The organism is Microbacterium wangyouchuni, assembly GCF_051546305.1.
Lineage (GTDB): Bacteria > Actinomycetota > Actinomycetes > Actinomycetales > Microbacteriaceae > Microbacterium.
In genome coordinates, this window is sequence record NZ_JBPTMA010000004.1 from 284,902 (window position 1) to 395,725 (window position 110,824).

Annotated in this window: 113 protein-coding genes and 3 tRNA genes (2 of these 116 running past the window's edge); 41 read left to right on the forward strand and 75 right to left on the reverse strand. The window is 63.9% G+C overall.

The genetic code is table 11. The features are described from left to right. Together ACSS7Z_RS10525 and ACSS7Z_RS10530 are read right to left on the reverse strand one after the other, a co-directional pair. On the reverse strand, positions 1-223 hold the 5' end (the start) of the coding sequence (locus ACSS7Z_RS10525; RefSeq protein WP_438254625.1) for an undecaprenyl-diphosphate phosphatase. It extends 605 nt beyond the left edge of the window; the window shows 223 of its 828 coding nt (coding positions 1-223); the start codon lies at positions 221-223; the stop codon falls past the left edge of the window. A gap of 29 nt (positions 224-252) precedes the next feature. Continuing rightward, positions 253-1,548, reverse strand: coding sequence for a M20/M25/M40 family metallo-hydrolase (locus ACSS7Z_RS10530; RefSeq protein ID WP_438254626.1), 1,296 nt, complete (start codon positions 1,546-1,548; stop codon positions 253-255). Positions 1,549-1,658: 110 nt separating this feature from the next. Between ACSS7Z_RS10530 and ACSS7Z_RS10535 the strand changes: the two genes are divergently transcribed. Beyond that, a tRNA-Leu gene (locus tag ACSS7Z_RS10535) sits at positions 1,659-1,741 on the forward strand. 55 nt (positions 1,742-1,796) lie between these two features. Here ACSS7Z_RS10535 and ACSS7Z_RS10540 read toward each other — a convergent pair. From ACSS7Z_RS10540 to ACSS7Z_RS10550, 3 genes are all read right to left on the reverse strand, one after another. After that, on the reverse strand, positions 1,797-2,456 hold the full coding sequence (locus ACSS7Z_RS10540) for a hypothetical protein (RefSeq protein ID WP_438254627.1): 660 nt from the start codon (positions 2,454-2,456) through the stop codon (positions 1,797-1,799). Positions 2,457-2,535: 79 nt separating this feature from the next. Continuing rightward, complete coding sequence (locus tag ACSS7Z_RS10545) at positions 2,536-3,630, reverse strand: VIT1/CCC1 transporter family protein (RefSeq protein WP_438254628.1); 1,095 nt, start codon at positions 3,628-3,630, stop codon at positions 2,536-2,538. A 109-nt stretch (positions 3,631-3,739) separates the two neighbouring features. Next, positions 3,740-5,482, reverse strand: coding sequence for a DEAD/DEAH box helicase (locus ACSS7Z_RS10550; protein ID WP_438254629.1), 1,743 nt, complete (start codon positions 5,480-5,482; stop codon positions 3,740-3,742). A 118-nt stretch (positions 5,483-5,600) separates the two neighbouring features. Here ACSS7Z_RS10550 and ACSS7Z_RS10555 point away from each other — a divergent pair, with 118 nt between their 5' ends. From ACSS7Z_RS10555 to ACSS7Z_RS10570, 4 genes are all read left to right on the forward strand, one after another. Then, positions 5,601-6,428, forward strand: coding sequence for an SGNH/GDSL hydrolase family protein (locus ACSS7Z_RS10555; RefSeq protein WP_438254630.1), 828 nt, complete (start codon positions 5,601-5,603; stop codon positions 6,426-6,428). A 112-nt stretch (positions 6,429-6,540) separates the two neighbouring features. Then, complete coding sequence (locus ACSS7Z_RS10560; protein WP_438254631.1) at positions 6,541-7,134, forward strand: hypothetical protein; 594 nt, start codon at positions 6,541-6,543, stop codon at positions 7,132-7,134. After that, on the forward strand, positions 7,131-7,691 hold the full coding sequence (locus tag ACSS7Z_RS10565; RefSeq protein WP_438254633.1) for an RNA polymerase sigma factor: 561 nt from the start codon (positions 7,131-7,133) through the stop codon (positions 7,689-7,691). The genes ACSS7Z_RS10560 and ACSS7Z_RS10565 overlap by 4 nt, the downstream gene beginning before the upstream one ends. After that, complete coding sequence (locus ACSS7Z_RS10570) at positions 7,688-8,707, forward strand: acyltransferase family protein (protein ID WP_438254634.1); 1,020 nt, start codon at positions 7,688-7,690, stop codon at positions 8,705-8,707. The genes ACSS7Z_RS10565 and ACSS7Z_RS10570 overlap by 4 nt, the downstream gene beginning before the upstream one ends. On the opposite strand, the gene ACSS7Z_RS10575 is transcribed toward ACSS7Z_RS10570, so the two are convergent. Continuing rightward, positions 8,661-9,485, reverse strand: a complete 825-nt coding sequence (locus ACSS7Z_RS10575) for a TrmH family RNA methyltransferase (protein ID WP_438254635.1) — start codon at positions 9,483-9,485, stop codon at positions 8,661-8,663. The genes ACSS7Z_RS10570 and ACSS7Z_RS10575 overlap by 47 nt on opposite strands. 33 nt (positions 9,486-9,518) lie before the next feature. Between ACSS7Z_RS10575 and ACSS7Z_RS10580 the strand changes: the two genes are divergently transcribed. Both ACSS7Z_RS10580 and ACSS7Z_RS10585 read left to right on the forward strand, forming a co-directional pair. Beyond that, positions 9,519-10,358, forward strand: coding sequence for a Sir2 family NAD-dependent protein deacetylase (locus ACSS7Z_RS10580; RefSeq protein WP_438254636.1), 840 nt, complete (start codon positions 9,519-9,521; stop codon positions 10,356-10,358). Beyond that, a complete protein-coding gene (locus ACSS7Z_RS10585) occupies positions 10,355-10,939 on the forward strand; it encodes a histidine phosphatase family protein (protein ID WP_438254638.1) in 585 nt (194 codons plus the stop codon). The genes ACSS7Z_RS10580 and ACSS7Z_RS10585 overlap by 4 nt, the downstream gene beginning before the upstream one ends. Positions 10,940-10,943: 4 nt before the next feature. Here ACSS7Z_RS10585 and ACSS7Z_RS10590 read toward each other — a convergent pair whose 3' ends face one another. The 5 genes from ACSS7Z_RS10590 to ACSS7Z_RS10610 are packed head-to-tail and all read right to left on the reverse strand — an operon-like array spanning position 10,944 to position 16,933. Continuing rightward, entirely contained in the window at positions 10,944-11,756 is an 813-nt protein-coding gene (locus tag ACSS7Z_RS10590) for an HpcH/HpaI aldolase/citrate lyase family protein (protein WP_438254639.1), read from the reverse strand. Continuing rightward, the gene (locus ACSS7Z_RS10595) at positions 11,753-12,226 is read right to left on the reverse strand and encodes a MaoC family dehydratase (protein WP_438254641.1); all 474 of its coding nucleotides are present in this window, start codon (positions 12,224-12,226) and stop codon (positions 11,753-11,755) included. Before ACSS7Z_RS10595 ends, ACSS7Z_RS10590 begins: the two co-directional genes overlap by 4 nt. Next, positions 12,226-13,389, reverse strand: a complete 1,164-nt coding sequence (locus ACSS7Z_RS10600; RefSeq protein WP_438254642.1) for an acyl-CoA dehydrogenase family protein — start codon at positions 13,387-13,389, stop codon at positions 12,226-12,228. Before ACSS7Z_RS10600 ends, ACSS7Z_RS10595 begins: the two co-directional genes overlap by 1 nt. Then, a complete protein-coding gene (locus tag ACSS7Z_RS10605; RefSeq protein ID WP_438254644.1) occupies positions 13,386-15,374 on the reverse strand; it encodes an acetyl/propionyl/methylcrotonyl-CoA carboxylase subunit alpha in 1,989 nt (662 codons plus the stop codon). The genes ACSS7Z_RS10600 and ACSS7Z_RS10605 overlap by 4 nt, the downstream gene beginning before the upstream one ends. Before the next feature lie 5 nt (positions 15,375-15,379). Continuing rightward, entirely contained in the window at positions 15,380-16,933 is a 1,554-nt protein-coding gene (locus ACSS7Z_RS10610) for a carboxyl transferase domain-containing protein (RefSeq protein ID WP_438254645.1), read from the reverse strand. Positions 16,934-17,029: 96 nt separating this feature from the next. Between ACSS7Z_RS10610 and ACSS7Z_RS10615 the strand changes: the two genes are divergently transcribed. Next, the gene (locus ACSS7Z_RS10615; protein WP_438254646.1) at positions 17,030-17,623 is read left to right on the forward strand and encodes a TetR/AcrR family transcriptional regulator; all 594 of its coding nucleotides are present in this window, start codon (positions 17,030-17,032) and stop codon (positions 17,621-17,623) included. Between the two features lie 21 nt (positions 17,624-17,644). Here the strand turns inward: ACSS7Z_RS10615 and ACSS7Z_RS10620 are convergent, their stop codons facing one another. From ACSS7Z_RS10620 to pdhA, 3 genes are read right to left on the reverse strand one after another with little or no spacing between them, the layout of a single operon-like run. Then, positions 17,645-19,024: a dihydrolipoamide acetyltransferase family protein gene (locus tag ACSS7Z_RS10620; protein ID WP_438254647.1), complete on the reverse strand. Its 1,380-nt coding sequence runs from the start codon at positions 19,022-19,024 to the stop codon at positions 17,645-17,647. Further along, entirely contained in the window at positions 19,021-20,031 is a 1,011-nt protein-coding gene (locus tag ACSS7Z_RS10625) for an alpha-ketoacid dehydrogenase subunit beta (protein WP_438254648.1), read from the reverse strand. The genes ACSS7Z_RS10620 and ACSS7Z_RS10625 overlap by 4 nt, the downstream gene beginning before the upstream one ends. A gap of 1 nt (position 20,032) precedes the next feature. Further along, on the reverse strand, positions 20,033-21,145 hold the full coding sequence (pdhA, locus tag ACSS7Z_RS10630; protein WP_438254864.1) for a pyruvate dehydrogenase (acetyl-transferring) E1 component subunit alpha: 1,113 nt from the start codon (positions 21,143-21,145) through the stop codon (positions 20,033-20,035). Positions 21,146-21,313: 168 nt separating this feature from the next. Between pdhA and ACSS7Z_RS10635 the strand changes: the two genes are divergently transcribed. Further along, a complete protein-coding gene (locus ACSS7Z_RS10635) occupies positions 21,314-21,787 on the forward strand; it encodes an Lrp/AsnC family transcriptional regulator (protein ID WP_438254650.1) in 474 nt (157 codons plus the stop codon). Here ACSS7Z_RS10635 and ACSS7Z_RS10640 read toward each other — a convergent pair. Next, complete coding sequence (locus tag ACSS7Z_RS10640; protein WP_438254652.1) at positions 21,759-22,706, reverse strand: alpha/beta fold hydrolase; 948 nt, start codon at positions 22,704-22,706, stop codon at positions 21,759-21,761. The genes ACSS7Z_RS10635 and ACSS7Z_RS10640 overlap by 29 nt on opposite strands. A gap of 60 nt (positions 22,707-22,766) precedes the next feature. On the opposite strand from ACSS7Z_RS10640, the gene ACSS7Z_RS10645 reads away from it, so the two are divergent. Then, on the forward strand, positions 22,767-23,486 hold the full coding sequence (locus ACSS7Z_RS10645) for a 3'-5' exonuclease (RefSeq protein ID WP_438254653.1): 720 nt from the start codon (positions 22,767-22,769) through the stop codon (positions 23,484-23,486). A 62-nt stretch (positions 23,487-23,548) separates the two neighbouring features. Here the strand turns inward: ACSS7Z_RS10645 and ACSS7Z_RS10650 are convergent, their stop codons facing one another. From ACSS7Z_RS10650 to glgA, 3 genes are all read right to left on the reverse strand, one after another. Then, positions 23,549-23,803: a type B 50S ribosomal protein L31 gene (locus ACSS7Z_RS10650; RefSeq protein WP_438254655.1), complete on the reverse strand. Its 255-nt coding sequence runs from the start codon at positions 23,801-23,803 to the stop codon at positions 23,549-23,551. An 84-nt stretch (positions 23,804-23,887) separates the two neighbouring features. Next, positions 23,888-24,673: an ABC transporter ATP-binding protein gene (locus ACSS7Z_RS10655; RefSeq protein ID WP_438254656.1), complete on the reverse strand. Its 786-nt coding sequence runs from the start codon at positions 24,671-24,673 to the stop codon at positions 23,888-23,890. Between the two features lie 17 nt (positions 24,674-24,690). Then, entirely contained in the window at positions 24,691-25,875 is a 1,185-nt protein-coding gene (gene glgA, locus ACSS7Z_RS10660; protein WP_438254657.1) for a glycogen synthase, read from the reverse strand. A 46-nt stretch (positions 25,876-25,921) separates the two neighbouring features. Between glgA and ACSS7Z_RS10665 the strand changes: the two genes are divergently transcribed. Further along, positions 25,922-27,166 carry a glucose-1-phosphate adenylyltransferase gene (locus ACSS7Z_RS10665; RefSeq protein WP_438254658.1) on the forward strand — a complete coding sequence of 415 codons (1,245 nt, stop codon included), beginning with the start codon at positions 25,922-25,924 and terminating at the stop codon, positions 27,164-27,166. Positions 27,167-27,188: 22 nt separating this feature from the next. Next, complete coding sequence (serB, locus tag ACSS7Z_RS10670; RefSeq protein ID WP_438254659.1) at positions 27,189-27,824, forward strand: phosphoserine phosphatase SerB; 636 nt, start codon at positions 27,189-27,191, stop codon at positions 27,822-27,824. Positions 27,825-27,919: 95 nt separating this feature from the next. Here the strand turns inward: serB and ACSS7Z_RS10675 are convergent, their stop codons facing one another. Then, positions 27,920-28,630, reverse strand: a complete 711-nt coding sequence (locus ACSS7Z_RS10675) for a beta-ketoacyl-ACP reductase (protein ID WP_438254660.1) — start codon at positions 28,628-28,630, stop codon at positions 27,920-27,922. A gap of 128 nt (positions 28,631-28,758) precedes the next feature. On the opposite strand from ACSS7Z_RS10675, the gene ACSS7Z_RS10680 reads away from it, so the two are divergent. From ACSS7Z_RS10680 to ACSS7Z_RS10695, 4 genes are all read left to right on the forward strand, one after another. Continuing rightward, positions 28,759-29,424 (forward strand): DUF4190 domain-containing protein, encoded by a 666-nt coding sequence (locus tag ACSS7Z_RS10680; protein ID WP_438254661.1) that lies wholly within the window; start codon positions 28,759-28,761, stop codon positions 29,422-29,424. Between the two features lie 63 nt (positions 29,425-29,487). After that, the gene (locus ACSS7Z_RS10685) at positions 29,488-29,841 is read left to right on the forward strand and encodes a DUF3099 domain-containing protein (RefSeq protein WP_438254662.1); all 354 of its coding nucleotides are present in this window, start codon (positions 29,488-29,490) and stop codon (positions 29,839-29,841) included. Beyond that, a complete protein-coding gene (locus ACSS7Z_RS10690) occupies positions 29,838-30,029 on the forward strand; it encodes a hypothetical protein (protein WP_438254664.1) in 192 nt (63 codons plus the stop codon). Before ACSS7Z_RS10685 ends, ACSS7Z_RS10690 begins: the two co-directional genes overlap by 4 nt. Next, the gene (locus ACSS7Z_RS10695) at positions 30,026-30,850 is read left to right on the forward strand and encodes an SURF1 family cytochrome oxidase biogenesis protein (protein WP_438254665.1); all 825 of its coding nucleotides are present in this window, start codon (positions 30,026-30,028) and stop codon (positions 30,848-30,850) included. Before ACSS7Z_RS10690 ends, ACSS7Z_RS10695 begins: the two co-directional genes overlap by 4 nt. Before the next feature lies 1 nt (position 30,851). Here the strand turns inward: ACSS7Z_RS10695 and trmD are convergent, their stop codons facing one another. Genes trmD through rpsP form a run of 4 tightly spaced genes read right to left on the reverse strand, consistent with a single transcriptional unit; the run spans position 30,852 to position 32,807 of the window. Next, the gene (trmD, locus tag ACSS7Z_RS10700) at positions 30,852-31,565 is read right to left on the reverse strand and encodes a tRNA (guanosine(37)-N1)-methyltransferase TrmD (RefSeq protein ID WP_438254667.1); all 714 of its coding nucleotides are present in this window, start codon (positions 31,563-31,565) and stop codon (positions 30,852-30,854) included. 20 nt (positions 31,566-31,585) lie between these two features. After that, positions 31,586-32,167 carry a ribosome maturation factor RimM gene (gene rimM / locus ACSS7Z_RS10705; protein WP_438254669.1) on the reverse strand — a complete coding sequence of 194 codons (582 nt, stop codon included), beginning with the start codon at positions 32,165-32,167 and terminating at the stop codon, positions 31,586-31,588. Continuing rightward, a complete protein-coding gene (locus ACSS7Z_RS10710; RefSeq protein ID WP_438254670.1) occupies positions 32,151-32,381 on the reverse strand; it encodes an RNA-binding protein in 231 nt (76 codons plus the stop codon). The genes rimM and ACSS7Z_RS10710 overlap by 17 nt, the downstream gene beginning before the upstream one ends. Before the next feature lie 6 nt (positions 32,382-32,387). Then, a complete protein-coding gene (rpsP, locus tag ACSS7Z_RS10715; protein ID WP_438254671.1) occupies positions 32,388-32,807 on the reverse strand; it encodes a 30S ribosomal protein S16 in 420 nt (139 codons plus the stop codon). 210 nt (positions 32,808-33,017) lie between these two features. Between rpsP and ACSS7Z_RS10720 the strand changes: the two genes are divergently transcribed. Further along, positions 33,018-34,163, forward strand: a complete 1,146-nt coding sequence (locus tag ACSS7Z_RS10720; protein WP_438254672.1) for a glutamate--cysteine ligase — start codon at positions 33,018-33,020, stop codon at positions 34,161-34,163. Here the strand turns inward: ACSS7Z_RS10720 and glpK are convergent, their stop codons facing one another. Together glpK and ACSS7Z_RS10730 are read right to left on the reverse strand one after the other, a co-directional pair. Beyond that, a complete protein-coding gene (gene glpK, locus ACSS7Z_RS10725) occupies positions 34,164-35,663 on the reverse strand; it encodes a glycerol kinase GlpK (RefSeq protein WP_438254673.1) in 1,500 nt (499 codons plus the stop codon). A 101-nt stretch (positions 35,664-35,764) separates the two neighbouring features. Next, on the reverse strand, positions 35,765-36,730 hold the full coding sequence (locus ACSS7Z_RS10730; RefSeq protein ID WP_438254674.1) for a sugar-binding transcriptional regulator: 966 nt from the start codon (positions 36,728-36,730) through the stop codon (positions 35,765-35,767). A gap of 90 nt (positions 36,731-36,820) precedes the next feature. On the opposite strand from ACSS7Z_RS10730, the gene ACSS7Z_RS10735 reads away from it, so the two are divergent. Then, entirely contained in the window at positions 36,821-38,548 is a 1,728-nt protein-coding gene (locus tag ACSS7Z_RS10735) for a glycerol-3-phosphate dehydrogenase/oxidase (RefSeq protein ID WP_438254675.1), read from the forward strand. A 59-nt stretch (positions 38,549-38,607) separates the two neighbouring features. Here the strand turns inward: ACSS7Z_RS10735 and ffh are convergent, their stop codons facing one another. Both ffh and ACSS7Z_RS10745 read right to left on the reverse strand, forming a co-directional pair. After that, complete coding sequence (gene ffh / locus ACSS7Z_RS10740; RefSeq protein WP_438254676.1) at positions 38,608-40,158, reverse strand: signal recognition particle protein; 1,551 nt, start codon at positions 40,156-40,158, stop codon at positions 38,608-38,610. A 78-nt stretch (positions 40,159-40,236) separates the two neighbouring features. Continuing rightward, positions 40,237-40,824, reverse strand: coding sequence for a TetR/AcrR family transcriptional regulator (locus tag ACSS7Z_RS10745; protein WP_438254678.1), 588 nt, complete (start codon positions 40,822-40,824; stop codon positions 40,237-40,239). An 80-nt stretch (positions 40,825-40,904) separates the two neighbouring features. Here ACSS7Z_RS10745 and lipB point away from each other — a divergent pair, with 80 nt between their 5' ends. Both lipB and lipA read left to right on the forward strand, forming a co-directional pair. After that, positions 40,905-41,543 carry a lipoyl(octanoyl) transferase LipB gene (lipB, locus tag ACSS7Z_RS10750; protein WP_438254679.1) on the forward strand — a complete coding sequence of 213 codons (639 nt, stop codon included), beginning with the start codon at positions 40,905-40,907 and terminating at the stop codon, positions 41,541-41,543. Then, complete coding sequence (gene lipA / locus ACSS7Z_RS10755; protein ID WP_438254681.1) at positions 41,540-42,526, forward strand: lipoyl synthase; 987 nt, start codon at positions 41,540-41,542, stop codon at positions 42,524-42,526. Before lipB ends, lipA begins: the two co-directional genes overlap by 4 nt. Positions 42,527-42,574: 48 nt before the next feature. On the opposite strand, the gene ACSS7Z_RS10760 is transcribed toward lipA, so the two are convergent. After that, complete coding sequence (locus ACSS7Z_RS10760; protein WP_438254683.1) at positions 42,575-43,075, reverse strand: DUF2004 domain-containing protein; 501 nt, start codon at positions 43,073-43,075, stop codon at positions 42,575-42,577. 21 nt (positions 43,076-43,096) lie between these two features. Then, positions 43,097-43,972, reverse strand: a complete 876-nt coding sequence (gene ftsY / locus ACSS7Z_RS10765; RefSeq protein WP_438254685.1) for a signal recognition particle-docking protein FtsY — start codon at positions 43,970-43,972, stop codon at positions 43,097-43,099. A 147-nt stretch (positions 43,973-44,119) separates the two neighbouring features. On the opposite strand from ftsY, the gene ACSS7Z_RS10770 reads away from it, so the two are divergent. Then, a complete protein-coding gene (locus ACSS7Z_RS10770) occupies positions 44,120-44,788 on the forward strand; it encodes a hypothetical protein (protein ID WP_438254686.1) in 669 nt (222 codons plus the stop codon). A 121-nt stretch (positions 44,789-44,909) separates the two neighbouring features. Here the strand turns inward: ACSS7Z_RS10770 and smc are convergent, their stop codons facing one another. Further along, positions 44,910-48,461 carry a chromosome segregation protein SMC gene (smc, locus tag ACSS7Z_RS10775; protein ID WP_438254688.1) on the reverse strand — a complete coding sequence of 1,184 codons (3,552 nt, stop codon included), beginning with the start codon at positions 48,459-48,461 and terminating at the stop codon, positions 44,910-44,912. 479 nt (positions 48,462-48,940) lie between these two features. Here smc and ACSS7Z_RS10780 point away from each other — a divergent pair, with 479 nt between their 5' ends. From ACSS7Z_RS10780 to ACSS7Z_RS10800, 5 genes are all read left to right on the forward strand, one after another. Beyond that, entirely contained in the window at positions 48,941-49,225 is a 285-nt protein-coding gene (locus ACSS7Z_RS10780) for a hypothetical protein (RefSeq protein ID WP_438254689.1), read from the forward strand. A 15-nt stretch (positions 49,226-49,240) separates the two neighbouring features. Then, a complete protein-coding gene (locus ACSS7Z_RS10785; protein ID WP_438254691.1) occupies positions 49,241-50,329 on the forward strand; it encodes a GNAT family N-acetyltransferase in 1,089 nt (362 codons plus the stop codon). Next, the gene (locus tag ACSS7Z_RS10790) at positions 50,326-51,402 is read left to right on the forward strand and encodes a GNAT family N-acetyltransferase (protein ID WP_438254693.1); all 1,077 of its coding nucleotides are present in this window, start codon (positions 50,326-50,328) and stop codon (positions 51,400-51,402) included. The genes ACSS7Z_RS10785 and ACSS7Z_RS10790 overlap by 4 nt, the downstream gene beginning before the upstream one ends. 114 nt (positions 51,403-51,516) lie before the next feature. Further along, complete coding sequence (locus ACSS7Z_RS10795; protein WP_438254694.1) at positions 51,517-52,212, forward strand: ABC transporter ATP-binding protein; 696 nt, start codon at positions 51,517-51,519, stop codon at positions 52,210-52,212. Then, positions 52,209-53,528, forward strand: a complete 1,320-nt coding sequence (locus ACSS7Z_RS10800) for an ABC transporter permease family protein (protein ID WP_438254696.1) — start codon at positions 52,209-52,211, stop codon at positions 53,526-53,528. The genes ACSS7Z_RS10795 and ACSS7Z_RS10800 overlap by 4 nt, the downstream gene beginning before the upstream one ends. A gap of 38 nt (positions 53,529-53,566) precedes the next feature. On the opposite strand, the gene ACSS7Z_RS10805 is transcribed toward ACSS7Z_RS10800, so the two are convergent. From ACSS7Z_RS10805 to ACSS7Z_RS10835, 7 genes are all read right to left on the reverse strand, one after another. After that, positions 53,567-54,703, reverse strand: a complete 1,137-nt coding sequence (locus ACSS7Z_RS10805) for a hypothetical protein (protein WP_438254697.1) — start codon at positions 54,701-54,703, stop codon at positions 53,567-53,569. A 4-nt stretch (positions 54,704-54,707) separates the two neighbouring features. Continuing rightward, entirely contained in the window at positions 54,708-55,583 is an 876-nt protein-coding gene (mutM, locus tag ACSS7Z_RS10810; RefSeq protein ID WP_438254698.1) for a bifunctional DNA-formamidopyrimidine glycosylase/DNA-(apurinic or apyrimidinic site) lyase, read from the reverse strand. Continuing rightward, positions 55,576-56,268 carry a ribonuclease III gene (gene rnc, locus ACSS7Z_RS10815; protein ID WP_438254700.1) on the reverse strand — a complete coding sequence of 231 codons (693 nt, stop codon included), beginning with the start codon at positions 56,266-56,268 and terminating at the stop codon, positions 55,576-55,578. Before rnc ends, mutM begins: the two co-directional genes overlap by 8 nt. 17 nt (positions 56,269-56,285) lie before the next feature. Further along, a complete protein-coding gene (gene rpmF / locus ACSS7Z_RS10820; protein ID WP_438254702.1) occupies positions 56,286-56,495 on the reverse strand; it encodes a 50S ribosomal protein L32 in 210 nt (69 codons plus the stop codon). Positions 56,496-56,497: 2 nt separating this feature from the next. Further along, on the reverse strand, positions 56,498-56,995 hold the full coding sequence (locus ACSS7Z_RS10825; RefSeq protein ID WP_438254865.1) for a YceD family protein: 498 nt from the start codon (positions 56,993-56,995) through the stop codon (positions 56,498-56,500). Between the two features lie 120 nt (positions 56,996-57,115). Then, on the reverse strand, positions 57,116-57,613 hold the full coding sequence (coaD, locus tag ACSS7Z_RS10830; RefSeq protein ID WP_438254703.1) for a pantetheine-phosphate adenylyltransferase: 498 nt from the start codon (positions 57,611-57,613) through the stop codon (positions 57,116-57,118). Positions 57,614-57,672: 59 nt separating this feature from the next. After that, positions 57,673-59,853: an ATP-dependent DNA helicase RecG gene (locus ACSS7Z_RS10835; RefSeq protein WP_438254705.1), complete on the reverse strand. Its 2,181-nt coding sequence runs from the start codon at positions 59,851-59,853 to the stop codon at positions 57,673-57,675. A 44-nt stretch (positions 59,854-59,897) separates the two neighbouring features. On the opposite strand from ACSS7Z_RS10835, the gene rsmD reads away from it, so the two are divergent. Then, on the forward strand, positions 59,898-60,476 hold the full coding sequence (gene rsmD, locus ACSS7Z_RS10840; protein ID WP_438254706.1) for a 16S rRNA (guanine(966)-N(2))-methyltransferase RsmD: 579 nt from the start codon (positions 59,898-59,900) through the stop codon (positions 60,474-60,476). On the opposite strand, the gene thiL is transcribed toward rsmD, so the two are convergent. Next, entirely contained in the window at positions 60,446-61,438 is a 993-nt protein-coding gene (thiL, locus tag ACSS7Z_RS10845; RefSeq protein ID WP_438254707.1) for a thiamine-phosphate kinase, read from the reverse strand. The genes rsmD and thiL overlap by 31 nt on opposite strands. A gap of 23 nt (positions 61,439-61,461) precedes the next feature. On the opposite strand from thiL, the gene ACSS7Z_RS10850 reads away from it, so the two are divergent. Further along, positions 61,462-61,977: a DUF3515 family protein gene (locus ACSS7Z_RS10850; RefSeq protein WP_438254709.1), complete on the forward strand. Its 516-nt coding sequence runs from the start codon at positions 61,462-61,464 to the stop codon at positions 61,975-61,977. A gap of 13 nt (positions 61,978-61,990) precedes the next feature. Here the strand turns inward: ACSS7Z_RS10850 and ACSS7Z_RS10855 are convergent, their stop codons facing one another. The 8 genes from ACSS7Z_RS10855 to ACSS7Z_RS10890 form a co-directional block, all read right to left on the reverse strand. Further along, positions 61,991-63,079, reverse strand: a complete 1,089-nt coding sequence (locus tag ACSS7Z_RS10855) for a D-alanine--D-alanine ligase family protein (RefSeq protein ID WP_438254710.1) — start codon at positions 63,077-63,079, stop codon at positions 61,991-61,993. After that, positions 62,985-64,118, reverse strand: a complete 1,134-nt coding sequence (locus ACSS7Z_RS10860; RefSeq protein WP_438254711.1) for an NAD(P)H-dependent glycerol-3-phosphate dehydrogenase — start codon at positions 64,116-64,118, stop codon at positions 62,985-62,987. Before ACSS7Z_RS10860 ends, ACSS7Z_RS10855 begins: the two co-directional genes overlap by 95 nt. Beyond that, complete coding sequence (locus ACSS7Z_RS10865) at positions 64,108-64,863, reverse strand: lysophospholipid acyltransferase family protein (RefSeq protein ID WP_438254712.1); 756 nt, start codon at positions 64,861-64,863, stop codon at positions 64,108-64,110. The genes ACSS7Z_RS10860 and ACSS7Z_RS10865 overlap by 11 nt, the downstream gene beginning before the upstream one ends. A gap of 5 nt (positions 64,864-64,868) precedes the next feature. Further along, on the reverse strand, positions 64,869-66,236 hold the full coding sequence (gene murA / locus ACSS7Z_RS10870; protein WP_438254714.1) for a UDP-N-acetylglucosamine 1-carboxyvinyltransferase: 1,368 nt from the start codon (positions 66,234-66,236) through the stop codon (positions 64,869-64,871). A gap of 77 nt (positions 66,237-66,313) precedes the next feature. Then, positions 66,314-66,934 (reverse strand): 3-isopropylmalate dehydratase small subunit, encoded by a 621-nt coding sequence (gene leuD / locus ACSS7Z_RS10875; protein ID WP_438254715.1) that lies wholly within the window; start codon positions 66,932-66,934, stop codon positions 66,314-66,316. Positions 66,935-66,936: 2 nt separating this feature from the next. Beyond that, on the reverse strand, positions 66,937-68,406 hold the full coding sequence (gene leuC / locus ACSS7Z_RS10880) for a 3-isopropylmalate dehydratase large subunit (protein ID WP_438254717.1): 1,470 nt from the start codon (positions 68,404-68,406) through the stop codon (positions 66,937-66,939). Positions 68,407-68,559: 153 nt separating this feature from the next. Further along, positions 68,560-69,576: a TerC family protein gene (locus tag ACSS7Z_RS10885; RefSeq protein WP_438254718.1), complete on the reverse strand. Its 1,017-nt coding sequence runs from the start codon at positions 69,574-69,576 to the stop codon at positions 68,560-68,562. Between the two features lie 187 nt (positions 69,577-69,763). Next, a complete protein-coding gene (locus ACSS7Z_RS10890) occupies positions 69,764-70,603 on the reverse strand; it encodes a hypothetical protein (protein ID WP_438254719.1) in 840 nt (279 codons plus the stop codon). 112 nt (positions 70,604-70,715) lie between these two features. Between ACSS7Z_RS10890 and ACSS7Z_RS10895 the strand changes: the two genes are divergently transcribed. The 4 genes from ACSS7Z_RS10895 to ACSS7Z_RS10910 are packed head-to-tail and all read left to right on the forward strand — an operon-like array spanning position 70,716 to position 74,142. Next, complete coding sequence (locus ACSS7Z_RS10895) at positions 70,716-71,273, forward strand: RNA polymerase sigma factor (RefSeq protein WP_438254720.1); 558 nt, start codon at positions 70,716-70,718, stop codon at positions 71,271-71,273. Next, positions 71,270-72,283, forward strand: a complete 1,014-nt coding sequence (locus tag ACSS7Z_RS10900; protein WP_438254721.1) for a DUF4349 domain-containing protein — start codon at positions 71,270-71,272, stop codon at positions 72,281-72,283. Before ACSS7Z_RS10895 ends, ACSS7Z_RS10900 begins: the two co-directional genes overlap by 4 nt. A gap of 60 nt (positions 72,284-72,343) precedes the next feature. Further along, positions 72,344-72,892 carry a helix-turn-helix domain-containing protein gene (locus ACSS7Z_RS10905; RefSeq protein ID WP_438254723.1) on the forward strand — a complete coding sequence of 183 codons (549 nt, stop codon included), beginning with the start codon at positions 72,344-72,346 and terminating at the stop codon, positions 72,890-72,892. Continuing rightward, positions 72,892-74,142: an MFS transporter gene (locus ACSS7Z_RS10910; RefSeq protein ID WP_438254724.1), complete on the forward strand. Its 1,251-nt coding sequence runs from the start codon at positions 72,892-72,894 to the stop codon at positions 74,140-74,142. The genes ACSS7Z_RS10905 and ACSS7Z_RS10910 overlap by 1 nt, the downstream gene beginning before the upstream one ends. Before the next feature lie 20 nt (positions 74,143-74,162). Here ACSS7Z_RS10910 and ACSS7Z_RS10915 read toward each other — a convergent pair whose 3' ends face one another. Together ACSS7Z_RS10915 and ACSS7Z_RS10920 are read right to left on the reverse strand one after the other, a co-directional pair. Continuing rightward, positions 74,163-74,597: a hypothetical protein gene (locus ACSS7Z_RS10915; protein WP_438254725.1), complete on the reverse strand. Its 435-nt coding sequence runs from the start codon at positions 74,595-74,597 to the stop codon at positions 74,163-74,165. A gap of 141 nt (positions 74,598-74,738) precedes the next feature. Next, positions 74,739-74,811: transfer RNA gene (locus tag ACSS7Z_RS10920), tRNA-Glu, on the reverse strand. 156 nt (positions 74,812-74,967) lie between these two features. Between ACSS7Z_RS10920 and ACSS7Z_RS10925 the strand changes: the two genes are divergently transcribed. Next, the gene (locus ACSS7Z_RS10925; protein WP_438254727.1) at positions 74,968-75,606 is read left to right on the forward strand and encodes an MBL fold metallo-hydrolase; all 639 of its coding nucleotides are present in this window, start codon (positions 74,968-74,970) and stop codon (positions 75,604-75,606) included. A 7-nt stretch (positions 75,607-75,613) separates the two neighbouring features. Here ACSS7Z_RS10925 and pepN read toward each other — a convergent pair whose 3' ends face one another. Then, positions 75,614-78,106, reverse strand: coding sequence for an aminopeptidase N (gene pepN / locus ACSS7Z_RS10930; RefSeq protein WP_438254728.1), 2,493 nt, complete (start codon positions 78,104-78,106; stop codon positions 75,614-75,616). 294 nt (positions 78,107-78,400) lie between these two features. Here pepN and ACSS7Z_RS10935 point away from each other — a divergent pair, with 294 nt between their 5' ends. The 4 genes from ACSS7Z_RS10935 to ACSS7Z_RS10950 all read left to right on the forward strand — a co-directional run bounded on the left by ACSS7Z_RS10935 (position 78,401) and on the right by ACSS7Z_RS10950 (position 82,025). Continuing rightward, positions 78,401-78,604 (forward strand): cold-shock protein, encoded by a 204-nt coding sequence (locus tag ACSS7Z_RS10935; RefSeq protein WP_036279545.1) that lies wholly within the window; start codon positions 78,401-78,403, stop codon positions 78,602-78,604. 164 nt (positions 78,605-78,768) lie between these two features. After that, complete coding sequence (locus tag ACSS7Z_RS10940; protein ID WP_438254730.1) at positions 78,769-79,875, forward strand: ABC transporter substrate-binding protein; 1,107 nt, start codon at positions 78,769-78,771, stop codon at positions 79,873-79,875. A 102-nt stretch (positions 79,876-79,977) separates the two neighbouring features. Further along, positions 79,978-80,775 (forward strand): ATP-binding cassette domain-containing protein, encoded by a 798-nt coding sequence (locus ACSS7Z_RS10945; RefSeq protein ID WP_438254731.1) that lies wholly within the window; start codon positions 79,978-79,980, stop codon positions 80,773-80,775. Continuing rightward, on the forward strand, positions 80,772-82,025 hold the full coding sequence (locus tag ACSS7Z_RS10950; RefSeq protein WP_438254733.1) for a sugar ABC transporter permease: 1,254 nt from the start codon (positions 80,772-80,774) through the stop codon (positions 82,023-82,025). The genes ACSS7Z_RS10945 and ACSS7Z_RS10950 overlap by 4 nt, the downstream gene beginning before the upstream one ends. Here ACSS7Z_RS10950 and ACSS7Z_RS10955 read toward each other — a convergent pair whose 3' ends face one another. The 9 genes from ACSS7Z_RS10955 to ACSS7Z_RS10995 all read right to left on the reverse strand — a co-directional run bounded on the left by ACSS7Z_RS10955 (position 82,026) and on the right by ACSS7Z_RS10995 (position 91,296). After that, entirely contained in the window at positions 82,026-82,988 is a 963-nt protein-coding gene (locus tag ACSS7Z_RS10955; protein WP_438254734.1) for a DNA topoisomerase IB, read from the reverse strand. Positions 82,989-83,086: 98 nt separating this feature from the next. After that, positions 83,087-83,158, reverse strand: a tRNA-Gln gene (locus ACSS7Z_RS10960). A 94-nt stretch (positions 83,159-83,252) separates the two neighbouring features. After that, positions 83,253-83,750: a lipocalin family protein gene (locus ACSS7Z_RS10965; RefSeq protein ID WP_438254735.1), complete on the reverse strand. Its 498-nt coding sequence runs from the start codon at positions 83,748-83,750 to the stop codon at positions 83,253-83,255. Positions 83,751-83,816: 66 nt separating this feature from the next. Further along, positions 83,817-85,319: a glutamate--tRNA ligase gene (gltX, locus tag ACSS7Z_RS10970; RefSeq protein WP_438254737.1), complete on the reverse strand. Its 1,503-nt coding sequence runs from the start codon at positions 85,317-85,319 to the stop codon at positions 83,817-83,819. A gap of 12 nt (positions 85,320-85,331) precedes the next feature. Continuing rightward, a complete protein-coding gene (locus ACSS7Z_RS10975; protein WP_438254738.1) occupies positions 85,332-86,591 on the reverse strand; it encodes an MFS transporter in 1,260 nt (419 codons plus the stop codon). Further along, positions 86,588-87,364, reverse strand: a complete 777-nt coding sequence (locus ACSS7Z_RS10980) for a fumarylacetoacetate hydrolase family protein (RefSeq protein WP_438254739.1) — start codon at positions 87,362-87,364, stop codon at positions 86,588-86,590. Before ACSS7Z_RS10980 ends, ACSS7Z_RS10975 begins: the two co-directional genes overlap by 4 nt. Before the next feature lie 140 nt (positions 87,365-87,504). After that, on the reverse strand, positions 87,505-88,599 hold the full coding sequence (locus tag ACSS7Z_RS10985) for a branched-chain amino acid aminotransferase (RefSeq protein WP_438254741.1): 1,095 nt from the start codon (positions 88,597-88,599) through the stop codon (positions 87,505-87,507). A gap of 45 nt (positions 88,600-88,644) precedes the next feature. Next, the gene (locus ACSS7Z_RS10990) at positions 88,645-89,694 is read right to left on the reverse strand and encodes a 3-isopropylmalate dehydrogenase (protein WP_438254743.1); all 1,050 of its coding nucleotides are present in this window, start codon (positions 89,692-89,694) and stop codon (positions 88,645-88,647) included. 66 nt (positions 89,695-89,760) lie between these two features. Beyond that, the gene (locus tag ACSS7Z_RS10995) at positions 89,761-91,296 is read right to left on the reverse strand and encodes an MFS transporter (protein ID WP_438254744.1); all 1,536 of its coding nucleotides are present in this window, start codon (positions 91,294-91,296) and stop codon (positions 89,761-89,763) included. Positions 91,297-91,361: 65 nt separating this feature from the next. Here ACSS7Z_RS10995 and ACSS7Z_RS11000 point away from each other — a divergent pair, with 65 nt between their 5' ends. Next, entirely contained in the window at positions 91,362-91,919 is a 558-nt protein-coding gene (locus ACSS7Z_RS11000; RefSeq protein WP_438254745.1) for a TetR/AcrR family transcriptional regulator, read from the forward strand. Between the two features lie 27 nt (positions 91,920-91,946). On the opposite strand, the gene serA is transcribed toward ACSS7Z_RS11000, so the two are convergent. From serA to ACSS7Z_RS11015, 3 genes are all read right to left on the reverse strand, one after another. Continuing rightward, a complete protein-coding gene (gene serA / locus ACSS7Z_RS11005; protein WP_438254747.1) occupies positions 91,947-93,551 on the reverse strand; it encodes a phosphoglycerate dehydrogenase in 1,605 nt (534 codons plus the stop codon). Between the two features lie 131 nt (positions 93,552-93,682). Beyond that, positions 93,683-94,018 (reverse strand): hypothetical protein, encoded by a 336-nt coding sequence (locus ACSS7Z_RS11010; protein ID WP_438254748.1) that lies wholly within the window; start codon positions 94,016-94,018, stop codon positions 93,683-93,685. After that, on the reverse strand, positions 94,015-94,485 hold the full coding sequence (locus ACSS7Z_RS11015; RefSeq protein WP_438254749.1) for a hypothetical protein: 471 nt from the start codon (positions 94,483-94,485) through the stop codon (positions 94,015-94,017). Before ACSS7Z_RS11015 ends, ACSS7Z_RS11010 begins: the two co-directional genes overlap by 4 nt. A 70-nt stretch (positions 94,486-94,555) precedes the next feature. On the opposite strand from ACSS7Z_RS11015, the gene ACSS7Z_RS11020 reads away from it, so the two are divergent. After that, on the forward strand, positions 94,556-95,494 hold the full coding sequence (locus ACSS7Z_RS11020) for a hypothetical protein (RefSeq protein ID WP_438254751.1): 939 nt from the start codon (positions 94,556-94,558) through the stop codon (positions 95,492-95,494). Between the two features lie 54 nt (positions 95,495-95,548). On the opposite strand, the gene ilvC is transcribed toward ACSS7Z_RS11020, so the two are convergent. From ilvC to ACSS7Z_RS11055, 7 genes are all read right to left on the reverse strand, one after another. After that, positions 95,549-96,577 (reverse strand): ketol-acid reductoisomerase, encoded by a 1,029-nt coding sequence (gene ilvC / locus ACSS7Z_RS11025; RefSeq protein WP_438254752.1) that lies wholly within the window; start codon positions 96,575-96,577, stop codon positions 95,549-95,551. 81 nt (positions 96,578-96,658) lie between these two features. After that, positions 96,659-97,168: an acetolactate synthase small subunit gene (ilvN, locus tag ACSS7Z_RS11030; RefSeq protein WP_438254753.1), complete on the reverse strand. Its 510-nt coding sequence runs from the start codon at positions 97,166-97,168 to the stop codon at positions 96,659-96,661. 3 nt (positions 97,169-97,171) lie between these two features. Further along, positions 97,172-98,974 carry an acetolactate synthase large subunit gene (locus ACSS7Z_RS11035; RefSeq protein WP_438254754.1) on the reverse strand — a complete coding sequence of 601 codons (1,803 nt, stop codon included), beginning with the start codon at positions 98,972-98,974 and terminating at the stop codon, positions 97,172-97,174. Positions 98,975-99,044: 70 nt separating this feature from the next. Next, on the reverse strand, positions 99,045-100,760 hold the full coding sequence (gene ilvD / locus ACSS7Z_RS11040) for a dihydroxy-acid dehydratase (RefSeq protein WP_438254756.1): 1,716 nt from the start codon (positions 100,758-100,760) through the stop codon (positions 99,045-99,047). 9 nt (positions 100,761-100,769) lie between these two features. After that, a complete protein-coding gene (otsB, locus tag ACSS7Z_RS11045) occupies positions 100,770-101,567 on the reverse strand; it encodes a trehalose-phosphatase (RefSeq protein ID WP_438254757.1) in 798 nt (265 codons plus the stop codon). A 35-nt stretch (positions 101,568-101,602) separates the two neighbouring features. Further along, positions 101,603-103,015, reverse strand: a complete 1,413-nt coding sequence (locus ACSS7Z_RS11050; RefSeq protein WP_438254759.1) for an alpha,alpha-trehalose-phosphate synthase (UDP-forming) — start codon at positions 103,013-103,015, stop codon at positions 101,603-101,605. Positions 103,016-103,055: 40 nt separating this feature from the next. Further along, positions 103,056-104,291 (reverse strand): MFS transporter, encoded by a 1,236-nt coding sequence (locus tag ACSS7Z_RS11055; protein WP_438254760.1) that lies wholly within the window; start codon positions 104,289-104,291, stop codon positions 103,056-103,058. 140 nt (positions 104,292-104,431) lie between these two features. On the opposite strand from ACSS7Z_RS11055, the gene ACSS7Z_RS11060 reads away from it, so the two are divergent. After that, a complete protein-coding gene (locus tag ACSS7Z_RS11060) occupies positions 104,432-104,728 on the forward strand; it encodes a hypothetical protein (protein ID WP_438254762.1) in 297 nt (98 codons plus the stop codon). Between the two features lie 13 nt (positions 104,729-104,741). Here ACSS7Z_RS11060 and ACSS7Z_RS11065 read toward each other — a convergent pair whose 3' ends face one another. Genes ACSS7Z_RS11065 through ACSS7Z_RS11075 form a run of 3 tightly spaced genes read right to left on the reverse strand, consistent with a single transcriptional unit; the run spans position 104,742 to position 107,360 of the window. Further along, positions 104,742-105,920: an acetyl-CoA C-acetyltransferase gene (locus tag ACSS7Z_RS11065; RefSeq protein WP_438254763.1), complete on the reverse strand. Its 1,179-nt coding sequence runs from the start codon at positions 105,918-105,920 to the stop codon at positions 104,742-104,744. Continuing rightward, positions 105,917-106,570 (reverse strand): CoA transferase subunit B, encoded by a 654-nt coding sequence (locus tag ACSS7Z_RS11070; protein ID WP_438254764.1) that lies wholly within the window; start codon positions 106,568-106,570, stop codon positions 105,917-105,919. Before ACSS7Z_RS11070 ends, ACSS7Z_RS11065 begins: the two co-directional genes overlap by 4 nt. Position 106,571: 1 nt before the next feature. After that, positions 106,572-107,360: a CoA transferase subunit A gene (locus ACSS7Z_RS11075; protein WP_438254765.1), complete on the reverse strand. Its 789-nt coding sequence runs from the start codon at positions 107,358-107,360 to the stop codon at positions 106,572-106,574. A 104-nt stretch (positions 107,361-107,464) separates the two neighbouring features. On the opposite strand from ACSS7Z_RS11075, the gene ACSS7Z_RS11080 reads away from it, so the two are divergent. Further along, the gene (locus tag ACSS7Z_RS11080) at positions 107,465-108,250 is read left to right on the forward strand and encodes an IclR family transcriptional regulator (RefSeq protein WP_438254766.1); all 786 of its coding nucleotides are present in this window, start codon (positions 107,465-107,467) and stop codon (positions 108,248-108,250) included. Positions 108,251-108,253: 3 nt separating this feature from the next. Here the strand turns inward: ACSS7Z_RS11080 and ACSS7Z_RS11085 are convergent, their stop codons facing one another. The 4 genes in view from ACSS7Z_RS11085 to ACSS7Z_RS11100 are tightly spaced (each overlapping or abutting the next) and all read right to left on the reverse strand, a layout consistent with a single transcriptional unit that may run on beyond the window. Beyond that, the gene (locus ACSS7Z_RS11085; RefSeq protein WP_438254768.1) at positions 108,254-109,174 is read right to left on the reverse strand and encodes an alpha/beta fold hydrolase; all 921 of its coding nucleotides are present in this window, start codon (positions 109,172-109,174) and stop codon (positions 108,254-108,256) included. Next, positions 109,159-109,911: a 3-hydroxybutyrate dehydrogenase gene (locus ACSS7Z_RS11090; protein WP_438254770.1), complete on the reverse strand. Its 753-nt coding sequence runs from the start codon at positions 109,909-109,911 to the stop codon at positions 109,159-109,161. Before ACSS7Z_RS11090 ends, ACSS7Z_RS11085 begins: the two co-directional genes overlap by 16 nt. Next, the gene (locus ACSS7Z_RS11095; RefSeq protein ID WP_438254771.1) at positions 109,904-110,635 is read right to left on the reverse strand and encodes a TetR/AcrR family transcriptional regulator; all 732 of its coding nucleotides are present in this window, start codon (positions 110,633-110,635) and stop codon (positions 109,904-109,906) included. Before ACSS7Z_RS11095 ends, ACSS7Z_RS11090 begins: the two co-directional genes overlap by 8 nt. Then, positions 110,628-110,824, reverse strand: the final stretch of a protein-coding gene (locus ACSS7Z_RS11100; RefSeq protein WP_438254772.1) for a class I adenylate-forming enzyme family protein. 1,354 nt of this gene lie beyond the right edge of the window; only the last 197 of its 1,551 coding nucleotides appear in the window; the start codon falls outside the window, past its right edge; the stop codon is at positions 110,628-110,630. Before ACSS7Z_RS11100 ends, ACSS7Z_RS11095 begins: the two co-directional genes overlap by 8 nt.

Genomic DNA, 110,824 nt, shown 5'->3' on the forward strand with positions numbered 1-110,824 from the left:
GTGAGCGGAACCAGCGGCCGATGATTCTCGTGATGTCGCGCCAGAAGAACACCACGACAGCTGCCTCTGTGCCGATCTGAGTGATCGCCGTGAAAGCCGCGCCCGGATCCTCGCCCGACCCGGTGAACGTACCGACGATGCGCAGATGCGCACTCGATGAGATCGGGAGGAACTCGGTCAGCCCCTGGATGATGCCGAGGAACAGCGCTTCGAGCAAATGCATGGAGAGACCTTCTGATGGTGCGGAGCGGGTTAGTAGGAGCGCAGCAGATCGGTGAGAACCTGCTTGCCGAAGACAAGCGATTCTACGGGTACGCGCTCGTCAACCCCGTGAAACATCCCTGTGAAATCCAGATCCGGCGGCAGCCGCAGCGGTGCGAACCCGTATCCGGTGATGCCGAGGGTTGCGAGAGCCTTGTTGTCAGTGCCGGCACCGAGAAGATAGGGAATCACCGGAACTCCGGGGTCGTACTTGCCGAGGCTGTGGACCATTGCCTCCACCAGCTCGCCGGAGAACGGGGTTTCCATCCCGATGTCGCGGACGACGGTCTCGATCGTGATGTCGTCACCGACGATGCGTTGCAGTTCGGTGAGGACCTCGTCTTCGGTACCGGGAAGTACTCGCACGTCGATAAGTGCTTCGGCGCGTTCCGGAATCACATTGTGCTTGTAGCCGGCGTTGAGCGCGGTGGCGTTCGCGGTCGTTCGAAACGTCGAGCGAAGAAACGCCGCGGCGGGACCGGATGCTCCCGCAAGTGCGTCGGGATCATCAACGGGACGACCCGTGAGCTCGCTGAGTCCGTGCAGCAGCGCGTGCGTGGTGGGAGTGAGCCGGATGGGCCAGCGCGTGTTCCCGATGGCAGTAACGGCCTGCGCGAGTTTCAGCACGGCGTTATCGTCGTGCAGGCGGCTGCCGTGGCCCGCGCGGCCATGCGCGACAAGTCTGATCCAGATGAGCGCCTTCTCCCCCACCTGCAGCAGATAGGCGCGACGATCATCGACGTTGATCGAATATCCGCCGACTTCGCTGATCGCTTCGGTGGCACCGCGGAACCATTCGGGGCGGTCTTTGACGACGAGGGCCGAGCCCTCGACGCCTCCGTTCTCCTCGTCGGCGAAGAACGCCAGAACAAGATCACGCTCGGGTTGCTCCCCTGCTCTGAGGATGTCTGCGACAGAAGTCAGAATCATCGCATCCATGTTCTTCATGTCGACAGCGCCGCGACCCCACAGCATCCCCTCCCGGATCTCGCCGGCGAAAGGGTCAACGCTCCAGTCTTCGGCTATCGCGGGAACGACGTCGAGGTGACCGTGGACGACAAGTGCAGGTTTGCTCGAATCGCGACCGGGCACGCGCGCCATGACATTCGTGCGGCGCGAGATCGGCTCGTAGTACTCAGCAGCCAGCCCCAGGCCCTCGAGATACGCACCGACGTACTCGGCGGCTTCCCGCTCGCCGTTGGCGCGTCCGCCACCAAAATTGGACGTGTCGAACCGGATCAGATCTTGCGCGATGCGCACGACTTCGGGATGCGAGGACGGAACCATATGGTCAGGCTACCGAAGTCCTCCGGCACGCCCGGGGTGCACTGTGGTTCGTCGAGCCTGCCGAGATCTGGTAATGTTTCTCTTCGGTCGGCAACGACTTTTCATCACCTGCGCGGGTGGCGGAATGGTAGACGCGCTACGTTGAGGTCGTAGTGCCCGCAAGGGCGTGGGGGTTCAAGTCCCCCTCCGCGCACAGAACGAAAAAGGCTCCCGAAAGGGAGCCTTTTTCATTCCATCAGGTCGAATTCTTATGTGCTCTCTGAGACCTGCGGATCGAATCTGAGTCGTTCTTGCAACTCATCGACGAGTGCACTGAACTTCGTATTGCATCCATCGATCTCTCGTACGAGCGGTTCCTTGTTTTGCGGTTGTGGCGATTCTTCCAGCTCGAGCGCGGCATCCCGAACGCGATCCAGCCGCAGCGCGATCGCTGCCACATGCCGGAGAATCTCTTCGTTGTCCCCGCTGGAGGCCAGGAACTCTGCCCAGCGGCTTAGCGCTTCGGAGAGTCTCCGCCGTTCATCGACGACGACTTCTCGCAGCACATGCAACTGCGCCGACAGTTCAGCGGGTGTGCTCGCATCCACTAACGTCGGGATGCTTCGGGGGTGTACCCGTCCCCGAGAGATCTCACTGCCTTCTTCATCAGCGAGGGCATGGAGGAATTCTGAGAGTGCCAGACGGTTGACGGGCGCCCACCTTCTCGCCGCCGACTTCTCCATGACGCGGCTCAGCACGAGCGCCGTCAGCAGGAAGGTGACCAGGCCGGCCGCCAACCCCGACAGAATCACCAACTCTTGCCAGATACCCGTAGCGATATCTATCCAGAGGATGATCCCAATAACGACGAACGCTCCCACGAGCACAGCGATCCGCTGGGTCTGCACGCGCGCTGCATCTCGACGCATGACTCCACCTCCTGATGACTTCCTTCGTCGTCACCATAGCGCGCCCGGTGTGGGCGGTGAGCATTCGCTCGGGACGCGCTCAGACCGCGCCGACGCCGAAGAACAGCCCCAGCGCGTAAGTGACTGCAGCGGCACCGAAGCCGATAGCGAGCTGTCGCAACGCGCGACGAAGCGGCGGGCCGCCCGAAAGCACACCGACCATCGCTCCGGTGCCGAGAAGCGCGATGCCCACCAGTGCAAGCGCCACCACGATCGCCGTGAGTCCGTGCAGGCCGAAGATCCACGGCAACACCGGGATGATCGCCCCGGAGGCGAAGAGCAAAAAGCTCGAAATCGCTGCCGTCCAGTCGCTTCCGATGATGTCGTGATCGTTCGATGCCGCGCGGATAGGGCCGGTAGCAGTGCGGCGTACCCCCTCTTGCGCAGCGGTGATGATCCGGCGTGAGCGGGCCAGTGCCTCGTCCTGATCGATACCGCGCGCACGGTAGACGAGCGCAAGCTCGTTCTCATCGATGTCGAGATCGCCGGCGGCCAACGCCGCATTCTCATTAGCCTCGGTGGAAGCCAGCAGCTCGCGCTGAGATCGCACCGACACAAACTCGCCTGCCCCCATCGACAAGGCCCCGGCGAGCAATCCGGCGATACCGCTGAACAGCACGAAACCCGAGCTGACGCCGGTAGCGCCGATGCCGAGCACGAGGGCGAGGTTGCTCACAAGACCATCGTTGGCACCGAATACGGCGGCGCGGAACGAGCCGGAGAGCCGGCGCCGCCCGCGCGCGGCAAGGCCGCGAACCACCTCGTGGTGGATCTTCTCGTCGGCGCGCATCGCCGGAGTCGCGTACTTCTCGGTGTCATACGGCGAGCGAGCTTCTGCGCTCTGAGCAAGTACCAGCACGAAGATCGATCCGAATCGGCCTGCCATCCAACTCAGCAAGCGCGAGCGAAAGCCCGCTCGCGGCAAGCGTGCGGGCTCCTGCCCCAGCAGATTAAGCCAGTGCTGTTCATGGCGCCGTTCCGCATCGGCGAGGCTCTGCAGGATCTCCTGCTCCTCACCCGTCTTCCGTGCGGCAAGCTGCTGATAAACGGAGCCCTCAGCGCGTTCCTCCACGAGGTAGCGCGCCCAGCGCCGCCGGTCAGCGGGGGTCGGCTCTGCGGCTGCAGGCGCAGTCATTGTTCCTCCGAGAAAAGTAGTGCATGTGCCCAGCTGGGGCTCATCAACCGTATCGATGCACGGACGCCCTCCCCGCCGAAACAGCGGGATTGCCAGCATTTCGGGGCTCCTAAGAGCGAACCCGCTTGCGCAGCAGCTCAATACGCGATTGCAGTTGTGTGACGGTCGCCTGGGCGACGGCAGGTCCCCCGCAGAGGCGACGCAGTTCGGCATGCACGGCGCCATGTGGCTCACCGGCTTGTCGAGCGTAAAGGCCCACCAGGCTGTTCAGCAGCTGCCGCTGCTCACGTAGCGTGCGATGCAACGGCGCCGGTAGCGTGGTGACGGTTTCTGGGCCTTCGACGGCCTCGCGCGCTTCGCGCAGCTTCGACTGCCGAGATTGGCGCTGCATCAGCAACTCATGAACGTGCTCAGGCTCCAGCAACCCCGGGATGCCGATGAACTCTTCTTCTTCGGGGGTGCCAGGCTCAGCCAGCTGACCGAAATCCTGTCCTTCAAAGACCACGCGGTCGAAGTGAGCGAGAGACGAGATCGCCTGGTAGCTGAATTCCTGTGTCAGCGCGTCGGATGCGTCTTCTTCACGATTCGCGCTCTCCAGCAACGAGTCATCAAGACCGTCTTCGTCTTTGCTCTGGCGATCAAGTGCGTGGTCGCGCTGCTTCTCAAGCTCGTTTGCGAGCCCCATGAGCACAGGAACATTCGGCAAGAACACGCTCGCTGCCTCGCCGCGGCGTCGTGCACGCACGAAACGTCCGATGGCTTGCGAGAAGAACAGGGGCGTTGACGATGACGTTGCGTAGACGCCCACCGCGAGGCGCGGAACGTCGACGCCCTCCGACACCATCCGCACTGCGACCATCCACCGGCTGGTGTTCGCGCTGAACTTCTCGATGCGCTCCGAAGCCGAGGCGTCATCGGAGAGCACGACCGTGGGCTGCTCGCCAGTGATGCTGTGCAAGATCTTCGCGTAGGCGCGCGCCACTGTCTGATCCGTCGCCAGCACCAAGCCACCGGCATCCGGCACATGAACGCGGACCTCGGTGAGCCGGCGGTCAGCGGCTGACAGCACCGCAGGCATCCACGCCCCCTCAGGATCCAGCGCCGTGCGCCAGGCCTGGGAGTTGACGTCCTTGGTGTTGTCTTGTCCGAGATGGGCTTCGAGCTCATCCCCCGCACTTGTGCGCCAGCGCATCTTGCCGGAGTACATGTGAAACAGCACGGGGCGCACCACACCGTCGGCAAGGGCACGGCCGTAACCGTAGGCGTAGTCCGTGCTTGAGATCCGGGCGCCGGACTCATCCGGGGCGTACGTGACGAACGGGATCGGAGCGGTGTCGCTGCGAAAGGGCGTCCCGGACAGCGATAGGCGTCGTTTGGCTGGACCATAGGCGTCACGGATCGCGTCGCCCCAGCTCAACGCGTCGCCACCATGATGGACCTCGTCGAGGATGACCAGGGTCTTGGCATCTTCGGTCAAGTGACGGTGAACAGAAGACTTGGCGGCCACCTGCGCGTATGTGACGACGACACCGTGATATTGCCTCGATGGTGCCCAGTGGCTGTTACGGAATCGAGGGTCCAGCCGGATATGTACCCGGGCCGCAGCATCCGCCCACTGTGTCTTGAGATGCTCCGTCGGAGCGACGACGATGACGCGGTTCACCTCGCCCATGCGAAGCAGTTCCACAGCCAGAGTCAGCGCGAAGGTCGTCTTACCAGCGCCCGGTGTTGCGGCGACCAGAAAGTCCCGTTGATCACGCGCGAAATAGGTCTCGAGAGCCTCGCGCTGCCAGGCACGAAGTTTGTCGGCCGTTCCCCATGGGGCGCGCTGGGGGAATGACGGAGAGAGCATCGATTCAAGGATAAGCGAGGGCGCGGACATCGGGATCCTCCCCCACCGTCGACGACGCTGAGGGTAGGCTCGGTGCCTGCACGGCTACGATCCATGGCACGGCATGAAGGAGAGCATGATGACCGCTCACGAAACTCCGCGTACACCGTATATACCAAACGAGTCCACGCATCCGTGGCGTCGGTTCGTCGCCGTTGGCGACTCGTTCACCGAGGGCATCGGAGACCCCCATCCCGCCGCACCAGACGGGCACCGAGGATGGGCTGATCGCGTCGCAGAGGTGCTCTCCCAACAGGTTGATGACTTCGCATATGCGAACCTCGCCGTCCGGGGCAAGCTGATCGCGCAGATCGCCGCAGAACAGATCGAACCGGCCGTAACGCTGCGCCCTGATCTCATCTCGATCTGTGCCGGGGGCAACGACGTCATCCGCCCCGGCACCGATCCCGACCAGATTGCCGTTCAGCTTGAGGATGCGGTCGCTCGACTCACGTCGACCGGCGCGGCGGTCGTGCTGTTCACCGGTATCGACACGGGTTTCACGCCCGTGCTGCGCGCGTTTCGAGGCAAAGTCGCCATCTACAACGAGAACGTGCGCGCGATCGCCGATCGATACGACTGCATCATTGCTGATCAGTGGTCGCTCAAGACCGTGCAAGATCCGCGCTTCTTCGGCGATGATCGGCTCCACTTCAACACCCTCGGGCACCACGAGGTCGCACGCATGGTGCTTCGTGCGTTGAACGTGCCGAACGATCTGCGGCCGATGCAGCCGGATCCGTTGCCCGCGCGAACCTGGCGCGAGGTTCGGGCGGAGGACCTCGGTTGGGCACGGGAGCACCTGGTGCCCTGGGTTCTTCGGCGGCTGCGTCACCAGTCTTCCGGCGACCTGATCACAGCGAAGCGGCCTGAGCCTTCACCGATCGCGCCCTACGAGCCTTCCTAGAGTGAGCGACTCGCTCAACGCAATGTGAATCTCCATGCAACATTTCTGCGCATGCTGGCCATTTCCTTGGTGACGACGGATTCTTCGCTGTCGTGGAACGCTGGGAGACAACATGCGAAAGCCCACGCTTGACGAGCTGCTCACGGGCAGCGGTCGAGATTACACCCCGCCCGCTTCGACGTCGGCGGCGCTGGACTCCGTCGTCGCCGAGGCACGGCGCTCCGCGAGCCGGGTGCGCAAGCCGGCGCGTGCACTCTGGCTCATTCCTGGGGCGATAGTCGCCGTCGGCGCGCTCACCGCGAGCGCGGTGGTCGTCGATAACCTGCTGCATGCCGATCTGCCGCTCGCGGTGGAGTACACGACGAACACCGGAATCCCCGTCTCGTGTACGGCCCAGATCGAAGGCGGCTCGCTTTTCGCAACGCAGCCGCACGCAGTGATCGAGTACTTCCAGACTCATGATTTCTCCGGGATCGGCCAGCGGATCTACGACTACGCGCTCGTCCTGACCGGTGACACGGAGGCAACACCAGGGGTGCTGCCGGCATCGTCGCAGTGGATTCCCACAGACGAGTTCTTGTCCGACGATGAAGCATTCTCGTTCTCGCTGACGTCGTTCTTGCTGACAGACGCACTCGTCGAACTCGATATCAGCGGGAGTGGCGACTCCTGGCTGAGTAGCGACTGCACAGGACAGCTCCGGTGACGATCGCCTTGCCGCCCAGGCCACTCGCGACCCAGTCGCCTGACATCGAACGGGCTTTCCGCGAATCAGCCCCTGCGTTGCTGGGGTATTTCATTCGCCGGGTGACACCGGAAGAAGATGCCGCCGACCTCCTCAGCGAGACCTTTCTCGCTGCATGGAAAAGCCCGAAGCGCAACGCAATCATGCCGGAAGCGATGAAGCCCTGGCTGTTCGGGATCGCCAGGAACGTGCTCTCCCAGTATCGCCGTGGCGTGCGACGACGTTCAGCTCTCGGCGACCGTCTGCGGTCGCATGTCCGCGCGGATCTGGCCGCGCAACTCGATGGTTCAACGGCCGCGCTAAATCCGGACGTGGCCGAGCATGTCCGGCATCTCATTTCGGACCTGCCCGCGATCGACCAGGAGATCATCACCCTCGTCTACTGGGAAGGCTTCACCCAAGAGGAGGTCGCGGCCATCCTGGGCCGGCGGGCGGTCACTGTGCGCAGCCGCCTCTCCCGCGCCCGCGCACGGCTGGCTCACCAGCTCGCCGACAGCACTGCATCGACTGAACTTTGAGCGCTCGCCCCTCCAATCTGTTCGATGCTCTCCGCCTGGCCGCAGCCTCCATGGTCATTGTCGGCCATGCCTGGCCGCTTTCGGGGCTCTCGGGTGTGCCGACCTTCGCGGGAATCCGTATTCATCATCTCGGCGTCTACATCTTCTTCGCGATCAGCGGCTACCTGTTGGCCACCAGTTGGGAACGCGACCCGCGGGCGATACAGTTCTTGATCCGGCGTTGCCTGCGGATCTTCCCAGCACTGATCGTCGTCGTCGTGCTGACCGTGTTTCTGATCGGCCCGGTCGCCAGCACGCTCCCAGCTGCTGATTACTGGGCGTCGAGTGATACCTGGCGATACCTCCTGACCATGCTGCTCTTTGCGCAGTACGAGTTGCCAGGAGTGTTCACGACCAACCCTGAACCTGTCGTCAACGGGTCGCTGTGGAGCCTGGGCGTCGAATTCTGCTGTTACCTCGTGCTGCTCGTCACCGCGCTGCTGGGACATCGCGCTGGCCGCGCGATCCGCGGAGCGCTCATCCTGACGATCGGATCAGCAGTCCTCACGGGTTGGCTCTTTGGGCCGATGCGCACGACGGCAATGGCACTGGTCTTCTTTTTGCTCGGTTCGCTGGCTTCTAGAGGTGGCAAGCTTGCGCACTGGCCGATCTGGCCAGCACTGATCGGGCTCGTTGCGATCGGACCCACGCAGGGCTCCGCCGCTACCCTGCTCGCGTGGCCCGTAGTCACCTACGCCGTCGTGGCAATCGGATCCAGACCGAGCCGGAGTGCAGGTGTCGTGCGCAGACCAGGCGATCCGTCCTACGGTATGTATCTCTGGGGTTTTCCCGTCCAGCAGCTGCTGATCGTGTTGTTCGGTCCTGTACCGTTGCTCGTCAACATCGCTCTGTCGTTGTCTGTTTCGATGGCCCTCGGGTATGCATCGTGGCTCTTGATCGAGAAACGCGCAATCGCCCTGGGTTCACGCGTCACCTCGTCGCGTAAAAGGTCACTGCCGATGCCGCCGCGACGTTGAGAGAGTCAACGCCACCCATCATCGGAATCGTCACTCTCCGGGCAAGCACGCGATCGGTAGCGGGGATGATGCCGTCACCTTCGGTACCGAACACCAGCGCGAGCTTCTCGTGATCTTCGACTACCAGCTCATCGAGGGTAATGGCGCCCTCCCCCAGGGTCATTCCTGCGACGACGTAACCCGCGTCCTTCAACAGCTCAATGTCCGCCGGCCAACTCTCAATCCTCGTCCACGGCACCTGGAAGACCGTGCCCATACTCACGCGCACGCTCCGCCGGTACAGCGGATCAGCACAGCTGGGCGTAACCAGCACCGCGTCGATGCCCAATGCCGCAGCATTGCGGAACGCGCCGCCGACATTCGCATGATCGGTGAGGTTCTCCAGGATCGCGATCCGTGATCGGCCCGCGTCCGCTGATTCGTTCGCCGCACTGAGAAGGTCAGCGAGGCGTGGCATCTGCGGACGATGCATCGCAGCCAGAGCTCCCCGGTGCACGGCGTAGCCGGTAACTGCTTCAGCTACGTCATCCGTCACGACGATGATCCGCGTATCGCTCTCCTGCCCGAGCAGTTCAGCGATCCCCTCCACCCAGCGCTGTTGGACCAGCACCGAGCGTGGCTTATGACCGGCGTTGATCGCCCGCTCGATCACCTTCGCTGACTCGGCGATGTAAAGTCCGCCGGCAGGCTCCTGCACCCGTCGCAACGCGGTATCAGTCAGGTTGCGGTAGTCGGCCAGGCGCGGGTCGGCCGGATCTGACACGTACTCGAGATGCATACCCTCGACAGTAGACTCGATGCGGGAGGTTCCGTGAGTGCGACGACAGCTGCAGAGGTCTCTGACAGCATCGCAGCCGCAGCTGATCTGCTTCGCGGACGCCGGATTGCGTTACTCACCGGAGCAGGAATCTCTACGGATTCGGGCATCCCGGCGTATCGGGGTGAGGGCGCGCGTACCCGAACCGACCCGATGACCGGCCAGCGCTACCTGGCCGACGAAGAGGCCCGACGTCGCTACTGGATCGGCGGTCATCTCGGCTGGCGAGCCTTCGCCTCAGCCCAGCCGAACACTGGCCACACCACGCTGGCTGAAATGGAGCGCGATGGCCTCGTCACCGGCGTCATCACCCAGAACGTTGATGGACTGCATCTGCGTGCTGGCAGTGCACGCGTGATCGAGGTGCACGGCACGATGCGGCGAGTCGGCTGTCTGCAATGCGGTCAGGTATTCGACCGGCGAGATATCGCGACCCAGCTGGAACAGCTGAACCCCTGGATCACCGTCCCGGAGAACATCCAGCTCAACCCCGACGGCGACGTTGCTCCGGAGAGCACTGAGAACTTCATCGTGCCCAGCTGCACGGTATGCGGCGGGATGCTGAAACCTGACGTGGTCTTCTTCGGCGAGTTCGTCCCCCGTGACAGGTTTCGCGCGGCGGAATCGCTGCTGCACGCAAGCGATGCCTTGATCGTCGCCGGATCCTCCCTCGTAGTGAACTCGGGCGTGCGCATCGTCGAACGCGCCCGCCGACGCGGCATCCCCCTGATCATCATCAACCATGAGCCCACCCGTGCCGATCCTTGGGCGCATGTGACGCTCGCTGCCGGCACCAGTGATGTCCTTCCCGCCCTTCAGGAGCTTCTGACGTGACACTTTTGACCCTCGTACGACATGGCCAGACCGACTGGAACCTCGCCCGCCGCATTCAGGGCACCACAGATATCCCTCTGAATGAGACGGGACGAGCGGATGCCCGCGCCGCTGCCGCAAGGCTCGCCTCCGACACCCACCACGCCGTCTATGCCAGTCCCCTGGTCCGGGCGCATGAAACCGCCCAGATCATCGCCGCAGAGCTGGGTCTGGCCGAGCCTGTATTGGCCCCGGACATGCGCGAGCGCTCATTTGGTGAAGGAGAGGGAATTCTCGTCGCCGACTATCTCACCCGGTACGGCGATTGGCATGCCGCCCCCGCAGGTTCGGAAACGCTGGCTGCGGTATGCGAGCGCGCGCTGGATGCTCTGGACACCATCGCCCGCGACGCCCGGCGACGCTCAGCGCCTGTCGCCGAATCCGTGATCGTCGTGACCCACGGCGGCGTGATTCGTGCACTCCTGAACCATGTGTCCAGCGGCAGTCTCCCCCGCGAAGGCGAACTGCTGCGCAACGGTTCCGTGCACCGATTCGAATCGTCCCCTGGCGTTCTGCGGTTGCTGCTGCCCAGTACTGTCTGAGCGTCTACTGCGCCCGTGCCACCGTCGCGCGAGCATGACGCAGGAGGGGCTCGTCGATCATCTGGCCCTCGAAACGGAACACCCCGCGCTCGCCCACCGCAACCGCCAGCATCGCGCGTGCCCGGGTCAGCGCCTGCGGATCGGGCGCATAGGCTTCACGGATGACGCCGACTTGGCTCGGGTGGATGCATGCCGTGGCCGCAAAGCCCGAGGCCACTGCATCCCGCGCCTCTTCAGCGAGACCCGCCATGTCGTCGATGTCGATGTGCACCGCGTCGATTGCGGCCTTCCCATGTGCTGCTGCTTCCACAAGGATGCGCGAGCGCGCATAGCGTGCAACGTCGCGGTATGTGCCGTCGGGATACCGGCTCGATGTGCCGCTGAGGGAGGCGACCAGGTCCTCAGCTCCCCACATCATCGCCACGATGCGCGGGTGATCAACGATCTCTGCCGCCGCGCTGACGCCCCGCGCCGTCTCGCACAGGGCGATAAGTTCGAATCTGTCGTCGAAGGCATCCAACGCGGCCGCACCTTCGGTTTTCGCAACCATAACGGTGCGATAGCTCGACTGATCGAGCATCGCGAGGTCGTCCGCGAACTCCGGGCTGTCTGGCGCATTGACGCGTACGATGACCCGGGCCGGGTCGAGCGCTGAGGCCAGCACGTTCCGGCGGGCCTCGGTTTTCGCATCCGGTGCTACGGCATCTTCCAGATCGAGGATTACGGCATCCGCGCGATCAGCAGCCTTCGCAAAGCGCTCCGGTCTATCCGCCGGACAGAACAGCAGGGCCGGCCCCATCTCGAGCGCCACGGTCACTGCTCCTTCGGCTGACAATGCATGAGAGCGACGCGTATCGCGGTTGCGACGATGACACCGTCCTGGTTGCGACCGGTGTGCGCGATCGTGCAGATGCCTTGTTCCGGACGCGACCCTGATAGCCGCTTATCGGTGATCTCACTCTCGGTGTACAGGGTGTCACCGGCGAAGAGGGGATGCGGGAAGGCGATGTCACCGAGTCCGAGCTGGGCCACCAGCGTGCCCTGGGTCAGTTGGGCGACGGATGCCCCGACCATGGTCGACAGCGTCCACATCGAGTTCATCAGCCGCTGGCCGAACTCTTGGGTCTCAGCGAAGGCCGCATCCAGGTGCAGTGCCTGGGTATTCATCGTCAACGTGGTGAACAGCATGTTATCGGCCTCTGTGGCTGTACGCCCTGGTCGATGCAGGTAACGCGCACCCACTTCGAACTCTTCGAAGTACAGTCCGCGCTGGACGATGTCGGTCATCAGGTCAATCCCAATCCACGAGCGATCACCAGCAGTTGCACCTCGGTCGTGCCTTCGCCGATCTCGAGGATCTTCGAATCACGATAGTGGCGTGCGACCGAGAACTCGTTCATGAAGCCGTTGCCGCCGAAGATCTGCGTCGCATCCCGAGCATTGTCCATCGCTGCGTCTCCGGCGACGAGCTTCGCGATCGCCGCGGCCTCGGCAAACGACTTTCCGGCGTCCCGCAGGCGTGCGGCGTGATGCCAGGCCAGGCGGGCCGTGTGCACCCGGGTACGCATCCTCGCCAGCGTGAACTGAGCGTTCTGACGCGTGCTGAGCGCGCTGCCGAAGACGGTGCGGCTCTTGGCGTAGTCGACGGCGGCTTCCAAGCATCCCTCCGCAGCGCCCGTTGAGAGCGCCGCGATGGCGATGCGCCCCTCGTCGAGGATGTTGAGGAAGTTCGCAAACCCGCGTCCCTCTTCACCCAGCAGATTCTCCGCGGGGACGCGCGCGCCGTCAAAGCTCAGCGGGTGTGTGTCTGAGGCATGCCAACCGACCTTGTCGTACGGTGCTTCCACGGTGAAGCCCGGGGTGCCGTTGGGAACGATGATCGTCGAGATTTGCTTACGCGCCTGCGCGCCCGGAGTCTGAGTGGTGCCGGTGACCGCGGTGACTGTCACGAATCGAGTGATGGGCGTGCCGGAGTTCGTGATGAACTGCTTCGATCCGTCGATGACCCATTCGTCGCCATCGCGGCGAGCGGTTGTGCGGGTGGCGCCGGCATCGCTGCCGGCCTCAGGCTCTGTCAGTCCGAACCCGGCCAGGGCGCGGCCAGCGAGCAGATCCGGCAGATACTCGGCGCGCTGCGCATCCGTTCCGAACCGGAACACCGGCATAGCGCCCAGGCTTACTCCGGCCTCCAGTGTGATCGCGATGGACTGGTCCACCCGGCCGAGGGCTTCGATCGCAAGGCCGAGAGCCATGTAGTCGCCGCCCTGCCCACCGACTTCCTCAGGAAACGGCAACCCGAACAGCCCAAGCTCGCCCATCTGCGAAACAACGTCCATCGACAGCGTGTGCGTGCGATCGGCCTCGTACGCCTGCGGTGCGACAACGGTGTCGGCGAACTCACGCACCATGGCGCTCAGTTCGAGTTCTTCTTCAGTGAGGTCGTAGGTCATGGTCGTTCTCCTCCGTCGGGGTGTTCTGAGGCGGATGTGACGGTCGCAACGGATTGGTCACGCCGTACTTGGTCGCCGACGGCAACCAGTAGATGCACGTCTCCGTCGTGTGGTGCGAGCACCGGATGCTCCATCTTCATCGCTTCGATAGACACGAGCGGTTGTCCCGCTGTGACGTGAGCTCCGTCGGTGACGTGTACGGCGACGACGCTACCTGGCATCGGCGCTCGCGCTTCCGGGCTCGTCTCGGCGGCTGCGGGCTGCTGAGCAGCCAGACGATGGCGCATGCGAGCACGTCGGTCCAGCGGGCGGAGCCGCATGGTGTGACCAGCCACCGACACCCAGACCGCTCCTTCTTCGTCGATCGCACTGGCGGCGGCGTCGGCATCCGATGTCCATCCGCCGGGTACGTCGACGAGCTCGCCGCTGTCGGCGAGGAAAGCAATTTCGCGAGCGGTTTCATCGGTCAGGGCTGCCCAGACCGATCCGCTGCGATGAGAATTGCCTTGCTGCATGAGAAACACGTTCTGGGGCTGTTTCTCATGCAGCACGGTGTTTCTCGCCGCCTGCAGCATGCCGGGCGACGCCATGAGGGGCGACAGCGGAAGCAGCGTCTCGATCAGCCCGGTGTCCAAGTCCCCGCGCAGGACGCGCTCGTTGGTCACCAACTGCCGCAGGAACGCGATGTTCGTCTCCACCCCGAGCACAACAGTGCGGGCGAGAGCCGCGTCCAGTCGGGCAAGCGCCGACTCCCGGTCAGGGCCGGAGGCGATGACCTTCGCGATCATCGGATCGTAGAAGCCGGTGACTTCGCTGCCCGTCTCGATCGCGGCATCCACGCGCACGCCCGGCGGCGCATCGAAACGCAACACGTGCCCGGTCGACGGCAGAAAGCCCCGTTCCGGAGACTCCGCGTAGATGCGGGCTTCGACGGCATGGCCAGTCAGGGCCGGCGGCTCGGGCAGCTTCTCCCCCGCAGCAACCGACAGTTGCAACGCAACAAGATCCAGTCCGGTGACCGCTTCGGTGACGGGATGCTCCACCTGCAGTCGCGTGTTCATCTCGATGAAGAAGAACTCATCCGGGGCATCCGCATCGACCAGGAATTCTACGGTGCCGGCACCGACATACTCGACGCTCTCGGCCGCTCGAATCGCCGCGGCGAACAGTTGCGTTCGAACGGCCTCCGCGAGCCCCGCGGATGGAGCTTCCTCAACGACCTTCTGGTGCCGTCGTTGCAGCGTGCACTCGCGCTCGCCGAGGGCGATCACCGTGCCGTGGGCGTCGCCGAAGACCTGTACCTCGATGTGGCGCGGGCGCGCGATGAGTCGCTCCAACAGCAGCGAATCATCGCCGAACGCTGCTGATGCCACGCGACGAGCCGATGCCAGCGCACCGGCGAGCTCATCAGCCTGCGAGACGACCTCCATCCCCTTACCGCCGCCGCCAGCACTGGGTTTGACGAGCAGCGGGTAGCCGACCTCTGCGGCACGCTGGGCAATCTGTTCGTCCGAAAGTCCGGTGGCATCGAAGCCGGGGACGACCGGCACACCATGGGCTTCGACCTGTTCCCGGGCAGCGGACTTGTCGCCCATGATCTCAATCGCTCGGGGCGAGGGGCCGATGAAGGTGATTCCCGCTTCCGCACAGGCTTCTGCGAGGGCGATACTCTCAGACAGAAAACCGTAGCCGGGATGAATCGCCTGCGCGCCACTCTGCTGCGCGGCAGCGATGATGGCGTCAACGCTCAGGTATGACTCCGCTGCCGGTGCCGGGCCGATCAGCACGGCGCTGTCGGCTTCACGGACGTGCGGCGATGTGGCATCGGCCTCGCTGTAGACGGCGACGCTGTGCACTCCACGTTCGCGCAGTGTGCGAATGATGCGTCGAGCGATCTCCCCGCGGTTGGCAACGAGGACGGTGTCGAAGTCCGCGCGCGCGGGACGACGAGTGGTGATCGCGGTGGCTGGCTCACTAGTGGTCATGGCACTCACATCCGGAAAAGGCCGAAGCGCGGTTCAGGTAGCGGGCTGCGGGCGATGACATCCAGTGCGAGCCCGAGCGTGTCGCGGGTCTGGTCGGGGTCGATGATTCCGTCATCCCATAGCCTCGCAGTGGCATAGTAGGGCTCCCCCTGAGTCTCGTACTGGGCACGGATAGGGGCTTCGAACGCGGTGCGCTGCTCGTCGCTCCAGTTCTCGCCGCGCCCGGTGAGCTGGTCTTCATTCACGGTCGCCAGTACCGAGGCTGCTTGCGCGCCACCCATCACGGAGATCCGGCTGGCAGGCCACGTCCACAGAAAACGCGGTGAGTACGCGCGGCCGCACATCGAGTAGTTGCCGGCGCCGAAGGATCCACCGATGATGACGGTCAGCTTCGGCACCCGAGTCGTGGCAACAGCGGTGACCATCTTCGCGCCGTCCTTGGCGATGCCGCCGGCTTCAGCTTCGGAGCCGACCATGAAGCCGGTGATGTTCTGCAGGAACAGCAGGGGAATGCCGCGTTGGTCGCACAGCTCGATGAAGTGAGCTCCCTTGAGGGCGGACTCGCTGAACAACACGCCGTTGTTCGCAACGATGCCGATCGGATGTCCGTGGAGCCTGGCGAATCCGGTGACCAGTGTCGTGCCGTACTCAGCCTTGAACTCGTGGAACGAATCGCCGTCGATAAGTCTGGCGAGAACCTCTCGCACGTCGTAGCTTGCGTTCACGTCTACGGGAACCACGTCGTACAGGCTGGATGGCTCCGCGGGCTCGTGAGAGGGATCCACATCCCACGCCGGCTGTGCGGGCTGCGGCAGGGTGGCAACGATGTTGCGCACGATCTCCAGGGCATGCTCATCGTCTTCGGCGAGATGGTCGACGACGCCCGAGCGGCGGGCATGCAGCTCTCCCCCGCCGAGTTCTTCAGCGCTGACGACCTCGCCGATTGCCGCCTTCACCAGCGGTGGCCCGCCGAGGAAGATCGTGCCCTGGTTGCGCACGATCACTGTTTCATCGCTCATAGCGGGGACGTAGGCGCCACCGGCGGTGCAGCTGCCGAGCACGGCCGCGATCTGCGGGATGCGTTCGGCGCTCATACGGGCCTGGTTGAAGAAGATGCGACCGAAGTGCTCGCGGTCGGGAAACACTTCGTCCTGTTTGGGGAGGAATGCTCCCCCAGAATCGACGAGATACAGGCACGGCAGCCGATTCTCCAGCGCGATCTCCTGCGCGCGCAGGTGTTTCTTCACCGTCATCGGCAGGTAACTGCCCCCCTTGACGGTGGCATCATTGCATACGACCATCACATGCCGCCCGTGCACCAGACCGATGCCCGCAATGACACCCGCCCCCGGAGCTTCGCCGTCGTACATGCCGTCCGCAGCGAGCGGCGAGACCTCGAGGAAGGGGCTGCCCTCATCCAGCAGCCGGGTGATGCGCTCTCGCGGCAGCAGCTTGCCCCGTTCAACGTGCCGCTGGCGGGAACGTTCGGGACCTCCGAGCGCGGCGGCCGCCAGACGGTCGCGCAGCTCGCGCGCAAGCAATTGCTGGGTAGGGGGCATCGTGATGTCCTCCTTGACTCACGTGGTGGCACTCATCATGCGTTTTCGGTTAGTGTTCACTAACCAGTTCATTTAGGTTAGCGAGCATTAACTGAGATGACAACCCCTGTCACTGCGCGAGATCGCGCCAAGGCCGAGCGTGCCGATGCCCTCCTGCAGGAAGCGTCGCGCCTTTTTGCCGAGCGCGGATACTCCGGGGTGAGTCTTGAGGACATCGGGTCCGCCGTCGGCGTCTCCGGTCCCGCTGTGTATCGTCACTTCGCCGGCAAGCAGGCCCTGCTGGGAGCCGTGCTGATCAAGGTCAGCGAGGAACTCGTCAGTGGCGGCCGGAACGTGTTTGACGGCGCAGCGGACGAGAGCGAGCGGATGCGGGCACTCGTCACCTTCCACGTTGATTTCGCACTGTCCAACGCCGACGTCATCCGGGTGCAAGACCGCGACCTGGCCCATCTCGCAGATGCTGACCAGGCGGAGGTCCGCCGCCTGCAGCGCACCTATATCGACCTGTGGATCGACGCATTGCATCCCTTGCAGTCGGGCGCAACCGATGAGCTGCGCCTCCGCGTCCAGGCGTGCTTCGGCCTCATCAACTCCACGCCCCACAGCACGCGCAGCGCTTCCCGTTCGAAGAAGACAACCGCGCGCACGCTGATCACGATGGCCGAGGCCGCACTGCTCGCTGGCCTCTGATTTCAGACCGGCTCCGCGCGATCACCGCAGGAGCATCGCCCGGCCCGGTTGTTCGAGAATATCCGCGACGTCCTTGACGAAGCGCGCGCCCTCTGCGCCATCCACGACGCGATGATCGAACGAGAGACTCAGCGTCATCATCTGCCGCAGCGCGATCTCACCGCGGTATTCCCAGGGTTGACGACGAACCGCTCCCACCGCGAGAATTCCCGACTGACCGGGGGGCAGGATCGGGGTTCCCGCATCGATACCGAAGACTCCGATGTTGGTGATCGAGAATGTGCCCCCCATCAGCTCGGCCGGCGAGGTCTTCCCGGACCGCGCAGTCTCGGTCAGAGCACTCAGTGCGTCGGCGAGCTCTGGCAGAGTCATCTGATCCGCATCACGGATGTTCGGCACGATGAGACCACGCTCGGTTGCCGCTGCAATGCCCAGATCGACGTAGTGCGGCTGTACGATCTCCGCGGCTCCCTCATCCCAGCGCGAGTTCAGCCCGGGTGTACGGGTCAGGGCCAGGCAGACGGCCTTCGCCACGACGACAAGCGGTCCGATCCGATGCTCGGCCAGAGCGCGATCCTGACGCAGGCTCGCGATGAGATCCATCGTTTCGGTGACATCAACCGTGTGGAAGGTGGTCACGTGCGGAGCGGTGAACGCACTCTGCACCATCGCGGCGGCGGTGTGCTTGCGCACCCCGCGAATGGGAATGCGTGTTTCACGCTCCCCCGGCGTCGACGGAGGCGCTGTAGGCGGCGCAGGATGCTTCGATGCTGCTGTCTCAGCGGGACCGGTCTGCGGAGCCGCACCGATGCGCTCGGCATAGGCATCGATGTCATCGCGTGTAATGAGCCGGTCACCGACTTCCGCGGCAACCAGGACGATGTCTACGCCCAGCCGCTTGGCGTAGGCGCGCACCGGCGGCGTGGAACGCGGCCGTTCACCGGTCTGGCGGGGCGCTGGCATCTCGGGCAGAACATCGTGCGGGGCCGCCTCCAACACAGCGGTATCGATAGTCCTGGTCCCCACAGCCGAGCGCCGAGCGCGCCGGACCGGGCGTGCCGTGCTCGACGGAGCTGCGCCATAACCCACCAGATTCGGCGGTGTCTTCTCCGCTTCCTCTGCCTGGGCCTGGGCTGGCGGCGCTTCATCATCCGAGGCTTCGCCGGCGACGTCGAAGGCGATGAGTGGTGCACCAACGGCCACGGTGTCTCCGGCCTCGGCGTGCAGACTGTGCACGGTGCCCTCATAGGGTGACGGCAGCTCGACAACGGCCTTGGCGGTTTCCACCTCGGCCAGGGTCTGATTCAGCGTGACTGTGTCACCGGGCGCAACGAGCCACTGCACGACATCGGCTTCAGTGAGCCCCTCACCGAGATCAGGAAGACGAAATTCTTCGATCATGATTCGGCCCCCGTCAAGCTGTTCGGCCGCTCAAGGACGCGGTCGACGGCATCAAGAATCCGGTCCAGATCCGGCAGATGGAACTTCTCCAGCTTTGCGGGCGGATACGGCACATCGTGTCCGGTTACGCGCAGAGGGGCGGACTCGAGATACTCGAAGCAGCGCTCCGTGATGCTTGCGATCACCTCAGCCGCAACTCCGGCTTCCCGTGATGCCTCGTGCGCGACCACGACGCGTCCGGTACGTCGCACGGATGCGGCGACCGTGTCGTAGTCGATGGGTGACAACGAACGCAGATCGATGACCTCGAGAGACAAGCCTTCGTCGGCGGCAGCGTCCGCGGCATCCAGCGCTGTTGACAGCATCGCGCCGTACGTGATGACCGTGGCATCCGATCCTTCGCGCACGACACGGGCGAGCCCCATCGGCGAAGCATCCGCCAGCGAAGAATCCAGGTCAACCTCGCCCTTATGGTGATAGAGGCGCTTGGGTTCAAAGAAGATCACCGGGTCGTCTGATGCGATCGCCTGCTGTAGGCAGCGATAGGCGTCCTCCGGGTTGGAGACAGCGATCACCCGTAACCCGGCGGTGTGTACGAAGTAGGACTCCGGAGACTCCGAGTGGTGTTCCGCCGCACCGATTCCACCGGCCCAAGGAATGCGGATGGTGATCGGCATCTTCACCCGGCCCTGCGTGCGGTAGTGCAACTTCGCAACCTGCGAGACGATCTGATCAAACGCCGGATAGACGAATCCGTCGAACTGGATCTCGACCACGGGTCGGTACCCACGGTAGGCCAGCCCGACGGCGGCGCCCACGATCCCGGACTCGGCGAGTGGAGTATCGATCACGCGCGTCGCGCCGAACTCGTCCAGCAACCCGTCGGTGATGCGGAACACGCCCCCGAGCTTTCCGATGTCTTCACCCATCAACACGACTTTGTCGTCGTCCTTCATGGCCTGACGGAGTCCAGCGTTGAGGGCCTTGCCCAGAGTCATCACGGTCATCTCACGCCTCCTCGAAGCTCGAGAGGTACGCTGCGTACTCATCGCGCTGGCGATCGATACCGCAATGCGGCTCGGCGTACACACCATCAAAGACGGCGAGCGGCTCGCGGGTCACCATGCTGATGCATTCGGCACGCATCTGGCGAGCGATGACATCTGCGTCGGCATGTGCTGCGGCGATCTGCTCGTCATCGATCTCTCCGGCGGCGCGCAGGTGCGCTTCCAACCGTGCGATCGGGTCACGCGTGCGCCAGGCCTCAAGCTCGGCAGCATCCCGGTAACGCGTCGGGTCGTCGGAGGTAGTGTGCGGACCCATCCGGTAGGTCACCGCCTCGATGAACGCCGGTCCCTTACCTGCCCGCGCATGCGCCAGAGCCCAGCGCATCGCAGCCATACAGGCCAGTACGTCGTTTCCGTCGACACGCATGCTGGGGATGCCGAATCCGGGGGCGCGGCCGGCAATCGGATACTGCGACTGCACAGCAACGGGCTCGGAGATCGCCCAGTGATTGTTCTGGCAGACGAACACCACCGGGGCCTGATAGGAAGCAGCGAACACCATGGCCTCGTTGACATCACCCTGGCTGGTGGCGCCGTCTCCGAAATAGGTCACGGCAACTTCCGGGGCCTTGTCGTATTTGATGCCCATCGCGTAGCCGACGGCGTGCAGTGTCTGGGCGCCGATGATGATCTGCAGCGGCGCAACGCGCATCTCCTGCGGATCAAAGGGCGCACCCTCTTCACCGCGCCACACGCGGACGAAGTCCGCCGGCTGCGCGCCCCGCGCGTAGATCACGCCGGTCTCGCGGTAGCTCGGGAACACGAAGTCGATTGGGTCCAGAGCGCGTGCTGTGCCGATCTGCGCTGCCTCCTGGCCGTTGCACGGTGCCCACAGGCCCAGCTGTCCCTGGCGTTGCAGCGCAACACCCTCGGAGTCGATGCGACGAAGAATCACCATGTCGCGATGAAGGTCGCGCAGCTGCGCGGCGTCAACGTCAGCGACCAATGCGTCCAGCGCGGGGTTACTCAGGCGCGTCCCGTCGGGCGCGATGAGCCGCTCGGAGAGCTCAAGATCCTGTGTGGTGTCTGCAATCGGGGTGGTCTGCGGTGACATCATCGTCCTCCTGTCAGGTGACTCCCTCGTGAGGAGTTGCACGCCTGCTCCGACATCGTCATCGGATGCTTCGAGCGTACGTCTACTGATCAGCACGCTCAAGCATTGAGCCAACCGCTGAGCATGTTGCCCATTAACGCGGCACAGATCCTGCTAACGTTTGGCACTATGTCGACGCTTGACCGAGTTGATCTCGAACTGCTCACTGTGCTCGCTGAGGATCCACGCACGACGATTGTTGCGCTCGCAGACATGCTCGGTTTGTCGCGCAATACGATTCAGGCCCGAATGGCTCGGCTTGAGCAGACCGGAGTGTTCCTGTCCTACGAACGCTCGTTCTCACCGGAGGTGCTCGGTTTCCCGCTGCAGGCGTTCGTGAGTATCGGGCTGCGTCAGACCGATCTGCCGCGGATCACCGCGGAACTTGCACGAATTCCCGAGATTCTGCAGGTGCACGGTTTGAGCGGATCCATCGATCTGCTTGCGCGAGTGGCGTGCCGTGATGCACGGCATCTCTTTGACACGGATGCGCGAATTCTGTCCATCGAAGGCGTGGAGCGTACCGAGACTTCGCTGGCGATGGGCGAAGTGATTCCGTTCCGTGTTGCGGGGCTCATCGGCCTTGCGCGACGGGAACCCTGAGGAAGCGACGAATGTGCCCGGCCGCTTCCGCGGGGGTTTCATAGTGGATCAGGTGTCCGACATCTGCGATTTCCACCAGCTCCGCGCTCGGGAACAGAGTGGCCAGATGCCGTTCAGCTTCGATCGGGGTGATGTCATCCTGTTGCGCCGCCACCAGCAGCGTCGGCACCGCGATGCGCGGGGCGAAGGCTCGCACATCGTGCGAGACACTGGCGACAAAGGCATCCCGAAGCACGTCACGATCAGCGAAGTCCGAGAAGTAGGTGTCGTGCTGGTCATGGATGAAACGCCGCAGCACGGGGTCCTTGGTCTTCGCCATCGTGATGCTGGCGACGCGGACGATCAGACGACTGCGCAGCAGAGCTGTGCCGAGCTTGGCCGGCAGCTTCGCGCCCAGTTCGTAGTAGAGAACGGCCAGCCGGGTCATCAGTCCCTTCGGCCCCTCCAGTGCGGGCGCGCCGATGGGGTTGATGAGAATGAGACGGGGAGTCTGCAGGCCGGTGGCGACAGCGGCTGAACTGACGATCGAACCGAAAGAATGCCCGAGGATCACCGCTCCCGGCGCCACCGCCGCGGTGAAGTCCTGCAACCACCCCGCGTACTCGTCGAGATCGTGGGTGCGTCCGGGTAACGGTGGCGTCTCGCCGAAGCCGGGAAGGTCAGGCGCGATCACGCGCACGTCAGGCAGGTAGGCCAGAACCGGCTCGAGGCCATGGTGCTCGCCGCGGAAACCGTGCACGGCGATGACGGTCAACGGCTCTGTCTTCGGGTCCGCCGCGTCCTGTGCACTTTGGTCGGTATCCGAGTCGGCTGACGGACCGTAAACCCAATACGCTGTTGTTCCGCCGCGCACTTCGACCTCGTGACGCTCAATCGGAATACGGCTCAAACGATCGGCGTACGGCGAGAAGACGGGCATGATTCCAGTCTACGGGCGAGCCTCAGCGACAATGTCCGAGGCTCTCCATACCGTTAGGGCATGGCAACAGATCTCGAACTCCCCGACTGGCTCGGTCGTATCGGCGTCTTCGATCTTGAGACGACGGGTGTTGATGTCAGCGCCGATCGCATCGTCACCGCGCACGTCGGAGTGCTCGATGCGAAGGGGCGCGAGATCGCAGCCCGATCGTGGATGGCTGATCCCGGTATCCCTATTCCGGACGGTGCAGCGGCCGTGCACGGCGTGACCACCGCACAGGCCCAGCGCGACGGGCATCCGGCTGCCGAGGTCGTCAGCGAGATCACCGCAGCGCTGCGCGCCCTGTTTGCACAGGGAATGCCGGTGGTCGCGTACAACGCCTCGTACGACTTCTCGCTGCTGACGAACGAGTGCCTGCGTCATGGCATCGCACCGCTTGAGACTCCGGGCCCGATCATCGACCCGCTGGTGATTGATAAGGCCGTTGACCGGTACCGCAAGGGCAAACGAACGCTCGAAGTGGTCGCTCAACACTATGGTGTCCCGCTCGATGGCGCACACGAGGCCTCAGCAGATGCCATCGCCGCGGGCCGCGTCGCGCAGGCGATCGCCCGATCCTTCGAGCTCGCTCCTTCAGCCCAAGACCTACACACTCAGCAGATCAGCTGGGCCCGCACTCAGGCCGAAAGCCTCACGGAATACTTCATCCGCATCGGCCGGCTCGACGCCAGCGATGCGCTCGACGGCACCTGGCCGGTACGGGCGTACACCAGCGTCTGAACCCCCGCCCATGAACGAGGAAAGCCCCGCCGGAGCGGGGCCTTCGTGCTGCGGGAAGCTGCTTACTTGCTGCCGCCGAAGCCCTTGAAGCGCTGGTTGAACTTCTCGACGCGACCGGCCGAGTCCATGATGCGCTGCTTGCCCGTGTAGAACGGGTGCGAAGCCGAGGAGATCTCGACGTCGATGACGGGGTACTCCACGCCGTCCAGCTCAACGGTCTTGTCGCTGGTGACGGTGGAACGGGTGAGGAACGTCTCGCCCGAGCCGAGGTCGCGGAACACGATGTCCTTGTAGGCGGGGTGAATGTCAGTCTTCATGCGGATTCCTTGGCTTGCGGGTGCGTACAAATTGAAAGTCAGAGGGTGCAGGTGCACCAGGGGTCGAGTTTAGCAGATGCGCGGTCACGAAGTCGCGCGCGCCGCGTACCGACCTTCTTCCGACGAGAGTGCGATCGGCAAGCCGAACGTGTCGGTGAGGGCCGCGGCAGTCAGCGTCTCGGCGATCGGACCGGCAGCAACGATCGCGCCGTCACGGATGAGGAGCACGTGGGTGAATCCGATCGGAATCTCTTCGACATGGTGAGTCACCATGACCATCGCCGGCGTCGTGGGCGACGATGCGTACCCGCTCAACAGGCTCAGCAGTTCTTCACGCGCGCCGAGATCGAGGGATGCCGTCGGCTCATCCAACAGGAGCAGTTCCGGGTCGGTCATCACCGCACGAGCGATCTGCACACGCTTCTGCTCGCCGTCGCTGAGTGTGCCGAACGTGCGGTCTGAGAGGTGACCGAGTTTCCATTCCTCCAGAACGCGCAGCGCACGACGCTCATCGATGTTCTCGTACTTCTCGTTCCAGCGGCCCATCACTGAGAAGGCCGCGGTGAGTACGACGTTGAGCACTGTCTCGTCGCGTGGGATGCGCTTGGCCATCGCAGAGGAGGCGAAGCCGATGCGCGGACGGATCTCGAACACGTCGGCGCGACCGAGTGTCTCGCCCAGGATGTCGACCCTGCCCTCCGTCGGGTGCATCAGCGTGTCGGCCAACTGCAGCAGGGTCGTCTTGCCCGCGCCGTTCGGCCCGAGCACCACCCATCGCTGGTCGTCTGCAACCTGCCAGGTCACATGATCGACGATGTTGCGCCCGTCACGGCGCACGACGACATCGGTGAATTCCAGAGCGCTCGGCATGATTCCAGCCTATCGGCTCAGGGCATCAGGTCTGCGTACAGCGCGCGGGTGGCGTCAGCAATTGCGGACCAGCTGAACTCTTCGGCCGCTCGCTGTCGACCGGCTGCCCCGAACGATGCCGCACGGTCCGGGTCCAGGCAGACTTCGGTCAGCACGCGCGCGAGATCTGCGACGTAGCGGTCCGGGTCAACGGGTGTTCCGGTGCCGTCCTGCACCTGCTCGATCGGGACAAGCCGCCCCGTTACGCCGTCATCGACGACTTCGGGAATGCCTCCCGTCGCGGTACCGACCACCGCCGCACCACACGCCATCGCCTCCAAGTTCACGATGCCCAGAGGCTCGTAAATCGATGGGCAAACGAAAGTCGTCGCGGCGGTGAGGATTGCGGACAGTTCCTCGCGAGGCAGCATCCGTTCGATCCAGATCACGCCCTGTCTGCTCTGTTGCAACTGGCGGACCCCGTCCTGCACCTCGGCCATGATCTCGGGCGTATCCGGCGCGCCCGCGCAGAGCACGAGTTGCACCTCGGGTGGCAGCTGGGCTGCGGCCCGAAGCAGATACGGAAGCCCCTTCTGGCGGGTGATCCGCCCGACGAAGACCACAGACGGGCGCGTGATGTCCAGCCCGATGGTCTGCAGGAACGCCGGGTTGCGCACCGGCTGCCAGCGCTGCACATCGATCCCGTTATGGATGACGTGCACCCGATCCGGGTCGATCTGCGGGTAACTGCGCAGAATGTCCGAGCGCATACCGGCGGAGACGGCGATGACGGCCGCCGCATTCTCATAGGCGAGCTTCTCGATGCCGCTGGAGACGGCATAGCCGCCACCGAGCTGCTCCGCCTTCCACGGGCGCAGCGGCTCGAGGCTGTGCGCTGTCAGAACATGCGGGATGCTGTGCAGTTGTGAGGCGATGTGACCGGCGAAGTTCGCGTACCAGGTGTGGCTGTGCACCAGGTCTGCTCCCCCGATATCGCCGACCATCGCAAGGTCGGTGCCGAGGGTTTGTATTGCCGCGTTGAGACCGGAGAGTTCAGCAGGGGTCCGATATGAGCGTGTGCCTGCTTCATCGCGATCAGCGCCGAAGGCCCGTACCTGAACATCAATGGATTCCCGCAGCGCTGCGACGAGTTCTGCCACGTGAACGCCCGCTCCGCCGTAGATCTCCGGCGGATATTCCTTCGTGATCATGTCAACGCGCATGTCTGAACGCTAGTACAGCGACACCTTCGGGATCTATGGTGGATCCATGGCGGTCCCTCAGAAGGTTTTCGGCATCATCCTCGCCGGTGGCGAGGGCAAGCGGCTCATGCCCCTGACAGCGGATCGAGCCAAACCGGCGGTGCCGTTCGGCGGCCAATACCGGTTGATCGATTTCGCAATCTCGAATCTCATCAATTCCGGTTTGCGACAGGTCGTCGTGCTCACCCAGTACAAGTCCCACAGCCTCGACCGGCACATCTCGCAGACGTGGCGGATGTCGTCGCTCCTCGATTCGTACGTGACGTCTGTGCCCGCTCAGCAGCGGCTCGGGAAGCGCTGGTTCTCCGGATCTGCCGACGCTATTCTGCAGAGCCTGAACCTCATCAATGACGAAAAGCCGGACATCGTTGTGGTCATCGGTGCCGATCACGTCTATCGCATGGATTTTCGTCAGATGCTCGATGCCCACATCGCGTCCGGCGCGAAAGCCACGGTTGCGGGCATCCGTCAACCGCTCTCTCTCGCAGATCAGTTCGGTGTGATCGACGCCGAGGACGACGGCAGCGGCCGCATCCGGGCATTCTTGGAGAAGCCGACGGATGCTGCCGGCCTCCCGGACGCGCCGCATGAGGTGCTCGCGTCCATGGGCAACTACATCTTCGACACCGATGCGCTCATCGAGGCTGTGCAGGCCGATGGCGAACTCACAACCTCCGGCCACGACATGGGTGGCGACATCATCCCGTATTTCGTAGATCGCGGCGAGGCCGGTTACTACGACATGAAGGACAACGATGTTCCGGGTTCGTCGTTGCGTGATCGCGCTTATTGGCGAGATGTCGGAACGATCGATTCGTTCTTCGATGCACATATGGATCTCATCTCCACACTGCCCGTGTTCAACCTGTACAACACGGCCTGGCCGATTCGCACGCAGAGCGTGAACGCACCGCCCGCAAAGTTCGTGCGTGATGCGGTCGGACGCATCGGCAATGCGATCGACTCGATCGTGTCGCTGGGCTCTGTGCTGTCTGGCACGCATCTCGAACGCAGTGTCGTGGGTCCGGGGACGCTCGCGGCCGGCGGGTCGACGATAACCGACTCCGTGCTGTTCGACCAGGTGATCGTGGGCCAGGGTGCACGGGTACATCGAGCGGTGCTCGACAAGAACGTCGTCCTCTTCGACGGTGCAACCGTCGGCGTCGACCGGGAGCGTGATCTGGAGCGAGGCTTCACCGTAACCGACTCCGGAATCACCGTGGTCGGAAAGGGTGTGCAGATCGAACGCTGATCTGCGCGCTACGCTCGATCGCGTGACTGCTGCGCGTTTTCTCGTCGTTCTTGATGCCGATTCCACTCTCATCCGCAACGAGGTGATCGAGCTGCTCGCTGACGAAGCCGGCAGACGCGCCGAAGTGCAGGCGGCTACTGAGGCCGCCATGCGCGGCGAGATCGATTTTGCGGCGAGTCTGCGTTCGCGCGTCGCAGCGTTGCAGGGGGTGCCGACATCCGCGTTCGAGCGCGTGCGTGCGCGCGTCGAGCCGACACCAGGCGTGCGCGAACTGACGGATGCTGTGCACCAGCGCGGCGGCATCGTCGCGGTCGTCTCGGGGGGATTCCACGAGATCCTCGACCACATCGCCCCGGCACTGGGCGTGGATCGCTGGCGGGCGAATCGGCTCGCCGTCGCCGATGACCAGCTCACCGGTCAGGTCGAGGGTGAAATCGTGGATGCTGCCGCGAAAGCGCATTCGCTCATGTCTTGGGCGTCCGAGCTCGGCGTCGCGCCGCACGCGACGATTGCGATCGGCGACGGCGCCAACGACCTGCAGATGATGGCGGCGGCGGGTCTCGGACTCGCGTTCAACGCGAAACCTGCAGTGCGGGAAGCGGCAAGCATCGTCATCGGACCGCAGGATCTCAGCGAGGTCATCGCTCTACTGCCCTGAATCAACCGGGTCTTGTCCGATGTCAGAGGTGCCGCGCTCGGTCCCGGCATGCATGCCCACCGGCCCCGGAGCGGCTGGTGACTCTGATTAACGAGTCAGTGTCCCATTCCCAGTCCACCGTCGACGGGAATGACAGCGCCTGAGATGTAGCCCGAGTCGTCACCGGCGAGCCACGTCACGACCCCGGCAACCTCGTCCGGCGTGGCGAAGCGTGCGGCAGGAATGTTCGCCTTGTACTTCTTCTGCGTCTCTTCCGGCAGCTCCGCCGTCATATCTGTCTCGATGAATCCGGGAGCGACCACGTTGGCCGTGATGCCGCGGGCACCGAGTTCGCGGGTGAGCGAACGGGCAAAACCGACCAGCGCGCTCTTCGACGCCGAGTAGTTGACCTGGCCGGCGGATCCATACAGCCCGACGACGCTGGAAATCAGGATGACTCGACCGAAACGTGCCTTCAACATGCCCTTGGACGCACGCTTGACCACCCGGAAGGTGCCGCCGAGGTTGGTCGCGACGACACTGTCGAAGTCGTCTTCGCTCATCCGCATCAGCAGCGTGTCTTTGGTGATGCCGGCGTTGGCGACGACGATCTCGACCGGACCGAGCTTCGCTTCAACCTCGGTGTAGGCGGCATCGACCGAGGCGGCATCCGTCACGTCTGCGCGCACAGTGAGCGTGCCCTCAGGACCTTCCCCGCTCCGGGCAGTGACAGCAACACGATAACCATCGCGGACGAACCGCTCGGCGATCGCACGGCCAATGCCGCGGTTGCCGCCGGTGACGAGGACGACGCGTTCTGAACTCATGTTTTCCCACTCCCAAGGCGCACGGTTTGGCCCGAGCTATCCTATCGGGACGGCAGTCCGTGCTGCGTTGGAGCAAATTGACAGAGGTATGGTCTCCTGCCAGCCTGTCAACAACGAAAGGCAGCCTCATGAGCGACAACAACAACCCCCTCGGACCGGACTCGGCTGTTCCGCCCGTTCCGCAGGCGACCCCGTACGCTCCGCCGCCTCCCTACCCGGGTGCTGCTGTGCAACCCAGCACGACTCCCCCGCAGTACGTGCAGCCACAGCAGTATGCACAACCCCAGCATTACGAGCAGCCGCAGCAGTACGTCCAGCCGCAGCAGTACGTCCAGCCGCAGCAGTACGTCCAGCCGCAGCAGTACGTCCAGCCGCAGCAGTACGTCCAGCCGCAGCAGTACGTCCAGCCGCAGCAGCCGCAGTACCCGTACGCAGTCCAGCAGCAGCCGTACGCACCGCAGCAGCCTTACGCTGCCCACCAGCCCTACGCCGCGGGCCAGCCATACGCTGTTGCCCCATCGCCGAGCGGTCTATCCGTAACCTCGTTGATCACCGGGATAGCGGGTCTCCTGCTGAGCTTCGCCCTGGTGCCCCTGGCAGCATCCATCGTCGCCGTGATTACCGGACATATGGCGCTCAAGCGCAGCCGGGAGAACTCGGCGATCGGTGGCCGTGGGCTGGCTATCACCGGACTCGTCCTCGGATACTTCGGAGTCGCCATTCTCGCCATCGGACTGATCATCCTCGTCGTCTCCTTGCTCTTCTTCGGCAGCATCGGACTGATGGTGGCCTAGCGCCGTCGATTCACCGCTTTCACGGCATCCGGCAACGTCCACGCGGCGTAGGCTTGAGGTACCGTGAAACGCTCCCACCAGGCCCCCGCAGTCACCTCCCTGCCGCAGTCCCCGCAGGAAGAGGCGACCGGTCGCGCCCGGCGATATGTGCTCACGATGGTAATCCGCATGGTCTGCTTCGCGTTGACGGTCTTGGTGACGCCCTACGGCTGGTACACCTGGGTGTTCGCCATCGCCGCGGCCGTGCTGCCGTATATCGCGGTGGTCTTTGCGAACGCCGTCAGTCCCACAACGCGCACTGCGGCAGAGTCCCCGACGGAGCAGCTGGCTGCCTCTTCCTCAGCTCCTCCGCCGGAGAAGGTCGAGGACCCGCCGGTGATCCGGTTGCAGGAACGACCGAAGGACGCTGAGCAGTGACGCATCAGTGCTCACGCGCCGCGTGTCGCAGCGACGCCACCCAGCAGATCGTCTGGCGAAATCCGCGCATTCACCCGGAGGATCGCGAGAAGATCTGGCTGGCCTGCGATGAACATGCGACGTTCCTCTACGACTATCTCGCCGCCCGGGACTTTCCCGTGACCATACGTGAAGGACTCCCGAAGTGAGCAACCGTTTCGTCCGATGGGGCCTGTACCTCGTTATCGCGGCCGCTTTCGCCGTTGCCTGCGTCTTCCTGTCGAACTGGCAGTTTGACAGGGGCGCGAACCGCGCCGAACAGATCGAGCTCGTCGAGAAGAACTACGACGCTGCCCCGGTTGCGTTGGATGAACTCATCGGGAGCGACGGAACTCTGGCGGCGGACGAGGAATGGCGTCCGGTGAAGCTCCAGGGCGAGTACCTCGCCGGGGACCAGATGCTCGTGCGCAACCGGCCGCACGGCGGTACCAGCGCGTTCGAAGTGCTTGTCCCCTTCCGGGACACGGACGGTCGCATCTTCGTCGTCAACCGCGGCTGGGTTCCGCCCGGTGAGGGCCCGCTGCCCGATGCTGTTCCTGCGCCGCCCTCGGGCATCGTCGAGGTGACCGTTCGGCTACGTCCGGGTGAGCCCCTGCCAACGTCGGGACGCAGCGCCCCCGAAGGACAGGTGCCGACGATTCATCTGCCGAGCATCGCGGATGCTGTCGGCGGCGATGTCATCACGGGGGCCTACGGTCTCATCAAAAGCGAAGACCCGGCACCGGAAACCGCCCCGGGTGGCTTCGACTCCCCCACTGATGATCCGGGCCCGCACCTGTCGTACGCGATCCAGTGGATCCTGTTCGGCATCATGGGGTTCATCTTCATCTTCTACATGATCCGCACAGAGGTACAGAAGCGTCGGGAAGAGCTAGAGGGACGCCCGACGCCTGTGAAGCGCCCCCGTCGTCGTGATCGCGATGCGGATGTCGAGGACGAGCTGCTCGACGACGTCGAAGCTCGCGTCTGATTCAGTCGCCGAGCAGATCGGGGCGTCGAAGTCTCGTCCGCTCAAGCTGCTGCTCGCGCCGCCATTTCGCGATCGCTCCGTGATTGCCGCTGAGCAGAATCTCGGGCACCGCACGGTCACGCCAGAGCGAGGGCTTAGTGTATGAGGCGTACTCGAGCAGCCCGTCCTCGTGCGACTCCTCGACCAGGCTCTCGGGGTTACCGACGACGCCGGGAATCAGGCGTCCAACAGCTTCGATCATCGCCATCGCAGCGACCTCGCCGCCATTGAGCACATAATCGCCCAGGCTGACCAAGCGCACTTCCCCGACAGTCGCGGCGTACTCGAACACCCGCTCATCGATACCCTCATAGCGACCGCAGCCGATGATGAGGTGCTCACGCTGTGCAAATTCACGCGCAGTGCTCTGTCGGAAGACTTCGCCTGCCGGCGACGGAAAGATGAAGGTCGGCTGCGTCGTCGATGCGGTCGCCAGGTCGTCAATGGCACGCGCCCAGGGTTCAGGCTTCATCACCATGCCGGCGCCGCCTCCGTAGGGCGTGTCGTCCACTGTGCGGTGCCGGTCGTCGGTCCAGTCGCGGAGATCGTGCACATGCAGATCAAGCAGTCCGCTTTCGCGCGCTTTGCCCAGCAGGGAAAGCGTCAGCCCGTCGAAGTACGACGGGAAGATCGAGACGACGTCGATGCGGTGGGCTGAGCCAGGCGATGAGTGCATGCGTTGATCGTAGTGATCGATCATTCAGCTGTGGCGTCGGGAAGCTCTTCGAAGAGGCCAGGAGGCGGGGTCACAACGACACGGCCACCGGACACATCAACGGACGGAACGATGGCTTCCACGAAGGGAACCATGATGTCCTGCTCACCGGCTTTGACGATCAGCAGGTCCTGCGCAGGCATGTGCTCGACCCGGACGACCTTGCCGATAACGACATCATCACGCACGACATCGAGGCCGACCAACTGATGGTCGTACCAGGCGTTGTCCTCGGTTTCGTCAACATCCTGATCGATCCAGAGGATCGCGCGCACGAGACCCTCGGCGCTATCGCGGTCATCGATGCCGTCAAAAAACACCACGGGATTGCCGTTCATCACCCGGTACTCGCGGACAACGACGGTCTTGCGGTGCCACGGAGATGCCTCGGGCACCTGCAACGTGAACTCGGCCCCGGTGACGAAACGTCGCTCAGGGTTATCGGTGTACAGCTCCAGCTTCAGCGCGCCTTTGAGGCCGTGAGCCTTGACAAGGCGTCCGACGCGCAGCTGGTTCTTGCCCTGGTTTCGTTCTGTCGACACCACGTCAGTCGTCCGCGACATCAACGCGAACCCGACGCCCATCAGCCAGAGCCGTGATGAGCGTACGCAGTGCCTTTGCGGTGCGTCCGCCGCGCCCGATTACGCGCCCCCGGTCGTCGGGGTGCACGCGCACCTCGAGCAGATCGCCTCGCGGCGAGTTGGAAGCTTCGATGCGAACATCGTCGGGGTGATCAACGATCCCCTTGACGATGTGTTCGAGCGCGGCGGCAAGCACAGCGAATTACTCGGCGTCGGCTGCGGGGGCCTCAGCGGCCTCCGCGTCGGCTGCGGCGGTCGGCTCAGCGGCCTTCTCTGCCTTGGGCTTCACGACGGACTTCTTCGAAGCGTCGATCTCGAACGGAGCCTTGGGCTCTGCAACCTGGACAGTGGACTTCGCGTCCTTGTCACCCTTGAACTTGCCCCAGTCGCCCGTGAGCTTGAGGAGCGCAGCAACCTGCTCGCTCGGCTGTGCGCCGACGGAGAGCCAGTACTGTGCACGCTCCGAGTCGACCTCGATGAACGAGGGCTGCTCGGTCGGGTGGTACTTGCCGATTTCTTCGATGACGCGGCCATCGCGCTTGGTGCGCGAGTCGGCGACGACGATGCGGTAGTAAGGCGCACGGATCTTGCCCATGCGCTTGAGACGAATCTTTACAGCCACGATTCTCCTGAATTGTGTGGAAGGAAACGAACTGATCGCCTGGAGAGTGGGGTGCACAACCCGGCGGAAGCTCTAATGAGTGAACGCGATCTGGATAGAGGGTCGAGAACGTCGTTCGACCTTCTATTCTGCCAGATGCCGGAGGCAGTCGCGAAACCTCAACACTCAGGGTCCAGGCGTGTCGCCGCATCTGCGTGTCAGAATGTGCACGTGCAGCAAGAATTCGCGCCCTCGCCACGCTCCACTGTGGGTCTGGAATGGGAGGTCATGCTCGCTGATCCGAGCAGAGGTGATCTCGCCGGGCGGGCGCCTGAACTGCTCGAGGCGCTGGAGGCCGAGAGCGAACCGGAGCGGCATACCGTCACCGGCGAGCTGCTCACCAACACCATCGAGGTCACCAGTGGCATCGGCACGTCGGTGTCCCAGGCGATCGGCGACATCGCCCATGCCATCACCGCTGTTCGCGCGGCGACGGATCCCGCCGGTATTGAACTGCTGTCGGCCGGCAGTCACCCTTTCGCGCAGTGGTTCGATCAGCAGGTGACCGACAAGTCCCGCTATCACCGGATGATCGAACGCACCCAGTGGTGGGGCCGCAACATGATGATCTGGGGCATCCATGTGCACATCGGCGTGGAAGATCGCGACAAGGTGTTCCCGATCATCAATGCGCTGACCTGTTTCCTGCCGCATCTGCAGTCGCTGGCGGCGTCCAGCCCGTTCTGGGCGGGCGAGCGCACCGGATATGCCTCGAACCGCGCCCTGGTGTTCCAGCAGCTACCCACAGCAGGCCTGCCCTGGCCGCTGCAGAGCTGGGCCGAGTTCGAACGCTACCTGGGCGACATGACCCGCACCGATGTGATGGCCGATGCTTCCGAGATTCGCTGGGATATTCGCCCGGCACCGCGTTGGGGCACGATCGAGGTGCGTGCCTGCGACGGTTTGTCGACGCTCACCGAACTCGCCTCCGTCGCGGCGCTCGTGCAGGTTCTCGTCGAGCATTTCTCGCGGATGCTGGATTCCGGTGAGCCGCTGCCGCAGATGCCGGCCTGGTTTCACCGCGAGAACAAGTGGCGTGCGGCTCGGTATGGTTTGGACGCCCGACTGATAATCGATGCCGACGGCTCACAGCAGCCGGTACGGGATCATCTGCGGGAGCAGATCGCTGCGCTCACCCCAGTGGCGAGAGATCTGGGGTGCGAGTCCGAGCTCGCATCCATCCACACAATCCTCAGCGAGGGTGCCAGCTATGAACGTCAGCTCGCTGTTGCAGATGCCACGGACGGCGATCTCCACGAAGTCGTACAGCACCTCATCCGTGAGTTCCGCTCCGGGCCCGGAGTGCCAGTGATCTGACTAGTCCTCGTCGACCCAATCGAAAGTGCGGGTCACGGCTTTGCGCCAGCGAGCGAGTCTCCGCTCACGCTCGTCGTCGTCGATGCTGGCACTCCAGCGTTCGTCCTCCCGCCACATGGATCTGAGCTCGTCCAGATCGCTCCACACCCCGACAGCAAGGCCGGCTGCGTATGCCGCGCCCAGAGCCGTCGTCTCGATCACAGCTGGTCGAATGACGGGAACGCCGATGATGTCGGCCTGAAGCTGCATCAGCGTGGCATTGCCGACCATGCCGCCATCGACCCGCAACTCCTGCAACGTGACGCCGGTGTCAGCGGTGACGGCATCCAGCACCTCACGGGTTTGGAAGGCCACGGCTTCGAGAGCGGCGCGGGCGATATGCCCCTTGTTCGCGAAACGGGTGAGGCCGAGAATCGCGCCACGCGCGTCCGGCCGCCAGTACGGCGCGAACAATCCGGAGAAGGCGGGCACGATGTAGACGCCGCCATTGTCTGGCACAGTCAACGCAAGCTCTTCGACCTCGGGGGCTTCCGAGATCAAGCCGAGGTTGTCACGCAGCCACTGCACGAGGGAGCCGGTGACGGCGATGGAGCCTTCCAGTGCGTAGCGGGGCGGCTCCTCACCAAGCTGATACGCCACCGTGGTGATCAGGCCGTTGTCGCTGGCGACGATGTCTTCGCCGGTGTTGACGATGAGGAAGTTGCCCGTGCCGTAGGTGTTCTTCGACTCGCCCCGATCGAACGCGGCCTGCCCGAAGGTTGCAGCCTGCTGGTCGCCGAGGATCGACGCGATCGGCGTGCCCTGCAGCGTTGTGCTGGCAGCTTCGCCATATACCTCGGACGAGGATCGGATGCTCGGAAGCATTGAGCGCGGGACGCCGAAGGCGGCCAGCAGCGATTCGTCCCAGTCGAGTGTGCGCAGGTCCATCAACAGCGTGCGGCTCGCGTTGGTCACATCTGTGACGTGAACCCCGCCCTCTGGTCCTCCGGTGAGGTTCCACAGCACCCAGGCGTCGGTCGTTCCGAACAACAGCTCCCCGCGTTCTGCGCGCTCGCGAGCTCCGTCGACGTTGTCCAGAGCCCAGGCGATCTTGGAAGCCGAGAAGTACGTTGCCAGCGGCAGCCCCGTTGTTTCGGCGAAACGACGCACTCCGCCGTCGGCTGCGAGCTCATCGATGAAGGGCTGCGTGCGGGTGTCCTGCCAGACGATCGCGTTGCAGATAGGCTCGCCGGTCGCGCGATCCCACACGACGGTGGTCTCACGCTGGTTCGTGATGCCGATCGCGGCGACATCGGCAGCCGTGATGTCGGCCTGTGCGACGGCCTCATCGATGACGAGCTGGACGTTCTGCCAGATCTCGCTGGCGTCGTGTTCGACCCACCCGGCTCGGGGGAAGATCTGTTCGTGCTCTCGCTGACCGGTTGCGACGATCGCGCCCTTGTGGTCAAAGACGATGGCGCGTGTGCTCGTGGTGCCCTGATCGATGGCGACGATGTGCATAGGTGTTCTCTCCAGCCGGTGACGGCATTGTCTGCTCTGCAACAGCCTAGAAGAAGACGGACGTGTGACTCAGCCGTGATGCACGAATGTGCAATCGCTACTCACGAAGCGACCAACTGCTCGGCAAGATGTTCGTCCAGAACCAGATCGGTGATCAGTCTGGTCGCGATCGCCCCGCGCAGGCTCGGCAGCTTCTGTGCGCCCGAAACCACGCAGATTCGCCGCGATGATCGAGCCAAGACCGAAAATGCCGGCCCGGTCGCACGACTGTTCAGCTGGATGTCGCGCCAACTGCCGTCTGGCCGGTAGAACACGGTCGCGATGTCGCCGACGACGTGCTCATCGCGCAGGCTCCGGTAATCGGCCTTCTCCAGGTATCCGCCGATGTACACGCGGCTCGGGATCTCGGCGAACGGCGACCCGAGACCAAACAGGATCACGTCGGCGCGCGCCTGCAGGTCGAGGACTCGCCGGGTACTGCGCTCACGCCACATCGCCTCTTTCGTGGCAGGGTCGTCGAAGAACGCCGGTACCGGAAACTGCTGGATGCTGGCGCCGAACGCCTGCCCGAACCGGTGCAGGATCTCACTGGCGTAGTCGACGCCGGTCGTGAACGTATTCCCAGCGCCGTTGAGTTGCACGACCGTCGAGTTATGCGTGTCTTTCTTCGGCAAATGGCGACTGATCGCGTCAAGCGTTGATCCCCAGGCGATGCCGAGCGTCATGTTCGACTCGAAGTACAGCGGCAGCTGACGGGCAGCGCTCATGGCTACGCGTTCGAAGCGTTCGACATCGGACAAACCCTGCGGGGTCGGCACAACGTGTGCGGCGATGCCGAAACGCGTCCGGATGGCCTCTTCCAATCGCAGCTCCTGCTCCTGCGGCGGGTGAATCTGAATCTCGACCAGGCCCGTGTCTCGTGCATGGGTCAGCAGCCGCGAGATGGACGAGCGCGACGTCGCCAGTTCTCGAGCGATGGCATCCATCGTCATGTCCTGCAGGTAATACATCTGGGCCGCGCGCAGCGCAGAGGCCGCCCGCGGATCACTCGCTGGCCGCTCGACCATGGAAGCCTCCTTGCACGTTCGTGCATCTCACTTGCGCAGTTGTGCTGACACGCTCAGGATATACCGTGAAGGCCCAGCAAGGAGAGACATATGAGCGCTGCCATCACGACCCCGATCGAACGCGACAACGTCCGCGCCGCACGAGAGAGCGGCCGCACGAGCGTTGTCGTCATCGGTGCTGGAATCAACGGCATCGCCACGTTCCGTGACCTCGCGATGCAGGGCGTCGACGTACTGCTGGTCGAGCGCAATGACTTCGCATCTGGTGCGACCGCGGCGTCGAGCCACATGATCCATGGCGGCATCCGCTATCTGGAGAACGGCGAGTTCCGGCTCGTCAAGGAGTCCGTCCAGGAGCGCAACGGTCTGCTCAAGGTCGCCCCGCACTACGTCAAGCCCCTGCAGACCACGATTCCGATCTACTCGACCTTCTCCGGCATCCTCGCGGCGCCCCTGCGCTTCCTGACCCACAAACAGGGCAAGCCTCAGGAGCGCGGTGCGTTCCTGATCAAGATCGGCCTCACCCTCTACGACACGTTCTCCCGCGACGGCGGTTCGGTCCCCCGGCACCGTTTCCTCGGCCGCAAGAAATCACTCGAGCAGCTGCCCAAGCTCGACAAGAACATCAAGTACACGGCCACCTACTACGACGCGTCTGTGCATGACCCGGAGCGGCTGGCGCTGGACGTGCTGCGCGATGGCGAGGCTGCTCATGACGGCGCCCACGCCCTGAACTATGTCGAGGCCGTCGGGCTGGATGACCAGGGCGTGCTGCTGCGCGACCGCGAGACCGGTAACGAGTTCCACATCACAGCCGACACTGTTGTGAATGCGTCAGGACCGTGGACGGATCTCACCAACGAGGCACTCGGAACCGATACGGCGTTCATGGGCGGCACCAAGGGATCGCACATTGTGCTCGACAATCCGGAGTTGCTCGAAGCGACCGCCGGCCGCGAAATCTTCTTCGAGCACTCCGATGGGCGCATTGTCCTCATCTACCCGCTCAAGGATCGCGTGCTCGTCGGCACGACCGATCTCGAGGCAGATCCCCGCGAGCCCGCCCGCTGCACCGAGGAAGAGGTTCAGTACTTCTTCGACCTGGTCGGCCATGTCTTCCCCACTATCGCCGTCGACCGCTCGCAGATCGTCTATCGGTACTCGGGCATCCGCCCCCTGCCGCACCACGATGACACTGCCCCCGGTTTTGTGTCGCGTGACTACCGCATCGAGCGACGCAAGGACGCAGGTTCCCCCGCCGTGTTCAGCCTCGTCGGCGGCAAGTGGACGACGTTCCGTGCGCTCGGAGAGAACCTCGCGAATCACGTGTTGGAGGAGCTGGGGCGCGAGCGCGTCGCCAGCACCGTGGGCGTGCGCATCGGCGGCGGAAACGGCTACCCGAAGACGCCACGACGCAAGATCGAGTGGCTGCGTGACAACGTCGGCGACACCGCCCGAGGCCGTGTGCTCTTCACCCGCTACGGCACGCGTGCCGCCGATGTCGCTGCGTTCATCGCCGAAGCCGAAGACGCTGCCGTGATCGGCGATGCGCTCTCCACCCGAGAACTGCTCTGGATGGTCGAGAACGAACAGGCCTGCCACGTCGCGGACGTCATCTTCCGTCGTACCAGCCTCGCCTTCACCGGCGATGCGGATGCCCAGGTCGTACAGACGATAGCTGAGGCGCTGGCGCCGCTGCTGCAGTGGTCTGCAGATCGCACCGCAGCAGAGATCGACGACACGCTCACGCAGCTGCGTGAGGCGCACGGCGTCGATGTCGCTGTCGCTGTCGCTGTCGCGGAGATCGCCTCCAGCTGAGCCGTCTCGCAATGCGAAAGGAGCTCCCGCCGATTGGCGGGAGCTCCTTTTCGTGAAGATCAGTTCTTACCGAAAAGCTTCTGAATCTCGGCGAGGTCGGCTTCGGTCGGAGCCGTCTGTCCGCCCAGTCCGAATCCGGAACCGGTGGCGGGTCCGGTCGGCAAGCCGGCGTTCTCAGCTGCACGCTTTGCCGGGTTGCCCGAGCGGGACACACTCTTACTCTTGCTCTTCTTGCCGCGCTTGGAGGAAGCACCGGGACGCCCCATACCGGGCATAGCACCCATCCCAGGGATGTTCGGGGTGCCACCGCGCGCGACGGTCTTCATCATCTTCGCAGCCTGGTCGAAGCGCTGCACGAGGGAGTTCACGTCGGTAACGGTCATGCCAGACCCCTTGGCGATACGCAGACGGCGCGAGCCGTTGAGCACCTTGGGGTTGTGACGCTCGCCCGGAGTCATCGAGCGGATGATCGCCTCGGTGCGGTCGATCTCCTTCTCATCGAAGTCTTCGAGCTGCTGCTTCATCTGGCCCATGCCCGGGAGCATCCCGAGCATCTTCTTCATCGAACCCATCTTCTTCATCTGCTGAAGCTGGTCGAGGAAGTCCTCAAGGGTGAAGGCCTCGTTCGCGAGTTTCTCGGCAACCTTCTGCGCCTCGTCCTCGTCGAAGGCCTCCTGGGCCTGTTCGATCAGGGTGAGGATGTCACCGAGGTCGAGGATGCGGCTCGCCATGCGGTCCGGGTGGAAGGGCTCGAGGTCATCGAGGCCCTCACCGGTGGAGGCGAAGATGATGGGGCGCCCGGTGACGGATGCCACAGAGAGGGCAGCTCCGCCTCGTGCATCACCATCGAGCTTGGAAAGGACAACACCGGTGAAGTCGACGCCCTCCTGGAAGGCCTTCGCCGTGTTGACAGCATCCTGACCGATCATCGCGTCGATGACGAACAGGACCTCGTCCGGGTTCGTGGCCTTGCGGATGTCGGATGCCTGCTTCATCAGCTCGGCGTCGACGCCCAGACGACCGGCAGTGTCGATGATGACGACGTCGTGCTGCTGACGGCGGGCGTGCTCCACGCCGTCGCGCGAAACCTTCACCGGGTCGCCGGTGCCGTTGCCCGGCTCGGGAGCGTAGATGGTGGCACCGGCTTGCTCGGCAACGATCTGAAGCTGGTTCACGGCGTTGGGGCGCTGAAGGTCGGCGGCTACCAGGAGCGGGGTGTGCCCGTCCTTCTGCAGCTGCTTGGCGAGCTTGCCAGCGAAGGTCGTCTTACCGGAGCCCTGAAGACCCGCGAGCATGATGACTGTCGGCGGAGTCTTGGCAAACTCCAGTCGCCGCTGCTCGCCGCCGAGGATCCCGACGAGCTCCTCGTTGACGATCTGCACGACCTGCTGCGCCGGGTTCAGTGCCTTGCTGACCTCATCGCCGAGAGCGCGTTCCCGCACCTTCGCCGTGAAGTCCTTGACGACAGCGAGTGCGACGTCGGCATCCAAAAGAGCGCGTCGGATCTCGCGGACGGTGCCGTCGACGTCGGCGGCAGTCAGCTTTCCCTTCGTGCGAAGGTTGCGGAAAGTCTCGGTAAGCCGATCGGAGAGCGTGCCAAAGGTAGCCATGGTGCTCTCGATTCTACGCGAGCGCGACCTCGAGCTCGACCTTGCGCGCGCCGCGAACTGGTTTCCTCCGCGAGCCGTTCAGATTCTCCACGGAAGTGCGTGAACGTCCGACATTGCCTCGTTCAACAGCGCCTCCAACGACCCACTGCCTGCTCCACGCTCGGCCCAGACGCGCAGCGATGACATCAGCGCTGCCGCGTAGGCGGCCCCGAGGATGTCGGCGCGGATCGCGCCGATGTCGGCACGGCATGCCGCCTCGGCAATGCCGGCGGCCAGTCGCGCTTGGCGAAGCCCGGTGTCACGCACGAGTTCTTCTTCGAGGCCCATCACAGTGGCGTTGCGCAGGGCGAGGGCAAGCGGATCCGGCGCGAAGTCCGTCATGACGCGCACGAGAATCGCACGCAACTCTGCTCCCCCGGCATCCGACCCGAGATTCGAAATCGCTGTCAGCGCCTGCTCGATCCGGGCGTCCAGCCCTGACCAGAGCACATCGCTCTTCGATGCGAAGTAGTTGAAGAAGCTTGAACGGCTGACGCCTGCGCGCTGAGTAATATCGGCGACCGACGTCGAGCCGTAGCCCTGCTCGAGGAAGAGCTCGCACGCAGCCTCGGCAAGCGTCTCTCGCGATGAGGCGCGGGGACGCCCGGCTCGAGGTTCATTTATCACCCTCTCACCGTACATCGCACGCCGATTCGACTCGCGGGATGTATTGTTAGACCGCATCCAACAATATGTGAAAGGTGATCATGCTCGACATCCTGACTCCGGGTCTCGCGCCAGACCTTGTCCCCTATCTCGACGGCTGGGCGCTGCAGCGCAGCATCCATCACGACGTCGTCGACGGCGCTCGCCCGGACACGTTGGTCCTGCTCGAGCACGAGGCCGTCTACACAGCCGGCAAGCGCACAGAGGACCACGAGCGTCCGCAGGACGGCACACCTGTTATCGATGTCGATCGCGGCGGGAAGATCACCTGGCACGGCCCGGGCCAACTCGTCGGCTATCCGATCGTGCGTCTGCGCGAACCGATTGATGTCGTGGCACACGTGCGACGGCTCGAGCGCGTGCTGATCGATATTCTCCGGCCGCTCGGTGTGGATGGCTATCAGGTCGAGGGGCGCAGCGGGGTGTGGGTGCGCCGTCCGCTCTCGGAAGACAAGGTCGCGGCAATCGGCGTGCGCGTGCAGAACGGGGTGACGATGCACGGCTTCGCGATCAACTGCAACAACTCGCTCGCCGGCTTCGGCGGGATCATCCCGTGTGGCATCGCCGATGCCGGAGTCACAACAGTCAGTGAAGTAGTCGCTGCAGAGACCTCGCCCGCAGACCTTGTCACTGCTGTGGCCGAAGCGTTCCTCACCGAGTACTCGGCGGTGGCTGCATGAGCGCGCCAGAAGGGCGGAAGCTGCTGCGGCTCGAAGCGCGCAATGCCGAGACGCCGATTGAACGAAAGCCCGCGTGGATCAAGACCAAGGCGAAGATGGGCCCCGAATACCAGGCACTGCACTCGCTCGTGAAGGACGAAGGCCTGCACACGGTGTGCCAAGAAGCCGGTTGCCCAAATATCTTCGAGTGCTGGGAAGACCGTGAAGCAACCTTCCTCATCGGCGGATCGCAGTGCACCCGTCGTTGCGATTTCTGCCAGATCGACACCGGCAAACCTGCCGCTTATGACACGGACGAACCGCGCCGCGTCGCCGAAAGCGTCGCCCGAATGGAGCTTCGTTATGCCACGGTCACCAGCGTTGCACGCGACGATCTTCCCGACACCGGGGCCTGGCTGAACGCCGAGACGGTACGGCGGATCCATGCGCAGAATCCGAACACCGGCGTCGAACTGCTCGCGAACGACCACGGTGGCGACCCCGACTTCCTCGGGGAGATCTTTGACGCCCGGCCCGAGGTATTCGCCCACAACGTCGAGACCGTGCCGCGCATTTTCAAGCGCATCCGCCCGGCGTTCCGCTACGAGCGCTCGTTGGGTGTGCTGACTCAGGCCCGCGATGCCGGCCTCATCACGAAGTCGAACCTCATCCTCGGCATGGGCGAAGAACCAACCGAAGTGATCGACGCCCTGCAGGACTTACATGATGCGGGCTGCGACATCATCACGATCACGCAGTATCTACGCCCGACCCCGCGACACCTGCCGGTGGCACGCTGGGTGAAGCCGGACGAATTCGTCGAGTTCAAGCAGGAAGCCGAGCGAATCGGGTTCCTCGGGGTTCTGGCGGGTCCGCTCGTGCGGTCGTCGTATCGCGCCGGACGCCTCTGGGCGCAGTCGATGCTGTCGAAGGGACGCGAGATCCCACCGCACCTGGCGCACATCGCAGAAAGCGCGGATCTGGGCTTCGCGCAGGCCGTGTGATGACGCTCCGGGCAGCGCGTCGGCGCTGTCCGGAGTGGGCGGAAAGATTTAGTCGGCGCTCATGACCGATTGCACGGTGCCGTCTGAAGCGAGGTTCACCAGCAGGACTTCATCGGTCTCGTCAGCATCCAGCGCGTACTCGAGTACGGCGAACGGCTCGGATCCACCGTGCTCATCGGCCAAGATCGTCATGCTCATCAGTCGCAACGAGCGGATGATGTCGACCGAATCGTCACCGCTGACATCCACCAGGACCTCTGCGAGCTCATCGCCATAGGCTTCCTGCTGCTGCAGGATGTACTCGGTCACTTCGCTGGTGCGATCATCCACCTCCGCGAGCATTCCGCGCCGTGCCGTGGCATCCACATCCTCGAGTCCAGAGATCAACGAGGCTGCGATATCGAGAGCGTCCGGGGAAACATCATCCTGGTCCGGAGCGGTGAGGTCGACCGTCACCGACTGGTCGCCGAGGTCGACCGTCTCGGACCAAAAAATTGATCCGTCCGGCCCCGAGGACAAAAGCCCGAAGTAGTCGTGTTCGATCGCCATAACGCTATGAAACCAGTCCAATCACTGCCCGACAAGGGATGCCACGAAGACGTGCGGCGTGAAACCCGTGAGGTCGTCGATTCCCTCACCCTGACCGAGGAGTTTGACGGGGATTCCCGTTCGCTCCTGTACCGCCAGCACAAAGCCGCCCTTGGCTGAGCCATCGAGCTTGGTGAGCACGAGTCCGGTGACACCAGCATGTTCGAGGAACGATTCGGCCTGCATGACGCCGTTCTGTCCGGTCGTGGCATCCAGAACCAGAAGAACCTCGCTGATCGGTGCTTGCTTCTCGATGACGCGGCGGATCTTGCCGAGTTCATCCATCAGGCCGCCCTTGGTGTGCAGGCGCCCCGCGGTGTCGATGATTGCGATCTCGATGCCCTCGCGCTGTGCATACTCGATGGTCTGAAACGCGACGGATGCCGGATCTTGCCCCTCCTGCTGAGGACGAACGATCGCCGCTCCCCCGCGCTGGGCCCAGGTTGCGAGCTGCTCGACGGCCGCGGCACGGAAGGTGTCTGCGGCACCGACGACGACGCTGCGCTGGTATCCGCGCAGGAACTTCGTGAACTTCCCGATCGTGGTCGTCTTGCCGACGCCGTTGACGCCGACGACCAGCACGACAGCTGGGCGCTCCGTGAGCTTCAGCGTCGTGTCGAACTTCGCGAAGTGCTCTTCCAGCGTCTCGCGCAGCATCCGCTGCAGATCTTTCGGGTCGGTCGTGCGGTACTTCTCGACCTTGTCGCGCAGCTCGTCGACGATGCGCTCGGAAATGTCCGGCCCGAAGTCCGCCGTGATCAGCGCCGTCTCGAGGTCTTCCCACGTCGTTTCATCGATCGTGGGTTTGACGAACATGCCGCGCAGCGCGCGACCCAGGGACCAAGACTTCTCCGCCATGGCTCCAGCCTAGGCGGTGCTGCCTGGTGCCCGTCCCGATTCCCAGACGCTCGAGGGTCGCGGCGGCGTGTCTCACGTGCCGGTCGGCCGGACACGCCGTGGGCACCGCGAGCCATCTGGGATAAGGCACGGAATATGCTCTCGACCATGACGTTCGATGCTCTGTATGTCCACGGTGCGGGACGTCGTGGGACAGCCGCGTGGCCGACGTTGGGCCATGAGCACGGCGAGTTCCTCAGTTTCGATGCGGGATCTTCCGTCCAGGAGCAGGTCGGGGTCATCCTTCGAACACGTGCCGACCGGCGCTCGTTCTTCTTCGCGCACTCGATCGGCGCGGTGCCCACCGTCCTCGCTGCAGCTTCAGGAGCTCTCGACGTCGCAGGACTCGTCCTCGTGGAGCCTGCGCTCTACGACATCGTGCGTGGAGAGCCACCAGTCGAGCGGCATATCTCCGCTGTGACCGAGGCACGCGCGCAGGCCGCGGACGGCAACCTCCGCGGATGCTGGGCAATCTTGCGTCCGCTGATGTTCGGAGGCACCTTCGACGAGGATGCCTGGGACGAGGAACGTCCACTCGCCGAGTATTGGGCGCAGACGAACGTGCCCTGGGGCCACGCTGTCCGGCCACACCTGCTCACCGGCATCCCGACTCTCGTCATCACCGGCGGGTGGAACGATGAGTACGAAGCGATCGCCCACGTTCTCGCCGCTCATGGCGCCCGCCATCAGATCTTGGTCGGCGCACAGCACCGGCCGCAGGATCTCCCGGAGTTCGCCGCGCATGTGGCGGAATTCACCAGCGCACTCTCACACTGACCCGTCCCGATTCCCAGACGCTCGAGGGTCGCGGCGGCGTGTCGCACGTGCCGGTCGGCCGGACACGCCGCAGGCGAGTTTGGTCGTCTGGGATTTGGGCCGGTCTGCGGATGCTCTTCGCTCAGCTTGCGGCAGCGGCGCGGTCTCCCACGCGCTGGCCGACAACCGCCGAGACGCCGTCCTGGCGCATGGATACGCCGTACAGGGCATCGGCGATCTCCATCGTGCGCTTCTGGTGCGTGATCACCAGCAACTGCGAACTTTCCCTCAGCTGCTCGAACACGGTGAGTAGACGACCGAGGTTGGCGTCATCCAACGCGGCCTCGACCTCGTCCAAGATGTAGAACGGGCTCGGCCTGGCCTTGAAGATCGCCACCAGCAGCGCGACAGCGGCAAGTGACCGTTCACCACCAGAAAGCAGGGACAACCGCTCGATCTTCTTACCAACAGGCCGTACCGAGACCTCGATGCCCGTGGTGAGCATGTTGTCCGGATCAGTCAGGGAGATGCTTCCCGAACCGCCAGGGAACAGCAGGGGGAAGACCTCGCCGAAGGCGCGCTGAGTATCCTCGAACGCACTCGCGAATATCGTCTGCATCCGTTCGTCGAGATCAGTGATGATCGTCAACAGATCCTGACGGGTCTGGGTGAGGTCGGCGAGCTGTTCCGTCAAGAACGCATGGCGCTGCTCGAGCGCGGCGAACTCCTCCAACGCCAGCGGGTTCACCCGACCGAGTTGGTTGAGCTTTCGCTGAGCTTCGGAGAGACGGCGTTCTTGGATGCGTCGGTCATACGGGATAGCGGTGGAATCCGCGCCGTCTTCCTCGGCGGTTTCCGGCTCTGCCAGCGGGTCGCGCGGCACCGGCTGATCCGGCCCATATTCCGCAACGAGAATATCTTCGTCGAGCGCGAGTTCGGATGCCACGCGCTCCAGCAGACTGGTCAGATGCAGCTTTTTCTCATGGATCTGCAGCTCCAACCCGTGCACGCTCTCGGTGAGCCCGGCAAGCCGCTCGCGAAGCGAAGTCTCCTGTGCACGGAACGCCGTCAACTCCTCGTTCTGCGCTGATCGAGTGCTCTCTGCCTCGCTCAGGCTGATGCGCGCTTCCGTCACCGAACGGTCGATCGAATCCAGAACCCGCGGCAGTTCATCAGCCACAGCGGTCGCCGCTTCGCGCTGCGCCCGCCGGATCACGGCACGCCGCGCAGCTTCCGCCGCAGCATCCCGTTCCTGCTCCCGCTGGCGCTCCAGGCTCGCGGCCCTGGCCTGAGCTGCACGCACACGCTCACGCAGTGTCTCGATCTCCAACCGCGCACGCACTTCGTCTTCACGGGCGCTCTCCAGCGCTTCGAGCAGGCCGTCTCGGGCCGAGGCATCCAGCACCGGCCTCGGCGTCGCCTCAGCCGCTGCCAACTCAGCCGTCGTTGAAGCCGCTCCGGCCTCGGCATCCGCGACGGCTGCCTGCGCCTGCGCGAGCCCGGCCTCAAGCCGCTCGCACTCCGCAACAGCCGACTCATGACGAACGGTGACTCTGTTGACCTGCTCCGCGTGCGTCGCGAGCGCCGCATCGTGCTCACGCAGCGCCCGCAACGAATCCTTCGCCTGACGACGCGTGGTCTCCACCCGCTCCGAGGCATCCTCCCGCGCCGTGCGCAGTGAGTCGACGATCACGCGGACCTCGGCGAGCCGGTCCTGCGCCGCATCCCGTTCCGCGGCAAGCTCCAAGCGCGAGCGTTCCCCGCCCGATCCGGTTCGCAGCGTCTGTGCGGTGATGACATCACCGCCGGTTGTGACGATGGTGACGGTCGTGTTTACGAGCGCGTCCAGTGCCGCTCGCGCGCGGCGGGCTGCGTCAAGATCGTCAGCCACCAGTACATGAGAGAGCACCGCCAGCACACCAGCCGGGGCAGTGACGACCGACGTCGCCGCCGTCACGCCGGCAACCTCCGGCAGCACGGCCTCAGACGCCACAGCTTCAGCGGCAACGAAATCTACGACACCGAGTTTCTGCTCAACAGCTTCTGCTGCCAGCGCGAATGCTGCCGCCGAGTCGTCGACCAGCACGCCCTCGGCAAGCGGTCCGAGAACCGCGGCTATCGCAGCTTCAAATCCTGCCGTCACCTGTACGGAATCGCCGACCAGTCCCCGCACGCCCGCAGCGCCGGATTTCACCACCTCGGCCGCACCGCCCGAAAGCGACAGGGCGCTGCTCAGTGCCGATGCCTTCGCCGTCAGTGACTCCGCCTCGCGCTCAGCTGAGTGCAGCTTCTCCCGCAGCGCTTCCCGCTCGGTCTCGGCGGCAGTCGCTTCCCGCTGCGCAGTCTCATAGGCCGTGGCATGCTCAGCCGCGGTTCCTACTGGGGCTTCCGCTTCATCGATCTGTTCAAGCGCATCGGCCGCCTCACGGCGTCGTTCATGAGCCGCTTCGAGCGCGTTCTCCTGGCGCAGCACAGCGCCACGAACGGCAGCCAGCGCGGATGCCGCCGCCTCTGCCGTGCCGCGCAACGCAGTGATGCGCATGTCATGCTCGGAGACCAGTGCGCTCTGCTCGGCGATGTCCACATCGAGGGTGTCGAGTTCTGCCCTCGCGTTGATGACCTCGCGACTAGCGCTTGCCGCACCATCCTGAGCGTCACCGAGACCGGCCGATATCGCCGTGATCTCATCCTTGGCCTCGTCGATCATCGCCTGTGTCACCGTCACTGCGGTGACGGCAGCGTCGTCCGCGTCCGACCCCAGCAGCGCGAGCCGTTGGTTGGCCAGCGTGTAGAGCGACCGCATCCGCTCCTGTGCTTGTTCAAGGCCGAAAGTGATGCGCCGCGCCTCGTCGACACCGGCCGAGTTCTGAGTAGCTTCGAGCCGAGCGATGCCGGCACGAACAGTATCGGCCTGATCTGTCAGCACCAGCCGCTCCGTGTGCCGCTCCTGCTCGGTGTGCGTATGGTCAGCCAGCGCGGTTCGCAGCGCGACGACGTCATCGGCGAAGATGCGCGCCTTCGCGTCACGGACCATGGCGGCGATCGATTGTGCTTCGCGGGCGATCTCGGCCTGCCGGCCGAGCGGCTTGAGCTGGCGCCGGATCTCGCCGGCGAGATCACTGAGCCGGGTGAGATTGGCCTCCATGGCGTCGAGTTTGCGGAGGGTCTTCTCCTTGCGTCGGCGGTGCTTGAGGATGCCGGCGGCTTCTTCGATGAACCCGCGACGATCCTCCGGCGATGCCTGCAGCACGGTGTCCAGACGTCCCTGCCCGACGATGACGTGCATCTCTCGACCGAGACCGGAGTCGCTGAGCAACTCCTGCACGTCGAGCAGCCGGCAGCTTGAGCCGTTGATCGCGTACTCACTGGAGCCGTTGCGGAACAGCGTGCGGCTGATCGTCACCTCGGCGAATTCGATCGGCAGAGCGCCGTCACTGTTGTCGATGGTGAGCTGCACTTCGGCACGGCCCAGAGGACCACGCGTGGATGTTCCGGCGAAGATGACGTCTTCCATCTTGCCGCCGCGCAGCGTCTTGGCGCCCTGCTCACCCATCACCCAGGCCAGGGCGTCGACGACGTTCGATTTGCCGGATCCGTTCGGTCCGACGATGCAGGTAACGCCGGGTTCGAACACGAAACTGGTCGGCTGTGCGAACGACTTAAAGCCCTTAAGCGTCAGGCTCTTCAGATGCATACGAGCACCACTCGTTCGGGAAGAATCACGCCTGAAGATTATCCGAAGCCGCCCCGGAATCCAGCATCCCGCGCGGCGCGACTCCGGATCCGCGACGACCGCGACACGCCGTAAAGACGGCAATTGCTTGACGTACGCTGTGCCTGCCCACTAAATTGACAAACCGGATCGCTCACGAAAGGAGGACGCTCATGATTACTTCAACTCTCATCGCTCACACCGCAGGCACTGCCGCGGATCGTGCGGAGAATCTGGCGTCCTCGTACTTCGGCATCCGTCCCAGCACGCTGTCGTAGCACCGCCATCTGAGATTCCTGGCCCGTAGTGGGCCTTCTCTGCCGGTCTACGCCGCCTCCGCATCGGTCGTCTCTCTTCGACCCTCTGCACCCCTTCTGGCCGCGTCTCATCTTTCGAGCGCACAGGCCTCTGCATCCGATCATCGGACTCTGCACCCATCTCTACACGAAACGAGCAACACCGTGAGTACTCGCACGCTGCTTCGCAGCACCGCCCACCCGCCATGTACCGAGGACCAGGAGATCCTCGAGATCACCGTTCCCAGCAACCGGCACGAACTCGCTCTGCGCGATCGGCTGTCATTGCGTATCGGCCTGTGGCTGCTAGTCCGTGCCCGGCGCCCGAACCGGCCGTCGAAGCCAGCTATGAGCCGTGAGCAAGTAATGCTCATGCTCGAAACACGCCGCACCGTCGAGCGTGAGGCGCTGGCCGTGGTCATGTACGACCTGCACCGCGTTCAGCGTTGATCGAAAGGATCAATCATGGCAATCACCCTCACCCACGCCGCGACGCTGCACCCGCTTCCTCTTCCGGAGGCGGGTGCAGCACCCACCCCGCTGATCCGCCAGTACGCGGACGTGCGCAATGCGTCGATTCTCGAGACGAGCGGACGCGATGATGATGTTTTGCCAGTCGAGTCGTTACTGCCCGTGCTGTACTCGACGCGCGCTTCGCGCAGGCGTCAGTGGTACATCGAGCAGGACGGCTCGATGATCGGATGCATCGCGGCAGACATCCTGCAGGATGCCGATGGCGAATCCGCCATCGTTGTCATCGCTCTGCTTCAGAAGCACGGGGGCCAGGGCCTCGGCACTGCGGCGCTCGCTCACCTCGAATCGGAACTTCGAGAAGCCGGGGTTCGCAAGCTCCTGTGCTGGGTGGAGCACCACGGCGACGACACCGATGTGATCTGCTCGCCAACCGGCTTCGGATCTGTGCCCCGCGACAACGTCGCACATTTCCTCGAGCGCCGCGGGTTTGCGCTCGGTCAGGTCGAACGCGCCAGCGCTCTGACCTGGGATGCTGACACCGTTCACGGACTCGAGCGCGCGCGGGCCGCAGCCCAAGAGCACGCGCAGGACTACCGCGTCGTGCAGTGGCTGTCGCCAACGCCTGCCGAGTATGTTGACGGCTACGCGTGGATGAAGTCCCGAATGTCGACCGACGCCCCAGACGCCGATCTCGGAATGCCCGAGGAGATCTGGGATGCCGCACGGGTGGCAGAACTCGATGCGCGACAAACCGCGAAGGGCTTCACGATCCAGGTCACAGCCGCGCAGCACATCGCCACCGGCGAACTGTGCGCATTCAACGAGTTGGCGATGAGTATCAGCGATGCGTCCAGCGTGACCCATCAGTACGACACCCTCGTGCTGGCGGGGCATCGCGGCCATCGTCTCGGCGCCTTGGTGAAGACGGCCGGTCTCCTCGGATGGCACCAGAAGTTCCCTGCGTCCCCGCGCGTGGTCACCTACAACGCCGAGGAGAACCGCCCGATGCTTGACATCAACGAGGCCCTAGGCTTCGCACCGTTCGCCTATGAGGGCGCCTGGAAGAAAGATCTGACGTGAACGCACCCATAATCACCGACCTGGTGATTCCGGCATCCCTCGACACGATCGACGCTGCGGAGTTTCGAGCGATGGTCGACCTCGGCAATCGGATGGCGCAACTCGACAGCGGCATCGACGATCTGGACGACACCCCCGAACAGCTGCTGCCTTCGTGGCTCGACCAGACCGACCGCACGCGGCGCGGTTTCATCGCGCGGCGGGACGGTCAGATCGTCGGCGCCGCCGAGATCACAACGTCGAACGCCGCGGGAACGACCTCCGCAGAGATCGGATTCATGGCTCTTCCCGACGAGCTCGCGGGCGCCGTCGGCCAATCGCTGTTGGAGCGCGTCGAGCAGGAAGCGCGGGTACTCGAACGTTCCGCACTGCAGACGTGGTCGCTGCATCCCGCGGCCCCGGACGAGCGGATGCTGACACCAGCGACCGGCTGGGGTGAGGTGGCATCCACGCCGCTCAGCGCGCTGCTTACAGCGAATGGCTACGCACTCGAGCAGGTCGAGCGCAACAGCGTACTCCCCCTCGACGGTCCGCTCATCGATGCTGAGCGCCGGCTTCGGGAGGCCTTAGCCATCGCTGGGGCAGATTACCGCGTCGCGAGTTGGACGCTGCCGACGCCTGCCGAGTTACGTGCCGGATACGGAAGCATGATCGCTCGTATGGCCACTGATGTGCCCAGCGGAGACCTCCTCATGGAGGCAGAGATCTGGGATGACGAGAAGGTTAGTCGCCGCGACATGCAGTTCGCCGCGGGTGGTCAGATGATGTCGGTCGCGGCGGTGATTCATGAGCCGACCGGTGCCATGGTGGCGTTCAACGAGCTGCTGGTCGGCGCGGATCGCGCGAGCGTCACCCATCAGTGGGGAACGCTCGTCGCGAAGGAGCACCGGGGCCGACGCCTGGGCACGATCGTGAAGTGTGCGAACCTGCTGCGGTGGAAGGAGCTGGCCCCGAAATCGCCCAAAGTCTCGACATTCAACGCGGAAGAGAATCGTCGGATGCTCGACATCAACGAGGCGATCGGCTTCGTGCCTGCTTCCTATGCCGGAGGGTGGCAGAAGCGACTCGGCTGAGGCCTGCCTGCTGACAGCCAGCCAGCCGAGGATCATCCTCGCGATGTACGCCCGGCCGGTTTGACACGACTGCAGATGGATGACCGCACGGGCACCGGCGACGAGGCTGGAGGTATGAATGATTTCGTCCTCGAAGCCTCCGGACTCACAAAGAGCTATGCGACAACCTCCGCCCTCGCCGGCGTGGACCTGCGTGTGCAGCGCGGCCAGTCGCTCGCGATCATGGGAGCGTCGGGATCCGGCAAGACGACGCTCTTGCACGTGCTTGCCGGCATCGTCACACCGGATGCCGGTGCCGTGCGCTTCATGCCCGCATCCGGCGCACCGATCGATGTGACCGGCGGGTCCGAAAGTGTACGTTCACGTCTGCGGCGCGAGCAGTTCGGTTTCGTCTTTCAGCAGGGTTTGCTGATGCCGGAGCTGACGGCCGTCGAGAACGTGGCGCTCGCGCTCATGATCAACGGCGTGAAGAAAACTGATGCCACAACCCAAGCCGCTTCGTGGCTGCACGCGCTCGGACTGGCAGGAAAAGAGGACAGCCGAATCGGCGAGCTCTCTGGCGGCCAGGCGCAGCGCGTCGCGATCGCCCGCGCTCAGGTGGCCGGCGCCGAGCTCGTTTTCGCAGATGAACCGACGGGAGCATTGGATTCACAGACCGGCGCCGAGGTGATGGATGCTCTGCTCTGGTCGACGACCGGCCAGGGCAAGACGCTGCTCGTCGTCACACATGATTCCGATGTCGCCGCGCGCTGCTCACAGACCCTGCACGTGCGTGACGGTCGTTTCGTCCAGAGCGGTGTCTCCGCATGAACGCGCGTGTCCTCGCTCTGTTACTGCGAACCTCGCCGGGAGACCGTGCCATCGTCGCCCTCCCCATCATCGCCTTCGGTGTTGTGACCGCACTCGTCCTGACGGTCATCGGCGGCGCACAGGCATTCTGGACGTGGACTGACCCTGACGCAGGGCTTTACCAAGCGCTCGCCGCAATCGCCGTCGTCCTGCTGGTTGTCCCGCTGTTCACACTCGGCGGTGCGGCAGCTCGGCTCTCGGCACGGCGCAGGGATGAGAAGCTCTCGACGCTTCGGCTCCTCGGAGTCTCCCCTGCCGGTGTCGTCGCAGCGACGGTGATCGAGTCGACGTTGTTGGCATTCGCCGGTGCCGTTGCCGGGTTGCTCGGATACTTCGTTCTGGCCCCGCTGGTGGCTCTGATTCCTTTCCGTGGCGAAGCGCTGGGGATCGAATCAGTGTTGCTGCCAGCAATCCACATCCTCGCGGTCGTCATCGGGGTCGTTCTGCTCTCCGCGGTCAGCGCCGCGATCGGCCTGCGGCGCGTCGTCATCTCGCCGCTCGGCGTGCGGATGCGCACTGACGTGCCAAAAGTTCACTGGATTCGCGCGGTGTTCGCTGTGGCAGTGATCGCGGTGGCCATCGCCCTGATCCAGGTGTTCCCCCAGGTCGCGGGACTGGCAGTCACGATTCTTGTGGTTGCTGCGCTCTTCGGCGCAGTTCTCGCCGTGCTCAACCTCGTCGGCCCCTGGGTCCTGAAGTTGCAGGCGCGCCGACGCCTGAACCGTGCCCAGCGCCCCGAGCAACTGCTTTCTGCCCGTCATGTCTTGGAGTCTCCGAAGGCAGCGTGGCGACAGGTTAGCGGCGTGGCGATGACGAGTTTCGTCGCGGTCTTCGCCGGCACGGGCGTTTCACTGATGGACACCATGAGCGGTGCTGAGGCGGATGCCAATCTCATGCTCGCCGTCGACATTCGCACCGGGCTCATCATCACGCTCGCTGCCTCGTTCCTGATGGTAGCTGTTTCCGTCGGCGTGAATCAGGCATCCAGCATCCTCGATCAGCGTGATCTGCATCGGAGTCTGCACTTTCTCGGCATGCCGTTGCGCACCGTCGATATTGCACGCCGCCAGTCGATGATGTCGCCGTTGCTGATGACGGCGATCGGATCGGCCGTGTGCGCCGCCGCAATGATGCTCCCCTTGATCGGCATCTCGATCATCGTCGCACCGTTGTCGCTGTTGACGATCGCCGCGGTTATCGCCGCCGGAATCGGACTCGTGTGGCTCGGCGCACGGGTGACAACACCGTTGTTGGCGCGGGCGTTCGCCGCGGCCTGACGGCCAGCATCGCCAGGGAGCGACCGAGCGGCCCCGCGTCAGTGGCCGTCGACGATCGACATGACCGCGGCGAACAGGAACAGCCCCGGGACCACGTACAGAAATGCGAGTATGGCGAACCAGCCGAGCGCTCCGAGCACGGCCGACCACCCCGTGCGACGATCGCTGAGCTTCAGCCGCTGACCGGCCGATCCGATCCTCGGTCTGGGCGCTGTCCACGATTGGTCGGATGCCTCAACCGCGGTTCGCGAGGCTACCAGCGCTGACAATCCATCCTGGCCAGGCACATTCTCGTCACGGTAGCGGGTCGCCGTTCGAACCAGGGGCGGCGCAGTTCCACGCAGTGCTGCATCGATCGCGAGCCAAGCGTGTGGTTTCGCGTAGTCTGCCGCTTCGGGTGCGAAGAAGACTACTGAATCGTCCACGATCTCGATGTTGAACGAACTCGCATGGTCAATGAGCGCCGCCATCACGTCGGGCGGGAGCACGAACAAGGCGTCACGCTCGTAGCGTTCCGGCGCGAAAACCTGGAAGAACCTGTCGAAGTCGCCTTCCAGCGAGAGCCGCTGTGCAGGATCCACACGCACCGGCAGCCGTTTCGAGACTCCACCTGCCGCTTCGGAACCGAGGATGAGATGCGGCATCAGCACCGGAAGCTTCACGACCAGATAGCGCCAAATGTCGCCCCCACCGCGCCCACGTCGCAGGTTGCCGAACTCGATCCCGTCTGCCACGAACCTCGGGTAGAAAAACGTCTCGTCATTGCCCACGGTGATCAGGGAGCGAAAGTGCGCACGACGTGTGGGCTGCGGCTCAAATCCGTTGGCCAGGGCTGTCAGCGTCTGCCGCCACTCCGTTATGCGGGAACGCGGTGACGGCGGCCGTTTGGACCACCGACTCAACCAAAAGGCACCGACGCACCAGAAGAGAAAAACGATGACGACGACCGCCATGTCGCGCACGTCAGCGGTTGTGATCCGATTGTCCTGGAGAGTGTCTATCCGTACCGCCAGGGTGAACCAGGCTAAGCAGAGATACCACAGCATCAGGCAGCGGTTCACGTGAACAAGCATCTGGCGCACCGTGGGCACCCAGCTCGGTCGGCCCTCCCTGCGAAGCCGAGCCATCGCCGCGGCGACATCAGCCTCCGGGGCGTTCAGCCACTGCAGATTCATGCCCTCATCCACCGACTCTGCGACGTCGCTGGCAGCGCGGGCAATAGTGACTTGAGCGGTTCATGAACGCCGCACGCCGGATCTCGCCACCACAGCGCGGGCACGACTGGCCCCCGCGACCGTAGGCATTCAGCGAATGCGCGAAGTAGCCAGCCTCGCCGTTGACATTCACGTACTGTGCGTCGAAGCTCGTGCCGCCCTCTGCCAGCGCCTTATGCAGCACCAGTCGGGCCTCGTTCAACAGGCGGCGGACAGCCTGCGCCGAAAGAGCGCGCCCGTCGGTTTCCGGATGGATGCGCGCCGCCCAGAGCGACTCATCGGCGTAGATGTTGCCAATCCCACTGATGACGGTCTGGTCGAGCAGAATGCGCTTGATTGCGCTGGATCGGCGCCGCACTGCGGCGATGAACGCGGCGCCATCGAACTCAGCATCCAAGGGGTCACGAGCGATGTGCTGCACCTGCATGGGCACCGAATCGGAGCCGTCGAGCACAAGAGCGTCCACGGCGAGAGAGCCGAAGGTACGTTGGTCGGCGAAGACGACGGCCAGTCTTCCGTGCGAGGGATGCTCGACACCGATCCGGATCCGTTCGTGGCGCTCGGCTGGAGCATTCGGAACCCGAAGCAGCATCTGACCGCTCATCCCCAGGTGCGCCGTCAGCGCGTATCCCGGATCTGCCAGCGGCAACCACAGAAATTTGCCACGGCGCGATGCCGCAGTGATCGATACGCCTTCCAAGCGGTCGACGAAATCGACGACACCGGCCGTATGGCGGGTCAGCGCACGCTCGTCGAAGACCTCAACACTGGTGATCGTTGCGCCGATAACGGCGGGGGCGAGGCCTGCGCGGACAACCTCGACCTCAGGAAGTTCAGGCACTCTTGCTGAGGGAGCGCCAAGCGCTGAGGGCAGCCGCCATCTCAGCGGTCTTCTTGCTGGTGCCCTCGCCTGTCATGGCAACTGCACCGACGAGAACCGTCGCGGTGAAGCGCCGATCGTGGTCGGGACCACTTGAGGTGATCGTGTACTGCGGCGGCGTGGAGCCGATGCGAGCAGCCAGTTCCTGCAGGCTCGTCTTCGGATCCATTGCAGCGCCGTAGCGCTCCGGATCGGCGAGCAACGGCTCGGTCAACCGAAGAATAAGCTCGGTTGCCGTTTCCGGGCCCGCCCACAGATAGGTGGCGCCGAAAACAGCTTCCATGGTGTCGGCAAGGATCGAGTCCTTGTCACGGCCACCAGTCTGCTCTTCACCGCGTCCCAGCAGCAGGTGCTGCCCCAATCCGATGCCACGAGCGACCTCAGCCAGCGCAACCGTCGAGACGACGCTCGCACGCCGCTTGGCAAGCTGGCCCTCATCAATATCGGGATGGGTGGTGAACAGCATCACTGTCACCGCCTGTCCCAACACGGAATCGCCGAGGAACTCGAGACGCTCGTTGTGCGGAATGCCACCGTGCTCATACGCGTACGAGCGGTGCGTCAACGCCAACGCAAGCAGCTCAGGGTCGATATCGACCCTGAGCTTCTTTGCGAGAGCTGCAGTCCCGCCGGGGACCTCCGCCACGATCGTGAGACCGCGACTCAGACGTCTGCGACCTTGCGGCCCTTGTACTCCATGAACAGCTCCGTGCCCTGCGAGTCGGTGACGACCTTCGCCTGGTGCGGGCGGCTGTAAACGACCTTGCCGTTCTCGATGGTCTTGACGAGGGCCGGGGCCTCCGCCTTCCACTGCGCGCGACGCGAGCGGGTGTTCGAACGGGAAACCTTGCGCTTCGGGGGGTTACCTGCCATGGCTAACTCTCTTCTGTGTTCTCAGGAGCACGACTGTCTGCCGCGCTCCCCTGGTCTGTGATCTTTTGGAGCACACTCCACCGAGGATCGATGGGAGTGTCACTCTCCGCCCCGGCGCTTCCGGTCAGCTTCTCACCCGTGTTCGGGTCGAGCCCCGGGCAATCCGGCTGACACACCGGCTGAAATGGAAGAGCCAAAACGGCCGCTTCCCTGACTAGCGTTTCAAGATCCACGTGGTCGTCTTGAACCTCGAAGTCAGTTTCTTCTTCACCAGGATACGCGAAAAGCTCCTGGAACTCGACTTCGACAGGCTCAGTGATGTCAATGAGGCATCTTCCGCAGACGCCGGTGTACTCAGCGTCGACGCTTCCGGTTACCAGAATGCCTTCGTGCACTGACTCCAGGCGCACCTCGATGTCGAGCTCGGTACCGGCTTCGAACGAGACGATGCCCTCACCCCACTGCTCTTTCAGAGCAAAGGAGAACTGATGCTCCCGCATCTCCCCTGGTCGTCGGACGATGTCTCGGACCGGCACCACGAATGGGCCGTTGAATCGGGTCTTCACACTTTCATGTTACCGGCGGATGCCGGGAACGGCACTGTTACCCGCGCGGACAGGTCACAGTCCGCGTGCGCCGGTGTCGAGGAACGCAGCGACCGCCCGCGGCACGAACGGTGCCACATCTCCACCGAGTGCCGCGACCTGGCGCACGAGGGAACTCGAAACCATCGCGTGCGAGGGATCGGGCAGCAGGAAGACTGTTTCGATGTCAGCGAGGTGTCGGTTCACGATGGCCATGGGAGATTCGTAGGCGACGTCTATCTGTGAGCGGATGCCCTTGACCAGCACGCCCGCATTGACGTTTCGGGCGTAGTCGACCAGGAGACCCATGCTCCAGGAATCCACCACGATGTTGCCTCCCATCCCCTCTTCGGCGATGGACTGCTCAAGCAGCGACATTCGCTGTGAAAGCGGCAGCATCGCCTGCTTGCCGGGGTTGTGCACCACCAGCACGTGCAGCTCGTCATAGAGCTTCGCTGCTCGTCTGATCACATCAAGATGACCAAGCGTGGGTGGGTCAAAAGAACCTGGGACAACGGCGATCCGGCTGCTCACTTCGACTCCTTCGAACGCTCAGTACGTCGCATGAGGTCAGCCTATTGCACGTTGCCGATCTAGTTCTTCGCCAGAGCCGCCCGATCGTCCTCCGTCACGCGCTGCGCGATGACCTCCCGCAGTCCTGTGTGAGATGCGAGCTGCGGGTCTGTTTCGAGGATCTGCTCGGCGAGATCTCTGGCCCTGGCAATCAGCTGGGAATCTTTGACCACGCGCAGCAGGCGCAACGACGAGCGCACGCCGGACTGCGTAGAACCGAGTACATCGCCCTCTCCGCGCAGCTCGAGGTCGACTTCAGCCAGGGCGAAGCCATCGAGGGTCGCAGCTACGGCTTCAACCCGCTCGCGGGCCAGCGACCCGGCTTCGGCCTCGGTCACCAGCAGGCACAATCCCGGTACCTCGCCACGGCCGACCCGTCCGCGAAGCTGGTGCAATTGTGAGACTCCGAAACGGTCAGCATCCAACACGATCATCGTGGAGGCGTTCGGAACGTCGACACCGACCTCGATCACCGTCGTCGCGATCAGAACATCGATCTCGCCACGGGCGAACGCCTGCATCACGGCATCCTTCTGATCGGCAGGCATCTTGCCGTGCAGAACCGCGCGCCTGAGTTGTCCGACCGTTGGGTGGGTCGCCAGCGCCTCGTCCAACTGCACAACTCCCCAGCGCGGCCCCGTGGCGCCTTCTTCGGTGGGGACGAGCGCGGCCGCGTCCTCTTCGCCGCTGCTCTTCTTGGTCGTATCGATCGCCGCGCACACGGCGAATACCTGCCGTCCTTGTGCGACCTCTTCAGCCGCCCGATCCCAGACCCGACGGAACCAGTCAGGATGCTCCGCCAACGGGGCGACGAATGTCTCGATCCCGGCGCGCCCGGCAGGCATGGTCCGGATCACCGAGGTGTCCAGATCACCGAAAACAGTCATCGCGACGGTGCGAGGAATAGGCGTGGCGGTGAGCACGAGGGCGTGCGGGCTCGATCCTTTGGCTCGCAGTGCTTCGCGCTGTTCGACGCCGAAACGGTGCTGCTCATCGACGACGACGAGTCCCAGATCAGCGAAGGTGGTCTTATCCCCCAGCAGAGCGTGAGTTCCGACCACGATCAGCGACTGCCCGGACGCAACGCGCAGCGCGGCTTTCCGGCGCTCCGGTGCTGACATCTGCCCCGTCAGGAGCGTCGGCATGACCTCGGGTGCCAGGTGTGGCCCCAGCATCCGTGTTATCGATCTCAGATGCTGGGAAGCCAGCACTTCGGTGGGCGCGATCAGCGCCGCCTGGCCACCGGTCTCGGCAACCTGCAGCATCGCCCGCAGCGCGACCAGGGTCTTACCCGAGCCGACCTCTCCTTGGACGAGCCGATTCATCGGCCAGCTGCCGGTGAGATCTGCCGCGATCTGCTCGCCGACAGTCTGCTGATCGGGTGTGAGCGTATACGGCAGCGCCGCATCGAATCGCTCGAGCAATCCGCCGGGTGTCGCATCCCGGCTCGTCGCGCTCAGCTCGCGAACGGCAGCCCGCTGCTGCAGCAGCGCTGTTTGCAGCACGAGAGCCTCGTGCATACGCACTGTGCGCACCGCCGGGTCGACTTCGTTGAGATTCTGCGGACGATGCAGTTGCACCAGCGCTGTGCGGGCGTCAAGCAGTTGCTCGCGCCGTCGCACTTCATCCGTGAGCGGGTCAGGAACCTCGCCGAGCTTTGGCAGCACCGCCTCCACGAGTTCACGAAACTGTCCGCTTGAGACAGCAGAGGTTGCCGGATAGATCGGGATCGGTCGATGCGCTCTGTCGTCAGCACGTGCCTGCGCGCTCTCGTCGTCGTCGAAGAGTTCATATTGCGGGTGCGCGAACTGGGTGACGTCGTTGTACGTTCCGACTTTGCCGGAGAACACCCCACGACGCCCGCGACGCATCTCGCCTGCCCGCCACTCCGCCTGTTTCAGATTCTTGGCGAAGAACGTCAACGACACGCGACCATTACCATCCCCGATGATCACATCGGTCATTGCCCCGGGGCGGTTTCGCATGCCACGTGCCGTCGCGGAAAGCACCTCTGCAACGATCGTCACCGTCTCACCCACGGGCAGGTCAAGGATCGGAGTGAGCTCTGCGGGATCGGCGTAGCGGCGTGGATAGTGACCGAGGAGATCCCCCACCGTGGTCATTGCGAAGGCACGCTCGATCTTCTTCGCGGCGGCCGGACCGATGGCGTCGGACAGACTCGAGGTGAGAGAGAAGACCATGTCTGAAGTCTAGAGAACGCCCCGGACAGCCATAGGCTGAACGGGTGACAAGAATTATCGCCGGCGCCGCGCGCGGCCTTCGCCTCGAGGTGCCGGGAAAGGGCACTCGCCCCACCAGCGACCGCGTGCGTGAATCGCTGTTCGGTGCGCTCGAGTCAGCGGACGCCATCGCCGGTGCCCGCGTGCTCGATCTCTATGCCGGTTCCGGAGCACTCGCGCTGGAGTCGCTGAGTCGCGGTGCCGTGAGTGCAGAGCTGGTCGAGCGGTCGCGCTCTGCGGCATCCATTGTCCGCCGCAATATCGCGACGGTGAGCAAGGCCGTCACCGGCACCGTCGCGCATGTTCACGAAACTGCTGTGCTGGCGTTCTTGTCTCGGGCCGCCGGCGCCTATGACCTGGTCTTCATCGACCCGCCTTACGATCTCGACGATGCGGCGATGACCGCCGATCTCATCGCACTTTCGCCGTTGCTGTCGCAAGATGCTGTTGTCGTCATCGAGCGTGCACGACGGGCGACAGCGCCTGATGTCGCAGCCGCCGGGCTCGAAGTCTTCCGTGAGAAGGCCTACGGTGACACCGCGCTGTGGTGGGCTCAGCCCGTCGTCGAGTCCCAGTCACGGTAGGGATCCCAGCCACTAACGTCCACCGGCTCTCCGTCGCACAGCACGCCCTCGTCCACGCGCTCGCGCACGGAACCGATGATCCGAAACCCGGGCGGCAGCACGCCCGGCGGGAACGTTGCCAGCAGTGCGTGATCCTCGCCGCCCGCCAGTGCCAGCAGCGCATCCTCGCCCAGCGCAGAACGCACCAGATCGAGTGTGACATCGGATGCCGCGGCAAGCCGCCGTGCATCCAGCGCAAGCCCATCAGAGATGTCCATCATCGCGGTCGCACCGGCGACGGATGCCATGACGCCCAGCCCGATCGGCGGTGCCGGGCGCAGCTGGGCATCCAACGCGGACCGCTCCCCTGCCGCCAGCTGGGACGTGACCACGGCAATCGGTGTGCCCTGATCGCGGAACTTCCCGAACAGCACCGCGAGTCCGCGGGCAGCATGCCCCAGCTCGCCGGCTACGGCGACGACGTCCCCGACGCGTGCGCCCCCTCGTGTGACAGCATCCCGCCCCTCCAGATCGCCGAGCGCCGTGACGGCGACGGTCAGCACATCAGAGACCGTCAGATCGCCGCCGACCACCGCGCACCCCGGCGCAAGGGCCTCACAGGCTGCGCGCAGCCCGTCCGCCAGCTGCTCCACGAACGACACACGCATATCGCGCGGAACGGCCAGCGCGACCAGCAGCGCGGTCGGCCGAGCACCCATCGCGGCGATGTCCGCAAGGTTGACGGCGGCTGATTTCCAGCCCAGGTCGTAACCGCTGGACCAGGCCAACCGAAAGTCGGGACCGTGTACGAGCGTGTCCGTTGTCGCCACCACTGTTCCCGACGCTGCCGCGATGACAGCCGCGTCATCACCGGGTCCGATGATCGCGGCGGCCGCGCGCGGGGTGCGGGCCAGAATGGCACGCAGAACCGTGCCTTCGGAAACATCGCCCAGGCGCGGGTCATCAGCTGAGTCGGAAGGCATGCTGTCAAAGGTAGCCTGGAATCATGTCTCGTCGTTTTGCCGCCGTCGCCTCCGTTGTGCTGGGAGCGGCGCTCTTGAGCGGATGCTCGACGACCGTGCACCTGGAGCCGGCCGCGGACTCGAATAATCCGCTCTGCGCTGAGGTATCGGTTGGTTTGAACAACGCCCGCAGCGTTGCCGATCTCGACCGCCGATGGACCGATGCTCAGGCCACTGCGGCCTGGGGCGCGCCGGGTGAGGATTCGGCCGTGCTCTTGCGCTGCGGGGTGACCGTTCCCGCGCCCACGAGCGAATTGCAGTGCGTCACGCTGGAAGGTGTCGACTGGCTCGTCGACTCCTCAGCTACCCCGTTCTTGACTCTGACCACCTACGGGCGCGACCCCGCCGTGCAGCTCTACGTCAACACCGGTGCCGTCAGCTCCAATGACGTGATCAGCTCACGTTCGCTGGTCGGCGCAATCACCGCTATCCCCGCCGTCGGCAAATGCACGACACCTGACGAACTGGACGAAGACACCCAGCAACTGCTGGACGGCTGAAGCGCCGCGCGCGTCAGCGCTCCAGTCCGAGCTCAACGAGCTCGGTGATCAGATCGCGGTAGCTGAGGCCGGAGGCGATCCAGCACTTCGGGAACATCGAGATCGGCGTGAAACCGGGCATCGTGTTCAGCTCGTTGACGATCAACTCTCCGCTGGGCGTCACGAAGAAGTCCACCCGTGCCAGGCCCTGTCCATCCACGGCTTCGAACGCACGAACAGCCGTTGCCTGCAGACGTGCGATGAGCTCGTCGTCAACATCCGCCGGACAGACGATTTCCACGCCATCACCGCCGAGGTACTTGCCTTCAAAGTCGTAGAAGCTCCGCGAGGTCAGGACCACCTCGCCCGGAAGCGAGGCGCGCGCCGATGCGCCGTCGCGTCCGGCGAGAACTCCGACCTCGATCTCACGACCTTCAACCTTGGACTCCACGAGAACCTTGTCGTCTTCGTCGAATGCAATGCGCATCGCCTCGTCCAGGCCCTCACCGTCGACAACGCAGGAAACGCCGACGCTGGATCCGGCGGTGGCCGGTTTGACGAACACGATGCCCCCGAGCGCGGCGATCTCGCTGCGGACGCGATCGGGATCGCTCTCCCACTGCGTGCGACGAATCGTCAGCCCGGGTGCGACGGCAATACCGGCCGATGCCAGGGCGAGTTTCGTGAAGTGCTTGTCCAGGCAGATGGCGGAATCCAAGATGCCGCATCCTGCATAGGGCACCCCGATCACGTCGAAGAAGCCCTGTATAGCACCGTCCTCGCCGTGCAACCCGTGCAGCAGCGGAAGCACAACATCGATCTCGCCATAATTGGTGACGGATCCATCGGTCTGTGCCACACGCAGTGTGCGGTCGCCTTCTGGCTGTGGCCACAGCACGCGAGTACCGTTATCGATCACCTCGGGCAGATGCGCGGCATCCAGGGCGAACTTCGCTGCGTCATCGGCTTCGAGCACAAAGGCTCCCGCACGTGTGATCCCCACGGGGATGACCTCGTAGCGGTCGCGATCAATCGCCTGCAGCACTCCGCCCGCCGTTGCGGAACTGATGGAATGCTCGCTGGAACGCCCGCCGAAGAGCACCACCACCGTCTGCTTGTCCATGATTGGTTCTCTCCTCCTGGGGAGTGTCGTCTTCAGTCGTCAGGTGCGGTGCGATATCGCGGGGGTTCATCTTCCCGTCGAGCACCATCTTCACCTGTTCGACGATGGGCATGTACACGTCAGACTCGTGTGCGAGTTTGAGAATCGGGGCGACGGATGCCAGACCCTCTGCGGTCTGGTTCATCTGCTTGACGACGTCCTGGAACCCGTATCCCTGACCCAGCAGCCGTCCGGCGGTGTTGTTGCGGCTCAACGGCGACTGGCAGGTGGCGATAAGGTCGCCCAGGCCGGCGAGGCCCTGCAATGTCTCCGGCTGCGCACCGTTAGCTACGGCGAAGTCCGTCATCTCCACGAGACCGCGGGTGATGATCGAGGCCTTCGTGTTCTCGCCGTATCCGACTCCATCGACGATGCCGATGGCAACGGCGATGAGGTTCTTGAGCACTCCGCCGAACTCCGTGCCGATGACGTCGGTGTTCACGAAAGTGCGGAAATACGAGTTGCGCGCGGCACGGGCGACGGTTTCCGCAGTCTCTTGGCTGAGCGAGGCGATCACCGCTGCCGTCGGCTGTTCCCGGGCTATCTCGAGAGCGAGGTTCGGCCCGGATGCGACGGCGATGCGAAGCGGGTCGCAGGCGAGCTCCTGCTCGATGACCTGACTCATACGCAGGCCGCTGGAGCGTTCGACGCCTTTCATCAGGCTGATGAGCGGCGCATCCGAGTTCGTCAGAAGTGGTCGGAGGGCCTTGAGATTCTCACGCAGCGATTGACTGGGCACCGAGAGGTACACCTGCTCGGCGCCCTCCACCGCTGCGGCCAGTTCGTGAGTGGCGGTGATCGTGCGGGGCAGGTTGATTCCGGGGAGATACTTCGAGTTGCGCTTGCCCTCGGCGATCTCGAGAGCCTGCTCCGGCCGCCGCGCCCACATTGTTACTTGGGCTCCGCCGTCGGCGAGGATCTTGCCGAAAGTCGTACCCCAGCTGCCCGCGCCGATGACTGTTACCCGGGGACCGTCTGAGGTCTGATTCTTACGAGTCAAGGCGTCCCGTCTCCTTCTGACCGTGATCGGCAGGGTTCCACCGTTTCTCGGGTGCCTTCTCGTCTCGCAGTTCTTCCAGCAGCGCCGTGATCGCGTTCATCACCCGGTTGGTGGCCTCGGTGAGAACCGCCGACTCGCTGGCGTGCGCCTTCAAGTCAGACAGATCGACGGGATCGCCAATCAGCACCTGCACTCGCTTGCGCGGTGGCCACAGACTCAGGCCCTTCTGATACCTGCCCATGATCTTGTGGGTGCCCCACTGCGCCATCGGGATCACCGGAAGGTCGCCTGCCAATGCCAGCCGCACCGCTCCGGACTTGCCGCGCATCGGCCACATATCCGGGTCGCGAGTCAGTGTGCCTTCGGGGTAGACGATGACACCGCGATCGTTCTCGACGAGAGCCTTCGACTGCGCGATCGTCTCTCTCGCGGCTTTGGCCGAGGCAGAGCGCGACACCGGAACCATTCCGGTTTTACGCAGCGCCCACCCGACCACAGGAATCCGGAACAGGCTCTCTTTCGCCATGAAGCGCGGCGCACGCCCGAGACGCCAGACAGCAACAGCGACGATGAGCGGATCGAACTCCGAGTAATGGTTGGGAGCCAGGACGAAGGCACCCTTCTGAGGAAGTTTCTCTTTGCCGCGAATCTCGATCTTCGCGAGAAAACCAACGATGGGCACCACGAGGCCCGCGAGCGGCCAAAAGAGGCTCGGGCGGGACTTCTCAGATGAGCGAGAGCCCATCAGCGTCACCGAACGACGTCGAAGTCGGCGCCAAGCACATCGAGCTTAGCGAGGAAGTTCTCGTATCCGCGGCTGAGGATGTCAACACCCGACACCTGGGACTCCCCCTGCGCGGTGAGCGCTGCGATCACATGGCTGTAGCCGCCACGGAGGTCAGGCACCACGATGTCTGCGCCGTGCAGCGGTGTGGGACCGGTGATGACCGCTGCCTGCTCCAGTTCGCGGCGCGGAACGCGTCGCGGTCCATCCTGCAGTCCGTGCGGGTGGACGACGATATCGGCGCCCATTTTCACGAGGGCCTGTGTGAAGCCCATCCGGTTCTCATAGACCGTCTCGTGCACGATGGAACGGCCGTTCGCCTGCGTGAGCGCGACTACTAGCGGCTGCTGCCAGTCAGTCATGAAGCCCGGGTGCACGTCGGTCTCCACCACGACAGGACGGATCTCGCCATCGCGTCGGAACAGGATGCCGTCCTCCTGGATGTCGAACCATCCGCCGGCCTTGCGGAAGACGTTGAGGAAGGTCAGCATTTCTGGCTGCTTCGCACCGCCGACGAAGATCTCCCCGTCGGTGGCAAGAGCTGCCGAAGCCCAGGAAGCAGCCTCATTGCGATCGAAGATCGAGCGGTGATCGTATCCGCGAAGCTTTTCGACCCCCTCGATGAAGATGACACGGTTCGGCTCGTACGAGATGATCGCGCCCATCTTCTGAAGCAGCGCGATGAGATCCATGATCTCCGGCTCGATGGCGGCGTTGCGCAGTTCGGTGACGCCTTCGGCGCGCACTGCTGTGAGCAGCACCTGTTCGGTGGCGCCGACGCTCGGGTACGGGAGGTGGATGTTCGCACCGTGCAGACGCCCGCCCTGCGTCGATAACCGGATGCCGCTGGGAAGCTTCTCAACGACCGCGCCGAACTTACGGAGTGCATCAAGGTGGAAGTCGATCGGGCGGTCGCCGATACGGCATCCGCCCAGGTCAGGGATGAATGCCTGACCGAGCCGATGAAGAAGTGGTCCGCAGAACAGGATCGGGATGCGGGAGGCACCGGCGTGTGCGTCGATTTCTTCCATGTGAGCAGATTCGACGTCGCTCGGGTCCAGACGCAGCGAACCTGCTTCGTCACCCTCGGTGACCCGCACACCGTGAACCTCGAGGAGCGAGCGCACAACGGCAACATCACTGAGGTTGGGCACGTCCCGAAGAACACTGGCGTCTTCTCCGAGGAGAGCGGCAACCATGGCTTTCGTCGCGAGGTTCTTCGCGCCTGTTACATCGACACGACCCCGGAGCGGTCGGCCGCCTCGAATCGCCAGTACGTCTCCGGTCAAAGCAGGAACTCCATCCTGAAGTTCAGCGCGCACGGTTGTGGTCATTCGAGGGCCTCACTTCACATTCACGGTCGCGGCTCAGCCGCTGGAGCGGATGCCCCAGGCTCACGGTGTGCTCCGTGTCAGCGGACAGGGAGCGTACGTGGCCGCCACGACTCGCGGCGGGCCTCGAACTGCGTGATCTTGTCTTCATTGCGCAGCGTGAGCCCGATGTCATCGAGCCCTTCGAGGAGCCGCCATCTAGTGTAATCGTCGATTCCGATCTCGACCTGGAAAGCCGCGTCTGAGGTTTCAGCCGGGTCACCGACCGTCGCCGTGCGTGCCTCAAGATCAACCGTGATCGACATGCCGGGGTTCGCATCGATCGCTGCCCAGATGCGCTCGAGGTCTTCTTCGGAGATCGTTGCTGCGAGCAGCCCCTGCTTGCCCGAGTTGCCGCGGAAGATGTCTGCGAAGCGCGGGCTGAGCACAACGGCAAAACCGAAGTCGCGAAGCGCCCAGACGGCATGCTCACGGCTCGAGCCGGTGCCGAAGTCAGGACCGGCGACGAGCACGGACGCTCCGTGGAACGCCGGCTGATTGAGTACGAACTCCGGGTCCTGACGCCAGGCGTGGAACAACGCGTCCTCGAAACCGGTCTTGGTCACGCGCTTGAGGAACACCGCGGGGATGATCTGGTCCGTGTCGACATTCGAACGCTTCAGCGGTGCGGCGATCCCGGTGTGAGTGGTGAACTTTTCCATGATCAGACTCCCGCTTCGACAGACTCGGCGACCGGCGAATCCAACAGATCGCTCGGGCTGGACAGTGTGCCACGAACCGCAGTGGCTGCTGCCACCAGCGGAGACACGAGGTGGGTGCGGCCGCCCTTGCCCTGCCGACCTTCGAAGTTTCGGTTCGAGGTGGAAGCGCAACGCTCGCCGGGGGCGAGCTGATCAGGGTTCATTCCCAAACACATCGAGCAACCGGCGAAACGCCATTCCGCACCGAAGTCCTTGACGATCTGGTCGATCCCCTCGGCCTCGGCTTCCAAGCGGACGCGCGCGGAGCCGGGGACGACCATGACGCGCACGCCGTCTGCCTTTTTACGACCGTTGATCACTGACGCAAACGCGCGGAGGTCTTCGATACGACTGTTCGTGCAGGAGCCCATGAACACGGCGTCTACCGGCACCTCCTTCAACGGCGTCCCGGGAATGAGGTCCATATATTCCAGAGCGCGCTGCGCAGCCACGCGCTCGTTGGGGTCTGACATCTCTGCAGGATTCGGCACGGTCGCAGAAAGTGAGCTGCCCTGGCCAGGGTTGGTGCCCCAGGTCACGAACGGCTCGAGTTCATTCGCATCGAGGACGACCTCGGCGTCAAAGGTCGCGCCGTCATCGGTGGGCAGCGTACGCCAGTAGGCGACGGCATCCTCCCAGTCCTGCCCTTCGGGAGCGTGCGCACGACCCTGCAGATAGGCGAATGTGGTTTCGTCCGGGGCGACCATGCCGGCGCGGGCGCCCGCTTCGATCGACATGTTGCAGATCGTCATGCGCCCCTCCATGGAGAGCGCGCGAATCGCACTGCCACGGAACTCGAGCACGTAGCCCTGGCCACCGCCGGTGCCGATCTTGGCGATCACGGCGAGAATGATGTCCTTCGCGCTGACACCGGGCTTGAGCTCGCCGTCAACGGTGATCGCCATCGTTTTGAAGGGCTTCAGCGGCAAAGTCTGAGTCGCCATGACGTGCTCGACTTCGCTCGTTCCGATGCCGAAGGCCATGGCTCCGAATGCGCCGTGCGTGGATGTGTGCGAGTCACCGCAGACCACGGTGATACCCGGCATGGTCAGACCCAGCTGCGGTCCGACGACGTGCACGATGCCCTGCTCTGCATCGCCGAGCGAGTGCAGGCGCACACCGAACTCTGCGGCGTTGCGGCGCAGTGTCTCGATCTGGGTGCGGCTGGTGAGATCGGCAATGGGCTTGTCGATCTCGAGCGTCGGAGTGTTGTGATCCTCGGTCGCGATCGTGAGGTCGACACGGCGCAGCGGTCGGCCCTCTGAACGCAGACCATCGAAGGCCTGCGGGCTCGTCACCTCGTGCACGAGGTGCAGGTCGATGTAGATGAGGTCGGGTTCGCCATTGTTGCCCTTGACGACGAGGTGGTCATCCCAGACCTTCTCGGCGAGTGTGCGTGGGCCGCTCGAATGAGCAGTATCAGCTGAGGTCATGTTGATATCTCCAGAAGTCGGTGGTTCGGCCGCGCTGAACTCCGCGACGAGGAGGCCTAGTTCGAGGTCTCGTCGCGGCCGCTAAGAAGAAGAACCACCCGCCGCATGCCGGTCAGTTTACACCGGTGCGACGGGTGGTCGGGACCATGACGATCAGTGTGTGGGCGGCTCGGGATGCAGCTGCTCAGGCGCCCGGCGTCGGTCATTTGCCGAGGCGATAAGGCTGGCAACGGTGGCAATACCCATCGCGCCGACAATCACGGTCAGCGACAGCCAGATCGGAATGTCCGGTGCCCACTCGATGTGCTGTCCGCCGTTGACGAACGGCAGCTCGTTGACGTGCATGGCATGCAGGATCAGCTTGACCCCGATGAACCCCAGGATGACCGCGATGCCGTAGTGCAGGTACCGCAGACGATCGAGCAGATCGCCGAGCAGGAAGTAGAGCTGACGCAGACCCATCAGAGCGAAGATGTTCGCGGTGAACACGAGGAACGTGTTCTGCGTGATGCTGAAGATGGCGGGAATCGAATCAATCGCGAACATCAGATCAGTGACACCGATCGCCACGAACACGATGATCATCGGAGTCCACATGCGCTTGCCGCCGACGACCGTGCGCAGCTTGGCCTCGTCGTACTCATCGCTGATGTCGATGCGACGACGGAGCAGACGAACGATGAAGTTCTCGCGCTTGGCTTCGCCTTCGTGGTCTCCCTCCGGCATGGCCTGGCGGATTGCTGTCCAGATCAGGAAGGCTCCGAAGATATAGAAGATCGGAGAGAAGTTCTCGATGATCGCGACGCCGGCGACGATGAAGATACCGCGCAGGACGATGGCGATAAGGATTCCGACCATCAGCACCTGCTGCTGCAGGCGCCTCGGGACCGAGAACTGCGCCATGATCAGCACGAACACGAAGAGGTTGTCGATCGACAGGCTGTACTCCAGTGCCCAGCCGGTGAGGAACTCGCTAGCGAACTGACCGCCGGCGATGAAGTAGAGCAGAACGGCGAAGATCAGCGCGAGGCCGACGTAGAAGGCGACCCACAGGCTGGATTCCTTTGTCGAGGGGATGTGCGGTCGCAGGCGCACCAGAAGCAGGTCGCCGATGAGGACGACGACCAGAACCGCCAATGCGGTGATCTCAAACCAGACAGGGATGTTCAAAAGTGCTCAGCACCTTTCGCGAGGGTCGATTAAGTGCCGAAAGTCTCTCCCCCGCACTGAGTACGTCGCGCGCCCGGAGCAACTTTGATGGTGCTCGTGATGACGATACGCGCGGACTGGGATACTCCCTCTCGCCTCAGCAATGCTACCTGAGGCACGCCCGCACCGGGAACGCTGCGCAGACCCCTCAGCTCGGTGGGATATCCCCAAACGTCCCACCTGTGTACGTCACACCATCGGGCCCGATCGAACCGAGCACGAACTCCACCGGGTACCCATCAACGTCTGCGCCGGCCAGGTGCGGCTGACGCAGACGAGCATCGATGTCATGTACCTGTTCCGGTGTCAGGCGCGCGACATATAGCGTCGGGTACTGCGGCCCAGCCGTAGGCGCTTCCAAGAGGACCTCAGCGGCGGGGTAGCTGCGTGCCAGATCGATGACTTCAAGGATTGCGACGTCGGCGGTGCGGCTGGGAACGTGAACGATCCTGAGCCTCTCCTCGAGCGCGAACAACGTGTACGTGCCACCATGCTCGAACAGGGGTGTGGAAGACACCGACATGAACACGTCATCGAACTGCTCAAGGTCTGAAACGCGCACATAGGGCCAACCGTCGGCGACGCCGATCCCCCGCACCCCGGGCACATCGGCCACGGCAAGCATCCCGGTCAGATCGGATTCGACCGCCGTTTCTTCTGCCGGGTACACGGTCAGCTTCCATAGCGCGGGGGCCTCAACCTCGGGGTCCAGTTGGCGAGCATCCGCGGTCTCCCGCTGGAGGGTGACACCGGCGGTCAGATTCTCGGATGCACCTGCCGAATGCAGACGGCGCGCGAAGGCGAGGGTTTCCTGCTCGTCTGCGTCATCCCCGATCGTCACCGAGAGCCAGCCGTCGCCTCCTTCGCATGCGACGACGATGTCCTCCGCGCAGAGATTCGCACTGGCATCCTCAGACCATGTGCACCCGGTGAGCGCAAGGGCAAAGACACAGGTTGCTCCGGCCGCGACACGTCGAAGCATCCTCATATCTGCCAGTGTGCACCATGACAGCTGGACGTCCGCGCCCGGGCAAGAAATGATTCTGAGACGATGACGCATTCGCCGACACTCTCTAGTGAGAGACACCGAAAGGAGCCAGATGTCAGAGCGATCTGAGGATCAGGAACTGGCCGCACGGGCAGCGACAGGTGATGAGAGCGCCTTTCGCTTGTTGTATCGCGCGCACGTTCGCCCGGTCTACTGGATCGCCCACAGCATCCTGAACTCCGCCGTCGACGCCGAAGACGTGACCCAGGAGACCTTCGTCACGGCTTGGCGAAAGTTGCCGGACCTGCAGCTCGCCGGCGAGTCGATCCTGCCGTGGCTAGCTACGATCTGCCGGTTCCAGTCAGCAAACCGGCTGCGCCAGAAACGACGCGATCAACTGCACACAACGGATGCTGCCGATGAGACGCTCGCCGACACGGTGAACGTCGAGGATCAGGTCATCACGGCGGCGCTTGCCGACCGGATCGCGAAGGAGATCGGGACTCTGAGCGCCCTGGATCAGGACATCTTCCGCCTGTGCGCGTCGGAGGGATACGCGTATGAGGCTGCAGCTGCCGAGCTCGGCGTCAGTCACGCTGTTGTTCGCAACCGTCTCTCCCGAGTGCGCACGCGGATGCGCGGCGCCGTTGAGGAAGTGAGAGACGCATGAACCCACAAGACCAGCCCACGCTCCCCGAGTTGTCACCGGAGAGCATCGCCAGAATCGAGGATGCCGTGTTCGCAGAGATAACCGCCAAGCGACCGATTACTCAACCATCAGCTGCACGCTCGCGTCGACGCCGGTGGCTCACCGGCTTGGGTATCGCTGCGGCCTTCGCCGCCGGCATCCTTGTCGCACCGCCGATCCTCGACATCGTTGGCTCTGGTACCTCAATGACCGCCAGCGGCGGAGCGATGCCCGAATCCGCGGCAGACTCGGCCACGACATCCGCGCAGGTCGACCAGGCAGTCGCCGAGGACTCGGGCCGTGAGATCATCCAGACTGCCAACGCAACACTTCAGGTCGCCGATATCCGGGATGCTGCGGACGCTATCGCGGCGCTCGCCGATACGCACGGCGGATATGTGGAGACGACAGAGATCCGTTCGGCGCCGGTCACGGACAAAACCTCCGTCGAAGCGCCTCCCGAATCCGAATACGGGTGGATCGGGATCCGAGTTCCCTCTGCAGATCTGGCCACGGTCATCGAAGAGCTGGCTGAGTCCGGCACCGTGCTGTCGTCATCCGTCGCAAAGCAGGATGTAACCTCGACCGCGATCGATCTGCGGGCGCGGGTGGATGCGACTCGTGCTTCTGTTGAGCGCCTGACGGAACTCATGTCGAACACCGGAACTCTCTCCGAGCTCATCGAGGCCGAAGTGGCGCTGTCCGAGCGCCAGGCCCAACTCGAGTCCTACGAGCAACAATTGGCAGCTCTGGACGATCAGGTGGCGATGTCCTCGCTGCAGGTCGAGCTCACCCGCACCGCTACTGCCACCACAGCCGATCCCGCGGGGTTCGGTGATGGCCTGCTCGCGGGCTGGAACGGACTGATCGTCTCGCTGAACGCACTCGTGATCGCGTTCGGGTTCCTGCTGCCGTGGCTCGCCGTCGCTGGCGTCGTTGTTCTGGTCATCTGGCTGGTGCGCCGGCGGCGCGGGAAGTCGCCAGAAGCCTGATTTTCCGAGGTATACAAGAAGTCTTGTGAGATTCGCAGACCGCATCTAGCGTTGTGGATTGTGGAAGATATCTCCGTAATCACTGCTGTGCACCACCCGCTGCGCCGACGCATCTTCGACTTTCTACTGCTCTACGGAACCTCGCAGGTCACGGCGATAGCACGCGTCCTGGACAGCCAGGTCGGCAGCATCAGCCACCATCTGCGGATGCTGGAGCGCGCAGGCGTCGTCGAACGCGCCACTGATCCCCACGGCGACAAGCGCACGAGCTGGTGGAAAGTCGCGAGGAGCGGATTCACCTGGTCGACCGATGACTTCGAGGACTCGCCCGCCGATGCGCTTCTTGCGCGCGAGGCCGAGCGAACCGGTATCCGGCAGCAGATCGAGCGCTTGCAACGCTGGTACAAGCGTCGACAGCGCGCTGAGCTCAAAGACTACGACGCCTTCAATATGGAGAACTTGGGGTGGGCGACACCGGAGGAGCTCACCGATCTCTCGAACCGCGTGCGACTCCTGCTGGAACAGTGGCGCGAGAGCGTCGATCTCGAAGACGGGCAACAACGCACGCCCGTCTTCTTCTTCGCGCGAGCGTTTCCCACGGAGCCGTGATGACCGCCGAGCCTCTGCTTCTTCGCGAGCCGCCACGCTTTTCTCGAGATCGCGCCGTTCATGCGTGGATCGGCATAAAGGCGCTCTCTGACGCCGGCGATGCGGTGTGGACCATCGCCCTGGCATGGACAGCCGTGCAGATCACCAGCCCGGCCATTGCGGGCCTAATCGTGGCTGCGGGCACCCTGCCGCGAGCGGTCATCCTGCTGTTCGGCGGGATCCTCGCCGATCGTGCGAACTCTCGTCACGTGATGATGCTGTTCAACAGCATTCGAGTGGTTGTGCTCATCACCGTTGCCCTGTGGGTGCTGGCATCCCCGCCATCCGTATTGATTCTGTTGCTCGCAGCCATCGCATTCGGCGCCTGCGACGCCTTCTACGAGCCATCCGCCGGCACGATTGCACGGCAACTGGTGCGGACGTCGGATCTTCCGTCATACACCGCAGTGATGCAGACCGCATCGCGTCTGGGAACCATGGCAGGAGCGGCGGCCGGTGGCTTCCTCGTCGCTGCCATGGGGCTCGTCGGCAGCGCCTCGGTGAATGCGCTAACTTTCACCGTGGTCGTCGCGTTCATCGCCATCTGGTTGCGGCCCCGGTTCGCTCTGCCTCGAGCAGACAAAGAATCGGCGCTGCGCGGCATCCGAAAGGGGTTCGCCCATCTGCGCAACGCCCCCACCACCCGCACGCTCGTGATCGCGGTGTCTGGCTTGAACCTTGCGAGCGGTCCGGCCATTGCGATCGGCATCGCACTGCGCGCCCATGACGAGGGCTGGGGTGCATCGGCCGTCGGCATCTTCGAGGGGCTGCTGGGCCTCGGCGCTGCGCTCGGGGCGGTATCGGTGGCGAAGTGGCGCCCGAAACGTGAGGCGCGAGCCGGATTCGCCGCACTGGTCGTGCAGGGAATCGGCATCGTGGCGCTCGGGATCGGTCCCGCTTGGTCGGTCGGCGCAGCGAGTTTCACGATCGGCGCGACAGCCGGATATGCATCCGTTCTCCTCGGTGCCACTTTCGCCGCCACCGTTGATCCGTCGTATCTCGGACGAATGGGCTCCCTCACCCGGCTCGGCGATGACGTGCTGATGCCCCTGGCCATGGCCGCGTTCGGCGCGTTGGCGTCGGCAACGGCGCTGTGGGTGCCGTTTGCGGTCTACGGTTCAGCAATGGCCCTGCTGATGATCCTGCCGCTGCGAAATCCGGCGTTTCGTGAGATATCGTTGCGCACGCCGGCTTCGCAGGGAACCGCCTGAAGCCGCTCCCCCGCGGTTGCTCAGCCGGCAGCCTTGCGGATGTGTTCGGCGATCGTCTTCTCGGTGTCCGGTGTCAGCGCAAGAAGGGCGAACGATGTCACCCAGAGGTCGCCGTCGTCCAGCTTCGCCGATTCCTCAAAACCCAGCGTTGCGTAGCGAGTGGTGAACTTCGAAGCAGCCTTGAAGAAGACGACGACTTTGCCATCAGCGTCGGCGTAGGACGGGAATCCGTACCAGGTCTTCGGCATGAGGTGGGGCGCTACCTCAGAGACGATGCGATCTATTCCCTCAGCGAGTGCGCGGTCATCATCAGGCATCGCCGCGATAGCCTCGCGGATCGCTTTCTCCCCCGCCGCGCGTGACTTTCCAGACTTTTCTTGCGCTCGAACTTCTGCTGCGCGCTCCTTGACAGCGTCTCGCTCGTCCTGGGACAGTCCTGCGGTCTTGTCAGCCATTTCGCTCTCCTCGTTCGTCGTGGTGGTTCTGTGCTTCTACACCCACGCTACGACGCGACATCCGAGGCCGCTTCTCGATTCCTGACGGCTTGACGGGAGATACGCGAAAACCCCCGGTCAAGCCGGGGGTTTTCTGTGTTGTGACCCCAACGGGATTCGAACCCGTGTTACCGCCGTGAGAGGGCGGCGTACTAGGCCGCTATACGATGGGGCCAGGTCTTGCGGAGCGTTTCCGTCCCGCGACAACTAGACAAGTATGCCACGAGGATTTCGGCTCCGCCAAATCGAGACACCCCGACAGAGTTTCTCGGGCGAGTCTCCGCGAGAATGGGGTTTGCCGCCCGCGCGGGAAAGGAGTTGACTCAGCGTTATGCACGTCACAAAACACGAACATGCCACGCTCCGTCTCGAACACGACGGCGACACCCTGATCGTCGATCCCGGTGTCTTCACCGCGCCTCTGGATGACCTTTCCGATGCCGTCGCGCTGGTGATCACGCACGAGCACGCCGATCACTGGACTGCAGCTCATCTTGATCGCATCCTCGCCGCGGTTCCCGGCATCCCTGTCTTCGCCCCCGCCGGCGTAGCCGAGGCCGCCGGTGACTATGACATCACTGTCGTCACCCCCGGTGACATTGTGTCCGCGGGCGCGTTCACGCTGCAGTTCTTCGGCGGCGAGCATGCCGTCATCCACTCGTCGCTGCCCGCGGTTCAGAATGTCGGTGTGCTGGTCAACGGCATGCTCTACTACCCCGGTGATTCCTACGCTGTTCCCGTGGACGTCGATGTCGATGTGCTCGCCGCTCCGCTCGGCGCTCCCTGGCTGAAGATCGGCGAAGCGATGGACTTCGTCCTCGCGGTGAGGCCGCGCCGTGCCTTCGGCGTGCATGACATGACGCTCTCCGAAGCGGGTCGCCGGATGCACCGCGAACGTCTGCAGTGGTCGACCGAGCAGCATGGCGGCGAGTTCTTCGAACTCAACCCGGGTGATTCGCTCGAATTCTGAACGATCTCTAGCCGGGCAACTGGGCCTGAGCCGCTCGCACACGCAGGTCGCGCGCGAGATGATCGCGCTGTTCGATGATCAGCCGGCGAAGCGCCGCCGGAGCCGAGTCGTTCTCCGCCAGCCATCCGTCAACGAGCGAGAGATCATCGGATGCAGGGAACAAGCCCACGACGAGACGCCGAGCGAGCTCGATGCTGCGATCCCGCCAGGCTCCGAGGATTCGATCGAAGTAGTCCTCGTCGAGACTCGCGATGAGGTCGCGGCGGCCACCGGCCCGCACACCACTGATCACCGCACTGAGGTGATCGTTGGTCAGCGAAAAATCCTCCCAGGCCGCATGCCACGCTGTGCCGCGCGACGCGGCGATCGGCTTCGACCAGAGCGCACGCAGCGACGCGGTGCGGCCGCTGGCGGTCTCATCGCGATCAAGTTCGGCCGAGATTTCTTCCCCGGTCGCATGACCCGTGGTGCGCAGCGAAGTCAGCAGCGCCCAGCGCAGGTCGGGGTCAATGACGAGGCCGAGTGGCGCTTCCCCGGCGAGGAGCGCCCGCGCCTGCTCGGCGTAGCCATCGTCATAGGCGGATGCCGCAGCGAACGCCCGCGCCCACGACAGCTGAGCGTCACTGCGGGGTTCCGCCTCCTGCAGCGCCTGCCATGTGCTCGTCAGCCAGGCGCGACGGTGCTGGGCTCGCACGGCATCCGGCACAAAATGACCGACGGCATACGCTGCATTCGCAACCACCCCGCTGAGGAGGCCGATGTTCTCCTCACGCGGTGCGTGAGCTGCGACGATACCGAGATACCGCACCGCCGACAGATCGCCATCGCGTGTCGCATTCCACAGCGAAGACCACACGAGCGCACGCGGGAGCGGGTCAAGCGTAGACAGGCCGTTTTCCACCGCTGCGAGTGAGCGCTCATCCAGTCGCGCCTTGGCGTAGGTGAGGTCATCGTCATTGATCAACACGAGATCAGCGGAATCGAAGTCGACTGGCGTGCGTTCCTCGACGATGTCGAATTCGTCCTTCTCACGGAGGGCGAAACGGCCGTCGACGAGGTCGTACAGGCCCACGCGCAGACGGTGCGGACGCGGATCCGTCTGCACCAGCATCCGAGCGCCATCCGCGTCCGTCTCGAGCGAGAGTGTGGACATTCCGCTCGTCTCAAGCCAGGCGCGCGACCAAGCGCGCACATCGCGGCCCGATACGTCCTCCAGTTGGACGAGCAGATCCTCAAGCGTGGTGTTGCCGTAGGCATGCGCAACGAAGTACCGGCGGGCACCCTCGAAGAAGTTCTCTTCGCCGACGAAAGCGACGAGCTGTTTGAGGACGGCCGCTCCCTTCGCATAGGTGATGCCGTCGAAGTTCAGCTTCGCCGCTTCGAGATCAGTGATGTCGGCGACGATCGGATGCGTCGTGGGGAGTTGATCCTGCTGATACGCCCAAGCCTTGCGGTTCGCAGCGAAGCGTACCCAGGCGTCCGTGTACCGGGTAGCGACAGCCGAGGCATGCGCGCCCATGTAATCGGCGAACGATTCCTTCAGCCACAGGTCATCCCACCAGCGCATCGTGACGAGGTCGCCGAACCACATGTGCGCCATCTCGTGCAAAATGGTGTTCGCTCTCGCACCACGCTGCGCGTCTGTCGCAGCGCCACGAGAGAGATAGGCCTCGGTGAAGGTGACCAGCCCGGGATTCTCCATAGCGCCCAGGTTGTACTCGGGTACGAAGATCTGGTCGTACTTGCCCCAGGGGTACGGGAATGCGAAGGCGTCGGAGAAGAAATCGAGTCCCTGCCGAGTGACCGTGATGATCTCATCCTCTTCGAGGTATGCCGCCAGCGACGGACGACACAGAACTCCGAGCTCGATCGTCTGTTCGTTACGCGTCCAAGTCGCGTTTACCCGGTGATACGGTCCAGCGGCAACCGAGGTGATGTAACTCGACAGCGGAAGCGTTGGCGCGAACTCAACCGTCTGGGAATCAGCGTGGTCGGTCGTAGCGACGGCGCTCTGGTTCGACAGCACGTGCCAGCCCAGCGGGGCATGCACAACGAACGTGTAGGCCGCCTTCATGTCGGGCTGTTCGAAACAGGCCATCACCCGGCGGGAGTCGGCCGGCTCATACTGCGTATAGAGGTAGGTCTCCCCGTCGACAGGGTCGACGAAGCGGTGAAGTCCCTCGCCGGATCGGCTGTACGCACCCGTTGCCTCGATCACGACGGTGTTAGAGGATTCAAGGCCGGCGATGGCGATCCGTGCACCGTCGTACGCGACCAACTGTTCGACACCGTTGACCGTGACGCGCTGCACCGACTCGCCGATAAAATCAATCCACGTCTCAGAGACTGTGGCGTCGAACACCAATGTCGAGCTGGTGGTGAAACCTGATCTGGCCTGATCTGGGGCCTCGCGCAGGTCGAGTTCGACGCGGATAGCGTGCACTGTGACGTTCGCGGATCGCGCGGCCGTCTCGTCCCTATTCAGATTCGCGGAGCTCATCAGACCATCGTTTCACGACTCAGTCTCATCGCTGTGAACAGAAACTCGGCAGAATCCGCTAAGCTGAGTTGACACATTCACGATGGCACCCGGAATCTCCGCGTATTCATCGGTCCGATTGCCTCATTGGCATGGTGGCCACTCGATCACCTTCCACCGTCTACCTCACGCACTCAGATGAGTAGTGCCGCGATCAATCGCCGCCACCCTGAGAGCCCCCTAAGCTGCCGAGCCGAACATCGTCGAGGCATAACGGGTCGATGCTCGGCCCACGAACAAAAAAGGAAACACAGCATGGCCACTGGCACTGTCAAATGGTTCAACTCCGACAAGGGCTACGGCTTCATTGCTCCCGATGACGGATCCGCCGATGTCTTCGCGCACTTCAGCGCGATCCAGGGCAGCGGACACCGCAACCTCGAGGAAGCACAGAAGGTCGAGTTCGACACGGAGCAGGGTCCCAAGGGCCCCCAGGCGACGAACATCAACGCGCTCTGAATTAGAACAAACTGAAGGCCCGGTTTCCCACCTCGCGTGGGAAACCGGGCCTTCGGCGTTTCCGGCAAAATTAACGCTCTTATGAGCGTCGCCAATGCCCTGATGTGCTCCAAAGATACGCTCGTCGAGTCCCCTTGACACAGCAGTCCTGCGAAGGAGCCTCAATGAAGATGTCCCACGGGCGAAAGTCCCTCTTTGGTATGGCGCTTGCCTCAGCGCTCCTCCTCTCCCTATCCGGTTGCGCCTCGGGAGGCGAAGAATCCGGTGGCGGCAGCGATGGTGGCGGCGGGGAATCAGCCAGTTCCGGCAGCATCGCCTTTCTCATGCCGGATCGCGGATCCACACGGTACGAGCAGCAAGACCACCCGCTCTTCGCGGCGAAGGTTGCTGAACTCTGTGACGACTGCGAGGTCATCTACCAGAACGCGGATGCTGACGCGACGAAGCAGCAACAACAGGCAGAGTCCGCTATCGCCCAGGGCGTGAAGGTCATCGTCTTGGACGCAGTCGACACCACGGCTGCGGCATCCATCGTCACCAGTGCGCAGGCATCCGGGATCAAGGTGATCACCTACGATCGCCCGATCGTGGACGTACCGGCCGACTACTACGTCTCTTTCGACAACAAGGAGATCGGTTCACTCATCGCAACCGACCTTGTCGAGCATCTGGCATCCGAAGGCGTAACCGAGGGCGGCTTGCTCATGGTCAATGGCTCGCCGTCGGACAAGGCAGCCATGCTTATCAAGGAGGGCTCGGTCGAAGCCATCGAGGCGAGCGATTTCACCGTTCTCGCGTCCTTCGACACCCCCGATTGGGTGCCGGCCAAGGCCCAGGACTGGGTTTCCGGTCAGGTTGCGCAGTTCGGCGATGAGATCCTCGGCGTCGTCGCCGCAAACGATGGCACGGGCGGAGGCTCCATCGCCGCTCTCAAGGCCGCTGGAATCACGGACGTACCGCCGGTCACCGGCAACGACGCCGAGATCGCGGCTATCCAGCGCATCATTGCGGGCGATCAGTACAACACCATCTCCAAGCCGATCCGCATCGTCGCTGAGGCTACTGCCGAGATCGCCGTACAGCTCATGAACGGTGAGACTCCGGAAGCCGGCACTGAGCTGTTCGACACTCCCTCGCAGCTGTTCGTTCCTGAGGTTGTGACGCTCGACAACGTCAAGGAAGTCATCTTCGACGGCGGCATCTACACCTACGACCAGGTGTGCACCGATGAGTACGTTGAAGCGTGCACTGCGGCGGGTATCGAAAAGTAGCCGTCGATACGCGCAGAGCCGGTCTTGCTGCTGCAAACGCACGGGACCGGCTCTGACGCGCTCCACAGCAATCTCGCCGTCCTCGCCGGGAAAGAGGCTTCCATGACATCACCTTCCACTGATTCGCCCGTACTTTCGTTGCGCGGCATCAGCAAGAATTTTGGCGCGGTAGCCGCGCTCACGGGCATCGATCTCGATGTACACACCGGCGAGGTCGTCGCCGTCGTCGGTGACAACGGTGCCGGAAAATCAACGCTCGTAAAAATCTTGTCTGGTGTACATAGCCAAACGGCCGGGACGATCACGTTCGCCGGATCCGATGTGACCATTCCGACGCCGGATTCCGCGTTGCAGCTGGGAATTGCCACCGTGTTCCAGGATCTCGCGCTGTGCGACAACCTCAGCGTCGTCGAAAACCTGTTTCTCGGTCGCGAGATCAACGCCTGGAAACTCAACGAGGTCGAGATGGAGGTTCAGTCGTGGAAGCTGCTGCGGCAGCTGTCTGCAAAAATTCCGTCGGTGCGGATCCCGGTGGCATCCCTCTCGGGTGGACAGCGCCAGACCGTCGCCATCGCCCGATCGCTGCTCGGCAGCCCGAAGCTCATCATCCTCGACGAACCGACCGCTGCCCTCGGAGTCGCTCAGACTGCCGAGGTGCTGAACCTGGTGGAGCGTCTGCGTGAGAATGGCCTCGCTGTGATCATGGTCAGCCACAATATGGCGGACGTGCAGGCAGTGGCGGACAAAGTCGCCGTGTTGCGACTGGGGAAGAACAACGGCACGTTCGCCGTCGGAGATGTGTCCTCGGACGAGATCATCGCTGCAATCACCGGTGCCAGCGACAACGTCGTCACACGCCGGGCTGCTGCTCGAGCAACACAGAACGGAGCCGACGCATGAGCGACATCGATATGGCTACCAACTCCATCGCGACCGACCTCCAGGATGAGCGGCTGATCCAGCGCACCGGCTTCCGCGGGGCAGTAAGCAGTGCGATCGACCGCGTGCGCGGGGGTGACCTCGGTGTTCTTCCGGTTATCGCCGGGCTGGTGATCATCTGGGGGATCTTCTCGTTTTTGAACCCGGTCTTCCTCTCCCCCGCAAACCTCGGCAACCTGCTCATGCAGTCTGCCGCCGTCGGTGTCATCGCGCTCGGTGTCGTATGCGTGCTGCTGCTGGGAGAAATCGACCTGTCCGTAGGATCTGTGAGTGGTCTTTCAGCTGCGGTGCTCGGCGTCACGTTCGTCAATATGCAGTGGCCGATCGTGTTGGCGATTCTCGCGGCGGTCGCCGTCGGCGTCGCTGTCGGCTTCATCTATGGCTTCGTCTACAACCGCTTCGGGGTGCCCTCATTCGTCATCACTCTGGCGGGGCTACTGAGCTTCCTCGGCCTGCAACTGTGGGTGTTGGGCGTTGATGGAACCATCAACCTCCCGTATGACTCGTTCCTGGTCTGGTTCGGGCAGCTCGCCTTCGTGCCTGCCTGGTTGTCGTACACGCTCATCGCGCTGACTGCCGCGGCGTTCTTCGGCTACCAGTTCTTCACGGCCCGCACACGACGGAAGGCCGACCTGTCCACAAAGTCGCTGCAGATGATGGTCGTCCAGACCGCACTCCTGGCTGTTCTGCTGCTGCTCGCTGTCTGGTACCTCAATCAGGGGCGTGGCATCGGCTGGATGTTCGTCTTCTTCGTGGGCCTCGTGCTGGTCATGCAGTACGCGCTGACGCGCACCAAGTGGGGTCGCTCGGTCTACGCTGTCGGCGGCAACCGTGAGGCTGCTCGCCGCGCGGGGATCAACGTGAACTGGATCTACATGTCGGTGTTCATGCTGGCCTCGTCTTTCGCAGCGATCGGTGGCATGCTCGCTGCTGGACGACTCGCAGCGGCCGCGCAGAGCAGCGGCACCGGAGATGTCAACCTCAATGCGATTGCGGCAGCTGTCATCGGCGGAACGAGCCTGTTCGGCGGGCGCGGATCCGCCTATGCCGCACTGCTGGGCATCATCGTGATTCAGTCCATCTCGAGCGGGCTGACGTTGATGAATCTCGATTCTTCGTTCCGGTACATGATCACCGGCGCGGTGTTGCTTCTCGCAGTCATGCTGGATGCGGCGTCTCGCCGCAGTCGCACGACGCACGGACGTGCATGATCAGCGCTTCTGCAAGATCCGCAGCACGCACTGCTCTTCGACGGTGAGATAGGTTCGTGGACGCATTCGGGTCATAGCTCGTCGAACTTCAGGGATCGTCACACCGTCCTCGACGGCGCTGAACACGCGAGGATCGATATAGGAGTCCCGGGTAACTGCCGGTGTGTTGCCGAGCCGTTCCGCAACATCGGCGACGATATCGCGGATGGCAGCAGCATCCACCTCCGCTGTACTCTCGCGGGCAAGCAGCGCTGACGTCGCCAGGAGCGTACCGCCCCACGTGCGGAAATCCTTCGCCGAGAACTCCGCGCCCATGTGCTTGTGCACATAGGAATTGACACGCTTGCTGTCGACATTGTGGATCACATCGTCTTCGTCGAAGAACCGGAAGATCTCGTACCCGGGCATCTCGTCAAGCTGGCGGATCACACGGACGATCTGCGGATCGCGCACGGTCTTGACGTGCCGTGCGCCGCTTTTTCCGACGAAATCGAAAGTGACCTTCTTCGAGGTGATCTCGGTGTGCTTGCTGCGCAGCGTCGTGACGCCGTAATGCCCGTGCTTGCGCGCGTACTCGGCCCCTCCGACCCGGAAGAACTCCTGATCGATCAGCTTCACGATGCAGGCGACGACCTTGTCCTCACTCAGCCGACGTCGCCGCATGTCTCGATCGACCTGCTTACGTAGCCGTGGCAGACGCTCGGCGAAACGCAGGATACGTGCGTACTTCTTCTTCTCCTGCCTGCGCCGAAAGGCCGGGCTGTAGATCTTCTGTGTGCGTCCGGCGTCGTCAATGCCCCGAGCAAGCACCTTGGCACGCGGCGAACGCGCGATCTCAACATCGGACCAGGCCGGCGGAATCGCGAGAGAATCTATGCGCTTGATCTCACGTTTGCTTCGGATGCGGCGCCCACCGTCCCGGTAGACCGCATCCCCGTCGATCCACTCACGAGTGATCACCATGCGATGACAGTACCAACGCTGATGACGACAGCGTTGACTCGAAAGTGATTCCCCGGAAAAGCAAGAACTCCCCGCTCGAAAGCGGGGAGTTCTGAATGCTGGGGTACCTGGACTCGAACCAAGAATGGCGGTACCAGAAACCGCTGTGTTGCCAATTACACCATACCCCAAGGGCAAAACCGGAGCCTTGCACCGAGAGTTAACTTTACCCGACTTCTGTGTTCCTGCCAAAACGTGCGCACCCCTCCGGGCGCGTCGCCGCGGTCAGATCTCGACCCGGCGTCCGGACTGACCCGCTTCGATCCAGTTCTTCACCTCATATCCCTGCAACCGCGCCTCCTCGAGGTACTCCGCACGGGTGGCAGCATCCGTCTGAGGCTCTCTCCCGAGCAACCACAGGTACTTGTGATCGGGCGTACCGACGAGCGCATAACGGTAGTCAGAATCGATCTTCAGAACCCAGTAGTCCGCCTTTGTGAACGGGATCCAGCGCAACCCCTCGGGAAGGAAGGTGACCTCCAACCGACCCGGGTGATCCTCATCCGGATTCGCCAAACCGAGCGCCTGAGTCGGCTCTCCCTGCTCATCGCGACAGCGGTTGTCGACCTTTACGGTGCCGTCGTCGCTGAGCGAGTACTCCGCTGTGACATCGGTCGCCTTGTCGTCTTCATAACGCAACGGCAAACGCCCCAACTCGTACCAGAGGCCGAGATAGCGCTGCAGATCAAGTACATCGACAGAGCGTGCTTCATGGTCAGTCATTGTTCCTCCTCGTTCGGTCTGCACCACGGTATTCGGTCACAGAGCTCACGATGAGGGGGTTGCCTATCAGCGCAAGTGCTGAGACAGTGCGCCGAGGCGACGCAACGACTCTTCCTTGCCGAGCAACTCCATCGATTCGAACAGCGGCGGCGATACCCGGCGTCCGGTGATGGCCACGCGAGGAGGCCCGTAAGCGACGCGAGGCTTCAACTCCAGCTTCTCCACGAGCGCTGTTGACAGCGCCTCCTGGATCTTCTCGGTGGTGAACTCGGTGACCGGCTCCAGAGCCGCGGTGCAGGCATCCAGAACATCCGCTGCGTTCGCAGGCAGACCCTTGAGCGCATCGGCGTCATAGGAGACATCGTCCGCGAAGAGGAATCCGACCATGCCGGGCACCTCCCCCAGAAGCTGCACGCGCTCGTGCACGAGCGGTGCCACCCGGAAAGCCATCACGAGCTGTTCGTGGGTCGGTTCTTCGAACAGGCCCGCAGCGGCGAGATACGGGATGGTGCGTTCCGCGAAGTCCTTCTCCCCGAGCATCCGAATGTGGTCGCCGTTGATCGACTCGGCCTTCTTCTGGTCGAAGCGAGCCGGGTTCGGGTTGACGTTCTCGATATCGAACGCCTCGATGAACTCGTCGAGAGAGAAGATGTCGCGGTCAGGGCCGATAGACCAGCCGAGCAATGCGAGATAGTTCAGCAGGCCCTCGTGGATGAAGCCACGCTCGCGGTGCAGGAAGAGGTCTGCCTGTGGGTCGCGCTTGGACAGCTTCTTGTTGCCGGTCTCCCCCAGCACCAGCGGCATGTGAGCGAAACGGGGCACGAAGGTTGTGACGCCGGCGTCGATCAGCGCGGCGTAAAGCGCGAGCTGACGTGCAGTCGAGGGCATGAGGTCCTCGCCGCGCAGCACGTGGGTGATTCCCATCAGTGCGTCATCGACCGGGTTCACGAACGTATACAGCGGGATGCCGTTGGGCCGAACCACCACGAAGTCGGGGAAAGACCCGGCGGGGAAGGTCACTTCTCCGCGGATGAGGTCGACGTACGTGAGATCCTCATCCGGCACGCGCAAGCGCAACGCCGGCTGACGCCCCTCGCCGCGGAAAGCTGCCTTCTGCTCATCGGTCAGGTCGCGATCGAAGTTGTCGTAGCCGAGCTGCTTCGCCCGACCGGCTGCCTCGTTGCGTGCGTCAATCTCCTCCGCGTTCGAGTAGCTCTCGTATAGCGCACCCGTCGCGAGCAGCTTCTCGATGACGCCGCGGTAGATGTCGTGACGCTCCGACTGGCGGTACGGCCCGTGCGGCCCACCGACCTCGACGCCCTCGTCCCAGTCGATCTTCAGCCAGGTGAGAGCGTCGACGAGCTGGCGGAAGCTCTCCTCGCTGTCGCGTGCGGCATCCGTGTCTTCGATGCGGAAGATCATCTTGCCGCCGTTATGACGGGCGTACGCCCAGTTATACAGGGCAGTGCGCACCATACCGACATGCGGCAGACCCGTCGGAGACGGGCAGAATCGAACGCGGACGTCAGAGCCCGAAGCAGTGGTGGTGAGAGCGTGAGGAGTAGCCATATCTCCTCAATCCTACGCGGGTGTCCGAAGCCTTCCGAGCGGAGACGCGACGGCGATCGCGATTACGACGACGGCTGCGACCACGGCGAGGCCGGAGTACTGGAAGTTCGCCATCACGACCCCCGCGAGAACTGCGCCACCAGCGCCGCAGAAGCTCATGAGCGAGTCGCTGCGTCCTTGGCGACGCGTACGAAGTTCCGGTGTGGTGGCTTCGGTGAGCAGAGCTGCGCCAGCAACCGTCGAGGCGCTCCAACCGAGGCCCAACAGGATCAACGCGATCATCACTCCCCCCGCCTGATCGTTGGTGAAGAAGGCGAAACCGAGGGCTGCTGCGAGCAGCACCTGTCCCAGCAGAACCACGCGCAGCCGGCCCCAGCGGTCTGCGAGGATGCCGAAGACCGGCGACAGGGCGTACATCCCCGCTACGTGAGCGGCGATCGTGATGCCGACAAGTGTCGTGATGTCTGTGGATGATGCGTGCCCACCGTGCATGTCGTGTGCCATGTGCGACAGATGGATCGGCGTCATCGCCATCACGGAAACCATCACGATGTGCGCACCGGCGATAGCGAACATCGCGTAGCGGGCGACGCCAGCGTGGTCGCGGAGCGCCGCGGTGTGCGTCTGCGCGGCGGCTGCCGCCAGCATCCGCTGTGCCAGCAGCAGCGGGTCGGGCCTGAGAGCAATGATGTACAGGATGAAGGCGGCCGACTGGGCAACGAGCGAGAACAGGTACGAACCGGTCTGCGGCGGCATCCCGATGGCCTGACCCACGATCTCACCGGGGCCGAGCAGCAGCGGACCTGCGACACCGCCCACAGTGGTCGCCCACACGACGATCGACAGATCACGTCCGCGGTGCACAGGCTGCGCGAGATCGGTTGCGGCGAATCGCGACTGCAGGTTTCCGGCGTTCCCGGCGCCGATGAGGATGATCCCGACCAGCAGCAATGGGAAGAGACGCATCGCCGCTGCGAGGATGACGATGCCAATGCCGACGAGCGCGAAGAGGTTACCGAGGGTGAGCGCGCGCCGACGGCCGAACGCACTCGCGAACCGCGCGAGCGGAATGGCGCACAGCGCCGCCCCGAGGGTGACGGAGGCGGTGGCAAGTCCGGATAGCGCATCGTCCCCGGAGATGTCGGCGGCCAGCAACGCTCCGAGAGAGACGGTCGCACCGAAGGCGATGCCGCCGAGAACCTGTCCTGCCGAGAGGACCAGCACCGTTCGGCGCTGGAGAGCGCGCTGCTCCTGAACGGTCGGTACGCTCACGAAACCGGGATCGCGTCCCGCACGGAGCTGCGCAGGATGCCAATGCCTGAGACCTCGACTTCGACGGTGTCCCCGGCGACGAAGGTGCCTACCCCGGCGGGCGTTCCCGTGAGGATGACGTCACCGGGAAGCAGCGTGAACACCGCTGATGCGTATTCGATGATCTCTTCAACCGAATGGATCATGTCGCTGAGCGGCGCGCGCTGACGCACTTCGCCATTCACGCGTGTCTCGATTGTCGCGTCATCCCGCTCGAATTCGGTCTCGATCACGGGGCCGAGCGGGCAGAAGGTGTCGAAACCCTTGCCCCGAGTCCACTGTCCGTCTTTCTTCTGCAGGTCGCGGGCAGTGACGTCGTTGGCGACGGTGTACCCGAACACATAGTCGAGAGCATCCGCTGCCTTGACGTTCTTGGCGATGCGACCGATGACCACGGCCAGCTCACCCTCGTGCTCGGTGCGCTCAGACAGGGTCGGACGCACGATCGTGTCGCCAGGGCCGATCACCGAGGTGTTGGGCTTGAGGAACATCAGCGGTTCCTCGGGTGCCACTCCCCCCATTTCTGCGGCGTGATCGTGATAGTTCTTGCCGACGCAGACCACCTTCGACCGCGGAATGACGGGTGCGAGCAACGCAACATCCGCCAGCGGAACGCGCTCGCCCGTGGTTTCGAAACCGGCGAACATCGGATCCCCATCGAGGACGACGAGCTCTTGCTCATCGAGGATGCCGTAGCGAATAGCGTCATTGTGGCTGAACCGAGCGATCTTCACCCTGTCAGCCTACTCGCGCGGTCGATCCGCTTCATCCGTCTGCCCGGATGCAGGGCGAAAAGACGGATGCAGGACGAAACACCGTGGTTTCGCCCTGCATCCGGGCATCGGCCCTGCATCCGTGCAAGGTAGAACTGAGGTCAGCCGTCGAGCCGCTGCAGCCAGCCGTGCTTGTCTGCGCGGCGACCGTACTGGATGTCGGTCAACTCTTCCCGCAGGGACAGCGCGAGGTCGCCGATGGGCTGCTGATCTTCGAACTCACCGGTCACCAGAGCGCCGATCGGAGTCACAACCGCCGCGGTACCGCAGGCGAAAACCTCGACGATATCGCCAGATGCCACCCCGTCGCGCCATTCCTGCAGGGAAACCGCACGCCGCTCGACGGTGTGTCCGCGGTCCTCGGCCAACTGCAGCAACGAGTCGCGGGTGATTCCTTCCAGGATGCTGTCGGAGTGCGGAGTGACGATACGCCCGTCCTTGTACACGAACACGACGTTCATGCCACCGAGCTCTTCGACATTGCCGTCCTGATCGAGGAAGACGACCTGGTCGCAGCCCTGATCGGCGGCCTCAGCCTGTGGGAGCAGACTCGAGGCGTAGTTGCCTCCGGTCTTTGCCGCCCCTGTACCGCCCTTGCCTGCACGCGCATACGTCTCCGACAGCCAGATCCGCACCGGCTTCACTCCGCCCTTGAAGTACGAGCCTGCGGGGCTCGCAATCAGGTAGTACGCCACCTTCTGCGCGGGACGCACGCCCAGGAACGCCTCTTTGGCGAACATGAACGGCCGGAGGTACAGGCTCTGGTCCTCGCCCGACGGCACCCACGCGCCATCGACCGCAACGAGCTCGCGCAATGACTGGAGGAAGTACTCACTCGGCAGCTCTGGCAAGGCCATACGCCGGGCACTGCGCTGCAGGCGCGCGGCGTTCTGGTCGGGACGGAACGTGTACACAGAGCCATCCGCGTGGCGATAGGCCTTAATGCCCTCGAAAATCTCCTGGCCGTAGTGCAGCACGGCAGCTGCCGGATCCAAGGAGATCGGCCCGTAGGGCTGCACGCGCGGGCGGTGCCATCCACCGCGTGCCGACCAGCAGATATCGACCATGTGGTCGGTGAAGACCGAGCCGAAGCCCGGTGCCTTCAGAATCTCTTCACGCTCAGCAGCGGATTTTGCTGCGAGGTTCTTCGTCACTGCGAACTCCAACGGAGCGAGTTCGGTTTCGGTGGTTGTCATGTCACATCCTGCGTTCGATGCGGGCGGCGCTCGCGTGAATCCAGACTACGCCTGGAGTCTGGCGATGATGGCGTCGCCCGTCTGGCTGGTGGTTCGAGAGCCGTCTCTGGCTGCGATGTCCTCCTCGACCGCGCGTGTCACGCGGGCCGATTCCTCGCGGAGCCCGAGATGGTCGAGCAGGAGCGAGATAGACAGGATGGCCGCAGTCGGGTCGGCTTTCTGCTGACCTGCGATGTCCGGCGCCGAGCCGTGAACGGGCTCGAACATCGAGGGGTACGCGCCGTCGGGGTTGATATTGCCCGAAGCGGCGAGGCCGATGCCACCGGTGACGGCGCCTGCCAAATCCGTGAGAATGTCGCCGAAGAGGTTGTCGGTGACGATCACGTCGAAGCGATCGGGGTTTGTGACCAGGAAGATCGTGGCCGCATCGACGTGCAGATAGTCTACGACCACATTCGGATGCTCAACAGCCACCTCGTTGACGATGCGCTGCCAGATGCCCCCGGAGTGGACCAGAACGTTGGTCTTGTGCACCAGAGTGAGCTTCTGACGGCGACGCTCGGCGAGAGCGAATGCGTAGCGCACGACGCGCTCGACACCGAAAGCAGTATTGACGCTCGTCTCATTGGCGATCTCGTGCGCGGTGCCGACTCGGATGGCACCGCCATTGCCGACGTACGGACCCTCGGTCCCCTCTCGGACGACGACGAAGTCGATCTCGCCCGGATCCGCCAGAGGCCCGGATGCCCCGGGATACAGTTTCGACGGACGCAAATTCACATAGTGGTCGAGTGTGAACCGCAGCTTCAGCAGCAGGCCGCGCTCGATGTTCGCGTTCTTCAGGCGCGGGTCGCCAGGTGTTCCTCCGACAGCGCCGAGGATGATGGCATCCTGTGCCTTGATCGCTTCCAGGTCTTCATCGCTCAGCGTGTCGCCGGTTTCGAGATAGCGTGCAGCGCCGAGCGCAAAGCGCGTCTTGTCGAACACGACATCGGATCCGGCGGTGACGGCGTCGAGCACCTTCTCGGCTTCTGCGACGACCTCGGGGCCGATCCCGTCACCCGGGATGACCGCAAGCTTCACGACACGCGACATGGACTCTCCTTGCATCGGGATCCGCGGCGTCGAGTCTCCGGCGCGCGGTATCTCCCAGCGTACTGGTCAGCGTGCGCGTGGTGCGCGCAGTGTGACGGCGGCTATCGAACCAGCGAGCACGACGAGTGCCGCGCCGATCAGTGACGTGACCATGATTCCGGATTCAAACGCGGACGCCGCAGCATCCCACAGCGCCGTGCCGACCGCATCCGGCAACTGCTGAGCTGACGTGTAGGCGCCGGCAAGAGTTTCCCGGGCAACACGACCGGCTTCGGCAGGCACGCCTTCTGGAACCACGAGTGCACCGCGATACAGAGCCGTGATGACTCCGCCGAGGATGGCTGTGCCCAGCACAGCACCCAACTCGTAGGCGGTCTCTGAGACGGCACTCGCTGCACCCGCTTTCGAAGCGGGTGCGCTGGAGAGGATGAGTTCGTTGGAGATCGTCTCGGCCGCACCGATTCCGATCCCGAGCACAGCGAAGGCAATGATCAGCGGCAATGGCCCGTGCCCTGCTGCCGTGAATGCGACCAGGAGGTATCCAACGACAGAGAACACCAGGGCGGCGGGCACGACCAGATGCGGAGGCAGACGGCGCGATATCGGCACGACGCTCAGCCCGGCGACGATGACGGCGAGCATTCCCGGCACGAGCGCCAGGCCGGCCATCATCGGTGACATCCCCAGCACGAGTTGCAGGTGCTGCGGGACGAAGTACAAGAATCCCACCAGCGCCACCACGCTGAGCAGGTTCACCAGGATCGCACCGGAGAAGGAGCCCCGGCGGAACAGTGCCATATCAAGCATCGGAGACTCTGCGTGCAACTGCCGGCGGACGAACATCACGCCGAAGACAACCCCGACGATCGCCCACGCCGCGGCGATGAGAGTGGGACCGTCCACAGCAAAGGATTTGATCGCGTACACGATCGGGATCATGGTCCCCAGCGAGAGCAGGATGCTGATCGGGTCGATCTTGCCCGGTGCAGGGTCGCGGCTCTCCGGAACAAGGAGGGGCGCGCAGATCAGCAACGGAATGAGCACCGGCACGGCGATGAGGAACACCGATCCCCACGCGAAGTGTTCCAGCAGGATCCCACCGACGATCGGGCCGAGCGCGGCACCAGCGGAGAAGGCGGAGGCCCACACGGCGATGGCCATTCGTCGCTGATCGCGATTCTGGAAGATCGAGCGCAGCAGCGACAGCGTCGAGGGCATCAGCATTGCTCCGAAGAATCCGAGCATCACGCGCGCCACGATCAGCAATGCGGCTGTGGGCGCGAAAGCAGCGAGTACCGAGACCACCGCGAAGCCTGTGGCACCGAACAGCAGCATGCGGCGGCGGCCGAATCGGTCCCCGAGCGTTCCCATCGTGACCAGCAGACCGGCGAGCACGAGCGGGTACGCGTCGATGATCCACAGCTGCTGGGCACCGGATGGTGCGAGAGCGATCGCGATCTCCGGCAGCGCGAAGCTCAACACCGTGGTGTCGACGGATACGAGCAGTACGGGCAGCATCAGAACGACGAGTGCGAACCACCCGCGTGCGCCCACGCGCGGTGCGTAGATTCCGCCGGTGTCAGTCGGCGTGGCCTGGGTCATGGAGATCCTCTTCTGCGTTCGACGGCGTCGAGATACTGAACCGTCCAGATGGTATAGTAACAGACATGGCCAGACCTCCCCGCGCCCGAAAGCGCGTCCTGGACGCCTTCGAAGCGATCCTCATCGAGGATGGTGAGCGCACGGCGACACTGGATGCGACTTCCAAGGCCGCCGGAGTCTCCAAGGGCGGTCTGCTGTACCACTTCGCAGCGAAAGAAGACCTGATCACCGGGCTCCTGGAGCGTCTCGAAACTCTCGCGGAGGAAGACCTCGAACGCATGGCAACTGCCCCGGAGGGTGCTGTCGCCTATTTTCTGCGAACCTCCGTGATGGAAGATGCCGCGCTCGACCGCGCCTTGGTCGCCGCATCGCGCGTCGCCCAGGGAGGTTCCGTCGCAGCATCCGAGGCTTTGAGACGCATCCGCGAGGCATGGGCTGCTGCTTTACGCCCCCACGTGCGCGATGAAACAGCGCTCGACCTGGTGATGCTACTCAGCGACGGCCTCTACTACAACAACGCGCTGGATGCCGCGGGCGCTGAAGCCAGCGGACTCGCAACACCGGTGCCGGTCGGAGACCGGCTTGACGAACTCATTGCGCTTGTTCTGCGTTCCGCCTCCTGAGCGCTGAGCTCAGGAGGCGGGCGCTGATCAGACCTCGGTGATCTCGATCTCGCGCATGACGTTGGCCTCAATCGCCTCGCCGACCTCGGCGAGCAGGTCCTCGGGAACGCGGGAGTCGACGGTCAAAACGGTCAACGCCTGGCCACCTGCTTCACGGCGAGCAACCTGCATGCCGGCGATGTTGATGCCTGCCGCACCGAACTTCTGGCCGTACACCGCCACGATGCCCGGACGGTCGGTGTACTGCATGACGATGTGGTGCGTCTCGATCGGAACCTCGATGTCGTGGCCGTTGATGCCCACGATCTTCTGCACCATTCGGGTGCCCGCCAGAGTACCGGCCACGGACAGCACAGTGCCGTCGGCCAGAGCCCCGCGCAGGGTGGTGAGATTGCGATACTCCGGGCTGTCCTTCTCGACGATCAGACGAGCCTCGATACCACGCTGCTCTGCGAACAGCGGGGCATTGACGTAGGAGACATTCTCACTGACAACATTCGAAAGAATGCCCTTGAGCGCAGCCAACCGGTAGACGCTGACGTCATAGTCCGCCAATTCGCCGCGGACCTCGATGTCCAAGCTCGTGAGAGCAGACGTAGTCAGGCCACTGAAGATCTGACCGAGCTTCTCGACGAGCGCGATGCCCGGACGGACGAACGGGTCGATGATGCCGCCAGCGACGTTGACAGCATCCGGAACCAGGTCGCCCTCAAGCGCGAGCTTGACGGAGCGGGCGACCGAAACGCCGGCCTTCTCCTGTGCCTCGTTGGTGGATGCGCCGAGGTGGGGTGTGACGACGACGTTCGGCAGGTCCAGCAGGGCGTGCGCGGAGCCGCCCTCCGCCGGAGGCTCAGAGGTGAACACGTCGAGACCGGCACCGGCGATCTCACCGGCGATGAGAGCCTCGCGGAGAGCCTCCTCATCGATCAGGCCGCCACGGGCGACGTTGATGACGTAGGCGGACTTCTTCATCGCCGCGAACTGTTCTGCGCCGATCATGCCCGTCGTTTCGGGCGTCTTGGGCATGTGGATCGTCAAGAAATCTGCCTCAGCGACCAGCTCGTCGAGTGTGCGCAGTTCGACGCCGAGCTGCTGCGCGCGTGCACTCGTGACGTAGGGATCGTAGGCGATGACCTTCACGCCGAATCCCTGCATTCGAGCGGCCACCAGCGCACCGATACGGCCGAGGCCAACGATGCCGAGGGTCTTCTCGAACAGTTCCGTACCGGTGTACGCGCTGCGCTTCCACTGGCCGGCAGCCAGCGATGCGTGTGCGGCGGGCACGTGGCGGGCGAGGCTGAGAATGTGCGTGCAGGTGAGTTCTGCAGCAGAGATGATGTTCGACGTCGGTGCGTTGACCACCATGACGCCGGCCTTCGTCGACGCCGGGATATCGACGTTATCGAGGCCCACCCCGGCGCGGGCGACGACTTTCAGCTTCGGTGCGTGGCTCAGTGCCTCCGCATCGATCTTGGTCGCAGAGCGGATGAGGACGGCCTGCGCGTCAGCGAGCGCCGCGAACAGCGCCTCTCGATCGGTGCCGTCGACTTGTCGTACGTCGAAGTCGGGGCCGAGGGCCTCGATCGTGGCGGGCGAGAGAACTTCGGCGATGAGCACGACGGGCTTCGACACAGCGGATCCTTCGAGATAAGCGACAAGCGCGGGTGGGATCGATGCGCCGCACACCGTCGGGGCGCGATCGGTTCCACCTTACCGGAGGGTGAACGGTGCTCCGTGCCGTGTGACGCGATGCGTCATGCGCACTATCCGGTCAGCGAGGCGAAGTTCAGGGTGCTCAACGCGACGACGTTCATCCAGAACACGGCCACCAGGCCCAGTCCAGCGATCAGAGTGATGCTGAGCTCCGCGGCGCTGCGGCGTCGGCCTGATGCGTAAGCTGCCGCGAAGACCAGGATCGGGAAGAGCACCGAGAAGATGAGCACGAACCAGCCGTACGCGTTCAAGCCGAAGCTGGCCACTGCTGCCAGGTACGCGACGGCGTTCCACACACCGTAAGCGTAGAAGAGTCCTGCCAAACCGATGATGATCGTCTTACCCAGGCCGAGGCTCTGCCCACGGGATGCTGTCATCTCGCTCATGCTCCGATCACTCCTGTCATGACGAACGGCCAGGGCACGAGCAGAAACACTCCGCCCAGCAGACCGAGCACGCGCACCCAACTGGCTGCGGTACGGGTCAAGAACCAGACGGCGGCGAACCACAGGGCGGGGGCCAGCACCGCCGCCCACAACGCCACCTGGTACATGACGCCGGGAATCAGGAACAGGGCGCCGCCTTGCAGGTTGAGTCCGCCGACGATCCAACCGATCGTGTACAGCAGGTAGACGCCGCCGACGATACCGAGCAGAAGGAGCATCGGCGTGCTGAGTGGCTTCGACTCCGTCGGAGCGGTTACGGAACCGTCCTCTTCGAGGCGCCCCACCGTTTCGCTGTCTTTACCGACGGCATTCCATCCATCCGGCAGCGCAGGAGTGGCGGCTGGCTGGGGCGCAGCCGTGTCTTCATCGCCCGCCCAAGAGAGAGCGTCGTCAGCATCCGATGTCATGTGTCCAGCGTAGCGATCACTGCACCCCGCCCGATATGCTCAGGGCGTTCATAGTCTGAGGAGAATTTACGTGGTTGAGCGCAAGAACAAGGTCGCCGATTCGGCTGACGCCTCCGTGCCGGAGCCTGCCGACGGATCCGACCGCTCCTGGGTTCCCACCCCGGCGTCGAAGAAGAACGCGACGACCTTCCGCTGGATAGCAGCAGCATTGTGGGCTGTCGCCATCGCGGCCGAAGCCGTCGCGATCTTCTGGCTGCTGCGCCAGCGCGAGTTCGTCGGCGAAGACGGCACGCTGATCCGCGACCCCGATACCGGGCTTCTGGAAACACAGAATGCGACCGCCACCTTCCCGCAATGGGCCTTCATCGCCCTCATCGTCGCCCTCGTCGTGATCGCAGCGCTCTCGATCACCGGTTCGATGCTGTGGAAGAAGGCCAATCGGCTGGATCCGGCGAAGAAGTCCGACACCGTTCGCTTCTTCGTGCAGAACCAGCTCGGTGCGATCATCGCCATCGTCGCGTTCCTGCCGCTGATCATTCTGATCTTCCTGAACAAGGACATGGACAAGGGGCAGAAGACAACGGCCGGCATCATCGGCGTCGTCCTTGCGGCTGTCGCGGTCGCACTGGGGATCGACTACAACCCGCAGTCCGTCGAGCAGTACACGGCTGACCAGTCCGCCGTGATTCAGCTGCTCGGCCAGGACGAGGTCGTCTGGGTCGCCGGTGGCAGTGTCTACCATGTGTGCGACGAGGTCTCGGATATTCAAACGGGCAGCGAGAAGATCACCGGCACGACCGCCGAAGCCATCGAGGCCGGCAAGGGCCGGCTCACGCTGAAGTTCGTGTCCGAGCTGCGCGCCTGCGATCTGGCTGTTCCCGAGAACGCCGATGAGATCACGGATGCGCTGCGTGAGATCCAGGGCGGGGCCGTAGACACGCTGCTGCCTCAGCCGGTGTGGGCTGACCCGGCAGATGATCCCCTCAAGCTTGAGGCTGTCGCCGAATAGCCGAACGCAAAATGGGCGCCCCGCGAGGGGCGCCCATTTTCGTACCGCGGTGGATCAGCGTGCGGCTGAGCCGTCGACGTAGTCCTCGTCCTGCTGCTTCCATGAGAACAGCGAACGCAGCTCCTTGCCGGTGACCTCGATCGGGTGCTGCTCTTCCTTGGCGCGCAGCTCCTGGAACTCCTTGCCCCCGTTGTCCTGGTCGTCGATGAAGCGCTTCGCGAAGGCGCCGTTCTGGATGTCGGCGAGCACTGCCTTCATGCTCTCCTTGACCCGGTCATCGACAATGCGCGGACCCGAGACGTAGTCACCGTACTCTGCTGTGTCAGAGATCGACCAGCGCTGCTTCGCGATGCCGCCCTCCCACATGAGGTCAACGATCAGCTTGAGCTCGTGCAGCACCTCGAAGTACGCGATCTGCGGCTGGTAGCCCGCCTCGGTCAGCGTCTCGAAGCCGGCCTGCACGAGGTGGCTCATGCCGCCGCAGAGCACAGCCTGCTCGCCGAAGAGGTCGGTTTCGGTCTCTTCGGTGAAGGTCGTCTTGATGACGCCGGCGCGCGTGCCGCCGATGGCCTTCGCATACGACAGTGCCAGCGCCCAGGCCTGACCTGAGGCGTCCTGCTCGACAGCGATGATGTCCGGGATGCCACGACCGGCGACGAACTCGCGACGCACGGTGTGACCGGGCGCCTTGGGAGCGACGAGGATGACGTCAACGCCCGCGGGAGCGTCAATGTAGCCGAAACGGATGTTGAAGCCGTGCGCGAACGCCAGCGTCTTGCCCTCAGCCAGGTTGGGGGCGATCGAGTCGGAGTAGATCGTGCGCTGGTGCTGGTCCGGCGCGAGGATCATGATGACGTCGGCCCAGGCCGTCGCATCCGCAACATTCTTCACCGGGAATCCGGCTTCTTCTGCCTTGGCGATCGACTTCGAGCCGTCCTTGAGCGCGATGGCGACCTCTACGCCTGAATCGCGAAGGTTCATCGCGTGGGCGTGGCCCTGCGAGCCGTAGCCGACGATCGCGACCTTCTTGCCCTGGATCAGGGACAGGTCTGCGTCATCGTCGTAGAAGATCTCAGTACTCACGTTGTGTTTCTCCTTGATTGTGGTTGTTTCAGGACCAGACGGTCCCTGCAGGACCAGACGGTCCCTGAGCTTGTCGAAGGGTCAGCTGCGCAGAACGCGCTCTGTGATGCTCTTGCTGCCGCGCCCGATGGCGAGCAGTCCGGATTGGGCGAGTTCCTTGATGCCGAACGGCTCCAGTGCGCGCAGCAACGCCTCGACTTTGCCCTTATCGCCGGTGACCTCGATCACCAGCGCATCGGCGGCATAGTCCACGACCGAGGCGCGGAACAGGTTCACGACTTCGATCACGTTCGAGCGAGTCGTGTTATCTGTTCGCACTTTGACGAGTACGTGCTGGCGCTGCACGGAGGATGCCGGGTCGAGCTCAACGATCTTGATGACGTTGATCAGCTTGTTCAGCTGCTTCGTGACCTGCTCGAGCGGCAGCTTGTCGACGTCGACGACCACAGTGATCCGGGAGATTCCCGGAACCTCGGTCACCCCGACGGCGAGGGATTCGATGTTGAAGCCGCGGCGGGCGAACAGTCCGGCGACACGAGTCAGCAGACCCGGCGTGTTCTCCACGAGGAGACTCAGAACGTGAGTTGACATGGCTCAGATCTCCTCATCGAAGGCGGGTGCGTGGTCACGGGCATACTGCACGTAGTTATTGCTGACACCCTGGGGCACCATCGGCCACACCATCGCGTCGGCCGAGACAACGAAGTCGATGACGACGGGACGATCGTTGGTGTCCAGCGCAAGCTGGATCGCGGCGTCGACTTCCTCTTCCTTCTCCACGCGGATGGCGAGGCATCCGTATGCTTCAGCGAGTTTCACGAAGTCGGGGATTCGGACCGTTCCATGCCCGGTGTTCAGGTCGGTGTTCGAGTGCCGGCCGTCGTAGAACAGCGTCTGCCACTGGCGAACCATGCCCAGCGAGGAGTTGTTGATGATCGCGACCTTGATCGGGATCTTGTTGATGACACAGGTCGCGAGTTCCTGGTTCGTCATCTGGAAGCAGCCGTCACCGTCAATCGACCAGACCGGGCGGTGCGGCTCAGCGACCTTCGCGCCCATCGCTGCCGGAACGGAGTAGCCCATGGTGCCGGCCCCGCCCGAGTTCAGCCAGGCGTTGGGGCGCTCGTACTTGATGAACTGCGCAGCCCACATCTGGTGCTGTCCGACCCCGGCGGCGTAAATGCCCTCGGGACCGGTCAGCTCGCCAATGCGCTTGATCACGTATTGCGGTGCGAGCAGACCATCGCTGGGTTCGGTATAGCCGAGCGGGAATTCGTCGCGCAGACCGTCCAAGTACGACCACCACTCAGCGGTGTCGGGCTTGGCACCATTGATCGCGCCACGGTATGCAGCATCCAGATCGACGAGCACGTCGCGAACATCCCCGACGATGGGCACATCCGCCATGCGAATCTTCGAGATCTCCGCGGGGTCGATGTCGACGTGCACCACCTTCGCATTCGGGGCGAAGAGTTCCGACTTACCGGTCACCCGGTCATCGAAGCGCGCACCGAGCGAGACGAGGAGGTCTGCCTCCTGCAGCGCGAGAACAGCCGGCACCGTGCCGTGCATTCCCGGCATGCCGAGGTGCTGAGGATGCGAGTCGGGGAACGCGCCGCGAGCCATCAGCGTCGTCACCACCGGTGCACCGGTGGATTCTGCGAGCTCGAGCAGTTCAGCGGATGCACGGCCGCGGATCACACCGCCGCCGACGTACAGGACCGGCTTCTTGGCTTCGGCGAGCATTGTCGCCGCGGCCTGGATCTGCTTGCCGTGAGCCTTCGTCACCGGACGATAGCCGGGCAGGTCGATCTTCGGCGGCCACACGAACGGCGCCATGTTCTGCTGCGCATCCTTCGTGATGTCCACCAGCACCGGACCAGGGCGGCCCGTCGAGGCGATCTCGAAGGCGGCAGCAATGGCTCCCGGGATGTCGGCGGCATCCTTCACAAGGAAGGAGTGCTTGGTCACCGGCATCGTGATGCCGACGATGTCGGCTTCCTGGAACGCATCCGTTCCCATCAGCGTCGAGAACACCTGACCGGTGATCGCCACGATCGGCACCGAGTCCATGTACGCGTCAGCGATGGCTGTGACCAGGTTGGTCGCGCCGGGTCCGGACGTCGCGATGCAGACGCCGACGCGGCCGGATGCCGAGGCATAGCCCTCCGCAGCGTGACCGGCTCCCTGCTCGTGGCGAACCAGGATATGGCGAAGCTTGTCGGTGTCCATCAGCGGGTCGTAGACCGGCAGGATCGCACCACCGGGAAGACCGAACACGTCGGTGACGCCCAGCAGCTCCAGCGAGCGGACGACAGCTTCTGCGCCGCTCATTTCGGGCGGCGTGGACTTCGAGGATGGTGGCCGCGGCACGGCCGAAGCAGAATCAGCAGTCATGATTTTCCTTGATGATCTGATTGTTTCGTCAGGGTCGGACCGACGTGCGGTCCCTGAGCCTGCCGAAGGATCAACCCGTCGTCGCGCCTTGGGCAGCGGAGCGGACGAGGGCTGCGTACTTGGCAAGAACGCCACGGGTATAGCGCGGGGGAAGCGGTTCCCAGCCAGAGCGGCGGGAGGCGAGCTCTGCATCGTCGACGAGTAAGTCAAGAGAGCGAGCTGCGATATCGACCCGTATCAGATCACCATCGCGCACGAAGGCAATGGGACCTGCGTCCACTGCTTCGGGTGCTATGTGGCCGATGCACAGGCCGGTTGTGCCGCCTGAGAATCGTCCGTCAGTCAAGAGTAGTACATCTTTTCCGAGACCCGCGCCCTTGATGGCAGCCGTGATGGCGAGCATCTCGCGCATGCCCGGTCCGCCCTTGGGACCTTCATAGCGGATGACGATGACAGTGCCTGATTCGATCTCGCCGTTGGCAACGGCATCCATCGCCGCGCGCTCGCGTTCGAACACACGGGCGGGTCCTTCGAAGACCGTCGCGTCGAAGCCGGCTGTCTTTACGACAGCGCCTTCCGGTGCGAGCGAGCCGTGCAGAATCGTCAGACCGCCGGTTGCGTGGATCGGGTTGTCGAAGGTGTGGATGACGTCACCATCGATCGGTCCGGGGTTCAACTCCGCCAAGTTCTCGGCCAGGGTCTTGCCCGTCACGGTGAGGGCGTCACCGTGCAGGAGTCCCTCGTCGAGCATCGCCTTCATGATCACCGGGATGCCGCCATGCCGGTCGACATCGTTCATGACGTACTGCCCGAACGGCTTCATGTCTGCGACATGAGGAACCTTGTCGCCGATGCGGTTGAAGTCGTGCAGCGTCAGATCCACATCGGCCTCACGGGCGATCGCGAGGAGGTGCAGAACGACGTTCGTCGAACCGCCCAGTGCCATCGCCAGAGCGATCGCGTTCTCGAATGCTTCCTTCGTCAGGATGTCGCGGGTCGTGATCCCCTGACGCAGCAGGTTGATCACCGCCTCACCGGAGCGGTGCGCATAGTAGTCACGGCGGCGATCGGCAGCGGGCGGTGCAGCAGATCCGGGAAGGCTCAGCCCGAGCGCCTCGGCGACGGATGCCATCGTGTTGGCGGTGTACATACCGCCACAGGCGCCCTCACCGGGGGCGATCGCACACTCGATGCGCTTGAGGTCTTCCTCGCTCATGAGGCCGGCACGGCAGGCGCCGACGGCTTCGAACGAGTCGATGATCGTGACGTCCTTCTCGGTGCCGTCCGAGAGCTTCACCCAGCCGGGGGCGATGGATCCTGCGTACAGGAACACGCTGGACAGATCCAGACGCGCGCTGGCCATGAGCATGCCGGGAATCGATTTGTCGCAGCCGGCCAGCAGCACACTGCCGTCGAGGCGTTCAGCCATCATGACCGTCTCGACAGAGTCGGCGATCACCTCGCGCGAAACGAGCGAGAAGTGCATACCCTCGTGCCCCATCGAGATGCCGTCCGAGACGGAGATGGTGCCGAACTGCAACGGGTAGCCGCCGCCGGAATGCACGCCTTCCTTCGCGCCCTGCGCGAGACGATCAAGGCTCAGGTTGCAGGGCGTGATCTCGTTCCAACTGGACGCGATGCCGATCTGCGGCTTGTCCCAGTCAGCATCACCCATGCCGACGGCGCGGAGCATTCCGCGCGAGGTCGTGGCCTCGATGCCGTCGGTGACGACACGGCTGCGGGGTTTAATGTCAATGGAAGCGTGTGAAGGATCGTGCGAGGACATGACGGCAGTCTATTCCCGACCGGCGGCGCGCTCGGACGCCAACGCCTCTAGAAGAAGCGCGATCTGTTGTGGAGTGTCCACACGCAAAGTTGCCGCAGACTCCCCCGCCCCGACACGAACCCCCAGATCATCACCGCGAAGCACCGTCATCGCGTCCTCATCGGTGACGTCATCACCCGCGAAGAGGATGCCCGTGGCGTTGAAGTGATCGCGCAGCACACTCATCGCCAGGTCCTTGCCCTCTATCCGTGACGAGAACTCGAGCACGCGATGACCTGCGCGGCGTCGCCAGTGCGGGAAGCGCTCAGCGGTGAGGGCATCGATCTCGGCGAATACCGTAGCCTCGACCTCAGGCGTCGCCCGGCGGGTATGAATACCCATGCCGAAGGTTTTGGGTTCCAGCTCAACCCCCTCGAAACGCTCGACGATCGGTCGCGCCGCGGCCCACAGCTGCTCATTCGCGGCCTGGTCTGCGATCACGCCGGGCGCTTCGGCGTCTCCGGTGCCGGGAAACCAGTACTGCGCACCGTGGGATCCGGCCAGGGCGAACGGCGAGTCGGCCGTATGTTCGCTGATCTCCTTCAGATCGTGCATGCTGCGTCCCGACACATACGCGACGGAGGTATCCGGCAACGCTGCCAGCGTGCTCAGCTGTGCCTTCACTTCTGGCAGCGCTCGCGCGGACATCGGCTCGACGACCAGCGGCGAAGCCGTGCCGTCGAAATCGAGCGCGATCAGCAACCGCGGTGTGCGGGCGATAGCGCGCAACGCTGCGTCAGCGGAACCGGGGATCCAGGTGCGAGTCATCATTCTTCTCCTCGTCGATTCTCAGCAATTGCCACTCAGGTGCGCGCTGCACGGGCGTTTGCCAGGGCTTCCAGGAACGATGACGACCACGCGTTGACGTCGTGCTCGAGCACCCGGCGGCGCAGCGATCGCATTCGCTTGCTCTGCTCGGCGCGCGGCATCTCCACGGCCGTCATGATGGCGTCTTTGAGGTCTTCGATGTCGTGCGGATTGACGCGCACGGCCTGGCGCAACTCGTCGGCGGCCCCGGTGAACTCGCTGAGTACCAGTGCGCCTCTGTTGTCTGCGCGTGTCGCGACGTACTCCTTCGCAACGAGGTTCATGCCGTCCCGGAGTGCTGTGACCAGCATGACGTCCGCCGCCAGATACAAAGCCACCATCTCCTCTCGGGGGAAGGCCTGGTGCAGATAACGGATCGCCGAGTGATCCATCGTGTCGGTGTCGCCGTTGATGCGCCCGACGGCGAGTTCGATCTCGTCCCGCAGTTGCACGTAGGCGTCGACTCGTTCTCGGCTAGGGCTCGCGACTTGCACGAGCGTGGCGTCCTCGACCTTCAGCCGCCCTGCGTCGAGAAGCTCGCCGTATGCCTTGATCCGGTGCAGGATGCCCTTGGTGTAATCCAGTCGGTCCACCCCCAGCAGAATGGTCTTCGGATTGCCGAGGCTCTCGCGGATCTCTGCTGCCCTGGCCTGAACCTCGGGCTTCTCGATGAGCTCGAGATAGGGCGCCGTGTCGATCGAAATGGGGAATGCCTTGGCGATGACCGTGCGTGTCTGTTCGTCCACGGGCACGCTGATGGTGGTCGCCTTGGTGTCGTACTTGAGTCTGCGACGAACCGCCGCGACGAAGTAGCTCGCATCCTGTGCACGCTGGAATCCGATCACGTCAGCGCCCAGCAGACCGCGCAGCACCTGATCGCGCCACGGCAACTGTGCGTACAGGCCATGCATCGGGAACGGGATGTGGTGAAAATAGCCGATTGTGACATCGGGTCGCAGAGCACGCACCATCTGCGGGACCAGCTGCAACTGGTAATCGTGCACCCAGACCGTGCCGTTCTGGGCGACGGCCTCGGCCGCTGCCTCGGCGAAACGGCGGTTCACGGTGACGTAGGAGTCCCACCACTCCCGGTGATACTGCGGGGGCGCGATCACATCGTGATAGAGCGGCCAGATCGTATCGTTGGCAAAGCCTTCGTAGTATTCCGCCACTTCTCGAGCAGACAGCCGGATCGGAATGAGCCGGATGCCATTCGCTTCAAAGGGCTCCAACGCGAGATCGGCCTGTCCGCCCCAGCCGACCCAGGCGCCGTCGACCTGATGCATCACCGGCTCGAGCGCGGCGACCAGTCCCCCGGGCGATGTCCGCCAGGTCTCTGCCCCGTCCGGGCCCACCACCCGATCGACGGGAAGTCTGTTTGCGACGACGACGAAATCTGCGGTGGCCATGGTGACTCCTCACACAGGGGCTCCGTGCCCCGCTCTTAGGCTAGCCACTTCGGGAGCGCACGCGGCTCAGATACCAGTTGATGACCCCGGCGATGAAGGCAATGGCTGCGGCGATCATCGGCAGAAGCAGCGCCGCAGACGTGCCGAGGCTCTCGGCGATCTCTCCCGTGACGGCGGCGCCGATCGACTGTCCGACGATCACGCCGGAGCCCAGCATCGTCATCACCGTCGCCGAACGGCCGAGCGGACTGCGCGCAGCTCCGAAGCTGTACTGGGTCACCAGAGTCGGGCCGATCCCGATGCCCATCACGGCAAGCACCACCATCATCGCGGCAGGCGTGTCGACGGCGCCGAGGAAGACGGATCCGATCAGCAGAATGCCTGAGAACACCAACCAGCGCGCCCGCAGCGAGAACCGTGGTGGTAGCCAGGCCACAGCGAGTGCCAGGATCGCCGAGCCGATTCCCATGACACCGTAAAGCACTCCTGCCTGTTCGGAAGCACCCCGATCTGCCATGAACGATGTCAGCGCGGTCAGCATCGTTCCGAAGAACATACCCACCCCCAAGATCCCCACGACCACGACGAGCAGTTGGGGCCGAAAGAGCTCGGATGCCCGGGAGGGCGCACGGCCGTCCGCATCGCGATCCTGAGAGATGCTGCGGCCGCTGGGGTGCAGTGCGAAGGCGCCGACGAACACCACGGTCAGCACGGCAGCGCCGATCAGCGGCGCCCACGGCGCGATCCAGGAGGCCACGATGCCGACGACGAACGGACCGAAGACGAACACCGTTTCGTCGGCTGCTGATTCGTACGCCATGGTCGAGGAGACGGTGCGCACCCGAACAGGTTCCGGCATCCGCTCGTTGATGATCGCGACAAGTCGTGAGCGCGACATCGGCGCGACCTGCGGAGCTGTGGCGCCGATGCCGACGGCGGCGAGCAGAATGAGAGCGTCAATCGATGTCGTATAGACGACAGCGGTGAAGACCACGAGCATCGCGCCATTGGCTACGGCGAGGATCACCAGCACCGGACGCTGCCCGAACCGGTCGGCTGCGCCTCCGAGCAGAGGCCCGAAGCATGCCGTGCCCAGTCCGACAGCAGCCGATGTCAGGCCGCCCAGAGAAAGGGAACCGCTGACCGAGACGACGAGGGTAAGTACTCCGACGACCATCATCGCAAAGGGAAGTCGCGCGATGAACGCGATCAGGAAATAGGGAAGGCCCGCCTCGCGGAGCAGGCTGGCAGAAGCGGGTGCGTGTGTTCTCGTCATGACTCTCACGCACCCGAGGATGCGGGATCCGGTGCCGCCGCTGTCCGTCAGAGTGCCGACGGCCGGTAGTTACACAGCTACAGCGCCGAAGCGCCGATGTCATTCTACCGGTGCCACCTGAGCGCAGGTAGGTTGGAGCCATGCGCTACCTCTTCAGCACAGGCCTCATCGGAGCGATCACGGCCGGTGTGTCAATGCTCCGTGGCACACGAGAAACGCCAGTCACCTGGCGCGCGGTACTCGCGTGGATCAGCTGGGGCATCACCCTCGCCCTGGCGGTCGGTGCGGCTATCGACCTCAACCGCGAGAATCGGGGCGTCCCCATTGCGGAGGACTCCCCGCTCGCGATGAAGCAGGCGAAGAAGGCTCAGAAGGAACAGGCCAAGGCCCAGAAGGAGCAGGCCAAGGCGCTGAAAGAGGCTCAACGCTTGCGCTGAGCCCCTCCCGCAATCAGCGCGTGAGGATCAGCGCTTCACCCTGACCGCCGCCGCCGCACAGTCCGACAGCTACCGTTCCGCTGCCGCGCCGGGCGAGTTCGTGAGCCATGTGCACGACCAGCCGGTTGCCGGAAACTCCGATCGGATGCCCGATCGCGATTCCGCCACCGTGGACGTTCACGATGTCACTTGTCACGCCGAGTTCGGTCTGCGAGCGGGCAACGACGGCACCGAACGCCTCGTTGATCTCGACGAGGTCGAGATCGGCGGCAGTGATGCCCTGCTTCTCGAGCGCACGGTTGATCGCCTGCGCCGGCTGCGCCTGCAGCGAGTTGTCCGGACCAGCGGTCTGACCGCTCGCGCCGATGACGGCGAGCACCGGCCACCCATTGGCCTCGGCGTTCTCTCGTGTGGTCACCACGACGGCGGAGGCGCCATCGGAAATCTGCGAAGAGTTTCCGGCAGTGATCGAACCGCCCTCGGCGAACGCCGCGCGCAGCCGGCTGAGCGTCTCGATCGTCGTGTCCGGTCGGATGCCTTCGTCCTGGGTAATGACAAGAGCATCACCCCGACGCTGCGGAACTTCGACCGGGACGATCTCGGCGTCGAAGGCACCGCTGGCCTGACCGGCGGCAGCACGCTGGTGCGAGAGGGCCGCAACTTCGTCCTGTGCCTGGCGGGTGAGCTCGAACCGCCCGTTATGGCGTTCGGTCGACGCACCCATGCTCTCTTTGTCATATGCGTCGGTCAAGCCGTCGTAGGCCATGTGGTCGAGCACCTCGACGCTGCCGTAGGTCCACCCATCCCGAGATCCCATCAGCAGGTGCGGTGCGCGCGTCATCGATTCCATGCCCGCCGCGACGACCGTCGTCGCGTCGCCGGTGCGAATCATCCGTGCCGCATCGATGATGGCAGTCAGGCCCGACAGACAGACCTTGTTTACGGAGTGTGCGGGCACGTCCCAGCCCAGTCCGGCGCCGATCGCCGCCTGGCGGGCGGCGTTCTGACCGGAGCCGGCAGCCAACACCTGCCCGACGATCACCGCGTCGACGGAAGTCGGTTCGATGGATGCCTGCGCGAGCGCGCCTTTGATGGCGAATGCGCCCAACTGGGGTGCGGTGAATGGGGCCAGCTGTCCTTTCAACCGCCCCTGGGGCGTGCGTGCTGCGGCGACGATGACGATGTCGATCATGATTGCTCCTTCAGATCCGGTGCGAGGGTCAGCGGCGGTTCAGTGGCATCGATAACTTCCTGAACGCTCACACCTGGCGCAGTTTCGACGAGGACGAGACCTGCATCGGTCACATCGATGACGGCGAGGTCGGTGATGATGCGGTGCGCCACTCCCCTGCCGGTCAGCGGCAGAGAGCACTCGTTGACGATCTTCGCGGAGCCGTCCTTTGCCACGTGCTCCATGAGGATGATCAGGCGTCCGGCACCGTGGACGAGATCCATCGCCCCACCCGGTCCCTTGACCATCTTTCCCGGGATCATCCAGTTCGCGAGGTCCCCGGTGGCCGACACCTGCATGGCGCCGAGAATGGCGGCATCGATCTTGCCGCCGCGGATCATTGCGAAGCTGGTCGCCGAGTCGAAGAATGCGGTGCCGGGCAGAGTCGTGACCGTCTCTTTGCCGGCATTGATCAGGTCGGGATCGACCGCGTCTTCTGTCGGGTACGGTCCGACACCGAGGATGCCGTTCTCTGACTGCAGGACGACAGTGACGTCCTCCGGCACGTAGTTCGGCACGAGTGTCGGCAGGCCGATGCCGAGGTTCACATACGAGCCGTCGGTCAGCTCTTGGGCGGCGCGGGCCGCCATCTGCTCACGGGTGAGTGCCATGTCAGGCCCCTTCCTTCGCCGTGTCGGGTTTCGAAACGGTGCGCCGTTCGATGCGCTTTTCAATGTCGGTGCCGACCTCGACGATGCGGTGGACGAACACCCCAGGCAGATGGATGCTGTCCGGATCGATCTCGCCGGGCTCGACCAGTCGCTCCACCTGAGCGATGCAGACGCGGCCGGCCATCGCGGCGATCGGGTTGAAGTTGCGCGCAGCCTTGTTGAAGACGAGGTTGCCGTGTCGATCCCCCATGAGCGCATGCACGATCGAGAAGTCCGTGGTGATGGCCTCCTCCAGCACGAAGTCCTTCGGTGTGCCGTCGACGTCAAAGGATCGCACGTCCTTCTTCGGCGAGGCCACAGCGATCGAACCGTCCGGGTTGTAGCGGCGTGGCAGTCCGCCCTCGGCGACCTGTGTGCCGACACCGGTCTGTGTGTAGAAGGCCGCGATCCCTGAGCCGCCGGCGCGCAGCTTCTCGGCGAGCGTTCCCTGCGGCGTGAGCTCCAACTCGAGCTCACCGGAGAGGAACTGCCGTTCGAACTCCTTGTTCTCGCCGACGTAGGACGAGGTCATCTTGCGGATTCGCTGCGCGTTGAGCAGGATGCCGAGCCCCCAGTCGTCGACACCGCAGTTGTTGCTGACGATGCTCAGGTCTGCGGTCCCCTGCGCCAGCAGCGCCTCGATGAGCGCAATCGGGTTGCCGGACAGGCCGAACCCGCCAACGGCAAGGGACGAGCCGTCCGAGATGTCAGCGACGGCTTCGGCGGATGAAGCCCATTCTTTATCGATCACGCAGCGCTCCTTCGTGTGAGGTCTTCCTCCAGCATCCGCCTTTTGGTTCACCATCAGAACACCAATCTTGCGATATGGGCGATCTCGCCGGTAGTGTCCACATTATGGACACCACTCGCACCGTACCCGGCGCGCAGGCGATTGCCCGTGCGGCTCGACTGCTGCGATTGGTCACGGCATCCGGCGAGGGAGGGGCAGCGCTGCAGGAGCTCGCGCAGCAGGCTGATCTGACACGCTCCACAACGCACCGACTGCTGAGCGCCCTGCGCGCCGAAGGCCTCGTCGATCGCGATGAAGAAAGTGCTCGATGGATGCCGGGACCGGAGCTGTTCCTGATGGGATCAGTGGCGGCGGCTCGGTACGACGTCACTGCGCTGGCGAAAGATATCGTCCGCTCCCTTGCTGTCAAGACCGAAGAAAGCGCGTTCCTCTCGGTGCGCAGAGCGGATGAGACCGTCTGTCTGCTGCGTGAGGAGGGCTCGTTCCCGATCCGCTCCTTCGTCCTGAGCGAAGGTGTGCGGTTTCCCCTCGGAGTCGCCAGCGCCGGACTCGCGATCCTGTCGTTCCTGCCTGACCACGATGTGGATGCCTATTTCGACCGCCATCCGGAGCTGGCCGACCGCTGGGGCACAGCGCACGGCGCTCGCCGGATGCGCAAACGACTCAGCGAGACGAAGGAACGCGGCTATTCACTGAATCCTGGCCTCATCGTCTCGGGCAGTTTCGGCATGGGTGCTGCCGTCTTCGATCGGGCTGGCAGAGCGGAGTGGGCACTGAGTCTGACCGGCGTGGAGTTCCGATTCGGACCAGATCGCACGGCGCAGCTCGGACGCACGCTACTCGCGCATGCCCATCAACTCTCCTCACGGATCGCGAGCGTTCGGCGCTGATGCTCAGGCGGTGACAGCGCTGGCCGCCGCACGAACCAGGGGTGCCAGTTGCCTCGCTCCGCGCTCGCTCATCACCACCGTGTAGTGATTGAGTCCGCCCAGGTGCTGATGCACAATCGATGGGTGCGCGGCGAGCACCTGCGCACGATGGGCAGGCGGGTATAGACCTGGCTCCTCGTTCTGCAGACCGCGCGGCACGCTGATGAACAGCGTCTGGTGGTGCAACTGGGCAAGTGCCGCTGACAGGGCGTTACCGAGATTCAGATCCACGGTGTCTTCGACCGTGGTCTGGTAGCTCGTGGCGGGGCGATATCCGTCGCCGTCCGCGCAGAGATCGTAGGCGATGTAACGTTCGAGGGCCTCGCTCCAGTCGCTGCTGAATGCCGGATGACCGCGCCAGAAGACGTCGATGTACTCATCCACGCTCGTCCAGCGGCGTGACAGCCGCTCAGCTGTCGGGCCGAGGATCAGCGTCACCAACTGCTCAGGAGCGACATCCGCGGGGACATCGAGCGGCAGTCCACCGTCTACCAGGATCAGCTGCTGCACGCGCGCGGCGTGCCGATGCGCAAGAACGACGGCGACGAAACCACCCATCGAGTGACCGATGACCGCGACAGCACCGACGCCGACAGCATCCAGAACAGCAACGAGATCGTCGGCGTGCGCGCTCATCCCTGCCGGCCCCTCGATCGCGTTGCTCCGACCCCGACCACGCAGGTCAGGTGCGACGACCCGGACACCGGGCAGTTCTGCCACGAGGAACTCCCACGCCAGATGTGACGCCGTCACACCGTGGATCGCGAGCACGGTGGGGATCTCCCCTGTGGTTCCCTGCGGATCCCAGATCCCCACGCGAAGATTACCGCCCGCGACCGGGACATCGATGGTTCGATAGGCGTGCGTGTTCATCGTGAGGTCCATCCGCCATCCATCGTGTACGAGGCTCCGGTGACCATCGCGGCGTGCGGCGAGGCGAGCCAGCCGGCAAGGGATGCGACCTCGGATGGGTCGACTAGACGCTTGATCGCACTCTCGGTGAGCATGACCTTTTCGATCACTTCGCTTTCGGGAATGCCATGCACGGCAGCCTGATCGGTGATCTGTTTCTCGACGAGCGGGGTGCGCACATAGCCGGGGTTGATGCAGTTACTGGTGACACCGTGTGCGCCTCCCTCCAGCGCTGTCACCTTAGACAGCCCCTCCAGTCCGTGCTTGGCCGCAACATACGCGGATTTGAACGGGCTGGCGCGCAGGCCGTGCACGCTAGACACATTGATGATGCGCCCCCACCCACGCTCGTACATGCCGGGCAGCGCCGCACGGATCAGCAGGAACGGGGCCTCCAGCATGATGCGCTGGATGGTGCGGAACGCATCCGGATCGAACTCGGCGATGGGACTCACCCGCTGGATGCCGGCGTTATTCACCAGGATGTCCGCATCCAACTGAAGATCATCCAACGCTCTGGTGTCAGAAAGATCGACTTCCCACACGTCGCCGCCGATCTCGGCGGCACTGGCCTCGGCTGCTGCCCCGTTCAGATCCGCGATGGTCACCTGCGCACCACGCGCTGCAAACTCTCGGGCGCAGGCCAGGCCGATCCCGCTCGCGCCACCGGTGATGACGGCACGCCGTCCGGCAAGATCCTGTTCAGCCATTCCCGCGCTCCTTCTCCCCCGTTGCCGGTTCGTCTCCCGTTGCCACGTCGCTCGCTGCTGTCGATGACCGCGGGCGCAGGGCGTTTCCGACGAAGCGGCTCATTCCCTCGATCACGGCGGCGTCGATCTCGGCAGGCGGGTGCCCATCCGCATCGCGTTCCCACAGCAGGTAACGCATGCCGATTAGCTCGCCCGCGCCCATCAGCGCCCACGCGGCCACCTCCGGGTCCAGCGCCTCGTCGACGTCTCCGGCTGATTGAGCAGCGCGGAGCCCGGCGTGATAGCCGTCGACGATGCGCTCATAGTGCAGTCGCAACGTCGCCGGGGAGACGAACTCGGCTTCTCTGACGACCCGATAGAGGGCTGGGTGCGCGGCGGTGAAGCGGAAGAATCCCTCGAAACCGAGCCGTTCGGCTTCGATTCTGTTCTGGGCACCTGCCATCGACTCAGACATCGAATGACGTACCCGCGAGTTCAGGTCGATCACGAGCGCCTCGAAGATCGTTTGCTTGCTGTCGAAGTACAGGTAGAAGGTGCCGAGCGCGACGCCTGCGCCTTCAGTGATCTTTACGATTGATGCTTCGTGATAGCCAAGGTCGGCGAAGACGCCCTCGGCAGCCTCAAGGAGCTTGCGTCTGGTCGCCTCGCCGCGTTTGGTCAGCGGACGCCCTGTTGCCGGAGAAACGAATGTCTCGGGGGTGGCGGTATCGACCGTTTCAGCCATGAGCGTTCTCTTCCTCTCGCGCGGCGATGACCTGCATGGCCACTGCCCGCAGGGTTGTACGGGCGACTTTATCGATGGTCAGCCTCGGCAGCTCGTCGACGAAAACGATCTGCGCCGGCAGTTTGAATGCCGCAAGCTTCTCCCTGGCGAAGGCGTGCAATTCGTCGCTGGAAAGCGGTTGACGGGCAA

Bases quoted from the DNA above. Each gene is read 5' to 3' on its own strand.
- ACSS7Z_RS10530 (WP_438254626.1), bottom strand. From the start codon at position 1,548: ATGGTTCCGTCCTCGCATCCCGAAGTCGTGCGCATCGCGCAAGATCTG.
- ACSS7Z_RS10540 (WP_438254627.1), bottom strand. From the start codon at position 2,456: ATGCGTCGAGATGCAGCGCGCGTGCAGACCCAGCGGATCGCTGTGCTC.
- ACSS7Z_RS10545 (WP_438254628.1), bottom strand. From the start codon at position 3,630: ATGACTGCGCCTGCAGCCGCAGAGCCGACCCCCGCTGACCGGCGGCGC.
- ACSS7Z_RS10550 (WP_438254629.1), bottom strand. From the start codon at position 5,482: ATGCTCTCTCCGTCATTCCCCCAGCGCGCCCCATGGGGAACGGCCGAC.
- ACSS7Z_RS10555 (WP_438254630.1), top strand. From the start codon at position 5,601: ATGACCGCTCACGAAACTCCGCGTACACCGTATATACCAAACGAGTCC.
- ACSS7Z_RS10560 (WP_438254631.1), top strand. From the start codon at position 6,541: ATGCGAAAGCCCACGCTTGACGAGCTGCTCACGGGCAGCGGTCGAGAT.
- ACSS7Z_RS10575 (WP_438254635.1), bottom strand. From the start codon at position 9,485: ATGCATCTCGAGTACGTGTCAGATCCGGCCGACCCGCGCCTGGCCGAC.
- ACSS7Z_RS10595 (WP_438254641.1), bottom strand. From the start codon at position 12,226: ATGACCGACATCGTCCAGCGCGGACTGTACTTCGAAGAGTTCGAAGTG.
- ACSS7Z_RS10600 (WP_438254642.1), bottom strand. From the start codon at position 13,389: ATGACCTACGACCTCACTGAAGAAGAACTCGAACTGAGCGCCATGGTG.
- ACSS7Z_RS10605 (WP_438254644.1), bottom strand. From the start codon at position 15,374: ATGACCACTAGTGAGCCAGCCACCGCGATCACCACTCGTCGTCCCGCG.
- ACSS7Z_RS10610 (WP_438254645.1), bottom strand. From the start codon at position 16,933: ATGCCCCCTACCCAGCAATTGCTTGCGCGCGAGCTGCGCGACCGTCTG.
- ACSS7Z_RS10615 (WP_438254646.1), top strand. From the start codon at position 17,030: ATGACAACCCCTGTCACTGCGCGAGATCGCGCCAAGGCCGAGCGTGCC.
- ACSS7Z_RS10620 (WP_438254647.1), bottom strand. From the start codon at position 19,024: ATGATCGAAGAATTTCGTCTTCCTGATCTCGGTGAGGGGCTCACTGAA.
- ACSS7Z_RS10625 (WP_438254648.1), bottom strand. From the start codon at position 20,031: ATGACCGTGATGACTCTGGGCAAGGCCCTCAACGCTGGACTCCGTCAG.
- pdhA (WP_438254864.1), bottom strand. From the start codon at position 21,145: ATGTCACCGCAGACCACCCCGATTGCAGACACCACACAGGATCTTGAG.
- ACSS7Z_RS10635 (WP_438254650.1), top strand. From the start codon at position 21,314: ATGTCGACGCTTGACCGAGTTGATCTCGAACTGCTCACTGTGCTCGCT.
- ACSS7Z_RS10640 (WP_438254652.1), bottom strand. From the start codon at position 22,706: ATGCCCGTCTTCTCGCCGTACGCCGATCGTTTGAGCCGTATTCCGATT.
- ACSS7Z_RS10645 (WP_438254653.1), top strand. From the start codon at position 22,767: ATGGCAACAGATCTCGAACTCCCCGACTGGCTCGGTCGTATCGGCGTC.
- ACSS7Z_RS10650 (WP_438254655.1), bottom strand. From the start codon at position 23,803: ATGAAGACTGACATTCACCCCGCCTACAAGGACATCGTGTTCCGCGAC.
- ACSS7Z_RS10655 (WP_438254656.1), bottom strand. From the start codon at position 24,673: ATGCCGAGCGCTCTGGAATTCACCGATGTCGTCGTGCGCCGTGACGGG.
- glgA (WP_438254657.1), bottom strand. From the start codon at position 25,875: ATGCGCGTTGACATGATCACGAAGGAATATCCGCCGGAGATCTACGGC.
- ACSS7Z_RS10665 (WP_438254658.1), top strand. From the start codon at position 25,922: ATGGCGGTCCCTCAGAAGGTTTTCGGCATCATCCTCGCCGGTGGCGAG.
- ACSS7Z_RS10675 (WP_438254660.1), bottom strand. From the start codon at position 28,630: ATGAGTTCAGAACGCGTCGTCCTCGTCACCGGCGGCAACCGCGGCATT.
- ACSS7Z_RS10680 (WP_438254661.1), top strand. From the start codon at position 28,759: ATGAGCGACAACAACAACCCCCTCGGACCGGACTCGGCTGTTCCGCCC.
- trmD (WP_438254667.1), bottom strand. From the start codon at position 31,565: ATGCACTCATCGCCTGGCTCAGCCCACCGCATCGACGTCGTCTCGATC.
- rimM (WP_438254669.1), bottom strand. From the start codon at position 32,167: ATGTCGCGGACGACTGACGTGGTGTCGACAGAACGAAACCAGGGCAAG.
- glpK (WP_438254673.1), bottom strand. From the start codon at position 35,663: ATGCACATCGTCGCCATCGATCAGGGCACCACGAGCACACGCGCCATC.
- ACSS7Z_RS10730 (WP_438254674.1), bottom strand. From the start codon at position 36,730: ATGGTCGAGCGGCCAGCGAGTGATCCGCGGGCGGCCTCTGCGCTGCGC.
- ACSS7Z_RS10735 (WP_438254675.1), top strand. From the start codon at position 36,821: ATGAGCGCTGCCATCACGACCCCGATCGAACGCGACAACGTCCGCGCC.
- ffh (WP_438254676.1), bottom strand. From the start codon at position 40,158: ATGGCTACCTTTGGCACGCTCTCCGATCGGCTTACCGAGACTTTCCGC.
- lipB (WP_438254679.1), top strand. From the start codon at position 40,905: ATGCTCGACATCCTGACTCCGGGTCTCGCGCCAGACCTTGTCCCCTAT.
- lipA (WP_438254681.1), top strand. From the start codon at position 41,540: ATGAGCGCGCCAGAAGGGCGGAAGCTGCTGCGGCTCGAAGCGCGCAAT.
- ACSS7Z_RS10760 (WP_438254683.1), bottom strand. From the start codon at position 43,075: ATGGCGATCGAACACGACTACTTCGGGCTTTTGTCCTCGGGGCCGGAC.
- ftsY (WP_438254685.1), bottom strand. From the start codon at position 43,972: ATGGCGGAGAAGTCTTGGTCCCTGGGTCGCGCGCTGCGCGGCATGTTC.
- ACSS7Z_RS10770 (WP_438254686.1), top strand. From the start codon at position 44,120: ATGACGTTCGATGCTCTGTATGTCCACGGTGCGGGACGTCGTGGGACA.
- smc (WP_438254688.1), bottom strand. From the start codon at position 48,461: ATGCATCTGAAGAGCCTGACGCTTAAGGGCTTTAAGTCGTTCGCACAG.
- ACSS7Z_RS10785 (WP_438254691.1), top strand. From the start codon at position 49,241: ATGGCAATCACCCTCACCCACGCCGCGACGCTGCACCCGCTTCCTCTT.
- ACSS7Z_RS10795 (WP_438254694.1), top strand. From the start codon at position 51,517: ATGAATGATTTCGTCCTCGAAGCCTCCGGACTCACAAAGAGCTATGCG.
- ACSS7Z_RS10800 (WP_438254696.1), top strand. From the start codon at position 52,209: ATGAACGCGCGTGTCCTCGCTCTGTTACTGCGAACCTCGCCGGGAGAC.
- ACSS7Z_RS10805 (WP_438254697.1), bottom strand. From the start codon at position 54,703: ATGAATCTGCAGTGGCTGAACGCCCCGGAGGCTGATGTCGCCGCGGCG.
- rpmF (WP_438254702.1), bottom strand. From the start codon at position 56,495: ATGGCAGGTAACCCCCCGAAGCGCAAGGTTTCCCGTTCGAACACCCGC.
- ACSS7Z_RS10825 (WP_438254865.1), bottom strand. From the start codon at position 56,995: ATGCGGGAGCATCAGTTCTCCTTTGCTCTGAAAGAGCAGTGGGGTGAG.
- ACSS7Z_RS10835 (WP_438254705.1), bottom strand. From the start codon at position 59,853: ATGGTCTTCTCTCTCACCTCGAGTCTGTCCGACGCCATCGGTCCGGCC.
- thiL (WP_438254707.1), bottom strand. From the start codon at position 61,438: ATGCCTTCCGACTCAGCTGATGACCCGCGCCTGGGCGATGTTTCCGAA.
- ACSS7Z_RS10850 (WP_438254709.1), top strand. From the start codon at position 61,462: ATGTCTCGTCGTTTTGCCGCCGTCGCCTCCGTTGTGCTGGGAGCGGCG.
- ACSS7Z_RS10855 (WP_438254710.1), bottom strand. From the start codon at position 63,079: ATGGACAAGCAGACGGTGGTGGTGCTCTTCGGCGGGCGTTCCAGCGAG.
- ACSS7Z_RS10865 (WP_438254712.1), bottom strand. From the start codon at position 64,863: ATGGGCTCTCGCTCATCTGAGAAGTCCCGCCCGAGCCTCTTTTGGCCG.
- murA (WP_438254714.1), bottom strand. From the start codon at position 66,236: ATGACCACAACCGTGCGCGCTGAACTTCAGGATGGAGTTCCTGCTTTG.
- leuD (WP_438254715.1), bottom strand. From the start codon at position 66,934: ATGGAAAAGTTCACCACTCACACCGGGATCGCCGCACCGCTGAAGCGT.
- leuC (WP_438254717.1), bottom strand. From the start codon at position 68,406: ATGACCTCAGCTGATACTGCTCATTCGAGCGGCCCACGCACACTCGCC.
- ACSS7Z_RS10890 (WP_438254719.1), bottom strand. From the start codon at position 70,603: ATGAGGATGCTTCGACGTGTCGCGGCCGGAGCAACCTGTGTCTTTGCC.
- ACSS7Z_RS10895 (WP_438254720.1), top strand. From the start codon at position 70,716: ATGTCAGAGCGATCTGAGGATCAGGAACTGGCCGCACGGGCAGCGACA.
- ACSS7Z_RS10900 (WP_438254721.1), top strand. From the start codon at position 71,270: ATGAACCCACAAGACCAGCCCACGCTCCCCGAGTTGTCACCGGAGAGC.
- ACSS7Z_RS10910 (WP_438254724.1), top strand. From the start codon at position 72,892: ATGACCGCCGAGCCTCTGCTTCTTCGCGAGCCGCCACGCTTTTCTCGA.
- ACSS7Z_RS10915 (WP_438254725.1), bottom strand. From the start codon at position 74,597: ATGGCTGACAAGACCGCAGGACTGTCCCAGGACGAGCGAGACGCTGTC.
- ACSS7Z_RS10925 (WP_438254727.1), top strand. From the start codon at position 74,968: ATGCACGTCACAAAACACGAACATGCCACGCTCCGTCTCGAACACGAC.
- pepN (WP_438254728.1), bottom strand. From the start codon at position 78,106: ATGAGCTCCGCGAATCTGAATAGGGACGAGACGGCCGCGCGATCCGCG.
- ACSS7Z_RS10935 (WP_036279545.1), top strand. From the start codon at position 78,401: ATGGCCACTGGCACTGTCAAATGGTTCAACTCCGACAAGGGCTACGGC.
- ACSS7Z_RS10940 (WP_438254730.1), top strand. From the start codon at position 78,769: ATGAAGATGTCCCACGGGCGAAAGTCCCTCTTTGGTATGGCGCTTGCC.
- ACSS7Z_RS10945 (WP_438254731.1), top strand. From the start codon at position 79,978: ATGACATCACCTTCCACTGATTCGCCCGTACTTTCGTTGCGCGGCATC.
- ACSS7Z_RS10950 (WP_438254733.1), top strand. From the start codon at position 80,772: ATGAGCGACATCGATATGGCTACCAACTCCATCGCGACCGACCTCCAG.
- ACSS7Z_RS10955 (WP_438254734.1), bottom strand. From the start codon at position 82,988: ATGGTGATCACTCGTGAGTGGATCGACGGGGATGCGGTCTACCGGGAC.
- ACSS7Z_RS10965 (WP_438254735.1), bottom strand. From the start codon at position 83,750: ATGACTGACCATGAAGCACGCTCTGTCGATGTACTTGATCTGCAGCGC.
- gltX (WP_438254737.1), bottom strand. From the start codon at position 85,319: ATGGCTACTCCTCACGCTCTCACCACCACTGCTTCGGGCTCTGACGTC.
- ACSS7Z_RS10985 (WP_438254741.1), bottom strand. From the start codon at position 88,599: ATGACAACCACCGAAACCGAACTCGCTCCGTTGGAGTTCGCAGTGACG.
- ACSS7Z_RS10990 (WP_438254743.1), bottom strand. From the start codon at position 89,694: ATGTCGCGTGTCGTGAAGCTTGCGGTCATCCCGGGTGACGGGATCGGC.
- ACSS7Z_RS10995 (WP_438254744.1), bottom strand. From the start codon at position 91,296: ATGACCCAGGCCACGCCGACTGACACCGGCGGAATCTACGCACCGCGC.
- ACSS7Z_RS11000 (WP_438254745.1), top strand. From the start codon at position 91,362: ATGGCCAGACCTCCCCGCGCCCGAAAGCGCGTCCTGGACGCCTTCGAA.
- ACSS7Z_RS11010 (WP_438254748.1), bottom strand. From the start codon at position 94,018: ATGAGCGAGATGACAGCATCCCGTGGGCAGAGCCTCGGCCTGGGTAAG.
- ACSS7Z_RS11015 (WP_438254749.1), bottom strand. From the start codon at position 94,485: ATGACATCGGATGCTGACGACGCTCTCTCTTGGGCGGGCGATGAAGAC.
- ilvN (WP_438254753.1), bottom strand. From the start codon at position 97,168: ATGTCAACTCACGTTCTGAGTCTCCTCGTGGAGAACACGCCGGGTCTG.
- ACSS7Z_RS11035 (WP_438254754.1), bottom strand. From the start codon at position 98,974: ATGACTGCTGATTCTGCTTCGGCCGTGCCGCGGCCACCATCCTCGAAG.
- ilvD (WP_438254756.1), bottom strand. From the start codon at position 100,760: ATGTCCTCGCACGATCCTTCACACGCTTCCATTGACATTAAACCCCGC.
- otsB (WP_438254757.1), bottom strand. From the start codon at position 101,567: ATGACTCGCACCTGGATCCCCGGTTCCGCTGACGCAGCGTTGCGCGCT.
- ACSS7Z_RS11050 (WP_438254759.1), bottom strand. From the start codon at position 103,015: ATGGCCACCGCAGATTTCGTCGTCGTCGCAAACAGACTTCCCGTCGAT.
- ACSS7Z_RS11055 (WP_438254760.1), bottom strand. From the start codon at position 104,291: ATGACGAGAACACACGCACCCGCTTCTGCCAGCCTGCTCCGCGAGGCG.
- ACSS7Z_RS11060 (WP_438254762.1), top strand. From the start codon at position 104,432: ATGCGCTACCTCTTCAGCACAGGCCTCATCGGAGCGATCACGGCCGGT.
- ACSS7Z_RS11065 (WP_438254763.1), bottom strand. From the start codon at position 105,920: ATGATCGACATCGTCATCGTCGCCGCAGCACGCACGCCCCAGGGGCGG.
- ACSS7Z_RS11070 (WP_438254764.1), bottom strand. From the start codon at position 106,570: ATGGCACTCACCCGTGAGCAGATGGCGGCCCGCGCCGCCCAAGAGCTG.
- ACSS7Z_RS11080 (WP_438254766.1), top strand. From the start codon at position 107,465: ATGGACACCACTCGCACCGTACCCGGCGCGCAGGCGATTGCCCGTGCG.
- ACSS7Z_RS11085 (WP_438254768.1), bottom strand. From the start codon at position 109,174: ATGGACCTCACGATGAACACGCACGCCTATCGAACCATCGATGTCCCG.
- ACSS7Z_RS11090 (WP_438254770.1), bottom strand. From the start codon at position 109,911: ATGGCTGAACAGGATCTTGCCGGACGGCGTGCCGTCATCACCGGTGGC.
- ACSS7Z_RS11095 (WP_438254771.1), bottom strand. From the start codon at position 110,635: ATGGCTGAAACGGTCGATACCGCCACCCCCGAGACATTCGTTTCTCCG.